Below are 113,624 nucleotides of genomic sequence, written 5' to 3'. Positions count from 1 at the left end.
CGGACACCGTGGCAAGGCCCTCGGACCCCTCGGTGAGATCACCCGGGGCCGGCCCGTCGCGGGCTCCCACGGAGGTGCCTCCTGTCCGAAGCACTTCCCAGCTGATGCCCGTTCTGCGCTGTTTTAAAACAGTTAATCCTATTTAAGCTGTCCGGATGTGGCCGCTCCGTGACGGGTGGTCCGACGGCGGTCCGCCCTCGCCCGTCTCCGCGCCCGCGCCTCCGACGGGCCGGCGCCGCCGATCGCGCCGGCGACGTGATGTGCGGCACGCCCGCCGCGCCGGCCGCGCGGCACGGGACGGGGATTCGTGCTGCGCACGGCTTGATCACCGATCGAACGGCAGCGAAGCCCCTGACCACGGCGCATTCCGCTCATTTGACAGTGCGCTGAGCCCGCGGATAGGAAGCAGCCCGTAGAAGTCGAGAGGTGGACTGTGTACGAGCCGAACGTGGTCGGGGACTGGCACGAGTACGACGAGCATGCCGGCCTGCGCGTCCGCGTCCACCGTCTGGAGCAGGCGGAGCCGCCCCGGGGACGCGACGACGCCGCCGAGGGGCTGACGTATTTCACCCTGCGGGTGACCGTCGAGAACCGTGGCGAGCGGAACTGCGGCGTCCACCTGGAGGACGGGCAGATCGACGTGCGGATCGGGCCCGACGGTGAGAGTGCCTTCATCGACTGGCGCAACTCGCAGTTCATCGAGGGCTTCGACGTCTACCCGCTGCGCCGCGCCACCGCCGTGCTGTACGCCGCGGGGCCCGAGACCGCGCTGGGACAGGTCGACGTGCAGATCCAGTTGCGCGTCGACGAGGAGTGGGCCGGGCGGCGGATGTGGGTGGGCGGCGTCGGCCTGCACGAGGGGCCCGCCGGAGCCCCCGCCGCGGTCCGCGACAGCCTGGCCTGTCAGGTGAGCAAGTTCCTGCGCGACCAGGCCGAAGAGGGCACCGCCTGACGTCCTGTCCGAGGCCCCGCCCCGCTCAGTGCGGGATGCCGTCGATGATCTCGCGGGCGCCCTGACGCAGCAGCGCGACGGCCACCGAGGTGCCGAGCGTGGCCGGGTCGAGGCGGCCCGCCCACTCGTGGGCGTTCAGCCGGGTCTTGCCGTCCGGGGTGAACACGCAGGCCCGCAGCGAGAGTTCGCCGCCGCGGTCCACCCGGGCGAAGCCGGCGATGGGGCTGTTGCAGTGGCCCTGGAGGACGTGCAGGAACATCCGCTCGGCGGTGGCCTCCCGATGGGTGGCCGGGTCGCCGAGCCCGCTGACCGCGTCGATCAGGTCGCTGTCGCCCTCACGGCACTGGAGGGCGAGGATGCCCGCGCCGATCGGCGGCATCATCGTCTCCGGTGAGAGCACCTCGCTGATCACGTCCGGCCGGCCGATGCGCTCCAGGCCCGACACCGCGAGCAGCAGCGCGTCCGCCTCGCCCGCCGCCAGCTTCGCCAGCCGCCGGTTGGCGTTCCCGCGGAACGGCACGCACTCCAGGTGCGGGTGAGTCGCGGCCAGTTGGGCGACCCGGCGCACCGAGGAGGTGCCGATCCGGGTCCCCGCCGGGAGTTCGTCGAGGGTGAGCCCGCCCGGGTGTACGAGGGCGTCGCGGATGTCGTCCCGCTTCAGGAACGCCGCGAACACCGTGCCCGCCGGGAGGGGCCGGTCCGCCGGGACGTCCTTGACGCAGTGCACCGCCAGATCGGCCTCACCGGCCAGCAGCGCCGCGTCGACCTCCTTGGTGAACGCGCCCTTCCCCTCGACCTGGGACAGATCCCCCATCCACTTGTCGCCGGTCGTCTTCACGGGGACGACCTCGGTGCGCACACCGGGATGCAGGGCGGCCAACTCCGCGCGGACGCGCTCCACCTGGGCCAGGGCCATGGGCGAGTCACGGGAGACGATGCGGATCAGTTCCGGAACGGACATGCGCGACACGATAGACCCTCGGGCGGGTCACCGTTCGACGGTCGGGGGGAAGCGCGTCCTGTGCTGGGCGCGGGCGCCGAGACGGCCGTGGAAGCGGATGGCGCCTTCGCTCCGCCTGGGTCGTCCGCCACGGGCCGCGGTGGCGCCGAGGGTGCGGGCTCGGCGGTCACGGCCGACATCGGCGGCGCGCCGAGCCCTGGACGCCGGTGCCCGATCACCCCGGGGGCCGGCCGCGGGACCGGCCGCTGGGGTGATCGGGTCCCACGTCCCGGGGCCGGCCCCGGTCACCGGTTCACGCGTACGCGTCGAAGGTGATCCCGGACGGCTTCGCCGAGTTGAGGTGGTTGCCGAAGTTGGCGTCCTTCAGACCGAAGTTGGCGCTGCCGAAGTTGTAGGAGCTCAACTTGTCGCGCAGGCCGGCCGGGTAGCCGTTCCAGCCGACCAGCGGCGGGTACTGCCAGGTGCCCTTGTGGTTCTCCGGCGGCTCGTCGTTCGAGTTCGCCAGCCGGAAGCAGTGCGTGCTGATCCCGTCCTTGTGGTAGACGACCTTCGCGTGGGTGCCGTCGAACCGGACGCCGGAGGCGGCGGTGACGGTGAACGAGCCGTGGTTGGACGTCGACACGTACTTCACCGCGTTGTTCTGGACCCACACCACGACGTGCTCCCAGTCGTTGCGGTGCCCGCCGATGCTGCTGCCCGCTATCGCCTGGTCCTTCTCGAAGTACAGGCCGTACAGATAGGCGCACCAGCCGTTGTTGCACTTGTAGCGGGAGTAGCTGTTGGTGTTGTCGAGGTCCGAGGCGTCACGGCAGTTGCCGTTGAGGGCACCGGTCGGGTTGAGGCCGCCGTTGATCGTGCCGTCGGGGCCGATCGCGGGGGTGGAATAGCAGCCGTCCGTGTCGTAGTCGAACGCCGGGAGGTACGCGCGCTCGCCGGCTTCGGCGTTGGCGGGCAGGGCCGTGGGCGGGGCGGCGAACGCGACCGTGGGGACGGCGACGACGAGCGCGGCGGCACCGGCGAGTCCGGTGAGCCATCTCCTGCGGTGCTTCTTGAACGTGGGTGACGACACTGCGTCCTCCTCAGGACCGGGCGCAGCCGAACGGCTGTGGGGGAAAGGGGAGTTCAGCTTCCCCGATCTTCGGTTCCGCGCCAAGGGGTCGCAGGCGTCTCTGTGGTGAAGCACAGCCCAACAACGGGCGTGTGACGCTGTGTCAGGGGGCCGCGGGACCGTCGGGGAGGTCGGCCGCCGACTCCTCGGGCGTCAGATCGCCGCGCAGCCGGAGCCAGGACGGCTGGCGCAGCATCCCCGCCCGGGTCCGGGTGCTGTAGCGGACCTCGCCGACCAGCAGGGGCCGCACCCAGTGGGCGCCCGGCGCCGCCGGTACGGCGTCGAAGGGGCACACCCCGGTCGCGGCGGCCCGCAGCAGCCCGGCCAGCTCGGCGCGCTCGGCCTCGCTCCAGCCGGTGCCCACGCTGCCGACGTACCGCAGGCCGGTCGCGGCCCGCTGACCGACCAGGACCGCGCCGGGCAGACCGGTGAGCCGGCCCTTGCCGGGCAGCCAGCCGCCGACCAGGACGTCCGCCGTACGCATGTTGCGGATCTTGATCCAGTCCCGGGACCGCACTCCGGGCTCGTAGGGCGAGTCCAGCCGCTTGCAGACCAGCCCCTCCAGGCCGTGGGCGCGGGTCGCCTCCAGCGCCTCCCGGCCGTGCCCGACGAGCGCGCCCGGCGTCGACCAGGTGGGCCCGTCCAGGGCCAGCTGCTCCAGCCGGGCGCGGCGCCGGGAGTACGGGATCCGCAGCAGGGAGTCTTCGCCCAGGCGCATCACGTCGAACAGCACCAGGTGGACGGGGGCGGTCGCCGCGAGGCGTGCCGCCTTCGCCGGCGCCTGGGCGAGACCCATCCGGGACTGGAGCAGCTGGAAGTCGGCACGGCCCTGTCGGTCCAGGGCGAGGATCTCCCCGTCCAGCACGGCGGGCGTGGTGCCGAGCGCCGCGCCCAGCGGGCGCAGTTCGGGGTAGGCGGCGGTGATGTCGTCGCCGGAGCGGGCGCGCAGCACGAGGGTGCCGTCACCGGGGAGATAGACCACGGCCCGCTGCCCGTCCTGCTTGGTCTCGTACGCCCAGCGCGCGTCCTGGGCCTGGGGCGGGAGGGTGCCCGGGGTGGCGAGCATGGGGGCGATCAGCGGCAGGGTCACGGGTGACTTGTCGCCGGGCCCGCGCCACGGCACGCCCGCCGCCGGTGCGGTTCCCCTGATCGGAGGCAGCGGGCCCGTCCGTCCTCGCGGCCGGGGCCGAGGAGGTGGGTTTGCCGCTCGGGCAGAGGTGGTCGCCGGGGGGCGGCGGGGGCTGGACAGGGAGCCGGTGCGCGACGGCGACGAGAGGGGCCTGAGGGGAGGCAGGGGTCCCTCCGTGCTGGGAGCGGTCCCCGCAGGAGCAGCTCGGCACCCTCTTCCACCGCGTGGTCGGCGACGTCCTGCCCACGCCGTCGGCGAGGACGACCGAGCTGCCGGCCGGAGCACGGCGGACGGTGCCCGACCGGCGGGCGGACGGCGCCTGCCGCGTGGGGCGGCGGCATCCGGCGCCGGACCCGCAGGGTGGCCGGGGCCCCGCCGCCGGGCCCTTTCCTACTCTCCCGTAATATCGCGCGCCAGGCCGTCAGAGGAGAGAGCCGTGTCCCCGTCCCACCGTTCACCCCTGTTGCTCGCGGGCCTCCTGGCCTCGGCGGGCATCGCCCATTTCGCCGCACCACGAACCTTCGACGCGATCGTGCCGCGCGCCCTGCCGGGCTCCCCGCGGGCCTGGACGTACGCGAGCGGCGCCGCCGAGCTGGCGCTGGCCGCCGGTCTCGCCCTTCCCGCGACCCGCAGGAGGGCCGCGCTGGCGACGGCCGCGTTCTTCGTCGGCGTCCTCCCCGCCAACGTCAAGATGGCCGTCGACTGGCGGCACCGCCCAGCCGCCCTCAAGGGCGCCGCCGTGGGCCGACTGCCCCTCCAGGTGCCTCTCGTGCTGTGGGCGCGCAGTGTCGCACGGAACGCGCGGAAGGCGGAGGGAGGCTCGTGAGCAAGGTGCCCGGGCCCGGTGACCTGGTCGAGGACTTCGCGCTGCCGGACGAGACCGGGACGGTCCGCAAGCTCACCGAGCTGCTCGCCGAAGGACCCGTCGTCCTCTTCTTCTACCCCGCCGCCCTCACCCCCGGATGCACCGCGGAGGCCTGCCACTTCCGCGATCTGGCCGCCGAGTTCGCCGCCGTCGGCGCGCGTCCCGTCGGCATCAGCGGCGACCCGGTCGAGCGGCAGCAGGAGTTCGCCGGCCGTCACACGCTCGGAATGCCGCTGCTGTCGGACGCCGACGGCGCCGTGCGGGAACGGTTCGGCGTGAAGCGCGGCTTCACCCTGGCTCCCACCAGGCGTGTCACCTTCGTCATCGGGCGGGACCGCACCGTCCTGGCGGCCGTGCGCAGCGAGCTGCGCATGAACACCCACGCCGACCGTGCCCTGGAGGTGCTGCGCGCCCGCGGCGCCTGAGAGCCGCAGGGGCTCGTCCCGCCGCGGTTGATGCGACGGGACAAAGGGACCATTCTGGACGGCATGAAGCAAGTCGCCGCTGCGGCCGTCGTCGACGCACGGGGCATCGTGACGGGCTGGAGCGAGGGAGCCCGTCAGCTGACCGGCCGCACGGCGCAGGACGCGGTGGGCCGGCCGGCGGCCGAGCTGCTCGCCGAACCCTGGCCGGCACGCCGGGACGGGGCCTGGACCGGCCCCGTCGTCGTGCGGCACCGCGACGGCCACCCGGTCACCGTGACCGTGGCCGCCTGCCCGGTGCTCGGCCCCGGCGGCGAGGCCACGGGCCTCGCCCTCACCGCCGTACCGCCGTCCCTGGACCCCGGTGCGCAACCGACCGTCGCGGAGCGCGCCTTCCAGCAGGCCTCGATGTCGATGTCGGTCTTCGACCCCGATCAGCGCTACCTGCGGCTCAACGACGCCGCGTGCCATGTGATGGGCGTGCCCGAGGAGGTCCTGCTCAACCGGCCCTTCCCGGAGACCGTGGAGGACGCCGAACACAGCCGGGGCTTCAACTGGCACCTGCGTCATGTCTGCGAGACCGGCCGGCCGGTCCGCTACGAGAGCTACACGGGCGCCCCGGCGCTCAACCGGGAACACGCCTGGAGCATCGAGATGTGGCCGGTCCGGGACGCCGACGGCGTAGTCCTCGGCACCGCCCTGGCCGCCTTCGACAGCACCGAGCAGTACTGGGCGCGGGAGCGGCTGGCGCTCCTGAACGAGGCCGCGGCCGCCATCGGCACCACCCTGGACGTGGTGCGCACGGCCGAGGAACTGGTCGGTGTCGTGGTGCCGCGGTTCGCCGACTTCGCCAGCGTCGACCTCTTCGACTGGGTCCTCGGCGCCGAAGAACCGCCGCCGGCCGTATCCGGCGACGGGGTGGAGCTGCGTCGAGTCGCCCACGGCTCCGTCACCGCGGGCACCCCCGAAGCCGCCGTCCATCTGGGGGAGGCGGACCTCTATCCCGCGTTCTCCCCGGTCGCACGGGCCCTGCGGGAGGGCCGGGCGGTCATCAGCCAGGCCGGTGAGCCGCCGTTCATGCGGTGGGTCGAGGAGCGCAACGCCCGAGCACCGAAGGGACGCGCCCACCGCGAGGGCGTCCACTCGATGATGGCGGTGCCGCTGCGGGCCCGCGGCACCACCCTGGGCGTCGCCGTCGCCGTGCGCGTCGCACAGCCCGACGACTACGCGGCCGACGACGCCGTCTTCGCCGAGGAACTCGCCAGCCGCGCCGCCGTCTGCGTCGACAACGCCCGCCGCTTCGCCCGCGAACGCACCACCGCCCTCGCCCTCCAGCACAGCCTGCTCCCGCGCGGACTGCCCGGCCAGGTGGCCGTCGAGGTCGCCCACCGTTATCTGCCCAGCGGTTCGACCGCGGGCATCGGCGGCGACTGGTTCGACGTCATCCCGCTCTCCGGCAGCCGGGTCGCCCTCGTCGTCGGCGACGTCGTGGGACACGGCATCCCTTCCACCGCGACCATGGGCCGCCTCTGCATGGCCGTCCGCACCCTCGCCGACGTCGACCTCCCGCCCGACGAACTCCTCACCCACCTCGACGACCTCGTCACCCACCTCGCGGCCTACGACGACGGCGCCGACGACGTCGCGGAGCTGGGCGCCACCTGTCTGTACGCCGTCTACGACCCGGTCGACCGCCGGCTCACGCTGGCCTCCGCCGGCCATCCCGCCCCCGCCGTCGTCCGGCCCGACGGCACGGCCGCCCTGGTCCGGATGTCTCCCGGCCCGCCGCTCGGCGTCGGCGGGCTGCCCTTCGAGGCGGTCGAGCTGGAGCTGCCCGAGGGCACCGTCGTCGCGCTCTACACCGACGGCCTGATCGAGGACCGCGACCGCGACGTGGACCGCGCCACCACCGAACTGTGCAACGCGCTGACCGCGCCCGCCACCTCCCTCGACGCCCTCTGCGACACGGTGCTCAAAGCGGTCCTGCCCGAGGAGCCCAGCGACGACGTCGCCCTGTTGATGGCCCGCACCCGCGCGCTCGGCGCCGGACAGGTCGCCACCTGGGACGTGGACCCGGACCCCGCCCAGGTGGCCGCCACCCGTCAGGCCGCCACAGAACAACTCGCCGCATGGGGCCTGGAGGAGACCGCCTTCGTCACCGAACTCGTCGTCAGCGAACTCGTCACCAACGCCATCCGCTACGGCGAACCCCCCATCCGGCTACGGCTGATCCGCGACCGCACCCTCATCTGCGAGGTGTCCGACGGCAGTTCCACCTCGCCGCACCTGCGCCGCGCCCACGCCTACGACGAGGGAGGACGCGGCCTCCTGCTGGTCGCACAGCTGACCCAGCGCTGGGGCAGCCGGCAGACGGCCCGCGGCAAGACCATCTGGTGCGAGCAGACGCTGACCCCGACGGCGTGAGCGGGCTCGGCGCCGGAGGAGGCCCCGCTCACGCCCGGCGGCGACCTGGCCGGGCGCGTACGGAACTCGGCCCGCCTCAGAACTCCTCGTGCGCCTCCGGGTCGCCGCCCAGCCGCCGGGGCACCCGGTTCGCGATCGCCGCCATCTGCGCCGCACCGAGTTCGAAGCCGAACACGTCCAGGTTGGCCCGCTGCCGCTCCGGGTCCGCGGATTTGGGGACGGGCACCGCGCCCAGTCGCAGGTGCCAGCGAAGGACGGCCTGGGCGGGGGTGACGCCGTGGGCGTCGGCGACGGCGACCACGTCCGGGTCTGCCAGCAAGGCCGAGCCGCGGCCCAGCGGGCTCCAGCTCTGCGTGACGATGCCCTTGGACTCGTGGAAGGCGCGCAGCGCGTCCTGCGGGAAGAGCGGGTGCAGCTCGATCTGGTTGACGGCGGGCAGGACACCCGTCTCCTTCTCCAGCCGCTCGATATGAGCGGCGGTGAAGTTGGAGACGCCGATCGAGCGGACCAGCCCGTCCTCCCGCAGCTTGATCATGGCCCGCCAGGAGTCGACGTACCTGTCGACGCGGGGCAGCGGCCAGTGGATCAGGTAGAGGTCCACCCGGTCGACGCCGAGCCGTCGGCGGGAGTCCTCGAAGGAGGCCAGGGTCTCGTCGTAGCCGTGGTGGCGGCCCGGGAGCTTCGTGGTCACCACGATCTCCTCGCGCGGCACGCCCGCGCGCGCGATGCCGCGGCCCACACCGCTCTCGTTGCGGTAGTTCGTCGCCGTGTCGATCAGGCGGTAGCCGAGGCCGAGCGCCCCGGCGACCGCCTCCTGCGCCTGCGCGTCGTCCATCGGCCATGTGCCGAGACCGATGGCCGGGAGCGTCGTGCCGTCGTTGAGCGTGTGGGCGGGGATGTGGTTCACCGTCGGGCCTTCCCTCGACTGCGTCGTTCCTCCACCCTGACCGACAGGCCGGGGGCCGATCAACCGGAGGAGCGGGGGCGAGGGCGGAGGCGCTGTCGTCCCGCCACCGATTCGCTGTCACGATCTTCGGGGAGCCGTACCGGCGACGACAACGAGCGGAGCGCGCATGACGACCGAGTTCGACAGCGGGTCGGGGGACGTGGCGAAGGGCATGGCGGTGGACAGGACGGCGCGTACGACGGCGCCTGCGGCGGTGGACGCGGCGTTGGACGAGGCCGTGCGGGCCGCCGGCCTGACGCTGCGGCCGGCCGCCGGGCACATCGGCGCCGACATCGGGGGTGTCGACCTGGCCGGCGGCCTCGACGACTCACAGGTCGCCGCCATCAGGGCGGCGGTGCTGCGCTGGAAGGTGGTCTTCTTCCGCGGGCAGCGCCTCGACCACGCCGGGCATGTGGCGTTCGCCCGCCGGTTCGGCGAACCGGTCGTCCTGCGCAAGCGCGGCAGCACCTCCCCTGCGGACTTCCCCGAGATCGAGACCACCGCCGACCGGCTGGAGCTCGGCGGCCGGTTCGGCATGGACCACGACGAGTGGCTCCGGCGTCGCCGGCACACCCTGCTGCGCGGCTGGCACTGCGATCACGGCGCACGCCTCGACCCGCCCGCCGCGACGATCCTGCGCGCCGAGACCGTCCCGCCGTACGGGGGCGACACCACCTGGTCCAATCTGGCCGCCGCCTACGCCGGACTCTCCGAGCCCCTGCGGCGGTTCGTCGACGGACTGCGCGCCGAACACCGCCTCGGCGTCGGCTACCAGCCCCGGCCGGGCGACGACGCCTACGTCCGTCACCTCCTCGACCACCAGGTGGCCTCCGTACACCCGCTGGTACGGGTCCACCCCGAGACGGGCGAGCGGATCCTGTACGTCAACGGTTACTACGTCGAGCAGATCACCGGCCTCTCCCGTGCGGAGAGTGCGGCGATCCTGGAGCTGCTGCTGGCGGAGGCGACCCGCCCCGAGTACACGGTCCGCTTCCGCTGGGAACCGGGCAGCGTGGCCTTCTGGGACAACCGCGCCACCATCCACCTCGCCCCCGGCGACAACGCCCACCTCGGCTTCCCCCGCACCATGCACCGCGTGATGCTCACGGGAGACGTCCCGCTCGGCGTGGACGGCAAGGCGTCGGAACCGGTCGTGGGGACGGAACCCGGCCGCTGGTGAGGCCACGCGGCGGCCGACGGCGCGCCCCGCTGCCCACACGGGCGCGCCGTCGGCCGCTCTCGGACGGACGTGGTGCCGGTGGACGGTCACCCGGTTCCCGGGGACTTCGCACAGGGTGCGGTCACCCGCCCGCCGTGGGCCCGGCACGGCGCGGCGTTCCCGCGGCACGCGGCGGGGGCGGCCGTCACGCTCGGGAAGGGGAGGAGCCGGCGGACCTGGCAGCTGACGCGTCTGCCGGTGATCCGGGCGCGCCGGCCCTGTCAGATCCCCGGCTTCCACCCCAGCGCCGGTCCCAGCCTCGTCGCCATGTCGGTGAGGATCTGTACGTAGTCCTCGTGGGCGAAGGTGAACGGGAGGGCGAAGGCCACCTCGTCGATCTCGCGGAACGCCGCGTGGGTGTGGAGGCGTTCGGCCAGTTCGGCGGAGGTGCCGACCAGGTCCGGGGCGAACAGCAGGCGGGCCGGGCCCTGCGGGGACGTCGTGCGGGGGAGGCGCCGGGCGGCGAACTCCTCGTACTTCGCGCGCTGCCGGGGCGTGGCGGAGTCGGTGGGGATGACCACGAGGCCCTGCGAGACGCGGGCGGCGTCACCGTCCTGGTGCGCGGCGCGGAAGGCGCGCACCAGGGCGAGCTGGAGATCGGCGAAGTCCCGTGTGTCGTCCGGGTCTTCGGCCTTCACGACGCTGCTGGTGAGGAAGTTCACGCCGTTCTCCCCGGCCCACCGGGCCGAGCCGAGGCTGCCGCCGCCGTACCACAGGCGGCTGCCGAGGCCGGGGGAGTGCGGCTGCACACGGTCGGAGAACACCTCGAAGCCCTCCACTCCGCTGAAGCCGGTGGCGGGCTCACCACGGACCAGGTCCAGCAGCCGCCGCACCCTCCCGTACCCGAAGTCCTCGGCGTCGGCGGTGTCCGGGTACAGGGCCTGCTTGACCCGGTCGTAGTGCATCGGCGGGCCGACGCTCACGCCCGGATTGAGCCGGCCTCCCGACAGGACGTCGACGGTCGCCAGATCCTCCGCCAACCGCAGCGGGTTCTCCCAGCCCAGCGGGATCACCGCGGTCCCCAGCTCGATACGGCTCGTGCGCTGCGAGGCCGCCGCCAGGACGGCGACGGGGGAGGAGATGCCGTACTGGAGGTGCCGGTGGCGCAACCAGGCGCTGTCGAAGCCCAGCCGCTCGCCCAGCTCGATGATCTCCAGGGTGGTCTCGTGCCCGCGGCGCGGGTCGGCCTCGTCGAACAGGCCGATGGTGAGGAAGCCCAGCTTGCGCAGCGGTCGCGGGGCGGACGGCATCGGTTCCTCCTCGTCGACGGCGAGCGCCGCCGTAGACCGGCACTTCTCCTATTGTCACAGGATCGGTCCGGCCGGGTCAGGTCAGCGGGATGACGACCTCGTCCTCGACCGGGGGATCCACCTCCTGCGCACGGTTGCCGGTGGCCGCGTGACAGCGCAGTCGCACGCTGTGCGGGCTCACGTCCAGACGCAGGAAGCACTTGAAGAACGGCGGGCTGTACGTCGCCGAACTCGGCGAGAACAGCGACGTGTAGACCTTGCGCACGGGCAGCCGGAACCGCGCCCCGCGGCCGGGCCGGCGGGCGGCGCCCAGCAGGGTGGCGACCAGCCGGATCCGCCGGGTGATCCGTACCGGACCGCCCGGACCGCGGGTCGGCGGGATGCCGAGCCGCTCGGCGATCACCGCGGTCGCCTCGGCCTCGGTGATCCTGAAGAACCGCCGCAGCCGCAGCCGCCGGCCGTACAGGCGGCTGTAGAAGGCGAGGGAGTCGCCGCGCAGCGGGTAGCAGCGGAAGCCGGCCTCCGTGACCCCGCCGACCGATACGCGCGGGATGGTGTGCGTGGCGTGCATGAACGCGCCGCCGCCGCCCGCGACGACGTACTGGAGGGTGCGGCCGTCCGCCAGCGGCACCGGATAGCGCTGGTAGTTGTGGATGTCGCCGCCGATGGCCGCGACGAAACGGTGCTCGGGATCGCGGACGATCTCGTCGACCGTGCCGCCGCCCTCGATCGGGCAGGGCCGGTGCTCGCCGTCCACGTACAGCGGCGAGCCGGTGATCAGTATCTTCGGACGCGGCCCGCGTGCCACCTCGCGCAGCCACGCGCCCTGTTCGGCGTCCAGGGTGCCGAGCAGGCCGGTGTCTATGCCGATGATCCGCACCGGCCCGGAGTCGATCGCCCAGTACGGCCCCGGCTGCACGGCCTGTTGTGACGGGTGGGCCCGCAACGCCTTCGCCGCGGCGAGGCGTCGGCCGTCGCCACGGCGCGGCCGGTGCCACAGCAGGGAGCGCAGCCGGGCCCGGCTGAAGGGCCGGGGCGCGGGCTCGGGGGGCAGCGGCGGGGCGTCGCCGCAGAAGACCCGCATGAAGGCGCCCAGGTCCTCGTACCAGTCGTGGTTGCCGGGTATCGCGTAGATCGGTGCCCGGTAGTCGCGGTACGGGCGGAAGAACTTGCCCTCGTAGTCGTCCGCGCTGCCCACCGGATAGATGACGTCGCTCGCCAGGACGGCGAAGCTGCTGTCCTGACCTATCTTCAGAAAGCCCGGTACGACGGCGTACTGGGGGTCGTCGCCCTCACCCGTGTCACCGATCACCATGAAGGAGAAGCGGTCCGGGTCGGAGCGCCGGATCACCTTGTCCGCCGGCGCTCCGGCGGCCGCCCGCTGGGCAACCCACCGGCCGCGGGTACGGCCGGTGGGGTCCCCGAACCAGGACGCCAGTACGCCGTTGCGCGCGGCCCACAGCATCCGGGGGTCCAGCCATGAGATCTTCTCGACCACGGCCGGCATCAACCGCGCGTAGGTGCCGGGGTCGTTGGCGCCCCAGCCGGCGCCTTCGGCGGTATCGCGTGAGGAGTCGGACACCGGTGCACCGTAACAACAACGGTCCGGGACGGAACGGCGGGGAGGGGTGAGCGGGTCTTCGGTCCCCTGCCGAACGCGGGCTTCCCGCACGCGAGTTCCTGCGCGTGCGGGACGCCGACGTGCTCAGCTCAGCGGGTCGAGCGTCAGGTACGCCTGGAGCGGCGAACCGTCGTGCACGAGCGACTCGTGGTGGCCGACGTCGTCGAAGGCGAACGCGTACGCCTTACCGTCGGCCATCTGCGCGTGGATCTTGCGGGCGTAGTGGTTGGTCACGGTGTCCTGGTAGAAGTTGGCCGACGTGGTGTCCGGCTGGTTCGGATTGACCAGGAGGGTGGAGCGGTTGAACCCGGCGCACAGCGTGCGGGAGATCGGGCCGCGCACCGCGTCGTTGGGGGCGTCCAACAGGCGGTGGCAGCCGAACACGCTGTCCGCGTCCGGCTTCTGGAAACTCGTCACCACGGCGCCCGAACCATTGGTGAAGTTCATGACGCCGCCGGACACCCGGCCGTAGTACTTCGTGCCGGGCTGGTCCGCGAACGGTGTCACGGTCAGCGTCGAGGTCGCGTACTTCTGCCAGACGCGGTTGATGTAGTCGTCCAGCACGGTACGGGGCAACGCCCCGGTCTCCACGCCGTACAGCGGGGACAGCGCCCGCAGGACCGTGCCGTCGGAGCGGGTCTGGATGAGGTTCGCCCAGCCGCCCGGCTGCCCGCGCAGGGCGTTGAAGAAGCCGCTGTAGCCGCCCGGCTTGAGTCGGCCGGTGCTCACCGTGCTCCCGTCGGAGCGCTGCACGCCGACCGCGTACGGCGCGGAGAACATGTCGACCTGGGTGCTGTTGAGCCACAGGCCCGAGTCGTTGAGCGTGTACTCCGACCAGTTGAACAGGATGTTCCGGTTGGGGTCGGCGGGATTCTGCACGGCCGGCTGCACCAGCCCGCCCGTGGTCAGCCTGAACACCAGTTTCTGGCCGTACGAGAAGTAGATGCGGCCGGAGAACTTGGGGATGCGGATGGTCGCCGACTGGCCGGCCGCCGGCCCCGTGATCGAGGCGTCCGGCGCCGGGGTGGGCGGGTTGCCGCCCGCCGGCCACGCGTGGAAGATGCCGTTCGCGTCGGCCCAGCCCTGCTGACCGGTCGTCAGAAGGGTGCCGAGGTTGTAGACGTAGAGGGGTTCGCCCCGCCCCGAGTTGTTGGTGATCTTGAGCGGGATGGTGGCGGGGACGGCGGCCTGGGCCGGTGGCCCCAGGGTGAGCAATGTGCCGACGAGCGCGGCGACTCCCGCCGCTGCCGCCAGCCGGGACCTGAGTGTGCGCAACACTCTCCACCTCCGTGCGGGTAGGCCTGTGGGGTTGGTCCGTACCTGTTGAGAGCGCTCTCAACGTCGCATCAGGGTGTGGGCATGTCAATGACCGTGCACGAAAGAGGCGCCCGCGGTCTGCTCGCGCGGGCGCCTGAGCCGGTGTTCGCGCTGGTCGCGCGTCACCGGAAGGGCGCGATCGAGCAGATCCGACAGCGCCGCCCAGTGCCGGTCGGAGGCCGCCTCGTGGTAGGCGGCGGTGTCGGCCTGGGTGAAGCCGTGCCCGGCGCCCTCGTACACCTCGCAGCGGTGCCGGACGCCGGCCTCCGTCAGGGCCTTGGCCAGCCGGGCCCGCTGCTCGGGCGGCAGCGAGGGATCGTCGTCGGCGTGGCCGAAGTACAGCTCGGCGGTGACCCGGCGGGCCACCAGGTGCGGGCTGTCCGGCGCCTCGGTCGCCAGCCGCCCCCGTGGAAGCCGGCCGCCGCCGCCACGTGCTCGGGATGGGTGCCCGCGGTCAGCAGGGAGAGGCGGGCGCCCATGCAGTTCCCGGTCACCGCCACCGGTCCGACCGCGACCAGCGGGTTCCCCGCCATCCAGCGCAGATACGCGCCGGCGTCCCGCATCGCCAGGTCGTCGGTCAGGGACCGTATCACCGGGCCCAGCTTCTAGAAGATCTCCGGGCGGGCCGCCGGGTCGATCAACTCGGGCATCTGCACGACGGAGCTGCGCCCGTGACGGTGGAAGACGTTCGGCACCAGCACGGTGTACCCGGCCCCGGCCAGCCGGTCGGCCATCGCCCGCAGGTGCGGACGGAGCCCGAACGCGTCCTGGTACAGCAGCCCGCCCGGACGGGGTGCGCCGTCGGAGGGGCGGGAGAGATGGGCGTCCGCGACGCCGTCCTCGGTGGGGACGTCCACGGCCGTTCCCTGTACGGAGGTCATGCGCATGTCTCTCTGCGGTGTTCGCGGCGGACGGCCGACCGCCGGCGGCGGGGCCGCGCCGGGGCCGTCCATATCGTTGCGTGCGCCATCGAACCGGCCGCGACGGGCCCGGGTGAGCCCGCCGCGGCCGTCGCCCCGGGCTACTCGAAGCGGGAGGCGTCGCCCGCTCCGTACCGGATGATCTCCGCCTCGCCTCCCGAGAAGTCGACGACCGTGGTCGGCTCGGTGCCGCAGTCCCCGGAGTCCACCACTCCGTCCACGGCGTGGTCGAGCCGGTCCTTGATCTCCCAGCCCTGGGTCATCGGCTCCTCCTCGCCCGGCAGCAGCAGCGTGCTGGACAGCAGGGGCTCGCCGAGTTCGGCGAGCAGCGCCTGGGTGACGACGTGGTCGGGGATGCGCACGCCCACCGTCTTCTTCTTCGGGTGCTGGAGCATGCGCGGCACCTCCTTCGTCGCCGGGAGGATGAAGGTGTAGCTGCCGGGCGTGGAAGCCTTGATCGCGCGGAAGACGTCGTTGTCGACGTGCACGAACTGCCCGAGCTGTGAGAAGTCCTGGCAGACGAGGGTGAAGTGGTGCTTGTCGTCCAGCTCGCGGACGGCCCGGATCCGGTCGACGCCGTCCCGGCTGCCGATCCGGCAACCCAGCGCGTAGCAGGAGTCCGTCGGGTATGCGATCAGTGCGTCAGCCCGGATGGCCGCCGCGACCTGGGCGATGGTGCGCGGCTGCGGGTTGTCGGGGTGAACGTCGTAGTACTTCGCCATTGGGGGAGCTTATGCCGTCCGGCGGGCGACCGGCTTTCTGGCATAGGTATGACCGGATACCTCTCGTGGGCGTCATGTCCGACACCAGCGCGTCCTCCGGGGGCACCGACCGCATGGCCTCCGAGCCGGCGGCCTGCCTCCCCGCGCTGCACCGGGCCCTGGACCGCCCGCCGTGTCGGTTCCACCTACCCGCACCCCAAGCCGCCCGAGGGGCAGCTCCTGCTGCGCAGGTTCATCGCGCAGCGGGAGGGCGCCACCGTCCGCGAGGCCGCCGACGCCCTGCTGATGAAGCCCGACAACGTCAGCGCACTGGTCTCCCAGATGACCGGACGGCGTCAGGACAGCACCGACAAACGCCTCGCCCACCTGTATCTGACGGCGACCTCCCGGCGGCGCATCGCCGAGGTCCGCGATCTGGAGACCGGTTACCTCTCCGAGGCCCTGACGCCCCTCACCGGCGGCGAGATGGACGCCCTCGGCTCCGCGGTCGGCGCGCTCATCTCGCTCACCCGCCACCTGCACGCCGCCGCGCACTGAAACGGGGCAGGCCTCGCGAGGCCTGTTCCCCGGCGGCACCCGCGGTGTCCGGCGCTTCTGCGGTGCCCGGGAGTATCGGTCCCCGGGGTTCTCCGTGCCCGAAGCCTGTCTGCCCGGACGTCCCGCGCCGCACGTCTCGTTGTCCGGGCGTCCCGTGTCAGAAATCTCGTTGCCCGGACGTCCGTGCCGCACGTCTCGTTGCCCGGACGCCCCGCGCCCAGGACCTCTGTCACTGCCCACGACTCCTCGTGCCGCGCTTCCCGCTGTCACCGCCCTTTTCGTGGAACCCCGTACACAGACAAGGCTTCTCCATGCCATCCACCACCGTGGATCACTCCGGGGTGCTGGCGCGCGCCGCGGCGCGGCCCCCGGCCGCTTGCGCTCCAACGCCTGGCTCACGCTCTGCGCGGTCGCCTTCGGCCTGTTCATGGTCCAGCTCGACGCGTCCGTCGTCGCCGTCGCCGGCTCCGAGATCGACCGCGACCTCCAGGCCTCCACCGCCGGCCTCCAGTGGAGTCACCACGGAGCGCGCGAGCAGTCGCGGGTCGCCGTCGCTTCTCCGTCCGCCCACTCCGCCAGGCGGAACCGTACGGGGAGCCGACGCCGGTCGGGCCCGCGTCCGCGCCGGTGAGGTAACGTCCCTGACCGATATGACTGGTTCGGCCGTGGGGGCCGTGGGGGCCGTGGGAGCCGTGAGGGACGAGGAGCGTGCGCCGACATGACCGGCCGGGACGACGAGCACCGTCACCGTCACACGGACGTGGCGGTCACCGGGCACGCCGATCCGCCGTGGGCGCAGGAGCTGCTCGACCATCTGCGGCCCGGCGGACGCGACATCGCCCGGATCGTCGACTGGCTCGGTGCCACCGTGGACGCGGCCGTCTCGCTCCGCGACGAGAACGGCACCCCCCTCGCGGGATCGCCCACCCCCCTCGAGGAGGAACTGGTGACGGACATCGTCACCGGCCGTCTCGCCTCAGCCTCCTGGGAGGGCGACGGCCGCCACCTGCGGCTGATCCGCGTCGAGCTGCCGCCGCCCGCCGCGACCGGCGTGCTCGCCGTCGCCCGGACCGCCCCCTTCGACCGGCGTGCCGCCGACGTCGTGACCCACACCGCCGCCGCCCTCGAACTCCTGCTGCGCGCCGAACGCACCGCCGCCACCGGACACCGGCTTGCCCGCGCCACCTCCGACCTGCGCCTGGCCATCCTCCAGCTGCTCATGGTGGAGGACATCAGCGCGGCCCGCCGGGTCGCCGCCGGCCTGTGGCCCGGCCTCCTCGACACCGACACCGCCTGTGTGTACGTCGTCGAGAGCACCCCCGAGGACCGTGACCGGCTCGCGGAGGCCTGCATCGAGGTCACCCGCGAACAGAGCCTGGTCGTACGCTGCCCGGCCGTGGACGCCCACGTGATCGTGGTGACCCCCCGCGACACGGCGGGCGCCGACCTGCGGGCCCTGTGTGACCGGCAGCCCGACACCTTCCTGGGCGGCAGCGCCCGGCAGAGCCTCGCCCACACCGCCGCCGCCTACGGACAGGCCGTCAGCGCCCTCGCCGTCGCCCGCTTCCGGCCCGGCAGGACGGCCGTCTACGCCGAACGCACCCATCCCGAGCGGCTGATGGACCCCGCCGTCCTGGGCGCCTGGACGACCCGCCTGCTGCGCCCCCTCGACACCCTCGCCCACCACACCCGCGCCGAACTCCTCGCCACCACCCGGCTCGGTCTGGAGTTCACCGCCGTCAGCGCGGCGAAGATCCTCGGCGTCAGCCGCAACACCGTCCGCGCTCGCATGGAACGCGTCGAGCACCTCCTCGGCGTGGACCTCTCCGACCTCGCCGTCCGCGGCGCCGTGCATCTCGCCCTGAACACCGAGGCCGGCCTGGCGGAGGACCGCCCGCTCTCCACCGCCGCGCCCGCCCGCCTCGGCGACCTGCTCACCGGGCCGGCGCTGCGCACCTGGGCGCACGACCTGCTCGCCCGCCTGGACACCGAAGGCCGTGACCTGCGCGGCACCCTGTGCGCCTGGATCGCCGCCGGCGGCAACGCCGAGCGGGCCGCCCAGCTTCTGGGCGTGCACGCCCAGACCGTCCGCGAGCACGTCCGCGCCGCCGAGCCCGTCCTCGAACGTCGGCTCCTCGCGGCCGGCAGCGACCTCTACGAGGTCGTCCTCGCCCATCTCGCGACCGGCGCCCTCGATCCGCCCGACCTGCACGCGAACCCGCATCCCGACGTCCACCAGGCGTAATCGGGCCATCCGGACGCGTCTGTGCACAGGTGAGTCCTCCGGTCCCGCGAGCGGGCACCGGCGCGATTCACAGCCGGTGCGCCCGGCACGTAGGTTCGAGAGCGGCGGGGGTTCGACCGGCACGGGGGACCGGTCGCACCCCCGCGACGCCGCCCCCGACCGCGGTCAGCCGCGCAGCCGGACCGGGATCTCCCGCCAACCGCTCGCGATGAACGACGGCACCTGCTCGCCGCCCGGGGGCCTCCCACAGCTCCACCGTGATCGCTTCCACCCGCCGCCGCAGCGACTCGGTGCGCCGGTGGTGAAGCCCGGAGCGGCCGGACGCCGCAGCCGGGCGTGGTCGGCGCCGTACGCGGAGAGCTTGTCGATCACCCCGACCCAGCCGCGACAACTCCCTGCGGTTGCCCCGTGCGGCACGTGCTCCGCCACCTCGCAGGGCAGGCCGTCGGAAACCGACCGCCGGCGCGCCACCGCCGATCCCGACGACAGCCACTTCCCCTCCACGGCCGCGACGACGGGCTCCCGCGGGACGCGCCGTGGGCTCCACGCGGACGACGTCGAGGACCGCCGCGCTCGGCGCGCCGCCGCCGAGCGCCGTACCGCTTCCGGCCGCCGGTGAGTGTGCCCGCGTCACGTCCGGCCGCCGGTGAGTGCCCGCATCGCGTCCGGCCGCCGGGAACGGCGCGTCCGGCCTCCTCCACCCCTTCCGGCCCGCCGAGGCGCTCTCCCGGCGCACGCCGATCCCGGTCCGCCCGATCGCGGAGCGGCGCGCTCACCGGCGGAACCGTGCCCGCCCCCATCCCGACGTGGGGTGTCCTTCGGCGGACTCTCCCCGCGCGGCCCGGTCCACCGGAGCCCGGTCCGGGCCCGTGACGCGCTACGCGCCGTGCGGCGGCGTGAGAACGGCCAGCGTGCCGTTGGCCTGGCACAGCGCCAGTTCCAGGGTGCCGGGGGCGTGCAGCCCGCCCGACCCGTCGGGCGGGATCAGCCATTCCAGGGAACGGGCGGGCCGGTACGGCGGGGGCACCGCGACCCATGAGCCCCGGCCCGCGTAGCGCAGCCCGTCGCCGATCCAGCGGCTCGCCGGATCGGGCGGCAGGAAGAAGCCCACCCGGTGGGCCGCCGTGTCCACGAGGGTCGGCCCCGGCACCGGCAACGTCGGCTGCCACAGCAGGTCCAGGGTGAGCAGGCCCAGCCGGTCGGGCACGCTCAGCACGTCCCAGTAGCGGCCCGCCTCCAGCAGCGTGACCCCGTGACCTTGATCCCACTCCCGTTTGCAGTTCCGCGGATCCGTCGCGGCAGCGGCGAGCCACTCCACGCCGCGCGCCCACATCACATGGCTCATCGTCCGGCTCCGTCCGAGGTCCGCCCGGAACCGGCGGGCGCACCCCGGCGCCCCCGGTACCGGAGTCCGGCCCGTCGGCCGTACGCCGACTCGGCATACGCATGCTGGTGGACATGTCTGAGTGGCGGAAGGGGTGGCGAACGGTGGCGTTTGAGTCCGGTCCTTTCGCGTCTCGCGCCGCCGTCCGGCGCCGGTCTCCTGTCCAGGACCCGGGTTCGGCCCCGGTCTCGCCTCCCTGACCCGTGTGTTCGACCCGGTCTCCCGTCCGGGGGCTGACGGGACCGGGCTGCCCGCCCGTGCTCGTCCGCGGGTTCGGCGCGCCCGTCGGCGCCGGGGACGCTCGCCGGGACGGCGGCCGCCGAGGGCGCCGCTTGCGGCGGGTCGCGCGAGCGGGCAGGGTTCCATGCCGTGGCCACCTTGCTGATCGTCCATCACACCCCCTCGCCGAACTGCCAGGCGATGTTCGAAGCGGTCGTCCAGGGGGCTACGGCGCCGGAGATCGAAGGCGTCCGTGTCGTCCGCCGAGCCGCCCTCGATGCGACCGCCTCCGACGTCCTGGCCGCCGACGGCTACCTCTTGGGCACACCCGCCAACCTCGGCTACATGTCCGGCGCCCTCAAGCACTTCTTCGACCAGGTGTACTACCCCTGCCTCGACAGCACCCGCGGCCGCCCCTTCGCCTACTACGTGCACGGGGGCAACGACGTCACCGGTGCCGTACGCGGCATCGAGGCCATCGCGACCGGCCTCGGCTGGCGGCGGGCGGCCGAACCCGTGACCGTCACCGGGGAACCCGGCAAGGCGGACGTGGAGGCCTGCTGGGAACTCGGCGCGACCGCCGCCGCGGTCCTCACCGACTGACGGCGGCGTCCCCACCCGTTCCGCACCGGTCGGCCCGCGGGGCCCACGAAGGTGATCAAGAACATGGGCGGACGCCACCACGACGGCCGGTCTCCCCCTGGTATCCACCCGGCGCGATCCGGTCACCTGGGCGGCAGGCCGTCACCCGGCCCGGTGTCCGCTCAGTCCCACAGCGGGTAGGTCATCACCTTGGCGAACTGCTCGGGCCGCTGGGCCGGGTATTCGAGGCTGATCCGGTCGTAGCGCTGGGTCTGCGGGTCCTTCTTCCACGGCTGCGCCCTGTCCAGCCGTACGACCACCGCGTACGAGTGGAAGGTGCCCGCCGCGCAGTACGGCTTGCAGTCGTTGACGACGTTCACCCCTGTGGCCTTCGCGGACCTGGTGTTCCAGTGGTCCCATTGCAGCGAGACGAGGCGGCTGTTGCCGTCGCCGCAGGCCAGGACGAAGTCGTGGGGCCGCACCTTCGGGTGCCAGAGGCAGTCGACGAGGACGGGCGGGGCGCCGCGGCCCGCGGTGGGCCGGTCGGCGGGCGGTGACGCGGTGGGTGCGGCCGAGGCCGTCCCGACCGCCGCGGTGAGTCCCAGTGCCGCACCGAGCAGCGCCGCCGTCCTCGTCGTCCCGTGTCCACGCATGACCGCTCCCGCCGTCTCGGGGCCCGACCGTTCCCCGAGCCCCGTTGAGGTTCCGTACCGACGGTACGACGACGAGCCGACCGCGACCACTCGAACGGCCCACCGCCGCTCCCCGGCGCAAGGGCGTGACGTCAGGGCCTTCTGGTCATGTCCCACGCCGCTGCCATGTCCCGCGGCGCGATGACCACGTACCCGCCCTCCTCCACCCACCGCCTTCGCCCTGCACACCGGCTCCGGGACGGGGGCGACGCGCCCCGATCCGGCACTGGCGCCCGCGCCGATGCCGATGCCGATGTCGAGGCCGCCGAGAGAGAAGAGGACAGCCCTGTCCGCGACCCACGGCGAACGCGGGACCGACCCGGCCGCCGGCCTCGCCCGCGACGATCACGGGATCGCCCGGACGCCGGACGAGGAACGGCCGGCCCTGCCCCCGCGGGCACGGCCGCCCGCCGCGTCCGCGGCTGGTGCCGGCCGGCCGTCCCGCGGCCGCGCCGGTCACCGGCGCCGTCCCGCCGCACGGCCCGCTCCTCGCCGCCGACCGCCCCTCTCCGGCCTCCCGGCCCAGTTCCTCGACCCGCACCTGTTCCACCCCCGCCGCCGGAGCACCCGTGGCTGAGCCCACCGTGGAGCCGTCGAACGGCGTTTGTTAGGCTCCGGGGGCCCTCCACGGGGGAAGTCCGGTGAAAGTCCGGCGCTGACCCGCAACGGTGTGCGCGACGACCTGACGGTCCGTCACGTGAGCCCGATCGCCCGTGGTGGGCAGCGACCCGTTGACTGCTCGCCGAGGACTGCGAGAGGGGGACCGCGCGGCCCCGGGCCGTACGGGCTGTCTCACGGTCCAGCAGGCGGCCCCAGCCGAAGGACCGCCCCGACCGTGCTCCCCACACCTACGGCGAGCAGCAGCCGTACGCCCCTCGCGGCCCTGGCCGTCGCACTGGGCGTCGTCCTGCTCGTCTCCCTGCTGTGCGCGGTCGCCCTGGGCGCCACGAGCCTCGGGGGTGTCCAGGCGCTCCGGCTGCTGTGGGCCGGTCTCAGCGGCGGGACCGTCCCCGCGCGCGACGGCGCCGCGTACACCATCGTCTGGGAGATCAGGCTGCCGCGCGTCGTGCTCGGGGCCGTCGTCGGGGCCGGACTCGCCTCGGTCGGGGTGGCCGTGCAGGCGATGGTCCGCAACGCCCTCGCCGACCCGTTCGTGCTGGGCATCTCCTCGGGTGCCGCCGTGGGCGCCAACGCCGTCATCCTGCTCGGCGCGTTCGCGGGCCTGGGCGTGTGGGCGCTGTCGGTGTCCGCGTTCGGCTCGGCGCTCGCCGCCATGGCGCTGGTCTACGCCGTCGCCCGCTCGCCGAGCGGCCTCACGCCGCTGCGGCTGATCCTGACCGGGACGGCACTGGCCTACGGCTTCGAGGCTCTGACGACCGTGATGGTGTTCGGCGCGGCCCGCGGCGAGGCGGCCCGCTCGGCGATGATGTGGCTGCTGGGCAGCCTCGGCGGGGCGACCTGGGTACAGGTGCCGATCGCCGCCGCCACCGTCATCCTCGGCTGGGCCTGGCTGCGCCGACGGGCCGAGGCGCTCAACGCCCTCGCGATGGGCGACGAGACCGCCGCCGCCCTCGGTGTCCGGCCGGCCACGCTGCGCCGAGAATTGTTCCTCGTGACGGCGGCCGTGACCGGGACCGTCGTCGCGGTGAGCGGCGCGATCGGTTTCGTCGGCCTGATGGTGCCGCACCTCGTGCGGATGGTGGTCGGCGCCGACCACCGCCGCGTCCTGGTCCTGGCCCCCCTCGCCGGAGCCGTCCTGCTGGTCTGGGCGGACCTGCTGTCCCGCCTCCTGCTCGCCCCAGCCGAACTGCCGGTCGGCGTCGTCACCGCCGTGGTCGGCGTACCGGCCTTCCTGCTGTTGATGCGGCGCGGCGTCCGGACGATCGGGGGGCGCTGAGGATGCCCCGGTCCGAAGGAGCGCGTGCGCCGGCGGGTGGCGGCGTCATCCTGTCGCGACCGGGCGGAGCCGCCTGTCGACGTGCCGGCCCGGATGGTGCCGGTGCTGTGCGGCGGCCGGAGGTTCGCAGACCGCCGACGACATCCCGTCCTGGAGGAGTGCATGCGACTTGACCTGGAGGGTGTCACCGTCGAGGCGGCCGGTGCCCGCATCGTCGACGACATCCGGTTCGCCGTCCCCGAGGGCGCGTTCGTCGGGCTCGTCGGTCCGAACGGCAGCGGCAAGTCGACGCTGCTGCGCTGCGCCTACCGCGCGCTGCGGCCCGACGCGGGCGTGATCCGCCTGGACGGGGAGGACGTACGCGCCATGCGGCCGGCGGCCGCCGCGCGCGTCCTGGCGGCCCTGCCCCAGGAGTCCTCCGCCGAGTTCGACTTCACCGTCGCCGAGGTGGTCGGCATGGGGCGGCTGCCGCACCGCGACCGTACGGCGCGTGGCGACCGGGACATCTGCGCCCGCGCCATGGAGAGCACCGGCGTCGCCCGGCTGGCCGACCGCGGGTTCCTCGCCCTGTCCGGCGGCGAGAAGCAACGGGTGCTCATCGCCCGCGCGTTGGCCCAGCAACCGCGCGTGCTCATCCTGGACGAACCCACCAACCACCTCGACATCGCCCACCAGTTGGAGATCGTCTCCCTGGTCCGCGGCAGCGGCCTCACCGCCCTGGCCGCCCTGCACGACCTCAACCTCGCCGCCGCCCACTGCGATCTGCTGTACGTGATCTCCGACGGCCGCGTCGTCGCCGGCGGCACCCCGGCCGAGGTGCTCCGGCCGGCTCTGCTCGCCGAGGTGTTCGGCGTCCACGCCCACCCCGTACGCCATCCCGTCACCGGCGCCGTCCAACTCCTGTTCGACCTCCTCCCGTAAGGAATCCCGTGCCGCTCCTGCGCTCCCTCGTCCTGGCCGCCGCCCTCGCCCTGACCGCCACCGGCTGCGGCGCCACCGTCGAACCGGCGGCGACCGGTGACGGCAAGGCCGTCACCCTCACCAACTGCGGCCGTGAGGTCACCTACGACAAGGTCCCCGAACGCGTCGTCACCAACGACGTGGGCATCACCGAGCTGATGTTCGCCCTGGGCCTGGAGGACCGCATGGCCGGCTTCGCCATGCCCGACGACAGGGGCGATCTGACCGGCGTCCCCTGGAAGGACGGCTACGACAAGGTGAAGTGGCTGTCCAAGAACCAGCTCACCAAGGAGGACGTCCTCGACGCCCGCGCCGACCTCGTCTTCGCCGGCTGGAACTACGGCTTCCGCGAGGACGCCGGCTTCACCCCCGACGCCCTGGGGAAACTCGGCATCCCGTCGTACGTCCTCACCGAGTCCTGCCGCAACGGCCGCACGGACAACTCCCGCGGCATCATGCCGCCGCTGGACGCGCTCTACGCCGACCTCACCAACCTGGGGAAACTGTTCGGCGTGGAGAAGCGCGCGGCCGGCCTGATCGCGGGCTTCAGGAAGCAGATCGCCGCCGTCCGCGCCGAAGCCCCCACCGGCGCCGCCCGGCCCACGGTCTTCCTCTACGACAGCGGCCAGGACCAGCCCTTCACCTCCGGCCGCTACGCCGCCCCCGACCAGATCATCAGCGAGGCCGGCGGCGTCAACCTCATGCACGACGTGGCCGACTCCTGGACCACCGTCGGCTGGGAGAGTGTCGTCGCACGCGACCCGGACGTCATCGTGATCTGCGACTACGGAGACGTCGGCGCCGAACGGAAGAAGGACTTCCTCCTGTCCTACGCACCGCTGCGCGGCGTTTCGGCGGTCAAGCACCGTCGGATCGTCGTCCTCGACTACGTCGACCTCGTGGAGAGCCCGCGCAACCCGGCGGCGATCGCCCGGCTCGGCGCGTATCTGCGGACGGACGGCTGACTCAGGCACGGCGGCGCGGCCCAGGGGAGCCGAGACCCGTGATCTCGGTCAGCGACGTGCCGCCCGCCCAGAGCGACAGGCGGGCACCGTCCAGGAGATGGGTGTGCCCCTCGCGCGCCGCCCACAACGCGTCGCGGTGCGAGAACGTGCCGCGGTGCACGACGAGCCGGACCCGGCGGCCGGACCGCCACCGTGACCGGCACGAGCAGGCGCCCTCCTCGTCCGGCAGCGGCTCGGCCACCGGTCGGAACGCGATGTCGAGCAGCAGTCGTCCCCGCCGGTCGCGGGCGGCGAGGTGGAGGACGTCGTGCGCGGACGGCGGCAGCACCCGCCACCCGTCCCGCCGTAGCATCCGCGCCACCGCGACCACCAGCGCGGGCTGGTCCAGATCCGCCAACTCCTCCGTGGTGTAGTAACCGTGGCGTCGCCGCGCCGGACGCCGGGACCGCCGCAGCACGACGGCGGCGACCACGCCGAGCGCCCCCAGGACCAGGGCCGGGACCCACGGGCCGACGGTCCGGCCGGCCAGCGCCAGGCCCGCGGCCGCCCCGCACACGACGGCGGCCAGCATGGCGAGGCCGGGGAGTGCCTCACGCAGCCGCGGCCCGTAGCGTCCCGACGCGCGCAGCTCCCGCACGGTGCTGCGCCGCCGGGCACGCCGGGACTCACCCGCCGACCCTCGCTGCCCCCTACGTGCTCCCAGGGTCGGCACCCCCCACCGCGTAACCGCGACATGCCAGGAGCGGATACCTACCCGCGGTGAGATGACATGCCCGCGCTCGGCGATTTTCGGCCAGCGCCTTGGCCGAAGGGCGGCCCGGTCCGAGGGTGCCCGGCGGGCTGTTGTCAGTGGCGGGTGCGAAGCTGCTGGTCATGGACGAGGCTGACTTCATGCGGGGCCGGGTCTACGGCGCCGACCACGATGACGCGGCGCCCCGCCCGGACCGCGAGTACGCGGAACTGGTGGGCGGCCCGCTGGACGGGCTGCTGCTGGACGTCACCGAGCGCCCCGGCGGCGACCTGCGCGAGGTGGCGCTGGCGACCGAGATAGGCCGCTACGGCCCCGGGGGCTGGGCCCTGTACACGGAGCGCCCCGGAGACGCCCGCCGCTTCGACTGGCGGGGAGACGCGCCCGGCGCCCCCTGACGCCGCTCGGCGGACGGACGGGAGTCGACGCCGGGGCTTGTTCGATCGTACGAACCTGCGTTCTCGAGGGTTACCTCTTGCGGCCAGACTTGATAGGAAACCTTCCTGTCAGTTGCAGCGCAGATCTACCTCCTCCACCCCCCACTCCCGACTGGAGTCACTGTGGTGCACAAGTCTCCCGGCGCGCAGGACCGGACCGCCGCGTCCCGCCGCACCGTTCTCGCCCTCTTCGCCGCCATGACGGCGGCCCCCCTTCTGACCGGTCCGCAGGCGTCCGCGGCCCCTCGCCCTCGCGTGGCGGCAGGACTCGACGACCCGGCGAAGAAGGAGATAGCCATGAAGCTGGTGTCGAGCGCGGAGAACTCCTCGCTCGACTGGAAGGCCCAGTACAAGTACATCGAGGACATCGGCGACGGCCGCGGCTACACCGCCGGCATCATCGGATTCTGCTCCGGCACCGGCGACATGCTCGACCTCGTCGAGCTGTACGCCGACCGCGCGCCGGGCAACGTCCTCGCCAGGTACCTTCCCGCCCTGCGCGCGGTCGACGGCACCGACTCCCACGACGGCCTCGACCCGAACTACCCGCGGGACTGGCGCAGGGCGGCTCAGGACCCGGTGTTCCAACAGGCGCAGAACGACGAACGCGACCGGGTCTACTTCGACCCGGCCGTCCGCCGGGGCAAGGCCGACGGCCTGCGCGTCCTGGGCCAGTTCGCGTACTACGACGCCATCGTCATGCACGGTGACGGAGGCGACGCCACCAGCTTCGGCAGCATCCGCCGGCGCGCCCTGGCGAAGGCGAAGTCCCCGGCCCAGGGCGGCGACGAGACGGTGTACCTCAACGCCTTCCTCGACGCACGCGTGTGGGCCATGAAGCAGGAGGAGGCGCACAGCGACACCAGCCGCGTCGACACCGCCCAGCGCGTCTTCCTCCGCAAGGGCAACCTCGACCTGCAACCGCCCCTGGACTGGAAGGTGTACGGCGACAGCTACCACATCGGCTGACGGCACGGTGGCGTGGCCGTGACCCGCGTCACGGCCACGGCGAGCCCGCTGAAGGCCAGGGTCGGCGGTCGCACACCGCCGGCCCGGCGGCGCCGACGGAAGGTGACGTCCCGCCGTGCTGGACCCGCTCCGAGGCGCCGCCCCGTACACAAGCCCCCTCCGCTTGCCGGCGGTCCTCGACCCCCTGATCGCCGTCGCTCCCCGTACTCGCCGCCGGCGGCACCTTCCCCGGCCGCGCCGGACTGCCCAGGACAGCCCTGCGGCCGGGTTCATCCGGGCGACCGTCCTGCCGACGGCCGGGGCGTGCCTCATCGGGCGACCGCCTTGCCGACGGCCGGAGTGCGGTACGGCTCCGGGTGCCGGGAGCGGGTGTCCGACCCGGCGCCTCGCGGTAGTGGTGCCGCTGAGGCGTAGGAGTCGGATTCGGGGGTAGGCGCGCGGTCATGAACGGGGTAATGAAGGCGGTCCGCATGGAACCTGTCCCTCCCGACGAGGGTTTCCCGGGCCCCGAGCGGGTCCGGCTCGAGACGACGGTGTCCCTGGACGGAAAGACCGGCTGCATCGCCGGGGCACGGGAATTGACGGGGGATTTCCTCGCGGGCGCGCAGCGGGAACACGGGGTGCCGGTGTCGGCCCGCACCCTGGACCTCTCACAGCTCGTGGTGAGCGAACTCGTCACCAACGCCCTGCGCCACGCGCCGGGTCCGGTCCTGCTGCACCTGCGCATCGTGGGGGCCGCCGTGGAGATCGCGGTCTGGGACAGCGACCCGGCGCCCCCGGTGCCGCGTGCGCCGGATCCGACGCGGGTGGGTCAGCACGGCCTGGAGATAGTGATGGCCGTGGCTCAGGGTGTCGACGTCGTACGGGAGCCGGTCGGCAAGCGGATCATCGCCCGGCTCGGGCTGCTCGACGGCCTGTAGGCGGCGGTCAGGCGGACGGCGTGGCGTTCTCGTCGCCGAGGACGCCGAGGACGCCGAGGACGTGGAGTGTCGCCGTGCCGACCGTCAGCACCCCGTCCGACAGGGGGGTGCACCGCACGCCGCCCCTGCCGCGCAGGGCGCGCCACGCGCCCGGCCCGACCGTGACGTCCATCCACGCGCACGGCCGTGCCGGGCGGTTCACGGCGAGGGTCACCGCACCGCCCCCGGAGTCCAGGACGATCGTCGAGCCGACGAGGGCGTCGATGTCGACGCCCCGCAGCAGGATGTTGCGGCGGGTGTGCCGGAGATCGGCGGCGGGGGCGATGTCCCGGGGAAGGCTCTCGGCCGCCATCACCGTCACCGAGGCATCCTGGTGCGCCGGCCGCGCGAAGTAACGGTCACCGACCAGCCCGAGACCGGCGCGCACCCGCACCGAGGGTGCGAGTTCGTCACCGAGGCCCTCCGACGGCCCGTCCGCGGGCCGCCCCGAGAACCGGTGCACGGGCGACACCAGCAACTGCACGATCTCCACCTCGACCATGCCGTCCACCCTAGGCAGTACCGGGCCGGCGCACGGACGGCGGCCGTCGTACCGCGGTCGTCAGGGCTGGTAGGGCAGAGCGGCGCAGCCGGAGCGGGCGGGCCTGCCGTCGAGACGGTCGGTCAGCCAGGAGATGGCCTCGCCCTGGTCGGTGAGCAGCGGGGCGAAGTGGTTGAGCAGGGCGTTGCCCAGCGGCAGCAGGACGACCGGCTTGTAGGTGACGTTCGCTCCTTTCGCGCACCAGGCGACGGCGAGGTCGCGTGCCTGCCCGTGCGGTACGAGGTTGTCGGCGGTGCCGGTCGCCACCCGTACCGGGGACGCGGGCCTGATCCCGCCGATGCGCTGATCGGCCAGGAACGCCTTGAGTGCGGGCTCGCCCTCGATGATGGCGCCGAGGGGGCGCCCGTCGGTGGTCCAGGCGGTGCTGCGCGCCGAGTTGTAGGCGAGGAGGGCGTCCCCCACGCACATGGTGGACAGATCCTTCAGGGCCGCCTTGCCGACCGCGTTGAGGTGCGCGTCCGCGATCGGCTTCAGCTCCGGGTCGGACTCCAGGAAGCCGTTGACCGACCAGCCGAGCGCCCCGGCGAGATCGCTGCCGTCGATCGCCGCGGTGACGGCGACCAGGTCGGCGGGCGGCGCTCCGGTGTAGGTGCCGGCGAGCGGCACGTCGGGGGCGTACGTGGGCTGGAGTTCGGCGGCGGCCGCGGTGGCCCCGCCGCCCTGGCTGTAGCCGAACAGCGCCACCCGCGAGCCGTCCGTGAGCGACGTCCCGCCGAGGGAGCGGGCGGCGCGGACGGCGTCCAGCACCGCGTGGGCCTCGTCGACCCGGTTGACGTAGGTGTGCAGTCGGTCCGTGGTGCCCAGGCCGGTGTAGTCGGTGACCACGACCGCGACGCCGCGGGCGAGCAGGCGGTAGATGGCCACGTCCTCGTAACCGACCGACACCGTCTGCCCGTTGAGCACGATCGGGCGTTCCAGGCCGAGGGAGGCGGCGCACTGGTCGCCCTGACCCATGGTCCCGGGCGCCACGACGACCAGCGGCCGTGGTCCGGTGCCCTTCCAGGCGGCCGTCGGTTCGATGTAGGCGCCGGTGACGGCCATCGGCCGCCTCGCCGAGTCCGTGGACTTGTACATCAGGCGGGTGGCCCGGCCGGGCAGCGGACCGTCGATGCCGGGCAGGCTCAGGGCGAGGGGGAGCCGCTCGGTGCGGATCAGCGCGCCGTCGGTGGCCGGCAGCGAGGCGGGCGGGTTGTAGAAGGCGGGAATGGTGACCCCGCGGGAGACCACGGATTCCGTCGGTGTCGCGGCGGTGGCCGGAACGGCCGTCGTGCCGAGGCAGGCGGCGGCGGTGACGGCCGCGGCGAGCAGGCGGGTGGGGGCGGGCATGGCAGACCTCCGAGGGGAGAAGGGAGGCCGAGCCTTCCTCTGCGGCTCGGACGACGGGCGGTCCGCTGCGGACGGACCACCTGGCACGCGGCGTCGGTCGTCCCACCGCGCCGCATGCCGTACGGAAGCGCTCTTGGACGAGCTGTCAGGACGGTAACGGCGACGGGGTTACCCGCGGTAGCGGTCATCAGGTTACGGTTCAGTAATATGACGTCCGGTGGGCCGGACCGCCCCACGGTGCCGGCCACGGCCCGGTGCCCGGCCCAACGAACCGCGTTCGCCGGTGTGATTGACTGCCTGTGTGGTGCACGAGTCGGTCTTCCGGACCCAGGATCTCCCGGCGGCCGACCGGTTCGAGGCCTGGGTCCAGCGCATGGGCCGTACCCACGCGCCGATGCGGCTCAGCAGCGACCGCGCGGCGGACTACGACGGCTGCCAGCGGGCGATCCTCCTCGGCGACGTGACCGTGTGGCCCGCGACCTTCGACCCGCTGGTCTTCCACCGGACCCCCAAGCTGATCCGCGCCTCCGACCCCGAGGTCCACCACCTCTCCCTGCTCCTCAAGGGAGCGGGCGCGGCCAGTTGGGGCAGCAGCCGGCAGGCGGTCTACACGATGAACGACTTCCACATCAGCAGCTCCTCGCGCCCCTTCGAGATCCACACCGGAGCCGACCCGGTGACCATCGTCGGGGTGGAGATACCCCGCGCCCAGGTGCCGCTGCCGGGTCGGCACGCCGACCAGGTGATAGGACGCCGTATCTCGGCCACGGAGGGCATCGGCGCCCTGCTGGCGCAGTTCCTCCTCCAGCTCGCCGCCGGCACCTCCGCCTACCGGCCGGCCGACGGTCCCCGCCTCGCCACCGTCGTCGCCGACCTGGTCTCGGCGGCCTTCGCGCACGCCCTCGACGCCGACCTGGATCTGCCGCCGGAAAGCCACAACCGGACCCTGACCCTGCGCGTCAAGGCGTTCGTCCGCCGCCACCTCGCCGACCCCGAGCTGACCCCCGCGGCCATCGCCGCCGCCCACCACATCTCCCGCAGCCACCTGTACCGCCTCTTCCAGGCCGAAGGCCTCACCGTGGCCTCGTACGTCCGCGACCAGCGGCTGGAACACGCCCGCCGCGACCTCCTCGACCCGGCCCGCAGCACGACCCCGATCCACGCCGTCGCCGCGCGCTGGGGCTTTCCACGGGCCGCCGAGTTCACCCGCGCCTTCCGCACCGCCTACGGCCTCCCGCCCAGCGAACTGCGCGCCCGCGAACACCCGCAGCCCGGCGCGCCCGGAGACGCTGCGCCAACCGACCGTGGACGCCTCGCCAACGACACGGCCCCCGGCTCTGGCGCATCCTGGTGACCTACGGCGGCGGATCGCCGCCGGAACCCGGGCGGCGTGCCAGGACCACGGGGGAGTCCTGGTACGCCGATGCCCGGCCCCCGCGACGGTCCAGCGGGTGACCCGGCCGAGGCGTCCGCGATCGGCGAGTCGCCACGGGGGCGCCGACGGGGCCCCGATGATCGAGTGGTGACGGTCCGGACGGCGGCGTACGGTCGAACGGTGAACACGACAGTGGACGCCATCGTCCACTGAACCCCAGGGGCCCGCCCCTCGTGCGGGCGACATGCCATGAGCACTTCTCCGCAGCCCACTTCCGCGTCCCAGACCGCCGCCGAGCGACCGGGCGGCGGCGGAAACACGATGGCCCTGTTCGTCATCGCCTCATGTCAGCTGATGGTGGTCCTCGACATCACCATCGTGAACATCGCGCTTCCCGAGATCCAGCGCTCTCTGGACTTCTCCACCGCCAACCTGTCCTGGGTGGTCAACGCCTACACGCTCACCTTCGGCGGTCTGCTGCTGCTCGGCGGCCGGGCCGGGGACATCCTCGGGCGGCGACGTGTCTTCGTCTTCGGCGTGCTGCTGTTCGTCCTCGCCTCGCTCCTCGGCGGCCTCGCCCAGGGACCCGGCCAACTCCTGGCCGCACGCGCCCTCCAGGGCGTCGGCGGGGCCATCGCCTCCCCGACCTCCCTCGCCCTGATCAGCACCACCTTCCGTGAAGGACCCGAGCGCAACCGCGCGTTCGGCGTGTTCGCGGCGGTCTCGGCGGGTGGCGGCGCGATCGGACTCCTCGCCGGCGGCATCCTCGTCGAGTGGCTGAACTGGCGCTGGGTCCTCTTCGTGAACGTCCCCATCGGCCTGCTGATCGCCTTCGCGGCGCCCCGCTGGATCAAGGAGTCCGAACGGCACCCCGGCCGCTTCGACATCGCCGGCGCGGCGACCTCCACCGCGGGCATGGTCCTGCTCGTGTACGGCTTCATCCGGGCCGCCCAGGACGGGTGGCGCGACGCGCTCACCCTGGCCTCCTTCGCCGGAGCCGTCGTTCTCCTCGTGGTGTTCATCCTGGTGGAGCGGCGCTCCCGGCAACCGATCACACCGCTGCACATGTTCGCCGACCGCAACCGCGCCGGCTCCTACGGCATCATGCTGTGCCTCGCCGCCGGCATGTTCGGCATGTTCTTCTTCCTCACCCTGTTCGTGCAGAACGTGCTGGACTTCAGCCCCCTCCAGGCCGGACTGGCCTTCCTCCCGGTGAGCGCGGTCATCGCCCTCGGTGCGGGCCTGGCCTCCCGGTTCCTGCCGACGTACGGCCCGAAACCCTTCTTGGTGGTGGGCGCGATCCTGGCCGCCGCGGGACTGGGCTGGCTGACCCTGACGGACGTCCATTCCACCTACGCGGGCAGCGTGCTCGGCCCGATGCTCGTCTTCAGCCTGGGCATGGGCATGGAGTTCGTCTCCCTGACCCTGATGGCACTGTCCAACGTGTCCACCCGGGAGACCGGCGCGGCCTCCGGGCTGCTCAACGCCACGCAACAGGTGGGCGGTTCGCTCGGCCTGTCCATCCTGGTCACGATGTTCGGCACGGCCAGCAGGAACGAGGCGGACAAACAGGTCCCGGCGTTCCTGTCCCAGGCGACCCCGCCGGAACGCCTGCGCTTCCAGCGCACCGGCGAACTCCCGTCGCCCTGGGGCGACGAGGTCCTCACGGCGGGCGTGTCCGCGGCCTTCGTGACGGCGGCGGTCTTCACGCTGATCGCCGCACTGATCGCCCTCGTGGTGATCCAGGTCCGCCCCTCCGATCTCGAACGCCTCAAGGGCGGCGGAGCGGGGCCACCGGGCGTGTGAGACCGCCCTGCCGACGCCGTGGTGGCCGGAGTGGCCGAGGTGTGAGGGTGCCAGCGACATCGGTCGGCCGACCGACGGCGGCGGGATCGCTCCCCGTGCCCCGTCGTGGTGCCGACGGTCCTTCCCCGGGGGTGGCCGACGGGGCGTACGCGTGGCGCACCCGGCTGGTCGGCGACCACCCCCTTACCGGCCACCGTGTCCGCCGACGGTACCGCGCGCCGTGTCGCGCAGGACGCGGGCGAGGAGCGCGTGCGGCCCATGGCGGGGGAAGACCGAGGTGCCGTGGCTGTCTCGAGGCGGCCGAGAGGCCCGGGTGCGGCGGGAAGGGAGCACCACCGCGCCGCACCCGCGCGTCACCTCAGTCGTCGAGCGCCGTCAGGACCTCGCGCAGGTCGACGAACTTGAAGTTCGTCGCCGTACGGTCCTCGGCCTCACCGGCGTCGTCGTGCCCGTCCTGCACGACGAGCAGACCACCGGGGAACCTGCGGCCCAGAGGCGCGTGGAGCGCCGCGGCGCCGTCGCACTCCTCCGACCCGTCCGGGCCCGTCGCGGTGGCGGCGACCCGGAAGCCGCCCTCGTACTCGTTGTCGTCGCTCTGCTCGCGGTCGTAGGCGGCGAACGTGTTGTCGCCCTGGCTGGAGGCCAGCAGGTAGCCGTCGCCGTCCGCCTCGGTGACCAGGGTCAGGCCCTCGACGTCCGCGGCGATCCGGGAGCCGCCGTAACCGGGGTCGGTGCCGCTCACGCACTCCTCGGTGGCCTCGTCGTAGGTGCCGGGGACCCCGTACTCGCGGACGGTGTCGACGAGTCGGGGCGTCCCCTGGAGGGTGGCGGGCATCCGCCAGATGCCGACGTCCTCCTGGCCGGCGTACAGGGTGCCGTTCGCGGGGTCGACGACCATGCCCTCGACCTGGGGCAGTTCACCGGGCTCGGCGCACGGCGACCAGGACGTGCCGTCCGGAAGGCGGAAGGCGGACGGCAGGGTCAGGGTGCGGACCTTGCGGTAGCCGACCCTGCCGCCGGCCGTCGGAGTCAGTTCGAGCAGGGCGACGGTGGTGCGCTCGCGCCGGCTGACCAGCGCGTAGGTGCGGCCGCTGGCCTTGTCGGTCCAGGTGGCGAGACCGTACGCGGTGCGCTGCTCGTTGATCTCCGCCTGGTCGGCGGAGAAGACCGGCGCGGCCGCCGGGTCCGTGACGTCCGAGAGGGGACGGCCGGGCGACGCGGGGTCGATGCGGTAGAACCGCAGCCGGTCGTTGCCGCGGTCGGTGGTGACCGCGAGGTCGGCGCGCCCGGTGGACAGCTTCAGGCCCTGCACCACGTCCACGTTGTTGTAGCGGCCGGGCGCGTCCTCGGGGCCCGCTCCGGCGGGCGCGGCGACCGACTGCACGAGCCGGGCGCCGAGGTCGTACACCCTGAGGCCACCCTCCTTCGCGGTGGCGACGACCAGGCTGGCGTCCGGGTCGGCGGCATTGCGCCAGATCGCGGGGTCGTCCGCGTCGGAGTTGCCGCCCGCCTCGTCGTCGTAGAGGGCCGGCGTCTCGGCCCGGGGGAGGACGGCCGGCAGGACGTCGTCCTCGTCGGCGGAGGCGGGAAGTGCGGCAGTCAGTGCGAGCGATGCCGTGAGGACGCACACGGCGAAAGTCCTCGGAAGCGTTCTGGCCACGTCGACCTTCCTTCGATGGGGGACAGGGCGAAACCATGGTGATCTTGGTGGTGGGGGCGGACGGCGGGGCGGCGTCCGGGTGAAGAACGGGCGCCCACGAAAGGAACAACGGCCGCGCGCGGGGGACCGGAGCCACCGCCGGGCGTCTACGCCGAGGAGTGCGCGAGCAGGTGGTCGACGGCCAGGGTGACGTCGGGGGCCGAGTGGTGGGGGACGTCGAGGCCGTGCGGCCAGGGCCGCCCCGTGACCCAGATCGTCCTCAGGCCCGCCCGGTGGCCGCCCTGGATGTCGTTCTCCGGGTCGTCGCCGGTCATCCAGTCGCCCGAAGCGATCTGGGTGCCGCAGCGCGCCGCCGCCAGTTCGAAGAGGCGCGGGTCGGGCTTGCGGACGGCGATGTCGCCGGAGGCGGCGATCCCGTCGACGAGATCGGCGAGCCCCGTGGCCCGGACCTTGGCACGCTGGATGTCCGAGGACCCGTTGGTGGCGACGCCGATGCTCCAGCCGCACTCCCTCAGCCGGGCCAGGCTGTCCAGCACCGCGGGACGGCAGGTGACGGCGGCGGCCATCCGGTCGACGTACACCCTCCACAGGTGATCGGCCGACTCGCTCAGCCCGAACGCGGCGCGCAGCCGCGCGAAGTCCGACCGGTCGGCGTGGTCGGCGAGTTCGGTCAGCAGCCAGCGCTCGACCTCGGGTCCGTAGGCGTGGTCGTGGCAGAGGTCGGCTATGGCGTCGGCGACGGCGGACGTACGGTCCACCAGCGTGCCGTCCAGGTCGAAGAGGGCGAGGCGCATGAGCCGGACCCTACCCAGATGCCGATCCGCCCAACGTCACCCCGCGTCACGGCAGGGGGCACGCGCACGCCGTGGCGGGTTTGCGGCCCGAGGGAGCGGCAACGCGAACTCCATGACTGAACCGAAGACGGAGACGAACGAAGAGCGCGCCGCCAAGCGCGCGACCGCATCCAAGGCCCGGGACACGGCGGACAAGGCGACCGCCCCCGCCGCACGGGCCGCAAAGGGCGCCGCCGACAAGGCGGATGACGCGGCGTCGGCCGCCGGCTCCAAGGCCGAGCGTTCAGCCGAGAGGATCGGCGGCGCGGCGCAGGGAGCGGCTCGCGGTGTCGAGGCGGGCCGCCAGGTCCTCGCCGCGAGGACCGGGCAGGTCGCGGCCACGGCCAAGTCCGCCACCTCGCAGGTCGCGGCCACCGCGAAGACGGCCACCGGCCAGGTCGCGGCGACGGCCAGGACCGCCTGGACGGTGATCGCCCACCGCAAGCTGATCGCCGCCGGTGTGGGCGCCGGCGTGACCGCGCTGACGGCCGTGTCGTACGTGGCGGGCCGCCGCTCCGGCCGCCAGACCCACGGCCCGATCACCCGGCTCACCGGCGGCCGCATCTGACGCCCCGCACGCGCGGTGGGACACACCCCGGCACGACCGGGCCCACCGCGCGGAGTGGGGGAGGGCTGCTTTCGGTCAACCCCCGGGAAATGCGGGGCAGTCGGTCACGATGAACGGCCCCAGCCGGGGCAGACGCCCCAAGTGATCTTCGACGAAGGCCGCTTGGGAGGAACCACCACCGTGACCGTACCCACCCGACCGATACGCCCCGCGCGCCCCCGCCGTCGCTTCGACCTGCGCACGACGGCCCTGTTCTTCATCCTTCTCGCGCTCCTGCTGACTCTCGCGGGAATGATCGCCCGCACCGCCGCCGCGGCGGCGGAACGCCGACCCGCGTGGGCCGTGACCCTGCTCGTCCTGGGCTCCGCCGCCGTGGTCGTCTGCGATCGCGGCCGCCGCCGCTGGTCGGCGCGCAGACTCGTACGGCACGCCACCGAGACCCTCGAGGAGGCGGCCGAGACAGCCGCCGATGTGCTCGGCACGTCGCCGGTCGAAGCCGTTCCCGCCACGTCGGCCGACCCGGTCCCGACATCCGCCGTCGGCGGCCTGGAAGGGGCACTCGTCATCGTGACGCCCCCCGCCACGGACGCCCTGGACCACTACGAGGCCCTGGACCCGTACGAGTTCGAACAGGCGATAGCCGGCCTGTGCGCCCGTGACGGCTGCACGGACGTCGAAGTCGTGGGCGGTGCGGGCGACTTGGGCGCCGACGTCATGGCGGTGGCACCGGACGGACGCCGGCTCGTCGTCCAGTGCAAGCGCTATGGGGACGGTCACAAGGTCGGCTCCCAGGATCTACAGCGCTTCGGCGGCACCTGCTTCACCGTCCACGAGGCCGACATCGCCGTCGTCGTCACCACCCAGGACTTCACGGCGCCCGCCACCGAGTACGCGCGCCAGTGCGGGATCGTGTGCGTGGACGCCGAACAACTGCGCGCTTGGCACTCCGGTGCGGGGCCCCGCCCGTGGGAGCTGCCCGAACCGTGGGAGCCGCCCGGCGAGGGCTGACACCGGGCGCCGGACGGCCCGTATCGACAGATTCACCGCCGTCATCCCGGTTCGCCGTCGGCGATAGGGGCACTTGGCGGTGAGCGAAGAGGCGAGCACAGGAGGTTGTCGTGGCGGTCAGGCATCAGCTGGTCAAGACATCCCCGCGGCGGGTGTGGGCCGTCCTCGCGGACGGTGACCGGTACGCGGAATGGGTGGTGGGCACGGCGGAGACCCGCCCGGTGCGGGGCCAGTGGCCTCAGGTCGGCGCCGAGATCGGATACGAGGTCCGGTTCGGGCCCGTCCGGCTCACCAACCAGACCGTCGTCCGGCGCTGCGAGGAGGGCGTCGCCCTGGAACTGGAGGCCCGGGCGGGCGCGCTCGGCACCGCGAGGATCGCCTTCGAGCTGCGCTCCTGGGGCGAGCACTGCCTCGTGATCGTGGACGAGCACCCCCTGCAAGGGGCGGGCGGGATCCTGCACAACGCGGGGGTGGAGGCGCTGATCCAGCTTCGCCACCGCGCGATGCTCGCCCGGCTGGCCGCGGTGTGCGAGAACGGGACCGCGGACGCCGGGCCGGGCCCCGTGGCGGTGCCGGCGCGCGGCGGCGGCGATGCCTGACGCGGTGGTGATCGGGGCCGGCCCGAACGGCCTGGTCGCCGCCAATCTGCTGGCCGACGCCGGCTGGAGCGTGGAAGTCCTGGAGGAGCAGCCCGAACCCGGCGGAGCGGTGCGTCACGACAGGGGCGTCGATCCGGACTTCGTCAACGACCTCTTCAGCTCCTTCTATCCGCTGGCCGCCGCCTCCCCGGTGGTGTCGGCGCTGCGCCTGGAGGATCACGGCCTGCGATGGAGGCACGCGCCCCACGTCCTGGCGCATCCGCTGAGCGACGGCAGGTGCGCGGTCCTGGACCGGCGGGTCGACGCCACCGCCACCTCCCTCGACGCCTTCCACGACGGCGACGGCGCCGCCTGGCGTCGACTGCACGAGATCTGGGAACGGCTGCGCCCCGACATCGTCGACGCCCTCTTCACCCCGTTCCCCCCGCTGAAGGCCACCGGACGGCTCGCCGTCCGGCTGCACGCGGCGGGCGGTCTGCGGCTGGCCCGCACCCTCCTGCTGCCGGTGCGGCGCATGGGCGCCGAGGAGTTCGGCGGCGAGGGCGGCCGCCTTCTCCTGGCCGGCAACGCCCTGCACGCCGACCTCGCCCCGGAGACCGCCGGCAGCGGCGGCTACGGCTGGCTGATGTCCATGCTCGGCCAGACGTACGGCTTCCCCGTGCCGGCCGGTGGGGCCGGCGCCCTCACCGAGGCACTGGTCCGCCGACTGCGCTCACGCGGCGGCACCCTGCGCTGCGGGCTGCGGGTGGACCGGATCGTCGTCCGCGACGGACGCGCCGTGGGCGTACGCACCGCCGACGGCGGGACGCTCAGTGCCCGCCGTGCCGTCCTCGCCGACGTGTCCGTCCCCGCCCTCTACGGCGAGCTGGTCGAGCCCGAACACCTTCCGGCCCAGCTGCTCGCCGACCTGAAGGGGTTCGAGTGGGACTCCGCCACCTTCAAGCTCGACTGGGCCCTCGACGGCCCCGTGCCCTGGCGGGCGGAGCAGGCCGCGCGGGCCGGCACCGTCCATCTGGCCGACAGCCTCGACGAACTCACCCGCTTCGCCGCCCAGATCGCCATGCGGCAGATCCCGGACCGCCCGTTCTGCCTGTTCGGCCAGATGACGACGGCCGACCCGTCCCGCTCGCCGCACGGCACCGAGTCCGCCTGGGCCTACACCCACGTGCCGCACGACGTGGCCTCCGACGCGGGGGACGAGGGCCTCACCGGTGTCTGGGACCCCAAGGAGCAGGAGGTGATGGCCGACCGGGTGGAACGCCAGGTCGAACGGTTCGCGCCCGGTTTCCGCACGCGGATCCGGGCCCGCCGCGTCCTCGCACCTCCCACCCTCCAGGCCCTTGACGGCAACCTCCGCGCCGGCGCCGTCAACGGCGGCACCGCCGGAATCCACCAGCAGCTCGTCTTCCGCCCCCTGCCCGGCACCGGACGGCCCGAGACACCGGTGCGCGGCCTGTTCCTCGCCTCCGCGGGCGCCCACCCGGGCGGCGGCGTGCACGGCGCGCCGGGAGCCAACGCGGCCCGCGCGGCGCTGCGGCGGCACCGGGCACCGGGACTGGCCGGTCTCCAGCGTGCCCTCACCCACCGGGACCGGACGGGACACGCGCCCCCCGGCCCCGGTGGGTGAGGGCGACAGGCAGCCGCCGATCGGAGCCGAGCCATGGAGCACAGTCCCCTGGAGAACCGCACCGTCGTCGTCACCGGCGCCGCACGGGGACTGGGCGCCGCCCAGGCGCACGCCCTCGCCCGGCGTGGCGCCCGCCTGGCCCTCCTCGGTCACGAGCGGTCGGCCCTGGAGGCGGTCGCGGCCGCGCTGCCCGGTCCCGCCCTCGCCGTCGAGACGGACGTCACCGACGAAGAGGCCCTGCTGGACGCCGCCGCGACCATCCGCAGCCGGCTGGGCCCGCCGTCGGCCGTCGTCGCCAACGCGGGCATCGCCGAGGGCGGCCCCTTCGCACGGGAGGACATGGCCTCCTGGCGCCGCGTCGTCGACGTGAACCTCACCGGCAGCGCCCTCACGGCCCACACGTTCCTGCCGGACCTGTGGGAGACGGCGGGCTACTACCTCCAGATGGCCTCCCTCGCCTCCCTCGGTGCCGTCCCGCTCATGAGCGCCTACTGCGCCTCCAAAGCCGGCGTGGAAGCGTTCGCCCACGCACTGCGGGCCGAGGAGGCGCACCACGGCGTGGCGGTCGGCATCGCCTACCTGAACTGGACCGACACGGACATGATCCGGGACGGCGACCGGCACGCCGTGCTGCGGGAACTGCGTGCGCACATGCCGGCGCCCGCCGGGCGGGTCCATCCCGTCGAGCCCGTCGCGGAGGTCCTCGCACGTGCCGTCGAACGTCGCAGCACCGCTGTCTACGTGCCCGCCTGGCTGCGCCTCGCGCAGATCGCTCGGGTCGGGGTGCCACCGCTGGTGCTGCGTGTGTCCCGTCGCGAACTGTCCCGCCTCGAGGCCGGGGAGCCCTTCCGCCCCACGGGACCGCTGGGGGCCGGTGGGCGGGCCGACCTGGATGCCTCGACCGAAGGCTGACCTCGCGCCGCGGCTTCGGCCGCGGACCCGCCGGGCCGGCCACGGCTCAGAAGGCGTAGCGGACGCGCAGCCACGGAGCGTGGGCGTCGACCAGGTCGCGCAGGGCGTTCAGCGCCTCGGACTTGATCGCGTTGCGGTACCGGACGTTCAGGGCGCCGTTCTCGGAGCGTTTGGCCTGCTGAAGGTCCGGCTGCCACAGCACCTGCTCGGCACGGGGATGCCAGCCCAGGTTCACCTCGTGCAGTTCCCGGTTGTGGGTGAGCATGATCACCTCGGCGGCCGCCTGCCGCTTGACCCGCTCGGGCAGCACATCGTCCAGCTGTCGCAGCAGGTCGCCCCAGGCCTCGCGCCAGCCCGGCCGCAGGACGACGGGGGAGAGGTTGAAATGCACCTCGTAACCGGCGTCCAGGAAGTCGGCCGCGGCGGCGACACGGGCGGCGACCGGGGAGGTGCGCACGTCCAGGAGACGCGCGTCGGCCTCGGGCATCAGCGAGAAGCGGATCCGGGTCCGGCCCCGCGGATCCAGCGTGAGCAGGTCGGGATTGACGAACTTCGTCGCGAAGGACGCCTTGGCCGTCGGCCAGTGACGGAAAGCGTGGATCAGGTCGGCGGTGTTGTCGCACACGAGGGCGTCCACCGAGCAGTCGCCGTTCTCCCCGATGTCGTACACCCACGCCGTGGGATCGCACTGGTTGGGCTCCTGCTTGGGACCCTGCCGCGCGATGTGCCGGCCGAGGTGGGCGATGATCCGTTCGATGTTGGTGAACACGGTGATGGGGTTGGCGTAGCCCTTGCGGCGCGGTACGTAGCAGTAGGCGCACGCCAGGGCGCAGCCGTTGGAGGGGCCGGGGGCGATCCAGTCCGCCGAGCGCCCGTTGGGGCGTGTGCTGAGCGTCTTCCTCTCGCCCAGCACGAGCGTCTCGCCCTTGACGCGCACCCACCGTTCGACGTTCCCCTCGTTGCCGTGGAGTCCGGGGATGCGCCAATGGGAGTCGATCTCGATCAGACGGGCGTCGGGGAAGCGGGCGATGATCTGGCGGCCCCGTGCGGAGGCCGACGCCGCCGGTTCGGCGTGGATCTCCCGCACGGGCAGCAGACGGCGGGCCGTGTCGGAGTCGCGGAACGAGGGAGGGGCCGCGGATGGAGCCGGGTCGAGGGCGTCGAGTCCGAACAGTGCGTCCGGGCCGTCGTCCGGGCCGACCGACGGGGCGGGCATGGAAGCTCCGGAAAAGGTGACGTGAAGGCACGGTCCATACCATTCTACGCGTACCGGGCGCGCGGCTGTCCGCCGGTGTGAGGAGCCCGCGGCCGGGCGGCGACGGCGTTCCCGGCTCGTCGGCGGGCGCGGCCGGAAGGCGTCAGTCGGCCTCCGCCCCGGACCGCCGGCGCAGCACCATCAGGGCCGTGTCGTCGCCCGGCACTCCCGCGGCGTGGCGGCGCAGGTCGCGGTAGACGGCCGCCGGCAGGTCGCCCGCGCGGACGTCGTCCCACGCCGCGACCCGCTCCTCCAGCGGATAGAACCTCCCCGACGGATCGCGCGCCTCGGTGACCCCGTCGGTGCACAACAGCAGGGTGCTGCCCGGCGGGAAGGCGAACCACTCGACCGTACGGGGCTCCGGGGACAGGGCGTCGAGACCCAGCGGAACGCACGGCTCGCCCTTCAGCACCGGACCGTCCCGGTCGCCGTGCAGCATGAGCGGCGCGACATGACCGCAATTGATCACCTGGACCTCCGAGTCCGGGCCGACACCGAGGACCAGCGCCGTCACGAACCGCTCGCTCTCGCCGGCCTGTGCCGCGAAGGCGTTGTGGCGCAGCACCGCGTCCTCCAGGGCGTCGACGACGGCGGTCAGCGTGGGCTCGGAGACGGCCGCCTCACGGAAGGCGCTGAGCACCGAGAAGGCCGCGCTGATGGCAGGCAGCCCCTTGCCCTGGACGTCGGCGATGAACACCCGGCTGCCGTACGGCGAGGCCACGACCTCGTACACGTCGCCGCCGACCCGGCTGTCCTCCTCCACCGGCTGGTAGAGGCCGTGCACGATGAGCTGGTCCGTCATCAGCGGGAACGGTCGCAGCAACTGCCGCTGGAGCGCGGCCGCCGCGGACCGCAGCCGGGCGATCTCCCGCTCGCTGCGGACCCGCTGGGCCGCCCGCGCGACGCTCAGCCCGTTGAAGACGAGGGCGAAGACGACGGTGGCCGTCGCGGCGCCGATCGTGTCCTCCGCCGTGTCGAACAGGGCCCCGGCGATCATCACCGTCACCCAGGAGGAGGCGACGGCGGTCTGGCGCACGCTGCCGCGTCCGGCGATCAGCGCGGGCAGCACGACGAGAAAGGGCGCGAGCCTGGTCTCGCGGCCCAGGAAGACCCCGATGACCGCGAGCACCACCGTGACCGCGACGAGCCAGGACAGCACGACCGCCCACCGCAGCGGAGGCGCCGTACGACCCTCCCCGCCCGCCGCGGACGACCCGCTCGGCTCCCTCGACGTGCCCACCGTCTCTCCCGCTCCGTGCACGGCCCGCGGCGTCCCGCCCGGAAACGGGACGGGAACACCCTTCCCTTTCAATATCCGCCTCCCGCGCCGAGCCCGCCGATCGCGGCATGGTGATCACATGACCGTGCTCGCCGTCCTGTTCGCCGTGCTCGGCGCCGCCAGCAACGCCGTGGGAACGGCGTTCCAGCGCAAGGCCGCCGCCACCGTGCCGCGCGGCGGCGGCCTCCGGCTGCTGCGCGCCCTCGTCCGGCGGCCCGCGTGGGTCGTCGGCGTCGCCGGGGTCATGGGCGCCGCGCTCTTCCAGGCCCTCGCCCTGGTCAACGGACCCCTGGCCCTCGTCCAGCCCCTCTTCATCCTGGAACTGCCCTTCGCCCTGCTGCTGGCGGTTCCGCTGCTGCACCGACGCCTGTCCGCCGACGGCTGGCGGGCGGTCGCCGCCCTGGTGGCGGGTCTGGCCCTCATCCTGCTGGCGGCGGCCCCGGCAGGCGCCCGCGACCAGGCGTCCATGGCGCACTGGATCCCGGTGTTGACGCTCTGCCTGGGCGCGATGGCCACCGCCGTCGCCCTCGCCCGCCCCACCCGCTCACCCCTCTTCCGGGCGGCGGCACTGGCGAGCGCCGCCGCGATCGGCAACGCCCTGACCGCCGCGTTGATGAAGTCCGCCACCGGCCGCCTCACCGACGCCGGCCTCCCCGCCTTCCTGAGCACCTGGCAGACGTACGGCTTCGCCCTCGTCGGCGTCTGCGCGCTCCTGCTGCTGGAGAACGCGCTCCAGGCCGGTCCGCTCGTCGCCTCTCAGCCCGCGCTGACCATCGGCGACGCCACCGTGAGCCTGCTGCTCGGCGTCACCCTGTTCGACGAGCACATCCGCACCGGATGGTGGCTCGTTCCCGAGGCCGCGGGGGCTCTGCTGATCCTGTGGGGCGTGCTCCGCCTCACTCGCGTGGTGCCGCACCTCGCCGACATCGTCCGTTAGACCCCCTCCGGGCGGCTCCCCGAGGCGACGACGCGCAGCCCCCGCTCAGCGGCCGGTGCGCCGCTCGGCCCGCCCGGCCTCCCTGGCGGCCTCGCGCGCCTCCCGCTCCGCACGCACGAGCGCGTCGGCGGCCGTCCGCTGCCGCTCCTCGGCCCCCCGCCGCTCCCGCCGCGAGAGCTGAAGCTCCTCCTGCACGGCGCGCAGGTGCCGCTCGGCGGCGGCCACGTCCTGGTCCGCCCGCTCGTGACGCTCACCCGCCCGCCGCAGCGCGGTGTCGGCTTCCGCCATCTCGGTTCGGCGCTCGCGCAGCCGCTCCTCGGCCGCTTCCGCCGCCTCCCTCGCCCGGGCGAGCTGCCGCTCGCGTTCGCGGCGCCGCTCGGCCGACTCGTCCTTCGCCGGGGTGCGTACCGCGGGCCGCGCGGGTGCCGTACGGGCGGCTCCGGCCGGCGGGGCGCCGCCGGGGAGCAGCAGGTCCGACGGCGGGGTGAGGGCGCTCTCCAGCCGGCCCGCGGCCCACTGCTCGGCGGCGGCCGGGTCGGCCAGCACCGCCTGGAGCGTCGCCTCGACCTCCTGCCGCACCGGTGCCGACAGCCGGTGTCCCGCCTCCGCGGCGAGCTGCGCGGCCTGCGCGGACAGCGCCGCGACGACACTGCGGCGCTGCACGGACAGCTCCCTGATTCCGGCGCGGTCCAGGGTGCCGTACGCCTCGCGCAGGGCCTCGCCCAGTTCCAGGAACCGCAGGCTCTCCTCCGGCCGGGACCGACGCAGCAGGTTCGCCGCCCAGGCCGCCAGCGACGGGCGGCGGGCGGCGTGGACACGGCGGGCGTCCTCGGCGCGTCCGTCCGTGCGGGCGCGCAGTGCCAGCTCCTCGCGCCGGGAGACGAAACCGGCGGGCGGAGTGGTGTACAGCTCGTCGAGCGCAGCCGCCACGGCGTCCCCGGCCCCCTGCTTCCCCCGTACGTCCTTGCGCGGCACGCTTCTCAGATTCCACCGGGCCCGGCCCGCGCGCACCTCGGCACCGGACCGGTCGGGCAGGATGTGTACCGCGTGTGTACTGCGGGCATCCGGTCGGCGGAGCCGGGGAGGGGAGCGGTGCGTGAGTGAGGAGCCGGGTTGCGCGTGGACGGCCATGACACCGGGAGACTTCGACCGGGAGGCACCGCTGCGGCTGAACGTCCGCACCGGCGGCGCCGCCGTTCCCGCCGAGCCGGACGAGTGTGGCACGGTGCCCCTCTTCGGCGACGAGACGCCGGCCCGGCGTCCCCCGGCCCGGCCCCGCCGACGCGATGTCCCGTCGCACGAGCAGGAGCGCCTGTTCTGACCGGCTTCAGGCCCGGCGCGGTGCGGCTCAGCGGCCCCCTGTGTACTGAAGGACCAGAAGGGCGACGTCGTCGGTGCGGTTCCCGGCCGTCCCGGACGTGTGCAGCAGGGTGGCGACGAGCGCGTCCAGGTCCCGGTCGTCGGCGCGGTCCAGCTGCTCGGCGAGCTGGTCCATGGACTCCTCCAGATCGACGCCCGGTGTCTCGATGAGCCCGTCCGTGTAGAAGGCGAGGATCAGCCCCGGCACGAGCGGGATCTCCGTGACGGGGAAGCCGGCGTCGGGATCGATCCCCAGGGGCGGTCCGGGCGGTACCTGGAGGGGGCGGGCGGCGTGGCCCGGCAGCCGCAGCAGCGGCGGCGGATGGCCGGCGCTGGCCAGCGTGATCCGTCGGCCGGCGAAGTCGACACAGGCGTAGAGGCAGCTGGTGAACAGGTCCGGGCCGAGGTCGGTGAGGAGCCGGTTGGTTCCGGCGAGGACCTGGTCCGGGGGCGTGCCGAGGGCCACGTGGGCGCGCACCCCGATGCGGACCTGTCCCATCAGCGCGGCGGCGGCCACGTTGTGCCCCTGGACGTCGCCGATGACGGCCGCCGCGGCGGTGTCGTCGAGGCGGATCAGGTCGTAGAAGTCGCCGCCGATGTCCATGCCCCTGGTGGCGGGCAGATAGCGGGCGGCGACCCGCAGCCCGTCGATCGTGGGCAGTGTGCGCGGCAGCAGCGCCTGCTGGAGAGCGTGCGCGAGGTCGTGCTTCGTGTCGTACAGCCGGGCGCGGTCCAGTGCCTGCGCGATGAGTCCGGCGAGCGAGGTCAGGACGGCGCGTTCCGTGGCCGGGAAGTCGTGCGGGTGCTCGTAGGACAGGACGCAGATGCCGACCGGGCGGCCCGAGATGATCAGGGGGAGGAAGGCCCAGGCCTGCTTGCCGCTGATGTGCGGGGCCTCGGGGTAGATGCGCAGCATCTCCTCCGGGTTGGAGAAGAAGGCCGGGATGCCGCTGCTCAGGGCGCGCCCCGCCGGGGTGAGTCGGGTGTCCAGCGGAAGTCCGTCGAGGCGTTCGATGGTCCGGGGCGCGTAGCCGCGGAACCCGGTGATCCGCAGTCGCCCGGCGTCCGCGGTGGACAGCACCAGTCCCTGGGCGCCGAAGGCGGGCATGATCTGGTCGGCGACCAGATCGATGACGTCCTGGACGCCGACGACCTCGGTGAGCGCGGCGGCCAGGTGCGTGAGCTGGTACAGCTGCCCCACCCGCGTCGGCGCGGCCGCGCTCACGATCTGGCGGGGGGCCGCCACGGGCAGGGCCTGGGCACCGCTGGGGACGATCCGGACGCTGATGCCGCTGGCGTCCGGGTACAGGTGGAATTCCAGCCACTGGCCGGGCGGACGGCAGGCGGTGAAGGAGACGGGCTCGCGGCTGAGCACGGTGGCGCGGTAGCGGTCCTCGTAGGTGGGGTCGTCGAGCCAGCGCAGCGACTGCCACGGCAGCGTGCCCAGCAGCTGGTCGGCATCGCGGCCGAGCAGGGCGCAGGCTCCCGAGCTGAGGTAGGTGAAGCGCCCCTCCAGGTCCAGCGCACAGCTGCCGCCGGGCAGGCGTTCGGCGAAGTCGGCCGCCGCCATCGCCGGTCCGGGCTCCCGGCGTCCCGTCCCGGTGGGCAGGACCCGCGGCCGGCCTGCACCGGCCGGTGGCCTGCCGCGCTCGACGGCCTCCTCCAGCAGCCGCGCCAGCCTTCGGCAGCTCGACACGATGTGGCCCTGCTCGCGCCCGGTCATGTACGGCGGACGGGTGGCCGGCCACATCAGCAGCAGGACGCCCCAACGGCGCACGCCGGTGACCGGTGCGGCGGCCAGCGCCAGCGGATAGGGGAGCGCCATCGCGGTGCGCGGATAGGAGCGGGCCATCTCGCTCTGGCTGCCCACCCACACCATGCGCTCCTCGCGGACCGCGTCGGCCACCGGCGCCGGAGCCGCCACGGGCACCCGCGCCCACGGTTCGGCGAGTCCCGCGGGCGCCCCGCACAGCACGTCCAGGCAGAGCACCTGCTCGTCGGGGGAGAGCAGGTAGAGAGCGCCGACGGACGCGCCGGTGCGACGCACGGTCTCGGCGAACGCGGCGTCCACGCCGTCGCCGTCGACGGCCGGATCACCGGTGTCGGTCACGAGGCACCTCCAGCATCGCAGGGGAGTCTTCCGGACGGCCGCGGGCGGCTGTCGGCTCCTCGCGCGGCGCGGCACGCCCCCGCAGGTCATGCCGCGCTCTTTCATCAAAGGACGCTACGCCGATCCGGGACGCTCGGCACGTCCCCAGGGGGTCGCGGACGAGAAGGACGAGCGCCTCCTGAAGCCGGTCGACGCCCCCGGCGTAGCCGTACGGGCCGGCCCGACCGTGTGCCGCCCCGGCCCGGGCCCGGAGGCCAGCGGCCCTCTTACAGGACCGCGAAGAAGATAACGGGGGTGGGACGCCTCCAGGGCGTGGAGCGAACCGGCCGACGCCGCGCACCCCCGCCCGGCGAGACGCCGGGAGCGGGTGACCTCAGCCGGCCCGGCGCCGCCGGCGCGGGGCCGGGCCGGCGGCGCGACCGGCGGGTGTGCCGGGGCGCAGGGAAGCCGCCGGGGATGAGCGGAAGATCCGGGGGTGTGCGGCCCCGTTTCCTGGGCAGACGTGCCTCGTGTGAGGTGGGGCGGTGCACCTGGGGAGGTCTGCGCCGCCCCGCCCCCTTGTCCGAGCGGCCGACGCTCCGAGGACCGGTGGTCAGGAGACGGTGGCCGGCGGCGGTGTCCAGCGGCCGGTCCCGGCCGGTCCTTCGGGAATTCCGTACTCCTTCCTGAGCTGCTCGGGGATGGCGTAGTGCATGACGCGGCCGCGGGTGAGGGAGGACAGTTCCAGGACGGTGGTGAGGTGGCCCAGGCGGTCCAGAGCCCAGGCACCCATGGGTGAGCGGTCCTCGATCGACTCCAGGACCCCGAGCAGGTGGGGGACGGCCTGGACGAGGGTGTCCCACGGGGTGCGGGGGACGTCGAGCCAGTCCGCGCAGGTGTCGCCGACGAGGTAGCGGATCAGGGCGGACACGATCGGGTCGAAGAAGGTGCCGGGGACGACGTCCTCGTACAGGTCGATGAGCTGCCGGGTGAGGTGGGCGCCCTCGGCGGAGGGGCCCATGTGGCGCGTCATGTACAGATCCAGGAAGCGCCGGGCCTCCGACAGGCTCCCGGGCACGGCGTCCTGGTCCACGCCGAGCATGGCCCCGACGACGCGCCAGGCGTAGTAGTACGCCTGCGCGCCCTCCTCGGAGAGGTGGATGCCGAGGCGGTGCAGGGAGTCCAGGACGAGCAGGGAGAAGAACATCTGCCCGCCGATCATGTCCTCCTGACAGATCGGCACCCCCAGCGCCGGTACGTCCCAGCGGTTCTCGCGGGTGAGATGGTGCCGGATGGAGGCGTGCAGCAGGCGGACCTTCTGCGCGGCGGGGATGAACCGGCTGCCCGCCTCGAAGGCGTCGGGCCGCATCAGCAGGACGGTGAACTGGCCGGTCTCCGCCATTCGTCTGGACGGGTAGCTCAGTCCGTGCGTGGCCGACAGGAGCCGGGCCACGTGCGGGACGAGGTAGCAGGCGGGCATGGACGCGAACGACAGCGCGGTGGAGATGTGCACGTTGTTGTCGATGAAGAACAGCCGGGCCTTCTCCATCTCCGTCCAGTCCACCCAGTGCGGCGGCGTGCTCGTGGCGTGCAGGTACTCGAGGGCCACCTCGGGCAGGCCGGCGGGCAGTTCCTGGCCCACGGTGGAGACATAGCGCATCAGGGTGTTGAACGTGCCGACCTCACCCCGCTCGAACAAGGTGGCCACGACGGCGTCGGCCAGTTCGTCGCCGCTACGGCGCAGGGCGTCCATCGACGTCTCGGTGAAGGTCATCGGTTCTCCTCGGCGGGCGGGCGTTCCTCGGCCGGCGTGTCCGGTCCGCGGGACGGGGCGGGGGGTCGGCGTCAGTGGAGGCGGTCGGTGGCCCGGTGCGCGAGGTCGCCGAGCACGCGCCGTGCCCGCGGCGGGACGGGGGCGTCGTCCAGGGCGCGCGTGGCCTGCTCCACCCGTGCGTGGATCATCCGCTCGATCCGCCGCGGTGCCCCCACCTCACGCATCAGCCGCCGTACGTCGTCCAGGTGGTCGTCGTTCAGGTCGTGCCGTCCCAGGACATCGCGCAGGCGTTCGCGTTGCGCGGAGTCGGCGGCGTTCCAGGTCTCGGCGAGCAGGGCGGTGGGCCGGTGCGTGCGCAGGTCGTCCAGGCCTGCCTTGCCGGTGCGTTCCGGGTCGCCGAACAGGCCCAGCAGGTCGTCGCGGAGCTGGAAGGCCTCGCCCAGCGGCAGCCCGTAGGCGGACAGGACCTCGCGCAGCGTGGGCGGGGCACCGGCGAGCAGTCCGCCGATCAGCAAGGGCTGTTCCACGGTGTACTTGGCGGTCTTGTGGCGGATCACCTGGAGGGAGGCGGCGGTGTCGGGGCGGCCGCCGGTGCGCAGGATCTCCAGGCATTCACCCGCGACGAGGTCGCGGGCGAGCGCCGCCCACAGGCCGCGGGCCCGGCCGAGGTAGGCGGCGGGCAGCCCGCTGGTGACGAACAGCTGCCCGGCGAGGGACACCAGGAGATCGCCCACGAGCATGGCCAGTGCCCGGCCGGCCGGGCGGGCGTCGGGGCGTCCGCACAGGGCCGTGGCGAAGGCGACGTGGGCGGTGGGCGCTCCGTGGCGCAGAGGGCTGTCGTCGATGAGGTCGTCGTGGACGATCGCGGCGGCGTGCACGAGTTCCAAGGCGGCCGCCGCCCGTACGAGCGCGTCGCTGTCGGGCTGCCCGGACGCCCGCCAGCCCCAGTAGCAGAACGCGGCGCGCAGGCGTTTGCCGTGGCCGGCGGCTTCCCGCAACCGCTCGGCCACCGGCCGCAGGTCGTCGTCGACCGCCACCAGCAGGTCGGCCTCCTCGGCCAGCCGCCCGCCCAGGACGGTGTCGACGCGGGTCCGGAAGGCTGTGGCGTCCCAGTCGTCAGACATCGCCGGAATCGGCCCTCTCGCGGGCGAGCTTGTGCCGGGCGAGCACCTCCAGGTGGGCCTCGGGCACGTTCGTGTACCGGTCCAGGGCGAGTCTGCCGCGGGCCTGGAGTTCCTGCTGAGCTGTCTGGGCCAGGTCGGCCGTGTCGGACCTGCGCAGCAGTCCGCGCAGCGTTCCGAAGGCCGTGCCGACGGCGTGCGCCGCGAGGTCCGCCAGGCCGGCGGCCAGGAGCAAGGCCTGCTCCTCCCGGCCAGGTCCGCGAGGTGTCGTACGCGTCATGCCGCTTCCCCCATGTCCAGGTGCCGTCGCCGTGAAGGCACTCAGAGCATGGCGGGCCGCGGAAGGCGGAGATCGATGGATACCCCATCGAGTGACGTATCGGACGCCTGTCGGACGGTCGCGGGTGTCGCCGACGGGTCAGTGGATCAGGGCGGACACGATCGGGTCGCAGGAGGTGCCGCCAAGGCGTGGCGCTCGTCCGCGCGAGGCAGGTGCCCCGCGGCGACGACCGGCCGGAACTCCGGCGGCCCGGAGGACCCCGCCCCGCCCTCCCGCACCGCGGGGCCAGGGTCGCCGCACCGTACACCGCCGGGCCGCCGTGGTCGGCGGCCCGCCTCGAACACCGGCCGCCCGGCGCGCGTTCGCCAGGGGCGTCACCGGCTGTCCGGCGCATGTTCGCCAGGGTCGTCACCGGCCGTCTCCGACGCGGCGCGCCCGCCCTCGGCCACGACCGCCCCGCGGTCGGACAGCGGCGCCGCGCAGCCCTCCCGGAAGCGTGCGAGCCGACTACCTCACCCGTCGGTCGCCCCGGCCCCGCCGCCGGGGACGGAGTGGGCCGGCCGGGTCCGACGCCGACCGGACGGCCCGCGGTGCACGCTTCACCCCGTCGGCCGCCCCACGCGTACGGCCGGCGGACCCGCGCGGCGGCGGCCCCGAGGCGGCGGCCCCGAGGCCGCGCGGTCGGCCCGTCCCGCCGTCGGCGATCAGGGCAGGGGTGTGCCCCCGGTCGCGTTGAGGATCTCGGCGGTGATGAAACTGGCCTCCTGCGAGGCGAGATAGACATAGGCGGGCGCCAGCTCGGCCGGCTGCGCCGGACGGCCCATCGGGCTCTGCTTGCCGAACTCGGACGTGTCGGGCATCGTCGCCGGAATCAGGGGCGTCCACACCGGGCCCGGCGCGACCGCGTTGACGCGGATGCCGCGCTCCACGACCATCTGCGCCAGCCCCTGCGTGAAGGTGACGATCGCCCCCTTCGTCATCGCGTAGTCCAGCAGATGCGGACTGGGCTTGTACGCCTGCACGGACGTGGAGTTGATGACGGACGCGCCCTGCGGCATGTGCGGCAGCGCGAACTTCGTCAACCAGAACATGCCGTAGAGGTTGGTGCGCAGCACCCGGTCGAACTGCTCGGTGGTGATCGCCTCGATGCCGTCCGGCTGGGACATCTGGTAGGCCGCGTTGTTCACCAGGATGTCGATCGAACCGAACTCGGCGACCGCCCGGTCGATGACCGTCCTGCACTGGCTCTCCTCGCGGATGTCGCAGGAGACGGCGACGGCCCTGCGCCCGGCGTCCTCGACCAGCCGGGACGTCTCACGTGCGTCGCCCTCCTCCTCGGCGAGGTGGGTGAACAGCACGTCGGCACCCTCGCGGGCGTAGGCGAGGGCCACCGCCCGACCGATGCCGGAGTCCCCGCCCGTGATGACCGCCTTGCGGCCCTCCAGCCGGCCGGTGCCGCGGTAGGACTCCTCGCCGTGGTCCGGCGGCGGGTCCATCGGTCCGGTCCAGCCGGGGTGGGCCTGTTCCTGCGAGGGGAAGTCGGGCCGAGGATGCTGGGTGGTGGGGTCCTGCTGCCTGCCGTGCTCGTCCGTCACGTGGGTCTCCTGGTCCTTGCGATCTTGCATCGGAAGGACGGGTTCCCCGCCCGTGACCGTCCGAAGCACCGTCCATCCGCCTGGCCGGAAGCCTCCCGAACGTTTCGACAGCGGCTGCCCCTCGATCCCCCGCCCCGCGAGCATTGTGTGCCACCCCGGGTCGAGCAGCCGGACCGTGGCGAGGGACGTCCCGTCCCCGGCGAAGATCCTCTCCCCTCGGAACATCAGCGCCGCCTGCCCCAGCAGGCAGGTCCTCACCGCGAAACCCGACGGCAGCGGCGACCACTGTGGCGTCACCGTCCAGGCCGACGGCAAGTGGACCCGGCGACGGTCTCCTGCAACACCGGCTGACCGCCCGGGCAGGGCTTGGAGCGGGGGCGTCCGGCGCACCGGGTGCCCCCGTCGCGGCGCACGGCCGCCACCGGCTCGCCTCGCCGCCCGGACCCCGAGGCGCGACCATGGAGCGGGGGCCGGTCCGAGACCCAGTCGGCGGGAGGCACCCGTGCCGCATGACGGAACAACCGACGTACTGATCGCGGGCGCCGGCCCGGTCGGCCTGAGCGCGGTGGCCGAACTGCGCCGGCACGGGGTGCGCTGCCGGCTCGTCGACCGGCTCCCGGCCCGCCTGCCGTACGCGAAGGCGGTCGGCACCCAGCCGCGCACCCTGGAGATCTGGGACCGCATGGGTCTGGCCCGGGCGGTCCTGGAGTGCGCAGCCCCGATGCGCGGCCAGCTGATCTACGAGAACGGCCGCGAGCGGGCGCGCGTCGATCTCGCGCTGCCGCCCGAAATCCCCTACGGCTTCGCCGCGCTGCCTCAGTACGAGACGGAGCGCCTGCTGGAGGACTACGTCGCCGCCCTGGGTACGCCCGTCGAGCGGAGCACCGAACTGCTGTCGTTCACGCAGGACCGGGACGGGGTCACGGCCCGTCTCCGTAGCGCGTCCGGTGCCGAGGAGGAACTGCGGGCCGGCTATCTGATCGGCTGCGACGGAGCACACAGCGTCGTCCGGAAAGGGCTCGGACTGGCCTACGAGGGGGCGGCCTTCGCCGAGGAGTACATGCTGGGCGACGTGGAGACCGGCTGGGAGATGCCCCACGGCTACGGCATCCGCTCCACCCACCGTGCCGCCGACGGCTCCACCGACGACCTGCTGGTCTGCATCCCGCTGCCCGGCCGCAACCGCTACCGCATGTCGATGATGGTCCCGGCCGAACTATCAACCGGTCAGGGGACCGCGCGGGGCGGCGGGGTCGCACACGGCCTCCGGGAGGGGCGCGCCCCGGAGCTGTCCCACATCCAGGCCGTGCTCGACCGTCTCGCACCCAGGCCGGCCACCGTCTCGCGGCTGCGCTGGTCGTCCGTCTTCCGCATCAGCCACCGCATCGTCGACCGCTACGGCGACGGACGCGTGTTCGTCGCCGGGGACGCCGCCCACATCCATCCGCCCACCGGCGCCCAGGGCATGAACACCGGCATCCAGGACGCCTGCAACCTCGCCTGGAAACTCGCCCGGGTCGTCAGGCGCGGAGCCGGGCCCGCCCTGCTCGCCACCTACGACGCCGAGCGCCGCCCGGTCGGCGAGGAGGTCGTCGGCCGGACCGTGCGGCATTCCAGGCAGGGCATCGAGAACGACCCCGAAGACCCGCGGACCATGCTGCTGCGCGAGGCCCAACTGCTGGTGAGTCACCGGGACGGCCCGCTCGGGGCCGACCCGTACGGCCCCGGTGAGGGACCCCGGCCCGGCGACCGGGCCCCCGACTGCGCGGGGCTCACCACGCCGGTGGCCGCCTATCCGCTGCGTCTCCTCGACATCCTGCGGGGCCGTACCGGCCTTGTGGCGCTGCTGTACGGCGCCGACCCGGCCGCACTCGCCGAGGCCGCCGAGAAGGCCCGGGCCGACGGCGATCCGGCCGGCCTGTCGTACGTCGCCGTCCTCGCCCGCGCGGCCGCGTCGGCGGCCCCGGACACCCTGCCGGTGCCGGCATACCGCGACACCGCCGGCGAGTTCGCGCGGCTCTACCACCCGGACGGCCCGACCGGCTTCGTCGTCCGCCCCGACGGCCAGCTCGGCGCACGCTTTCCGCTCGCCGAGACCGTCACCGCGCAGCGCCGCCACCTCGCCACGCTGTCCGGCTCAGCCCCGTGAGCGGGGCGGCTCCGGAGGCTCCCCCCAGGGCATCTCCAGCACGGCGCGCAACTCCGCGACCGACCGGGCGCCGATCCGCTCGGCCAGGCTCCGTTCGAGCGCGTCGAGGACGTCCGTCGCCCGGTCGTGCGCGCGCCGGCCGGCCGGGGTGCGGCGGATGAGCAGTTGCCGGGCCGAGGTGGGGTGTGCCACCTGCTCCAGCAGGCCCAGGGCCACCAGAGTGTGCACGGCCTTGTGCGCCGTCTGCCGGGTGACGCCCATGCGGCGGGCCAGCTCGGAGACCGTCGTGCCCCGTTCGTCGAGAACCGCGAACAGCTGCATCTGGGTGGACGACACCTGCTCGGCGCCGTCCGCTTCCAGAGCGGCCAGCAGGGCGTCGTCGAACCAGCGGCGGGCCTCGCCCAGCAACTGCGGCAGGCTGCGGCGTCCGGCGTCCATGCACTCCCCAGGGTGGGCGAAGAAAAGGTCAGCGAAGTCTTGCACGCTCGGGAAACTCTATGTCAGCCTGACTGACATAGGTACGCCGCCGCGATCACCGCACGATCGCCGGCCGGCCACCGCGATCGGCCGCCGACCGGCCACCGCACCACCGAGGAGAGCCGTGACCATCGAGTACGCCACCCGGTACCGCCGTGCCTCGCAGATCCCGCCCGACCCGGGCAAGCCGTACTTCATCGAGCGGGGCATGGGGGACCGCGCCCTGCTCTTCACCGACCTGTTCACCGTGTACGCGGGCGGCGAGCAGACGGAGGGCACGTTCAACTTCTTCACCTGCGAGGGCCCCAGGGGGGACACCATCCCGGCCCACCTCCACCCGGACACCTACGAGGTCTTCTTCGTGACGGACGGCGCGGTGCGGCTGTTCGTCGAGGACGCCACGGGCGAGCAGTACGAAAAGCTCCTGACCGGCGGCGACTTCGGCTTCGTCCCGAAGAACTGCCCCCACGCCTACCGCATCGAGCGGCACGGCAGCCGGATCGTCGGCGTGGCCGCCGGCCCCGGCGGCACGTTCGAGCGGTTCTTCGAGAACCTCGGCACGCCCGTCGAGGGCCCCGACCTGCCCCCGCGGCCGTACGTACCCGAGCGGAGCAAGTTCGCCACCGTGCCCCAGCAGTACGACGTGCGGTTCCTGCCCGACCACCGGTGGCGCACCCCGTGACCGCGCACGCCGACCTGCGCACCCTCATCGCGGCCCCCCACCCCGACCGGGCCCCGCTGCCACCGGCCGCCCACCTCGGCGCCGGGGTCCGCCTCCTGCGCGGCGTCCCCTACACGGACGTGCCGGGGTCGCGGCCGCCCGAACTCGACCTGTGGCTCCCGGAGCACCGTGCCGGCGAGCCGCCCGTCCCCGTGGTGCTGTTCGCGCACGGCGGGGCCTGGCGGCGGGGGAGGCGCGAGGACATGGGGTACCGGATGCGGGGCTGGGAGCCGGGTCCCTTCGCCCGGATAGCCGCCGCCGGACTGGCCGTCGCCTCCGTCGACTACCGGCTCAGCGGCGAGGCCGTCTTCCCCGCCCCGCTGAACGACCTGCGTGCCGCCCTGCGCTGGCTCGCCCTGCGCGCGCCCGAACTCGGTACGGACACCGGGCGGACGACCGTATGGGGCGAATCGGCAGGCGGACATCTCGCCGCCCTGCTCGCGCTGTCCGAAGGGGCCTCCCGCCTGAGGGGCGCCGTCGCCTGGTACGCGCCCAGCGACCTGATGCGGCGGCCCGAGGACCCGGACACCGCTGAGGCCCTGCTTCTCGGGGCGGCACCCCGCGATGTGCCCGTACTCGCCCGCGAGGCCAGCCCCGTGGCCCGGGTCCGGCCCGGAGCGCCGCCCTTCCTCCTGGTCCACGGCGAGGACGACTCCATGATCGACTGCGACCACAGCCGTGTCCTGGCCGCCCGTCTCGACGCGGCCGGTGTGCCGGTCGACCTGTGGACGGTCCCCGGCGCCGACCACGTCTGGCACGGCCTGCCCGAGCGGCAGGTCGAGCACCTCTTCGGGCGGACCCTGGACTGGATCCGGCGCGTCACCCGGTAGCGCCCCGGCGCACGGCTGTGCCCGAGCCTCCGCGTCGGAGCCCCGTGCCCGGTCCGGACGCCCCACGGCTGGACGCGCACCTTCGCCGCCGACGCCGCCCGCGAGCCACTCGCCCTCGCCGGGGGAGGACAGGCCGCCCCCTGCCCGGCCCCTTCGACCTGGCACCGGCGCCGGGCCTGGCCGCGGACGCAGGGACCGACCGGCCGCGGGGCGGAGCCCGGCGCGTCGCCGACGAGTGCCTGGCTGACGCGCGGGCGACGTCGGCGGGCGGGCTGCCTGGCGGGCAGCGGACCGGCACGCGCGTCCTGACGGGGCCGGTCTCAGTCGGAGGCCGGCAGCCGGACCAGGTGCACCGCCGTGCTCGACCAGTCGCCCCGCGGCAGGTCGAGGCGGAGGCCGTACTCGGCGAGGACGGTGGCGTGGTGAACGGTGCCGGTGCCGGTGTCCCGGTAGCGGGCGCCGGGCGTGAGTGCCGGCAACCGCACCGGCAGGCGCGGGCTGCCGTGCCGGGGCCCGCGCTGCCAGGCCAGCACGAGCAGCTCGGCCGCGTCCTCGGCGACGTACTGCACCACCGTGGGACGGTCGCCGAGCGGCTCGGTCAGCCGGTACAGCGCACCGTGCTGCACGAGGTGGCGCACCTTCTTGTACTCCGCCACCAGCGCCGCGCCCTGCGTCAGTTCCTCCTCCGACCAGCGGGTGAGGTCGCCGCCGATGCCCAGCAGTCCGGCCATGGCGCAGTGGAAGCGGAACCGCAACGGCACCGTGCGGCCGGTGAGCTGGTTCGGCACGTCGGTCACCCACGCCGACATCGTGCGGGCGGGGTAGACCTGGCCGAAGCCGTGCTGGATGGCCAGACGGTCGACGGCGTCGGTGTTGTCGGACGCCCAGGCCTGGTCGGTGTGCGCGAGGATGCCGAGGTCGACGCGCCCGCCACCACCGCTGCACGTCTCGATCCGCAGACCGGGATGGTCGGCGCGCAGCCGGTCCAGGACGTCGTACAGGTTGTGGACGTACGCGCTCCACAGCCGGTCGCCGCCCTGGCCGGCGCCGGGCCAGCCCGCCTCGCTGAAGGCGCGGTTCATGTCCCACTTCAGGAAGTCGACGGCGTGGTCGCCGACCAGCCGGGTGAGCCAGCCGTACGCCCAGTCGGCCACGTCCGCGCGGGCGAAGTTGAGGACGAGCTGGTTGCGCAGCTCGCTGCGGACCCGGCCGGGGATGTGCAGGACCCAGTCGGGGTGTTCCCGGTACAGGTCGCTGTCGGGATTGACCATCTCCGGCTCCACCCAGATGCCGAACCGCATGCCGAGCCCGTGCACGGCGTCGGACAGCGGACCGAGGCCGTTCGGGAAGCGGTCGGGCGCCGGCGTCCAGTCGCCGAGACCGGAGCGGTCGCTGCGGCGCGAGCCGAACCAGCCGTCGTCGACGACGTACAGCTCCACGCCCAGCGCGGCGGCCCGTTCGGCGAGGGCCCGCTGACCGGCCTCGTCGACGTCGAAGCCGGTGGCCTCCCACGAGTTGTAGAGCACCGGCGCCGTCTCCCGGCCGCGCGGCAGGACATGGGCGAGCGTGTACGCGTGCCAGGCGCGGCTCGCCGCGCCGAACCCGCCGTCGCTGCACAGGCCGGCGAACACGGGCGTGGCGTACTCCTCGCCCGGCGCGAGCGGCAGGCTCGTGCCGTCGTGACCGGCGCCGCCGGTGCAGCCGGCCCGCCCGTCCGGGGTGCGTTGAACCGTGACCCGCCAGGTTCCGGACCAGGCGAGGGCGGCACTCCACACCCGCCCGTGGTCCTCGGTGGCGTCGCCCCCGTCGAGCATCAGCCACGGGTTGGCGTGGTGGCTGGTGATGCCGCGCCTGCTGGTCAGCACGGTCTCGCCGTAGGGGAGGGTGTCCCGGCGCAACTGGCTCTCGGCGGACCACTGGCCGGTGACATGGCTGAGCCGGTAGTCGGGCAGCGCGGGCAGCGTCCAGGCGCCGGAGTCGGCCCGCAGGAGGTCGACGCCCCGCCCCCCGGCGTTGCGCAGCACGGTCCGGCGCTCGATGACGTCCGTGTCCTCGCGCACCCGGTAGTGGAGAGCCACATGCAGGGGGTAGAGACGGTCGCGGAACTCCAGGACGAGTTCGGCACTGCCGGGCGCCGGCTCGTGCACCCGGTGCCCGGACGGCTCCCACTCGAAGGCGCGACAGCCGTCGGCGTAGCGCACCTGAAGTGACGGCGGGCCGAAGCGGGTGCCTCCGTCCACGGGCAGTTCCTCGCCTACCGGCGGCCGTCCCTCGAAACTGTCGCCCGCCGACTCCGGGGGAGCGAGGAGGCCCTCCGCCTCCGCCAGGGTGAGCCGCGGCCCCCACGCCAGATGGCAGGGAGCGCCCGTCTCGTCGATCCGCAGGGCGTACGAGGTGCGCGGGGTGGTCAGCAGCCAGATCCCGGTGTCCGGGGAGAAGGAGATCATCGGTATCGGGCCTCACGGGATGATAAGACAAGGGAGCGACGGGTGACGCAAAGCCAAGCCTGACCTTCGATCGCATGTCAAGGCCTCACCCGCGTCGATGCTTCGAAAGGCAGGAGCAACTCGGAGCGGGCCTTCAGGGTTTACTGGTTTCTTTCATTGACATCGGAAAATAATCGGCCTAGGTTCCGGCCATGCCCTCGCCCTCCGGCACCGAGACGTTCCCCGCCGCCACGCCCGCCGCCGCGCACATCTTCACCACCGTCCTGTCGCACGGTCCGCTCACCCGGCTGGAGGTGGCCCGGCGGGCCGGCCTGTCCCCGGCCGCCGTCACGAAAGCCGTCCGCCCCCTCATCGCGTCGGGCTACCTGGTGGAGGAGGCGGACGCGGGCGACCCGCAGGCACGCCCGGCCCTCGGACGGCCCGCGGCCCTCATCCGGGTCGACGGCGGACGAGAACTGTTCATCGGTGTGAAGCTGACCGGCGACGAGATCATCGGCGTGCTCACCGATCTGCGCTGCCGGATCCTCGTCGCCCGGCGGGTGCCGCTGGCCGGCCGCGGCCCCGAGGCGGTCCTCGCCGCGACCGCGGACCTCGTGCGGGAACTGCTGACCGAGGCGGACGGCTACGGCGTCCGCGTGGCAGGCCTGGGCATCGCCGTCTCCGGTGACGTCGACCGCGCCGAGGGCGTGGTGCGGTACTCGCCGTTCCTGGAGTGGCGCGACGTGCCGCTGGCCGGACTCGCCGCCGCCGTCACCGGGCTGCCGGTGACCGTCGACAACGACGTGCGGGCCCTCACCGTCGCCGAGCAGTGGTTCGGCGCGGGCGTCGGCCTGTCGGACTTCGCCGTCGTCACCGTCGGCGCGGGCATCGGGTGCGGCCTGGTGGTGCACGGCCGGGTGGTCGCCGGAGCGCACGGTGTGGCAGGCGAGATCGGCCATGTGACCGTCGACCCGGACGGCCCGCCCTGCCATTGCGGCAACCGCGGCTGCGTGGAGGCCATCGCCGCAGACGCGGCGATCCTCACCCGCATCCGCGAGGCCGGCGGAAGCGAGGTCACGGGCACCGCCGAGGCCGTCGACCGCGCACGGCAGGGGGACCCGGTCGCCCGCGAGGCGTACGCGAGGGCAGGGGCCGCCATCGGCCGGGGCATCGCCACCGTCGCCAACCTGCTCGGACCCGCCCGCGTGATCATCTCCGGCGAGGGTCTGGCCGCCTACGACCTGTTCGCCGAGCAGATCCGCGAGGCGTTCACGGCAGCCGCGTTCGGCTCGGCCGCGCGGTGCGACGTACGGACCAGACCGCTGCCCTTCGAGGAGTGGGCGCGTGGGGCCGCGGCCACCGCCATCCAGTCCTTCATCACCGCCCCGAACTGAGCACCGGCCTTCGGGCCGTGGACCGCGAGTACTGCACATGGCAGCCCCGGCCGTCCCCCGAAGCCGCTAAACCCTCCTGTCACCGGCATCTCCTCGCGCACCACGGGCAAGTCCTCGCGTCGACCGATCCCGACCCGAGGAGACACTCCGCATGGTTGCCAGACCTGCCGTCGGCAGACGCCGCGCCGCCCTGACCGCTGTCAGCACCCTCCTCCTGGCGGCCGTCCCCGCGGCCGCGGTCGCGGCCGCCGGGCCGCCGCACTCCGCGCGGCCCGGACCCGCCGCCCGCGCCCCCGGAACCGAGGAACCCCCGCAGGCGGTGCTGCGCGCCCTCCAGCGCGACCTGCGCCTCACGGCCGAGCAGGCCACCGCACGCCTGGCGAACGAAGCGGAGGCGGGCCCCCGGGCCGGCCGGCTCCGCAACGCGCTGGGCGCGCGGTTCGCCGGAGCGTGGGTGACCGGCAGCACCTCCGCCGACCTGACGGTCGCCACCACGGACGCGGCCGACGTCCCCGCGATCCGCGCGGAGGGCGCCGAGGCCGCCGTCGTCACCACATCCCTCAGCGGCCTGCGCGCCCTCAAGGACGACCTCGACGAGGCGGCCGGCCGGGTCCGGACCGCGCGGACGCCCGTCTGGTACGTCGACGTCAGGGCGAACCGGGTCGTGGTCCAGGCGACCAGCCGGTCGGCCGCGAACGCCTTCATCGAGGCGGCCGGCGCCCAGGGCAAGGGGCTGGGCATCCGCGTCTCGCCCGAGCGGCCCCGCCCGACGGCGGACATCGTCGGCGGCGACGCCTACTACATCGACGGCGTCGCCCGCTGCTCCGTCGGCTTCTCCGTCACCAGGGCCGAGCAGCAGGGCTTCGCGACGGCCGGCCACTGCGGCCGGGCCGGATCCACGACGACCGCTGTCGACGACATCGACCAGGGTGTCTTCCAGGCCTCCGTCTTCCCGGGCAAGGACATGGCCTGGGTGGGCGTGAACAGCGACTGGGCCGCCACGGCCGCCGTCCGCGCGGAGGCGGGCACGACGGTGGACGTCACCGGCTCGGTGCAGGCGCTCGTGGGAGCGTCGGTGTGCCGCTCCGGCTCGACCAGCGGCTGGCACTGCGGCACGGTGGAGCAGCACGACGCGAGCGTCAGCTACCCCGACGGCCCCGTCGACGGCCTGACCCGGACGACGGTCTGCGGCGAACTCGGCGACTCCGGGGGGCCGTTCGTCGCCGGGACACAGGCCCAGGGAGTCACCTCGGGCGGCTCGGGCGACTGCACGAGCGGCGGCACCACCTTCTTCCAGCCGATCAACCCACTCCTCGACGAGTTCGGGCTGACCCTGAAGACGGCGGGTGACACCGTGACGCCCGTGCCGCAGCAGGGTGCCTCCACCGACACCTGGACCCCCGGCCGGGTCTACGAGGTGGGGGAGACCGTCTCCTTCGCCGGTGCCGACTACCTGTGCCTTCAGGACCACCAGGCCCAGCGCTCGGGGTCGCCGGAAGCGGCCCCGGCCCTCTGGCAGCGCTCCTGACCGCTGGATCCCGCCGAGTTCCGCGGCGGAACGGCTCCCGTCCCCGACGCCGGGCACCGTCCGGCGCCGACGCGTCCGCTGCGAGGGCGAAGCCGTCGCGGTCGGCGGACACCCGGCCCGGGGCGCCTCCCGACCCGCGGCGGTCGGTGCGGACGGGAGCGGGCGTTGCGGCGGGGAAGCCGCCTGACCACGCGCAGCGGGAGTTCCTAGACGGTCCGCGCGACGAGCAGGGCGACGTCGTCGTGGTCCTCGGGGTGACGCAGGCCGTACAGGAGGAGGTCGCAGATCTCCTCCAGGGGCCGTTGCGGCTCGTCGAGGAAGCCGAGCAGCACGTTCAGCCGGTCGTCGATGGGGTGGTGGCGGGTCTCCACGAGGCCGTCCGTGTAGAGGACCAGTACGTCGCCGGGGACCAGGTCGGCCGTGGTGGCCTCGAAGGAGACGCCGCCGACGCCGAGGGGGGCGCCGGTGGGCAGTTCGAGCAGCCTGGGCTCATGGCCGGGGCCGGTCAGCGCGGGCGGCATGTGGCCCGCGTTGGCGATTGTGAGCCGGCGCGTGCGGGGATCGTAGACGGCGTACAGGCAGGTGACGATGTAGTGCTCCAGGCCGCGGGTGATCTTGTCGAGGTGCTGGAGCACGGAGCCGGGGTCGAGTTCGAGGTCCGCGTAGGCGCAGGTGGCGGTGCGCAGCCGGCCCATGGTGGCGGCGGCGTCGATGCCGTTGCCCATCACGTCGCCGACGACCAGCGCGGTCTTGTCGTCGCTCAGCGGGATGACGTCGTACCAGTCGCCGCCCACCTCGCTGGTGGCCTGGGCGGGCTGGTAGCGCGAGGCCAGCTCCAGACCGGGGTGCCGGGGCGGATGGTCGGGCAGCAGGCTGCGCTGGAGGGTGAGGGCGGTGTTGCGCACGCTCTGGAACCAGCGGGCGTTGTCGATCGCCACGGCGGCGCGCCCGGCCAGCTCACCGGCGAGGACGACGTCGTCCTCGTCGAAGGGGAGCGGGTTGCGGGTGCGTTTCAGGTCGAGGGCGCCCAGCACCTCGCCGTGGGCGATCAGCGGCACGGCCAGGTAGGAGTGCACACCGGCCCGGGCGAGGAGCGCGGCGGCCTCGGCGCTGCGGGCGATGCGCGGCAGATCGCGCTCGCCGACATGGCGTACGAGGACCGGCCGGGCGCTGTGCACGCACAGGGTGACCAGGCGGTCGCCCTCGTACGTGGCGAGGTCACCGGGAGGGTCGGCGGCGCGCTCCGCCACCGTCCGGTGCGAGGCCTTGAGAGCGAGGGCACGGAAGAGTTCGGGCCCGTTGTCCGGCCGGCGCCTGCGGTGGCAGGACAGCGCGGAGTCGAGGATGTCGACGGCGACCACGTCGGCGAGCTGCGGGGTGGCGATCTCGGCGAGTTCGCGTGCCGTCTGCTCCACCTCCAGCGTGGTGCCCACCCGCGTGGACGCCTCGGCGATGAGCGCCAGACGCCTGCGGGCCCGGTCGGCCTCGGCGGCCGCACGGTGGCGTTCGGTGACGTCTACGAGCGAGAGGGCCGCGCCGAGGACCCTGCCGCCCGGGTCCTCCAGCCGGTAGAACGACAGCGACCAAGCATGCTCGTGGTCCGGGTCGGCCGGGGGACGGCCCACGTGGAACTGGTCCAGCAGCGGTGTGCCGGTGGCGATCACCTGGCGCAGCGCGGACTCGATGGTGTCGATGTCGGGCAGGGGCAGCGCCTCCCGCAGCCGACGGTCGACGTGATCCTCGGCGGGGATGCCGTCGATACGCTCCAGCGCCGGGTTGACCAGGAGGTACCGCAGGTCGGTGTCCACGAGGGCCAGCCCGATCGGGGACTGGTCGATGAGCCGCTCGCACAGCGCCAGGTCCGTCTCGACGCGCTGGAGGAGTTGGTGGTCGGCCACGATGCCCAGGGCGTACACGTCCCCCAGATCGTCCTGGAGCCGCATGTTGCGGAACTCGACCAGCCGGCTGCCGCCGTCCTTGTGCCGGACGGGAAACGCGCCCGCCCAGCCGCGGCCGGAGTCCAGCACCTCCGCGAACAGTCGTACGACGGCCTGGAGGTGCTCCGGGTCGATGAACAGCCGCGCCGCGTACGAGCCCAGGGCCTCCGCCGCGGTATAGCCGAACAACTCCTCGGCCTGCGGCGTCCAGAACACGATGCGTCCCTCGGCGTCGAGGACCACCGCGGCCACGCTCAACATGTCCAGCAGGCCGGTGGTGGGGGGCGACTCGGCCCCGTACGGGTCGCCGTCGGACCGGAAGGACTCGGTCGTCATCCCTGCGCCTCCTCCACCGGTCGGCGGACGGGCGACGGTCGGTACCGCCGCACACCGGTACCGCGGGCACCGGCACTTCCATGCTGCCCCTCCGCGACACATCCCGGAAGCCGGGCCGACGCGCGGGCCGACGCGCGCCGACGCCGGGCGGCCGGCCGGTGCCGTGCGCATCGGGCGGAGTAGCAGGACCATGGTCGTGAAGAGGAAGACGGCCATGGAATCTGCGCGAGGTACCCCCGACGGTCCGACGCCCGGCGAATCCGGCGACGGTCCCGGTGGGCGGCTGCCCGGCGAGGCCCCTGGCCCATCGGTTCCCGGAGAGCCGGGCGAAGCGTCCGGCGGGCATGCGTCCGGCCGGCCTGACGGGGTCGCCGGTGGGCCGGCTTTCGGTGGACCGGGAGACGTCCCCGGCGGGCAGCCGCGTGAGGAGGTCTCCGACGCGCCGGGCGAGGTCCGGGACGGCCAGGCGCCTGGCCGTCCCGTCGGCCGTCCCAGCGGATCCGGCCGTGACGACGCGGCCGGCGGAGCCGGCGACCGCTCCGGCGGGTCGGCGTCCGGGGGGTTCGACGGTCTTCTCGACGCGTCCACCGACGCCGTCGCCGTCGTCACCGCCGGTGGCGTCGTCGTGGGCTGGACGCGGGGCGCCGAAGCGTTGCTCGGCACGCCGGCGGGTGAGGTGGTCGGCGGCTCCGCCGCGCGGCTGGTGGCGATGCCCGCGGACCCGGCGCGGGTGGCCGGCGTGGCCGAGCGCTGCCGCGCCGGAATGGGATGGAGCGGACGCATCCGCGCACGTCACCGTGACGGCCGGCCGATCGACGTCGATCTGCGCGTCTCCGCGTCCTTCCGCATCGGCGACGACGAGTGCTTCCTGCTCTCGGCCCGCGAGCAGCGGCAGCGGTGGACGGTCGGCCAGTCCGTCCTGGACGGGTTCCTGACGCGCTCACCGCTCGGCATGGCGGTGATGGACCTCGACCTGCGATACGTGTGGCTCAACGACACCCTGGAGCGCTTCGGCGGAGTGCCCCGCGAGCAGCGGCTGGGACGCAGGCTGAGCGAGCTGCTCCCCGGTCTCCACGCGGAGACCCTCGAAGGTCTGATGCGCAAGGTGCTGGAGACGGGCACCCCGGTGATCGACTACGAGTACGTGGGGTGGAGCTGGGCCGACCCGCACCGGCAGCACGCCTACTCGACCTCGTTCTTCCCGCTGCTGGACGCCGGCGACTCGGTCACCGGGGTCTGCTACATGGTCGCGGACGTCACCGAGCGCTGGAACGCGCGCCGGCTGCTGTCGATGGTCAACGAGGCGGGAACCAGCGTCGGCACCACCCTGGACGTGGTGCGCACGGCTCAGGAGCTCGCCGACTTCGCCGTTCCCCGCCTCGCGGACTTCGTCATCGTCGACCTCCTGGAGCCCGTCCTCAGCACCGAGGGGCTCGGAGCGTGGCTGACGGACGCGGGCCCGGCGCCCGCCAGGCCGGTGATGCGCCGTGCGGCCCTGAGATCGGTGCGCGAGGGCTGCCCGGAGGCCGTGGCGCGGATCGGCGACCGCGTGGGCTTCCTGCCGCCGCCGCACGACATGGGCCTGCTCATCGGAGGGGAGCCGATCCTCATCCCGGTCCTCGATCCCTCGGACGAGCGGTGGACGGCCGAGGAGCCCGCGCGGGCGGAGCGGATCCGGGAGTTCGGACTGCACTCGCTGATCTCGGTGCCGATGCGGGCGCGCAACACCGCCCTCGGACTCACCACGTTCATCCGCTCGCTCAACCCCGTCTCCTTCCAGCCCGACGACGTGCTGCTGGCCCGGGAACTGGTCGCGCGGGCGGCCCTGTGCGTGGACAACGCGCGCCGCTACAGCCGCGAACACACCGCCGCGGTCACCTTGCAGCGCAGCCTGCTGCCGGACGTCCTGACCGGCGGTTCGGCGCTGGAGGTCGCCTCCGGCTATCTTCCGGCCGACCCGACGGGCGGCGTGGGCGGCGACTGGTTCGACGTCGTCCCCCTGTCCGGGGCACGGGTGGGTCTGGTGGTCGGGGATGTGGTGGGGCACGGCATCGCCGCCGCGGCGACGATGGGCCGGCTGCGCACCGCCGTGCAGACCCTCGCCGACATGGAGATGCCCCCCGACGAACTGCTGGCCCACCTGGACGATCTCGTGCTCCGGCTGAGCGCGGAGCGCGGCGAGGACGAGGCGGCCCGCACGACCGCGGCCACCTTCCTCGGCGCGACCTGTCTGTACGCCGTCTACGACCCCGTCTCCCGCCGGTGCTCGATCGCCCGGGCCGGGCATCCGCCCCCCGTCGTCGTCTCGCCCGACGGGCAGGTCGCCTTCCCGGAGGTTCCCGCCGGGCCACCGCTCGGACTCGGCGGCATGGGCTTCGAGGCCACCGAGATCGAACTCGCCGAGAACAGCCTCCTGGGCCTCTACACCGACGGCCTCATCGAGGGTGCCGACCGTGACGTGGAGCGGGGCATGGCCCGGCTGGGCGAGCTGCTGGCCCATCCCGACGCCGATCTCGCCGCGCTGTGCGAGACGGCCGTGCGACAGCTCGTGCCCGCGCCCCAGCCCGACGACATCGCCCTGCTCCTGGTCCGCACCCACGCCCTGGGCGCCGACGAGGTCGTCTCCTGGGAGGTGCCCGTGGACCCGGCCGCCGTCGCCGACGTACGGGCGCGCGCGACCCGTCAGGTGGAGGCGTGGGGGCTGGGGGACCTCGCCATGACGACCGAACTCGTCGTGAGCGAGCTGGTCACGAACGCGATCCGGCACGCCACCCCGCCCATCCGGCTGCGCCTGCTCCGGGACGCCCTGCTGACCTGCGAGGTCTCCGACGCCAGCAGTACGGCTCCCCGGCTCAGACATGCCCGCACCACGGACGAGGGGGGCCGGGGCCTCTTCCTCGTCGCCCAGCTCGCCCACCGCTGGGGGGCGCGCTACACGGCCGACGGGAAGATCATCTGGGCGGAGCAGGAGATCCCGCCGCCCCCGTAGCCGGGGCGGCGGGAGGTGCTACGCGCACGCCCAGGCGTTCATGCCCTGCATCGCCGCGAGCCGGCGGGCCACGGCGATCTGCGCCTTCCTGCTCGCCAGGTCGGCCCGCGGCGCGTGTCTGAGCCCGCCCGCGGCGACCCAGCTGCGTTGCGAGAACTGGAGCCCGCCGTAGTGGCCGTTGCCGGTGTTGGCCCGCCAGTCGCCCCCGGATTCGCAGCGTGCGATGGCGTCCCAGTCGGCCTTCGCCGGAACGCTCGGGGCCGCCCCGGCGCAGGGGGCCATGACGGTCAGGAGGGCGGCGACGGGCATGCCGAGCCACAGGGCCGAGCGGCCCCACCGGAGCGATCCGCGCCCTGGGCGCGACATCATGCGCTTCTGAAGTGAAAACATGACAAGTGACACTAGGTGGATCATGTGGTCGCCGCCCGGCGTGGCGTCCGTCAGGGATGCCTGGCAGGACCGTCCGGGTGACGGGCCGTCAGGCATTCCCGTCTCGCCGCGCACGGAGCGGCGGCCCTCCTCCAGGTCCCCGAGCTGCGCCTGGCGCGCCGGGTGCCGCCCACCCGTGCCGACCTCGTCACGGTCGCCCTCGGCGGCGTCGGGCCGGGCCAGGTCGCCCTGGTGCCCCGCGCAGACGACGACAGGCGACTGGTCGGGGCGATCGGCAGGGCCGCCCGCGCCCCCCATGGTGCCTCCCGTCCTGGACGCCTGAGCGGCGTACGTCCGCAGGCCGTCACGGTCCCGCCGGGACGCCCGCCAGCCGGGGGAGGGCGGCGGAAGGTCCCCCCTCGCACCCGTCTACGATGTCCAGGCCCCTGCCCGACCGGCGTGGGAGCGAGTCGACGTCCGGTGATCCGGTCCGACTCGGTGGACAGGGGTCGACACCGGCGTCGACCCGCCTCATCGACCGTGCCTGTCCACCGGCCCAACTGGCCCGGTCGTGGCCGCCGTCTGCCGAAAGTGACGTCCGTACGTGTTCCAGGAAACGCCGATCTTCCATCGTCTGGTCGCCGAGCGGGGCGACATCCCCACCCAGGTGCGGGGCGAGGCCGAGCGGATCCAGCGCGATCTCGCCTCGGTCATCCCCTCCCCGTCCGCCGCCGCGAACCTTCCCGCGCAGCACTTCCTCGCCGTGCGGGGCCGCCACGAGTGAACCGCCGTCCGCGGTTCCGACACCGGCTCTGCCGACAGAACTTGCAGACGTCTCTCCCGCGCTGAGCAGCCTCTTTGCTTCACTGTTGGACAACGTCTGAAAACGCCTTCATCTCCTTGCGCAAGAGGTGAGGAGTCGTGAGGATGGCGCGTCAGTACGCCCCGACGCCGTCCATCCGTACGCCCTCACCTCTTGAGGAAGAGTCATGCCGCATCTCCTTGCGCAGGCCGCGGCCACGACCGCCGCCACCCTGGCCGCCCTGCTGGCGAGCTCCGGGACCTCCCACGCCGCGGACGCCGACCCGAGCGGAACACCCGCGCCCGACTGCGTGCACCACTACGCCGACCGCCGCTACACCACCGTCGTCAACGACTGCGACGCCCCCGTGAGCGTCACCGTCGAGTACGCCGACGGCCGGTGGGCCCCCTGCCGCCTCCTCGAGCGCGGCGACGTGGCCACCTTCGCCGGGTACGGCTTCGACGGAAACCACGTCATCGGCCTCAGCGGCTGCCTGCCCGCGACCGTCTGAGCGCGCCGGGGCGGCGTGATCGGCCCGCTCCCGGCCCTCCGACCGGCACCGTGCCCTGCCGAGAGCGACGCCGAGGAGCGCCCTGCCCGCGCCCAGCACGCCGGCCGGACGGTCCGCCGGCCCGGCCGTCCCGGCCCGTCGTCGGCCGGCGCCCGCAGCCGCAGCAGCGCGCCGCTGAGCGCGTGGAGGGCCGGGCGGACCGGCAGGACCATCCGCGACGGCGGCCCACGGCGCACGTTCCGCGTCGAGGCGACGAGGACGACCACTGCGCCGAGAGCGAAGGGCCGGCGGTGCGGACCTGGCGCGAACCGGCCGTCCGCCGGCCGACGGAACGGTCGGGGCCCGCCCCGTTCTCAAGTGGAGCACATCCGGTCGGGGTGGGCGTGTGTGCTTCGCGCACATCGGGTACCCGGCCCGTGATCTGTTCGACCGTCACGGAAAGGACGACCGTGAGAACGGTGCCGGAGGCGAACCGGAAGAAGGCCGACACGGCCGACGCGGTGACAGGCGAGGGCGTCGACACCGAGGCCGTCTCCCGTCCGGGTGCGGCGACGGGCCGTACGCCGCGCGAGGCGAGGGAAGAGGCCGGTGTCCGCCCCGAGGACCACCGAGGCACCGACAGATCGAAGGGGGCGTAGCGCGGCCACCCGGCAGGACCGACCGCGGCGCAGGACGAGGACGTTCCCGGAACGCCGGCCGAAGAAGGGCCGGCCGCCCGCTGACGGGCGCCGCACGGTCACCCGGCTGGTGGACGAGCCACTGCGCCGGATGTCACACCGTGCCACATTGGTGCACGGAACCACCTTTTCCACAGGCATGTGTGTGCCTTGTTCACCCGGTGGTCCCCATGGCCACCTGTTCGCCCGCGAACAGGTGGCGGCGCACTCGTCTCCCGCGCCGCCGTCGGCAGCCGGACCGCCACGCGGCCTCGGCACACAGCCGCCCATGAGTGAGAAGCGAAGGAAGCGATGAGCGAGAGCAACCCCATCAAGCGGGCGGCGGAGAAGGTCGCCGACACCTTGAGCGGCGACGGAGCGGGGCCGGAGGACGGGATCCCCGGGAAGCCGGGCCCCGACTCACCCTCGGTCGCCGAGCCGACCCGGCCCAGGGACCCCCTGCCGCCGAAGCCCGACCAGAGCGGACCCGACACCGTGTCCCCGACGGGTCAGCCGACGGGAGCCGACCAGGCCCGCTTCGCCCAGTCCGGCAGCTATCTCACGACCGCCCAGGGCACCCGCCTCCCCGACACCGACCACTCGTTGAAGGCCGGCCCCCGCGGGCCCGTCCTGCTACAGGACCACCACCTGCGCGAGAAGGTCATGCACTTCGACCACGAGCGCATCCCGGAGCGCGTGGTCCACGCCCGGGGCGCGGCGGCGCACGGGGTGTTCCAGAGCTACGGCACGGCGGCCTCCGTGACCAAGGCCGCCTTCCTCGCGGAGGACGAGGAGACTCCCGTCTTCGTGCGGTTCTCCACGGTGCTGGGATCGCGCGGCTCGTCCGACACCGTGCGGGACACCCGCGGGTTCGCGACGAAGTTCTACACCAGCGAGGGCGTCTTCGACCTGGTCGGGAACAACATGCCCGTCTTCTTCGTCCAGGACGCCATCAAGTTCCCGGACATCATCCACGCCGGCAAGCCGCACCCGGACCGTGAGATCCCGCAGGCCCAGAGCGCGCACGACACCTTCTGGGACTTCGTCACCCTGCACACCGAGGCCACCCACCACACCCTGTGGAACATGTCCGACCGGGGCATCCCGCGCTCGTACCGCACGATGGAGGGCTTCGGAGTCCACACCTTCCGCCTGGTCGACGCCGACGGCGGCACGACCCTGGTGAAGTTCCACTGGAAGCCCAAGCTGGGCGTGCACTCACTGGTCTGGGAGGAGGCGCAGATCATCAACGGCGTCGACCCCGACTTCCACCGCCGGGACCTCGCCGACGCCATCGAGGCGGGCGCGTACCCCCAGTGGGAGCTGGGCATCCAGACCTTCCCGGACACCCCGGACCAGACCTTCGAAGGCATCGACCTGCTGGATCCGACCAACCTCGTCCCCGAGGAACTCGCCCCCGTGCAGCCGGTCGGACTGCTGACCCTGAACCGCAACCCGTCGAACTTCTTCGCCGAGACCGAGCAGGTGGCCTTCCACGTCGGCCATCTGGTGCCGGGTGTCGACATCACCGACGACCCGCTGCTCGCCGGACGCCTGTTCTCCTACCTCGACACCCAGATCACCCGCCTCGGCGGGCCCAACTTCCCCCAGCTGCCCATCAACCGGCCGCACGCGCCCGTCAACGACATGCAGCGCGACGGCATGCACCAGACGGCCGTGCACCGCGGTGTCGCCCCCTACCGGCCCAACTCGCTCGACGGCGGCTGCCCCTTCACCGCCGGCGCCGACACCGGCGCCTACATCGAATCGCCGGTACGGGTCCCCGAGGGCGCCAAGGTGCGTGACGTACCGGAGTCGTTCGCGGACCACTTCAGCCAGCCGCGCCGGTTCTGGCTCAGCATGAGCCCGGTGGAGCGCGAGCACATCATCGGCGCCTACACCTTCGAACTGTCCAAGTGCTACGAACAGGCCATCCGGGAAAGGGCGTTGCAGGTCCTGGCCAACATCGACCCGGAGCTGTGCGCCGAGGTGGCCACCGGCCTGGGTCTTCCCGCGCCGGAGCCCACGGTGCCGCTCGCGGACGTCGAGCCCAGCCCCGCCCTGTCGCAGCTGGGCAACAGCTGGCCCACGGACGGCCGGATCATCGGCATCGTCGCGGGCCCGGACGGCGACCTCGACGGCGTACGTGCCGTACGCGACGCCGTCCTCGAAGCCGGCATGGTCCCCCTGGTGATCGGCCCGGTCGGCGGCACCCTCGGCTCCCTCACGGTGCAGCGCACCTACGCCACCGCGCGGTCCGTCGAGTTCGACGCGCTGCTGCTGGCCGGCACACCCGCCGTGGGCAGCGACGCCTACGGTGCCCGCGACGCCAAGGGGCTCCCCGCCGCCGCGGGCCGGACAGCCGTCGACCCGCGCGTCGGTCTCCTGGTCTCTGAGGCCTTCCGGCACGGCAAGGCTCTCGGTGCCTGGGCGGGCGGCGAGACCGTCCTCGACGCGTTCGGGGTGCCCGCCGCCGCACCGGGCGTGGTGACCGGCAGCACGGGCACGGCCGTCCTGGAGCAGCTCACCAGCCTCCTGGGCGAACACCGCGTGTGGGCCAGGTTCACCGCGGCCTGACCGGCGAACCGGCCCAGGACGGCCGACCCGCCGGGCCGTCGGCCGCACACTCCCGCGGTGTGCGGCCGACGGCCCTCCGTTCTCCTGTCAGGGGCGGCCCATGCAGACCTTCCTCCCGCATGCCGACTTCACCGCGTCGGCAGCGACCCTCGATCCACGCCGCCTGGGAAAGCAGCGCGTGGAGGCCCTTCAGGTGCTGCGCGGCCTGACCGTACCCGGCTACGGATGGCGGCATCATCCGGCCGTCCGCATGTGGGTCGGCTACGAGGAGGCACTGGTGCGTTACGGCCTGGAGGTCTGTGGAGTGTGGACCGCCGTGGGGCGAGCCGACACCTGTGCCGCCTCCCTGATCGCCGGCTTCGCCGGCAGCCACGGGGACGCCGGCGTACGCACGCAGCGGGAGCTGGCCGACGCCAATGAACTGCCGCCGTGGCTGGGGGATCCGGAGTTCCACCGCAGCCACCGGTCCGCGCTGGTGCGCAAGGATCCGGCCTTCTATTCCCCTCTCTTCCCGGACGTTCCCGACGACCTGCCCTATGTGTGGCCGGCCTCGGACCGCACGTCCTGACGCGTCGTCCGGCGGGGAGCGTCATCGGCCGCACGAGGTGACATGACACCAACCGCCGGACGACGCACCTCAGTTGTCGACGTCCCGGTCGAAATCTTCCGCGCACTGCTGGCGTTCGGCCTGCGTGTCGGCGTGCCCGACGCAGTCGGAGTAGTTCTTGAACTCGTCGGAGCCGAGCAGCGACACGCCCGCGGCGAGGATGACCGACGAGCCGATCAGGCCGAGGCCTCCGGCCACCGCCCCGATGATCGCCATGACGCCGTTGGTGGCGACGCCACGCCTCGCCCTGCGGTGTCCGAGGATGCCGAAGACCATGGCGAGCAGTCCGAGGACGATGCCGCCGACGACGGTCCAGAAGAGCACGACGGCCACGATCCCCAGCACCAGGGCCGCGATCCCGAATCCGTTGCGGTGCTCGGGCGCCGTGCCGTGCGTGGCCTGGGGATAGCCGTGCGTGGTCTGGGGATGTACGTGCGGGTCTTGAGCCGAGGTCATGGCGGTGACTCCCTTGGATGCGTGGATCGCGGGTGCTGTGCCGTGGTCGTCCGCGGAGTCGTGGACGGTGGTGCAGGTCGGTTGCCCCCACCACTCCCGGCCCATGCGCGCGAGGACGTGGGCTGCTTCGTCGAGGGCCTGGCCCATCCGGCCCGACGCCCTCCGCCGCCAAGCGGCTCGGGCTCACGGGGGGAAGGGGGCGAGCCGGCGCGGCGGAGGCGCTCGGGCCCACGGGCTGCCGTGGCGGGCGCGCCGGAGACGCCCGGGCGAGTTACGGACGTCCGGACCCGCCGGGAAACCCGCCGGGGGTCGGGACGCGTCGGCCTGCCCCGGCCGGGTAGGCGAACGAGTACCAGAGACCGATCAGACCGGAGGAGCACGATGGCCACTGTCATCCAGCGCATCAAGGAGTTCGCCAGGAGCCCCCAGGGCCGCCGCACCGCGGAGCAGGTGCGTCGCGCGGCGTCCGATCCGCGCCGGCGTTCCCAGGCGCGCCAGCTGCTGGGCAGGCTGCGCACGCGGCGGTAGGCGGCCGGGCACGCCGGTGACCGGCTGTTCTAAAGTGACTGCCGTCAGTCAGTTCCCGATGACCTGGGACGGAGAGGTAGTCGCCCATCATGCCGACCGAAACGTTTGAGTTCCGCGTAGAGGCCCGTCAGCTGCTGCGGCTGATGATCCACTCGATCTACTCGAACAAGGATGTCTTCCTGCGTGAACTCGTCTCCAACGCCTCGGACGCGTTGGACAAGCTGCGCCTGGCGGCGCTGCGCGACGACACGTTGGACGCCGACGTGTCCGATCTGCACATCGACATCGAGGCCGACAGCGAGGCCCGCACCCTGACCGTGCGGGACAACGGCATCGGCATGTCGTACGACGAGGTGACGGAGCTGATCGGCACCATCGCCAACTCCGGTACGGCGAAGTTCCTCGAACAGCTGCGGCAGGCCGACGACGGGGCCGACGCCGAAGGCCTCATCGGGCAGTTCGGTGTCGGCTTCTACTCCAGCTTCATGGTGGCCGACGAGGTCACGCTGGTGACCCGTCGGGCCGGCGAGGCACAGGGCACCCGCTGGTCGTCACGCGGCGAGGGCACCTACACCCTGGAGACGGTCGACGAGGCACCGCAGGGCACCTCGATCACCCTCCACCTCAAGCCCGCCGACCCCGAGAACCAGCTCCACGACTACACCTCGCCCTGGAAGCTCCGGGAGATCGTCAAGCGCTACTCGGACTTCATCACCTGGCCGATCCGGATGGCGCCGCAGGCCCCGGCGGGCGACGACGGCGACGGCACCGCGCGCGAACCCGAGACGCTGAACTCGATGAAGGCCCTCTGGGCCCGGTCGCGCGACGAGGTGCAGGACGAGGAGTACCACGAGCTGTACAAGCACATCAGCCACGACTGGAACGACCCCCTGGAGACCATCCGGCTCCAGGCGGAGGGAACCTTCGAGTACCAGGCGCTGCTGTTCATCCCCTCGCACGCCCCGCACGACCTGTTCACCCAGGGCTACAAGCGAGGCGTCCAGCTGTACGTCAAGCGCGTCTTCATCATGGACGACTGCGAGGCGCTCCTTCCGCCGTACCTGCGGTTCGTGAAGGGCGTCGTCGACGCCCAGGACCTCTCGCTCAACGTCTCCCGCGAGATCCTCCAGCAGGACCGCCACATCCAGATGATGCACCGGCGGCTGGCGAAGAAGGTCCTGGCGTCCGTGAAGGACATGATGACCGCCGCCCCCGACCGGTACGCCACGTTCTGGCGGGAGTTCGGCCCCGTCCTCAAGGAGGGGCTGGTGACCGACTCCGAGAACCGCGACACCCTCCTGGCCGTCTCGTCGTTCGCCACCACGCACGACGCCGCCGAGCCGACGACGCTCGCGCAGTACGTGGAGCGGATGAAGGAGGGGCAGGACGCCGTCTACTACATGACCGGCGACTCCCGCGACAGCATCGAGAACTCGCCGCACATGGAGGCCTTCCGGGACCGCGGCATCGAGGTCCTGCTGCTGACCGACCCGGTCGACGAGGTGTGGACGGACACGGTCGCCGAGTTCGACGGCAAGCCGCTGCGGTCCGTCGCCAAGGGCGAGATCGCTCTCGACGGCGACGGCGAGGAGGAGCCCGCGGAGAGCCGGGAGAAGCAGAACGAGGAGTACGCCGAGTTGCTCACCTGGATGAAGGAGCGGCTCGGGGAGGACATCAAGGAGGTCCGCCTGTCCTCCCGGCTCACGGTCTCCCCGGCCTGCCTGGTCTCCGACACCAACGATCTGACCCCGGCGCTGGAGAACCTCTACCGCGCGATGGGCCAGGACGTCCCCCGCACCCAGCGCATCCTCGAGCTGAACCCGGACCACACCCTCGTGAAGGGCCTCAACCGCGCGCTGCGCGACCGGGCGGACCGGTCCACGCTCGCCGAGGACGCCGAACTCCTCCACGGCCTGGCGGTGCTCGCGGAAGGCGGCCGGCCCAAGGAGCCCGCCCGCTTCACCCAACTCCTCGCGGAGCGCCTGGAACGCGCCCTGTAACCGGCCTGCCCGGTGGGCGGCGCCGCGCCCGGAGGCGCCGCCCACGACGAATTGTCAGCGGTCTGCTGAAGAATGCGCGGAAACGAGATCAACTCCGGGCATGACGGGGTAGGCGGTCTCGTGTCCCTGCCCTGAAAGAGGTCACCGCTGATGCCGCTCACCGCGATCCGGCCGCAGTCCGCCGACACGCACCGCACCCCGGCCACGGCCGACATCCTGCGCATCGTCTCGGACGCCCGCACCCCGGTCTTCGTCACCGTGCACGCCAACGGCCGCCGCAGGTACAGCTATTGGCGACCGCTGGACTCCGCCACCGGCCGAGGCGGCTGCTACGTCGCCCTCCCCACCGCCGTGTGCGACGAACTCCAGGCCGCCGGCCGCATCACCCTCGGCGACCCCCTCACCGACCCCACCAAGACCACGTACCGGGTCCGACCGCTGCGCACCGTCCAGACGGCCGCCCGGATACGCTCCACCCCCGTCCGCCCGGTCCCCGCCCCGGCCCGGGACCGCATACGAGCGGCGTGAGGAGGCTCGGGGCGCGCCGTGTGCGCCGCCCTGAACCCCGGCACCACTCGGGGGATCCCATGCGCCCTCCCCTTGTCCTCCTCAGGGCCCTGTCAGCAGCCGCCGACTGCCTGCTCGCGGGCGATCCGGCCGCGGGCTCCGCCGCGAAGGCAGTGTCCGGCGCGGCCGCGAGGGCGGTCACGTCGGCTGCGGCGGCCCCGACCGCGATCGGCCGCCACGACCTCCCGCGGCGAGTCGGCCGCTGACGGCGAGCCGGCCGTCGCCGACACGGCACACGGCCTCGGTGCCGCACGTGGTCGGCATGGGGCTCCAGGCGGCGCGGCACAAGGCCCGGGAAGCCGGTTTCCGCGTCGTGACCTCGCACGCCTCGCTCGGGCCGGGACCGGACGCAAGACACCGCCTCGTCAGCCCGGCGGTGCGAGCACCGCACGCCGGGTCGGCACCATCGCCCAGCGGATCGCCGCCGTCATCGCGGCTCCGAGCGGCCGTACGCACAGGTTGTCGACCACGGCGAACCGGGGCAGGCGCAGCTCGGCGGCGGCCCAGTCGGGCAGCAGGGACACGGCGTTGGCGGCCAGCACACCGTAGGGGAGGCGGGCGACGAGGGGGACGGGCGGGTTCAGCAGGAGGAAGCGGGCGGTGTCCCGCGCCTCGGGCGTGGCGCGCAGCTCCGGGCGGTAGTCCGACAACCGCGCCGCGAGTTCCTCCCTGCTGCGCGGCGGATCGGGGATGCCCAGCGCGACGGCGACCCGTGCCGCGTCCTCGACGTATCCGTCGCACTCCTCCTCCGACAGGGGACGCAGACCGTAGCGCTGGTGGGCGCGGAGGAAACTGTCGACCTCGGCGACGTGCACCCAGCCCAGCAGGTGCGGGTCCGACGCACGGTACGGCTCCCCGCTCGTGGTGACCCCGCTGACGCGTTCATGGACGGCACGGACCTGGTCGCAGGCCCGCTGGGCGTGCTCGGCGGTGCCGTACGTCGTCGTGGCGAGGAAGGTGCTGGTGCGCTGGAGCCGGCCCCACGGGTCGCCGCGGAAACCGGAGTGGGCGGCCACGGCCGCCATGGCGAGCGGATGCAGCGACTGGAGCAGCAGGGCGGACAGCCCGCCCACGAACATCGAGGCGTCGCCGTGCACCCGGCGGACGGGACGCTCCGGTCCGAACCAGCGCGGGCCGGGAGTGCCGTGGATGCGGGCGCGGTTGCGTTCGCCGTCCGGCCCGGCGACGCGCGTGAAAAGGCCGTGTCCCAGCCACTCGCGCGGGCTCGGACCACCCGTTCCGATCGTCCTCATGGTTGCCGGGGCCTCCTCTCGGCGCTACGGGAAACGCGGGCTTGCGGCGTCTCTTCCTTTCTACCTCCACGAGGGCGTGCGAGGCGACGGGGCGACGGCGGCGGCCGCGTCGGACGCTGATCAGGAGCAGTCGTACACGAAACGGGCCTCGGCCGAGCGCCGCTCGGGCGACAGCAGCCGCAGCTCCGCCACCGCCGCGTGGTGGCCGGGGCCCTGGAAGGTCCACAGCAACGGGAGCCGCACCTGCCGCTGTCCCCGAGCGATCGCGGCGTGCCGTACGGCGGAGGTGGTGCCGTCGCTGCGCACCCACCGGTAGGCGAGCGTGCCGGGCCGGCCGTCGGTGCGGACGACTCCGACGACGCCCGCGGTCGTGTCACAGCCAAGGCTCTGCCGCGCGGCCGTCACCGACACCTCGCGCACGCCCACCGCCGGGGCCGCGTGCTGCCGCCAGAACGGGTACAGGACGGCGGCGACCAGCACGAGCGCGGGCAGGGCGTGCCGCCGCGGCAGCCGGCGACGAGGGACCCGCGGAGCCGCGACCGTGGGCGGCGCCGGACGGGGGCGCCGGGCCAGGGCCGCCGTCACGCCGGGACCGAAGCGCAGGACGGTCCCGTCACCGGGAGCGGCCGCGGTGTCGGTCACGACGGTCCGGTCGGGCGCGGGGCCGGGATCGGGCCGCTGGATCCAGTGACTGGCCAGCGCGGTCGCGCTGTACTCGTCGTTGCCGGCGTCGGGCCTCGCCGGTGGGAGGGAACCGGGTGGGGGCGGGGCGCCCTCAGGGGTCGTCATCGGATTTCACACTGCCGGGTCAGGAGCCGCTGGGAGGCGCCGCCGTCGGCGGAGGCGGGGCCGGTGCCGACCTGGAGCGTCCAGTAGCAGCCCGTGCCCCGGAAGGTGTGCTCGACGGTGAACGAGTACCGCGTGGCACCGCTGTGCTGCTGCGTCGTCGGTACCCCGTCGCCGACTCCCGGTTCACCGGCGGTGTTCCCCGTGAACCAGCCGACCGTGACGGAGAACGGGCCGGTGTCGTCCGTCGTGACCGTGATCGCGGCCGTCGCCGTGCCGGGCCCGGTCTGCCGGAAGCCGCTCACGGCGACCTCCCTGACCGTGGGCGGGCCCGGCGGAGCGGAGGTGCCGGCCGTCTCGTCGGGAGAAGCCGGCGCCGTGGGCTCCCCGGTGGTCGTCACGGTGCTGGGCGTGGTCTCCGACGCGGAGGTCGAGGGGGCGAGGGACGGGGACGGGGAAGCGAGGCCGCCGGGCGAGACGGTGGCGTCCGGGGCCGGAGCCGGGGCGGAGGGGGCAGTCGCCGACGGGGTCGCGGCGCTCGACGGGGCCGTGACGGCGGGTTGCGGGCCCGGCACGGCGCTCGTCGTGGCCAGCACCTGCGCCGCCCGACCGGAGCCGGCCGCGGTGTCCGCGCCGGCGCCTCGCGCCGCGAGGATCGCCACGAGCACGGCCGCCACCGACACGGCGAGCCCCGGCCAGGTGGGCCGCCACGGACGCAGGCCGGCGCGGCCGGCACCCCGCGTGAACACGGTACGAGCCGTGTCGGCGGCGGCGTTCGGCACCTCCAGGTTGGTCGGACGCGGGAAGAGGAGCAGGGCGACGAGCGCGGCCAGCCGACCACGCCCGCGCTCCTCCCAGTCACTCCCGTACGCCGCTACGGCGGTCTCCTCCAGCTCCGCGACGAACGCCGCCGCGTCCGGGGGCCGGTGCTCGGGCGACTTGGCCAGCCCCCGGCCGACCAGCGGACGCACCGTTTCGGGCACCTCCCCGACCGGGATCGCGCCCTCGACGTGTTGCAGCGCCAGTTCGGCCAGGTTGTCGCCCGCGTACGGACGGCGTCCCGTCAGACATTCGAAGAACGTGGCGGTGGCGGCGTACACGTCCCCGGCGGGCGAGGCAGGCGTGCCGGTCCACTGCTCCGGGGCCATGTAGGCGGGCGTCCCGGCGACTCCGGCCCGCGCACCGGCGTCCACCGCGATACCGAAGTCGACCAGCTTGGACACACCCTCGGGGGAGACCAGCACGTTCTCCGGCTTGTAGTCCCGGTGGACCACGCCGACCCGGTGGGCGTCGGCGAGACCGAGCAGCGAGCCCTTGAGGACGACCAGCGCGGCCTCGGGCGAAAGGGGACCCTGCCGGGCCAGCGCGGTCCGCAGGGAGACGCCGTCGACCAGTTCCATCACGATGGCGGCGCCGTTCGTCGCCTCGACGTACTCGTACAGACCGGCCACGTGCGGGCTCCGCAGCCCGGCGAGCAGCTGTGCCTCCGCTCGGAACCCGTGCACGAAGCCCGGCCGGGTCCGCAGCGACTCGCTGAGGTACTTCACCGCGACCGACACGCCCGTGGGCTCATGGACGGCCAGTACCACCCGCCCACTCGCCCCGGCCCCGAGTTCCAGCGACTCGGAGTACCCCGGTACAGCCCATGCGTTCATCGCCGTCCCCCCAGCCCGCGGTACGCCCGCGGTGCCGCATCCCGGCCCGTCGGGCCACGCGGACGAAGACACGCTTTCGGCCGGGGCGGTTGCAGGCCGACCATGAACGTCACCCCTCGGCGGCCGGAAACCGGAGGTCACGCGTCGGGGCGGGTGGGGTCCGGCCGGTCATCGCCACCCGGGTGAGCGCAACGGTCATCCTCCCGTCGGCCGGGACCAGGTGGCCGAACACACCGGTCCCCGCCGGAACGGTGCGGGCAGGCGTACGTCGATCACGGTGGTGCGGGCAGCGCGGAATCAGGGGTGCCGGAGAGCGGCCGGTCGGGGTCGGCATTCCTCGACGCCCTCGTCCTGCGAGTGAGGCCCTCGTCCTGCGAGGGTTTCCCGCGGCGGGCGGCGAGCCCGCCGGCGGTGAGCAGGGCGGCCAGGGCGGTGAGGATCGTGCCCCGCCAGCCGAGCGTGTCGAGGAGCGGGGCGGTGGCTGCCGTGCCCAGGGCGCCGACGGCGAAGTAGAGGACGAGGTAGACGCCGGTGAGACCGCCGGAGCGGGGAGGGTCGACGGCGACGACGACACTCTGGTTGGCGGCCTGCGCGGCGAAGCAGCCGGCGTCGAACAGGGCCAGCCCCAGTACCGTCGGGACGGGGTGCGGGAAACCGGCGGCCAGGACCGCCGTGCCGATCGCGGCGGCCGCCATGGACCCGACGGTGACCCTGCCCGGTGTGTACCGGTCGACCAGCCGGCCGGTGAAGGGCAGCGCGGCGAACCCGAGGAGGCCGGCCAGGCTGTACAGGCCGACGGCGGTGGCGTCGAGCGAGTACGGCGGACGCGTCAGCGTCAGGGAGAGGGCCACCCAGACGACGTTGAAGGCGAAGTACCACAGGCCGCCCAGGACCACGGCGCGACGCAGCGGACGGTGCCGGCGCAGCAAGGGCGCCATGGCGGCGAGCGCGGCGAGACAGCCGCCCTCGGGGCACGGGCGTTCGCGGGGCAGGAGCCGCCCGGCGGCGAGCGCGCCCAGCAGGGCGAGACCGGCGAAGACGAGCAGCATGCGGCGCCAGCCGAGCAGGTCGGCCAGGCCTCCGCCGGCCCAGCGGCTCAGCAGGATGCCCGCCGACAGGCCGGTGGCGACCGTGGCCATGGCCGTGCCGCGCCGGCCGGGCGCGGCGTACCGGCCCGCGATGGCACCGGCCTGGGCGGCGACCGAGGCCGTCGCGCCGATGAGCAGACAGGCGGTCAGCAGGACCGGGGCGTTCGGCGCGGCGGCGGCCAGCGTGAGTGCCGCGGCCAGGACGCACAGCTGGACACCGACCAGCCGATGCGGGGCGACCCGGTCGGTGAGGGGCAGCAGCAGTGCGAACCCCGCGGTGCAGCCGGCGAGAATGGCCGTCGGGACCAGCCCTGTCATGGTCGCGGACAGGTCGAGGTCGTCGGCCACGTCGGTGAGGGCGGGCTGGAGGGCGTAGTTGTTGGCGATCGCCGTGGCCGCGGTGCACGCGAGCAGCAGAGTGCCGTACCGGGGGAGGGCCGGGCCGTTCACGGCCGGTCGGCCTGGGCGCGGAGGACCACGTACCGGCATTCGGCGTCGCCGTCGTTGGCGAAGGTGCAGGGCGCGGGTTCGCCGAGTTCCACCGTGTCGCCGGGGCCGAGGTCATGGACGGTGGTCCCCTCGTGGAAGGTCAGCCGTCCGTCCAGCACCCACACGGCCTGCCGGGCGAACGCGAAGGACGCCGCCGGGTACGACACCGCCGCCCCGGCGGGCAGCCGGATCTCGGCCGTCTCCACGGGGAAGCCGGGTCCGGTGATCTGACGGCGGCGGTAGCCGGTCTCGGGATCGCGCCACTCGGTCGCGTCGATGTGCCGCCGCACCCCGGCAGTGCTCTCGGGGCCGCGCGTCTCGCCCTCGGCGAGCGCCAGCAGTGAGGAGACGCTGAGCCGGAACGCGGCGGACAGCTTGCCGAGCACGACGGCCGTGGGGCTGCTCTCGCCCCGTTCGATCCGGTGGATCATCGCGCGGGAGACCCCGGAGGCCTCGGCCAGCTGGTTGAGGGTCCAGCCGTGCCGCTCGCGCTCGGTGCGGACGCGGGCGGCGATCCGCTCCACCAGGGGATCTACTATGTTGGACATGATGGCAATATATGAGAAGCGCGAGGTGGCGCGGGTCCGTCCGGCAACCGCGGCCGACGGCGAGGCCATCCGCGTCATCCGCGACCACGCCGTCGCCACCTCGACGGCCCTGTGGACCGACACCCAGCAGTCACCGGCCGACGCCGCGGCCTGGCTCGCCGTCCATCTCGAGCGGGGCTCGGCTCTCGTCGCGGAGCTCGGCGGTGAGGTCGTCGGTTTCGCGGTCTACGGCCCCTGGCGCGATCTCGACGGCTACCGTCACACCGTGGAGAACTCCGTCTACGTCCGCGACGGCAGCCAGGGCCTGGGCATCGGCCGGGCCCTGCTGGGCGCCCTCGTCGACGCGGCGCGCGGGGCCGGGCACCACAGCATGATCGCCGGAATCGAGTCGGGCAACGCCACGTCGATCCGGCTGCACCGGCGGTTCGGGTTCACCGAGGTGGGCACCGTGCGCGAGGCGGGACTGAAGTTCGGGCGCTGGTTCGACCTCACGATCATGCGGCTGGCGCTGGGGAACTGACCTCCTCGCGGCGGTCGGACCGTCGTGCCGTCGCACGGACCCGGGAGCATGGCCTGGCTGCCGGCCGAGGCCCCCGGGTCCGCCGCGGATCAGGCCGTGTGCAGGGTCAGCCCGTAGCGGTTGAGGATCTCGTTGACCGGCTGGAACCAGGTCTCCCCGCCGCTGCCGCAGTTGCCCCAGCCGCCCGAGGTGACGCCCTGCGCCTGGTCACCGCTGAGGAACGAGCCGCCGGAGTCGCCGGGCTCGGCGCACACGCTGGTCTTCGTCATCTGGTGCACCGCGCCCTGGCTGTAGTTCACCGTCTCGTTCTTGGCCAGCACGGTGCCGCAGTGCCAGTGCGTCGTGGAGCCCGACCGGCAGATCGAACTGCCGACCGGCGCCTCGGAGGAACCGCGCACGAGCTGGTCGGGGACCGTCCCCCAGCCGAGCACGACGGGGACGGTCCACCAGCCGCTGCCCACGTTCACCCACGCGTAGTCGTTGTCCGGGAACGAGGAGCCCTGGAACGTGCCGATGTAGGAGCGGTCCCAGCCGCTGACACCGGCCCCCGCCCGGCCGCAGTGGCCCGCGGTGACGAACCCGCCGTGCACCGAGAAGCCTATGGAGCAGCGGACGTTGCCGGTGTAGTAGGGGTCACCGCCGACCGTGCCCGCCGCGAAGGTCCGCGGCGCGGCGGCGACCGTCTCGACGCTGACGGGACCGGCCTCGCGAGCCAGGGAGACGAACCGGCGGACATCGTTGTCGGCGGCCCTGTCCCGTACCACCTCGACCACCAGCGTGTTGCTCTCGGGATCGACATGCCAACTGCTCACGCCCTGCGGGGCGGTCAGCCGGTCGACGCGTGCCTTGGCCGTGTCGAGTTCGCGCGCGCTGTGCTCCACGATGCGTACGGCGGCGCCGGTGGAGCGGACCGCGCGCAGGGTAGCGGGGGAGGCGCCGGAGGTGACGGCCACGGTCAGCCGCCCTTCCTCCGCGTCGAACCAGGCGCCGCCGTAGGAGGACCCGGCAGCCCGGCGGGCCTGCGGTTCCACGGTGGTGGCGGTGCGCTCGGCGGCGAGACGTTCGCGCGCCTGAGGCTCCGACAGGCCGAGGTCGCGCCGCATCGCGGTCAGCAGTCCGGCGGAGACCGGCCTGGAGTCGGTCGCGGCCGGTGCGGGGGCGTCCTTCGCCGCCGCGGGCAGGGCGGAGCCGGTGGTCCAGCCGCCGGCCAGGAGCAGGACGGCGAGTGCGGCGTACTGGAGTCTGCGGTGTCTCACGGGAGTTGCCCCTTCGTCGTTCCAACAAGGTGGGGGTGGAACAACCGCGTTCTGAGAGCGCTCTCGTACGGATGGGTGAAGCGTAGTCATGGGCCGTGAGCAGGTCCATGCCAATGACGGAATTCGGTTCTCCGGGCAGGCCCCGGAGAGTGGACGCCCCGGCGCACGCGGGGAAGGCGTACGCCGAGGCGCTGGGCCGTAGGCCCTGGACGCTGCCCGACGGCAGTGCCTCAGCGGCTGCGGATGGCGCTGGTGGCGAAGAATCCGGTGGCGGCGGCGGCGATCAGGGCGCAGACGGCGAGAAGGGTCGTACGGCGCATCGAAGTGCCTTTCCCGAGGTGATGGTTGGGCTCTGCACAACGCCGGTCACCCCCGAGCCGCTTCGCCGTCAGGCCGATGCCACCCGTACGGACGCGGCCGGAGGAGCCTGCGCGGGACGGGCCGCCTGCGGAGGCACCGCGCGACCGCGCCCCTTCGTCGGCCTGATCCGGGACGGGTCCGTCGACCCGGCCGAGGTGACTTCCGCCGCACGTCCGCATGGTGGGCCCGGATGTGACGGTCCCCATTGCGGTGGCCGGGCGGTGCGGTGAACATCGCATCACACGAATTTCCGAATAACTGTTATCCGAGGCTGCCTCAGAGATCTCCCTTGTCACGGACAGCAACGTTCGGCATCGACGACAGGGAAACTGCATTGAGTACTCAGCACACGGTGGCGTCGGCGGCACTGGTGACCGCTGCCCGAGGGGGCGACCCGGCGGCACAGGACGCTCTGGTCAGCGCGTACCTTCCGCTGGTCTACAACATCGTGGGCCGGGCGCTGAACGGCTCGGTGGACGTGGACGACGTGGTCCAGGAGACCATGCTCCGCGCCCTGGACTCGCTGGCCGCCCTGCGCGACCCCGAGAGCTTCCGGTCCTGGCTGGTGGCCATCACCATGAACCAGATCCGCGCGCACTGGCGGCAAAGGCCGATCACCCAGGGCCCCGTGGAGGAGGCCGGAGACCTCGCCGACCCCGGCGCCGACTTCGTCGACCTCACCATGGTCCGGCTCCAGTTGTCGGGCCAGCGTCAGGAGACCGCGCGCGCCACCCGCTGGCTCGAGCCCGACGACCGGAGTCTGCTGTCCCTGTGGTGGCTGGAGTGCGCCGGTGCGCTGACCCGGACCGAGGTGGCCGAGGCCCTGGAACTCTCCCCGCAGCACGCCGCCGTCCGCGTGCAACGGATGAAGGCGCAGTTGGAGGCCGCCCGCGTGGTCGTGCGAGCGCTCGACGCCCAGCCGCCCTGCGAGGAACTCCAAGGCATGCTGGGGGGCTGGGACGGACGGCCCTCCGCTCTGTGGCGCAAGCGCATCGCCCGGCACGCGCGCGACTGCACGCGCTGCTCGGGCCTGTGGAGCGGACTGCTGCCCGCGGAGGGGCTGCTCGCCGGTCTGGCGTTGGTGGCCGCGTCGCCCGCGCTGGCGGGCAGGATCCGCGCGGCCTACGACACCTCGGCCATGGCCGGATCGAACTCCCCGCTCGGGACCGGCGGGGGCCCCGGCACCGGCGAAGACCCCGGCACCGGCGAAAACCTGGGCACGGGCGAAGGCCTCGGCGCAGGGGAGACCCCCGCCGTGTCCGCCCCGTCCGTCGGCAGGCACCGCTCCGGGGGCGCGCAGAGCACCGCCCGCGGCGCGGCGCGTCGCAGGCGCCGCGTGCGGCGGCGGGCCGTCGGCGGGGCGGTCGTGGCCGCCTGCGTGGCGGGCGGGGGTCTCTACTACTTCGGCGGCCGGCCGGGCGACGAGCCCGGCGGGCGGACCGCGGCCCGGTCCGCCGAGGAGGTGGTCCGCACGGACATCGCCACACCCCGCCCCACCCCCGACAACTCCCCGTCGGCCTCGCCCTCCCCGTCGGCGTCCGCGTCCGCCTCGAAGTCCCCCAGCCCGAGCGCCTCGCCGAGCCCACGGACGTCCAGAAGCACACCGCCCACGGCGAAGGCGCCCGCGCCGAAGCCGGACGTGTCGCGCACACCGGTCGCGCGGTCCGCGCCGTCCGGCACTGTGGCGGAGGTGATCGCCCTGGTCAACAAGGAGCGGGCGGCGGCCGGTTGCGGCCCGCTGACCGATGACGCGAAACTGCGGAACGCCGCGCTGGGCCACTCCGAGGACATGGCCGCCCGCGGCTTCTTCGACCACACCAACCCGGACGGCGCCGACCCGGGCAAGCGCATCACCGCCGCGGGGTACCGCTGGTCCACCTACGGCGAGAACATCGCCAAGGGCCAGCAGAGCGCCGAGTCGGTGATGACGTCCTGGATGAACAGCCCCGGACACCGCGCCAACATCCTCAACTGCGCCTTCAAGAACATCGGCGTGGGCGTCCACGACGGCGGCGGCGGCCCCTGGTGGACGCAGAACTTCGGCGCCAGGCTGTGAGCCGTCGGCCGTCCCGCCCGGCCACCGGGCGGGACGGCCGACGGACCGGGTGCCCGGCCGCCACCGGAGGGCGGGACGCAGGAGGGCGGGACGCCTGCGCCAGGCGGGACGTCGCCGGTGCGGCACCCGGTCGCCCCCGAACCGTCCGGTACGCACCACGACCGGCTCAGCCGGCCGGCTCGCTCCCGATCAGGAAGACCTGGGCCGTGTCCGCGCCGGTGCCGCACCGCTCCGCCATGGCCACGGTGCCGGCCTCCGTGGCCGCCCCGCGCATCTCCAGACACAGCTCGTCGTCCTGGGCCGGCCGCAGTCGCCACCGTCCCGGCCCGCCCGTCCGCTCGATGCGGAACAACTGGGCCGAGCCGCCCGCCCGGCAGTCCTCCCACGGCTCCAGAGTGTTGCGGTACTCCCCGCCGGTGAGGACGGTGAGGCACCCGGTGCCGTGCTGCGGATGACGCCACTGGATGCGGTACAGCCCGTCGTCCTGCCGCTGGAGGTACGTCCGTGGCGGCACCGCCTGGTCGCAGGGCCGCTGGACCGCGACCGTCTTCGACCGGTTGGCACCGGGCATCCGGACGTCCCCGTCGGTCAGGCACAGGTCAGGCGCGCGCACGGGACGGATGCGGGAGTACCCCGCGGCCGGGCCGGGTCCTGCGGTCACGGCCGTCGACGCCACGGACGACTGGCTGCCCGCCTTCTCGCCGGCCGCGTCGTCGTCGTTCGGCAGCAGTACGATCGCGGCCACGACCAGCAGGGCGACCGTGCAGAGCGAGGCCACCGCGGCGAGCGACGCGATCCCCACCCCCCTGCTGCCGGCGGGACCCCGCCGACGACGTACGCGAGCGTCGTCCCCTGAGTCCGGTGAGTCCTCTGAGTCCGGTGAGTCCGGTGAGACCGGCGAGTTCGCCCCGGCCGCCGTCCCCCGATCGTCCCGCGGCGCTTCGTCCTCCGTCGAGGCGAGCCGCTCACGGGCCGCGAGCCATCGGGGCAGGTCGCTTTCGGCGCCGCAGGCGCGCACCAGAGCGGTGACCAGCTCCGCGCGTGGCAGCGCCTCCCGCCGCAGCACGTCGGCCACGGTGCTGCGCGCCAGGAGGTCGCCGCGGGCGGCGGCCCGCTGTTCGAGCTGCCGGTACGTCAGCCCGCTGCCGTCCTTCAACTGCCGGAGCAGGGCGACGTATTGGGACGCGGTACGTGCCTCGCACGGGTCCGATCCCCCCGAGATCGTCATTCCGTCATTGTCGTCACGGGGAAGGCGTCCGGCAACGACGGTCCCGGCCACATCCGGGCTGTCCGGACCGGCTGCCCGTCCACCGTCCGACCAGCCCGGACAGGCGGGCGGCTGTCCGGGACGGGCTCGGCCCTTGCCGGACAAGATCCGTCCCCACAGGCTCGGTTGGTGTCGCCGCGACCGGGCCCACGGGGGTGGGCCGGTCGGCGGCGTTCCCATCGACGTACACCCAGACGACAAGGAGTCCGGCATGCGCACGAACAGCCTGCGTGCCCGCATCACCCCGCTCGCCCTCACGGCGGCCCTGCTCGGCGGTGTCACCGCCACGTCCGCCCTGACCGCCCCGGAGGCGCAGGCGGCGACCGGCGGCTACTACCTGTACTTCAAGAAGAACTCGGCGAACCCCATCGACTCCCGGCTCTACCTCATGAAGAGCGTGCCCGACGCGGCGGACAAGGCGGTCGCCTCGTACCGAGCCGGCTCCGGAAACGGCAGCAAGAACGCGTGCGCCACCGCCAAGGGCTGGCTGCCCAACGGCAAGTACAAGGTGGAGTTCCACCGCACGAACTTCGACGGCATCATCAACGGCTACGTCATCAAGGTGTCCGACAAGCGGTGCAAGAACAACGGCGCGAGCGGCACCAAGCGCACGGAACTCTTCGTGCACAGCGAGATGAAGCCGAACGGCGGGCAGGGCCGCATCGAGTCGGAGCGCTGGGACGGCACGAGCGACTACTACTCCAACGGCTGCGTCAAGCTGAAGCCGGCCGACATCAAGAACCTCTTCGCCAAGGCGGGCCGCTACGGCTGGCCGAAGACCCTCACGGTCAAGTAGGCGGACTCGCCGCCTCGTGGGCGGCAGGCCCCCGCACGGCCACGCACGCGGCACGTCCCGTCCGGACACCCGGGCGGGACGTGCCCGCGCGCGGGTGACCCGGCACGTGACGAGCTCCCATGGGCCGGCCGACGGCGGGACGGCCCATGGGGCGGGGATCAGAGCTGGCCGGAGGCCGCGATGGTGATCTTCGCGGAGGTGGCGCCGCTCCGCGAGCCGAGGGACTCGATCTTCCGGACCAGCTCCATGCCGGCGTCGTCGGCGACCTCGCCGAACACCACGTGCTTGCCGTCCAGCCAGTCGGTCACGACGGTGGTGACGAAGAACTGCGAGCCGTTGCTGTTCGGGCCGGCGTTGGCCATCGACAGCAGGCCGGGCCGGTCGTGCTTGAGGGTGAAGTTCTCGTCGGCGAACTTCTCGCCGTAGATGCTCTTGCCGCCCGTGCCGTCGCCGCGCGTGAAGTCGCCGCCCTGGAGCATGAAGGAGGGGATCACGCGGTGGAAGGAGGAACCGGCGTAGCCGAAGCCCTTCTCGCCGGTGGCCAGCGCGCGGAAGTTCTCCGCGGTCTTCGGCACGACGTCGTCGAACAGGTTGAAGGTGATGCGCCCAGCGGGCTCGTTGTTGATGGTGATGTCGAAATAGACCTTGGTCGTCATGCCCCCATCCTGCACGTTCCGGCGACCGCTGCCGAATCCAGCCCCCTCGTGTCGGGGAGCGCGGGCCCGGAAGAGGCCCGTACCTGAGCCCCGGCGGGGGCGGCTACCAGGCCTCGCCGGGCGGCGCAACCCGTCCGGAAGCACCCCGTGCCCGGCAGTCTGTGGTGCCCGCGGCCATATCGTTGCCGGTTGTACGACCCCTACGGTGCCGGACACCGGATCGCTCAGCGGGCCGGTGTCCCCGCAGGTCACCGAGGGAGCCGCCATGCAGTCGCCTTCATCACGCAGAGCCGTCGCAGCGCTGTCCCGCTTCCTGGCCGCCATGGCCCTGGCACTCGCCGCGGTCCTGGCGGGCCCCGCGCCGGCCGTCCACGCCGCCGTCGGCCTGACCAGGGTCACCGACTTCGGTGCCGATCCCGGCGGGCTGACCATGTACGTCTACCGGCCCGCGTCCCTCACCGCGAACCCCGCCGTGGTGATCGCCCTGCACGGCTGCACCCAGAACGCCCAGGGCTACGCGGACAACTCGGGACTGCCCCGACTGGCCGACCGGTACGGGTTCCTGCTCGTCCTCGCCGAGACGACGTCCTCGAACAACCTGAGCAAGTGCTTCAACTGGTTCCAGGCCACCGACAACCGCAGAGGCCAGGGGGAAGCGGCCTCGATCAGGCAGATGGCCGCGCACACGGTCTCCGCCTACGGCGCTGACCCCCGCCGGATCCATGTCACCGGTCTGTCGGCCGGCGGCGCCATGACGTCGGTGATGCTCGCCGCCTATCCGGACGTGTTCCGCTCCGGCGCCGTCGTCGCCGGGCTGCCGTACGACTGCGCCAGGGACGCCGGCCCCTACACGTGCATGAACCCGGGTGTCGACCTCACCCCCGCGCAGTGGGCCCAGCGGGTCCGCGACGCCCACCCCTCGTGGACCGGCCCGTGGCCGCGGGTCGCCGTCTGGCAGGGCGACCAGGACACCACCGTCGTGCCGCGCAACGCCGACGAACTGCGCGACCAGTGGACCGCGCTGCACGGACTGTCCCAGGTGCCGAGCCGCACCTCGCTGATCGGGCCCGACTCGACGCGGCACGAGGAGTACGCGGCGGCGGACGGCTCGGTGGCCGTCGAGGTGAACCGGGTGCCCGGCATCGGGCACGGCACGCCGGTCGACCCCGGCAGCGGCCCCGAGCAGTGCGGTGGCACCGGCGCCCCCTACTTCCTGGACTCGATCTGCTCCAGCTACTGGATCACGCGCTTCTTCGGGCTGGCGCAGTCCGACCCCCCGCCCGCTCCGCTGCCCGCCCCGACCGCCCTGGCCGCGACCGGCGTCACCGACACCAGCGTCACCCTGGGCTGGAACCCGGTCGACGGAGCCGCCGGTTACGTCGTCCACCGCGACGGCGCGCCGGTCGCCACGCCCGCCTCGACGTCGTACACCGACACCGGCCTGCCGCCGGGCTCGACCCACACCTATGCCGTCGCGGCCCGTGACGCGGACGGCGGCACGGGACCGCTGTCGGCCACCGTCACCGCGCGGACCACCGGTGCCACCGCCGCCTGCTGGACCTCCAGCAACTACGCCCACGTCCAGGCGGGACGAGCTACGACCGGAGGCGGCTACACCTACGCCAAGGGGTCCGGCCAGAACATGGGCCTGTACAACACCTTCGTCACCCACACCTTGAAGGAGTCACCCGTCGGCCACTTCACCGTCGCCGACACCGCCTGCCCCTGACACGGCCGGGCACGGCTGCCGGCGACGTCCAGGAAACCGGCAGCCGTGCATGGAGTCAGCACACCCGATGAGCGTGGCCATGATGGCGCGCGCACACATGTCCAGCGGCCATCCGCGCCGCCTAGCCTCCAGCCGTCGAGTCCGCTCCCTCGGAGGTCGTTCATGGCCCTGTTCTCCGCCGCCGCACCGGCGAGACGGCGTACGGTCCTCGGTGCCGTCGCCCTGACCGCCGCCGCGGCCCTGCTGCCCACACCCGCCGCCGGGTCGGCCCCCGGCGCCGTCGCCGGTCACTGTGTGAACCTCACCCACGTGCGGATGCCGGGCGTCGCGTTCCAACAGGCGGACTGCCTCGACGAGTTGACCACGGCCGGCACCGTCGGATCCGGCCACACCGACCCGGCCGACTGGGCCGGGCTGACCCCGAAGGACCTGCCCGTTCCCAGCGGGGTGCCAGGCATCCAGGTCGACGGCTACTTCCCCGACACCTCGACCACCAACACCAACCACGGCTGGAACCACGACGCCCAGTTCGTCGTCCGGCTGCCCGACCGCTGGAACGGCGGCCTTGTCGTGGCCGGCACTCCCGGCAACCGCGAGCAGTACGCCAACGACCGGGCCATCGCCGACTGGGTGCTCGCGCGCGGTTACGCCTACGCCGCCACCGACAAGGGCAACACCGGGCTCGCCTTTCACGGGGACGGCGTGCGCCCGGGCGACGCCGTCGCCGAATGGAACAGCCGGCTCACCCAACTCACCCGCGCCGCCCGCACGGTGGTCGTCCAGCGCTACCACCGGCCGCCCACTCGCACCCTCGCCACCGGAATGTCCAACGGCGGCTACCTGGTGCGCTGGCAACTGGAGAACCACCCGGAGCTGTACGACGGGGGAGTGGACTGGGAGGGCACACTCTGGCGCTCAGCGGGCCCCAACCTGTTCACGTTCCTGCCCGCCGCCCTGCGTCACTACCCGGTCTACGCCGCGGGCGGCCCCGCCGCCGACCAGGCACGGGCGCAACTGGTCCGGGCGGGCTTCCCGGCCGGCTCCGAGTTCCTGTGGCCGTTCCACCACCAGGTCTACTGGGACCTGACCCAGCGGGTGTACCGCGAGGAGTTCGACCCCGCCTTCGACGGCGCCACCGAGGCCGGCACGCCGTACTGCGCCCCGGGTTCCGTTCCGGGCTGCGACGCCGACTACGACTACCCCGCCCGCCCCGCCGGCGTACACGCGGCGGTGCGGCGCGTCGCGCTGACGGGCCGTATCGGCAAGCCGCTGATCACGGTCCACGGCACCCTCGACGTCCTGCTGCCCATCGCCCAGGACTCCGACGTCTACGCCCGGATGGTCCGGGAGGCGGGCCGCGGCGGTCTGCTGCGCTACTACCGCGTCGAGGACGGCACCCACACCGACGCCCTGGTCGACAGCTTCCCCGACCGGCTCCGTCCGCTGCTGCCCTGCCACCGCTCGGCCTTCACCGCCTTGGAGACATGGCTCGGCACCGGCCACCGCCCGCCCGCGAGCCGTACCGTGGCGCGGCCCACGGACGCCGACCCGGCCACCCTGCTCAGTGACTGCCCCCTCGACGGCTGACCGGTCCGGTGCGGTGCCACCGTCGAGGAACAGCCGGGCCGGACCGGTGCTCAGTCCGCGAACACCCGGCCCTCCTGGCCCCGCCTCGGCTTGGTCGCGGCGGGTGTCGCCCTGTCGGCGACCGGAACGGTCGACTTGCGCTGGAGTGCGCTCCAGGTCGTAGCGTCGAAGGCACCGCGGCGCACGAAAGCCCGTATCGCCTGTGCGGGTGCCGCCCGGTGGAATCCGTCGCTGGGCGGAGGAGGGCTTCGTGCGGTCCGAACGACCAACGAGTACGCAGGGAAAGGCTGGGACACGGCATGCAGAAGCGCAGCCTGCGGGACCTCCAGGTATCGGCCATCGGCTTGGGATGCATGGGGATGTCCGCCTTCTACGGATCCGCCGACGAGGAGGAGGGGATCGCGACCATCCGGCGCGCCCTCGACCTCGGGGTGAACTTCCTCGACACCGCGCAGATGTACGGGCCGCTCACCAACGAGTCGCTCCTCGGCGAGGCGATCCGGGGGCATCGCGAGGAGTATGTGATCGCGACGAAGTTCAACTACCGGATGGACGGCGCCGTCCCCGGCGACATGAGCACGGTCGGCCCGCAGGACGGCTCGGCCGAGCACGTCCGTAGCTCGGTCCACGGCTCTCTGCGGCGTCTGGGGACCGACTACATCGACCTGTACTACCAGCACCGGGTCGACCCGAACGTACCCATCGAGGAGACGGTCGGCGCGCTGGGCGAGCTGGTCGCCGAGGGCAAGGTGCGGTGCATCGGGCTGAGCGAGGCGAGCGCGCAGACCCTTCGGCGCGCCCACGCCGTGCACCCGATCACGGCGGTGCAGAGCGAGTACTCGCTGTGGTCACGGGACGTCGAGGCCGAGGTGCTGCCCGCCTGTCGGGAGCTGGGCATCGGTTTCGTGCCGTACTCGCCGCTCGGCCGCGGTTTCCTCGCCGGCCGGTTCACCTCGCAGGACGACCTCGACGCGAACGACTGGCGCCGCGAGAACCCGCGTTTCCAGGAGGCCAATCTGGAGGCGAACCTGCGGCTCGCGGCAAAGGTGAAGGAGATCGCCGCCGAGAAGGACGTGACCCCGGCTCAGCTGGCCATCGCCTGGGTGCTGGCCCAGGGCGAGGATCTGGTGCCGATCCCGGGCACCAAGCGCCGCACCTACCTGGAACAGAACGCCGCCGCGGTCGACATCGCGCTGACCGAGGAGGACCTGGCCCGGATCGATGCGGAGCTGCCCGAGGCGGCGGGTGAGCGGTACGACGAGGCAGGGATGCGGGCCGTCGATCGCTAGCCGGGACGCCCGGAGCAGCAGGCGCGGGGCTCCGCCGTCGGCTTCAGTGGGCGTCTCCTCGGCCGTCGCGCCCACTCCGCCGGTCTCCGCTGCTCCCGAGGCGTTGCGGCCCGTGCCGAGGGACCGCGCGGCTCATGCCCGGGCGGCGGCGGGGTATCCGGTCCCCGTGGCATCGCGTCGCGCCTACTGAGGGAGAGACGGCATGGCTGACGGAATGCTGACGGTGACGGCGGCGGGAGGGCGAGCGCCTGATTTCGTGCCCGCCTGGGTGCAGGCGCTGATCGTCGTGGTCGCCTTCGGGGTGGTGGCGGTGGGAATGCGCCGCCGCCGCGACAAGCGATGACCGGCGACGGCGCGCCGCCTCCCGGCCTGCCGTGACCGGAGGCGAGGACGGCCCCCGCGTTACGCCCCCCGCCCGTCGCCGTGCACCGGCCGTCTAGGGTGCGGTCATGACCTCGCGCGACTACCTCTCCCAGTTGTTCTCGCTGGACGGCCTGACCGCCCTGGTCACGGGCGGCAGTTCCGGCATCGGCAAAGGCATCGCCGGGGCACTCGCGCGAGCGGGGGCGAGCGTGGTCGTCGTAGCTCGCAAGGAGTCCGAACTCACCGCCACCGTCGAAGCGTTGACGTCGGACGGCGGCCGTGCCGGATGGGTGGCCGGCGACCTGAGCACCCGCGAAGGGGTGCGTACCGCGGCGGAGCGGGCGGTCGCGGTGTTCGGCGAGCCCGACATCCTCGTGAACAGCGCCGGGATCAACCTGCGTCCGCCGATGAGCGAGCTGGGCGAGGACGTCTGGGACGCGACCATGGCGGTGAATTTGGAGGCGCCCTATCTCCTGGGCCGGCGGTTCGGTCCCGGCATGGCCGAGCGGGGTTACGGGCGGATCATCCACATCACCTCCCAGCAGGCACATCGGGCGTTCGCCGACAGCGGTGCCTACGGCGTCTCCAAGGGTGCGCTGGAGTCGCTGGCCCGCTCCCAGGCCGAGGCCTGGTCGCCCTACGGCGTCACCTGCAACACCCTGGTGCCCGGCTTCGTGATGACGCCGCTCAACACACGGCTGTCCCGTGACCCCGAGAAGGTGGCGGCGCTGGCCGCGCGCACCATGGTCGGGCGCAACGGGCTGGCCGCCGACTTCGCCGGAGCCGCGGTGTTCCTGGCCGGCCGCTCCGCCGGCTATGTCACCGGGCAGTCGCTCTTCGTGGACGGCGGGTTCTCCGTCCACTGAGCGGTGGCCCGTCGAGCCGGTGGGCGGGCGGACACGAGAGCGACCCGGCCGCACAACCCGGACGACCCGTACCACCGACCCGGCCGACCGTACCGGCCGAGGCGCTACGTCGGCAGGCGGGCCGTCTCCACCCACCCGGCCTCGTACGACGCGAAGGCCGGCCCGGCGCGTCGGACGCCGGGCCGGCCTTCGCGGACCGGGGGTCAGTCCGTGCCGAACTCCATCGCGGCGCGGTCCAGCAGCTCGTCGTCCTCGGAGATCTCGCCGCGCGAGGCGATGGCCTCGGCGCCGCCCTGCGGCATCTGCGGCATGGTGCCGATCAGACCGGTCGCGGCCGCCTGCGAGGCACCCATGGCGGGGCTGCCGGTCCCGATCAGGCCGAGGCCGACGTACTGCTCCAGCTTGGCTCGGGAGTCGGCGATGTCGAGGTTGCGCATGGTGAGCTGACCGATCCGGTCCACCGGACCGAACGCGGAGTCCTCGGTGCGCTCCATCGACAGCTTGTCCGGGTGGTAGCTGAAAGCAGGGCCCGTGGTGTCGAGGATCGAGTAGTCCTCACCGCGCCGCAGCCGCAGCGTGACCTCGCCGGTGACCGCCGAACCGACCCAGCGCTGCAACGACTCCCGGATCATCAGCGCCTGCGGGTCCAGCCAGCGGCCCTCGTACATCAGGCGGCCCAGCCGACGGCCCTCGGCGTGGTACTGGGCGAGGGTGTCCTCGTTGTGGATCGCGTTGACGAGACGCTCGTACGCCGCGTGCAGCAGGGCCATGCCGGGCGCCTCGTAGATGCCGCGGCTCTTGGCCTCGATGATCCGGTTCTCGATCTGGTCCGACATGCCGAGGCCGTGCCGGCCGCCGATGGCGTTCGCCTCGATCACCAGGTCCACGGCGGAGGCGAACTCCTTGCCGTTGATCGTCACCGGGCGGCCCTCGACGAAGCCGATCGTCACGTCCTCGGTGGGAATCTCGACCGACGGGTCCCAGAACCGCACGCCCATGATCGGCTCGACGGTCTCCACGCCCGTGTCGAGGTGCTCCAGCGTCTTGGCCTCGTGGGTGGCACCCCAGATGTTGGCGTCGGTGGAGTACGCCTTCTCCGTGCTGTCGCGGTAGGGCAGGTCGTGGGCGACCAGCCACTCCGACATCTCCTTGCGGCCGCCCAGCTCGGTCACGAAGTCCGCGTCCAGCCAGGGCTTGTAGATCCGCAGGTGCGGGTTGGCGAGCAGCCCGTACCGGTAGAACCGCTCGATGTCGTTGCCCTTGAACGTCGAGCCGTCACCCCAGATCTGCACGTCGTCCTCGAGCATCGCCCGGACCAGGAGGGTGCCCGTGACCGCGCGGCCGAGGGGCGTGGTGTTGAAGTACGCGCGCCCGCCCGAGCGGATGTGGAACGCCCCGCAGGTGAGCGCGGCCAGGCCCTCCTCGACCAGCGCCGCGCGGCAGTCGACGAGACGCGCGACCTCGGCGCCGTACGTCTTCGCGCGCCCGGGCACCGACGCGATGTCGGGCTCGTCGTACTGGCCGATGTCGGCGGTGTAGGTGCAGGGGACGGCGCCCTTGTCGCGCATCCACGCGACCGCGACGGACGTGTCGAGGCCGCCCGAGAAGGCGATGCCGACGCGCTCGCCGGCGGGAAGGGAGGTGAGGACCTTGGACATAGGAAGAGTATGCAGCATCTCGCATGATCATGCAAAGGGGCTTCCTTCGCATCGATCGACGGCGATGCGTCAGGGCACCTCGGTGTCGGTGTCCGTGGGGGTGTCGGGCTCGTCGTCCCTCTCGCCCTCGGCCTGGGACGGCGTCGGGTGGTCCGGAACGGGCATGTCGGTCCTGTTCCCGGTGTCGGGTTCGTCGGGCTCGCCCTCGGCCTGGCTCGGGGTGTGGTCGTTCATGAAAGGGACTCCTCGGTGGTGTCGTCCGGTCATCGGTGTGCCGGAAGGCCCCGGACCGGCCGTCGGGGCCGTCAGGGATGCGCTCCGGGTGCCCAGGCGGCCTCCGGGTCAACCGGCGTGGTCGGGTGCGAGGGCATGGAGCGCACCGTCCGCCGCGTCCGGCGCGGCACCTCGGCGGAGGCCGGCATCGATGTCGCGGGCGGGGCCACGGCCGGAGGCCCCCTGGACGAGGGGTCCAGCAGGGGGATGCGCTCGGCCGCGACCAGCGCCTCCGGCCTGGTCCACGCGAGGCTCGACGGCTGGCACCCCCGGAAGGGTCGAACTCGGGCCGCGAACCCGGGGCCGCGCTCCAGTGGGCGGACACATCCGCATCGCGTCCGGTGAGTCGGGTCGTGGCCGACGGGAGGCGAGGTCGTCGAGACCGCGATCGGAGTGAGCCGGCTCGGCATCAGCGGTGCGGGCCGCCGAAGGTCACGCGGTGCACGGACGGGTTCCCGCGCTGCCGTCGCAAGCGCAGCCGGCGTACCGGGCGTGGGGCCCCGGAGGGCCGACGCGGCGGGCTAGCCTTCCGTCCAGCGGCACAGCAGCCGGATCACCGTGAACAGGGTCACCGGCCACACGGCGGCGAACGCCCAGATCACGCCCGGTTCGGAGGTGACCATGCCGGTCACCATGAGCGTCACGGACACGGCGAGCGAGCAGAGCACCGTGTGCGGGCGTGGGCGGCGCGGACGCACGGCGAAGATGCGCAGCCGCGGGTCGAGCCGGCGGTCGCGGCGCAACGCGCGTTCGACTTCTTCCAGGACGCGCTGCTCCTGATCGGAAAGTCGGCCGACAGGCATTGCCCCTCCTCCCCGGAGCGACCGGCTGGACAGCCGAGCGAGTGCCCCGCGGGCGCCGGAGGTGACGCGCGGGCCGGACCGCCCGCGGAGGGTGCCGTCACGCCGCGGGACGCTCCCCGCCAGCCGCCGCTCCGCGTCCCGTCAGACGGGGACCGTGTCGGCGAAGAAGGGGGTCTCCTTCGGGTTGGGGCCGTACTTGTTCCGGCCCGGGGTGGGGTCGCCGGAGGTGAGGACCAGCATGGCGATGATGCCGGCGCAGGGGATCGCGCCGATCAGGACCCACCAGCCGGAGCGGCCGGTGTCGTGCAGGCGGCGGACCGTGACGGCGAGCGTGGGCAGCAGGGTCGCCGCGGTGTACGAGAGCGAGGGCCAGTCGTTGCCGACGTGGTCGTCCGCGAACATCAGCGCCACGTAGATGATCGCGCTCACGAGGGTGAACATCCAGTACTCCTTGCGGCGGGCGCGGCCGCGGAAGACGGCGTACCGTCCGAGCACCTTGAAGTACCAGCTCATGGCGATCCCCCGGGGGTCGATGCACGACGGTCCTGCATGATCAGGCACAGAAGGTAGGCGTATGGACGTGTACTCGTCAATTGAGATGCCGATGGGGGAGCCGGGTGATCGACGCCGGTAACCTGGCACTGTGCACGCCCCCCGTCTACGTCGTGTCGCCGTCCTCGTCCTCGAGGGAGCGAAACCGCTGGACGTGGGCATCCCCGCGCAGGTGTTCACGACCCGCGCGAGCATGCCGTACGAGGTGCGGGTCTGCGGCGCGGCACCGGGGCTGGTGACCGGCGGCGACGGACTGTCGTACCACGTCGCGGACGGACTCGACGCCCTGGACCGGGCCGACATCGTCTTCATCCCCGGCTACCGGTTTCCCGACCGTGACGACCCGCCGCCGGCCGTCGTCGACGCGCTGATCGCCGCCCACGGCCACGGCGCCCGGCTCGCCGCCATCTCCACGGGCGCCTTCGCGCTCGCCGCCACCGGCCTGCTCGACGGCAGGCGCGCCACCACGCACTGGCACTACACCCGGGCTCTGGCGGCTCGGCACCCGCTGGTCCGGGTCGACGAGAACGTCCTGTTCGTCGACGAGGGCAGTGTGCTGACCTCGGCAGGCGCCGCCTCCGGCATCGACCTGTGCCTGCACATCCTGCGCGGCGACCTCGGAGTGGCCGCGTCCAACCACACCGCCCGGCGCCTCGTCGCGGCCCCCTACCGCAGTGGCGGCCAGGCGCAGTACGTACCGCGCAGCGTGCCCGAGCCGCTCGGCGAGCGGTTCGCCGCCACCCGGGAGTGGGCGCTGCGCCGCCTCGACGCCTCCCTCACCCTCACGGTCCTCGCCCGGCACGCGGCGGTGTCGCCCCGTACCTTCTCGCGGCGCTTCGTCGAGGACACCGGGTACACACCCATGCAGTGGGTGATGCGCGCCCGTATCGACGCGGCCCGCGAACTCCTCGAACGGTCCGAGCGCAGCGTCGAACAGATCGCCGCCGACGTCGGGCTCGGCACCGGTGCCAACCTGCGGACGCACTTCCAGCACATCCTCGGCACCACACCCAGCGAGTACCGGCGCACCTTCACCCGGGGCGAGTGACCGGCCCAGCCGCTCGGGCAGGCTCACGGCCCGTGGCGCGATCCTTTTGAACCGTGGCGATCTCGCCGCTGTCCCGGCCGCGGGCCGCGCGCGAACCTGGGGGAGCGAACGGAAGGGACACCACACATGACTCGCATCGCCATCAACGGATTCGGCCGTATCGGACGCAACGTGCTGCGCGCGCTGCTGGAACGTGACACCGACCTCGAGGTCGTCGCGGTCAACGACCTCACCGAGCCCGCCACCCTCGCCCGGCTGCTCGCCTTCGACTCGACGGCCGGCCGCCTCGGCCGCCCGGTGAGCGCGGACGGGGACACCCTCGTCGTCGACGGCCGTCGTATCAAGGTGCTCGCCGAGCGCGAGCCGGCGCAGCTGCCGTGGGCCGAACTGGGTGTCGACATCGTCCTCGAGGCGACCGGCCGCTTCACGTCGGCGAAGGCCGCACGCGCCCACCTGGACGCGGGCGCGCGGAAGGTGCTCGTCAGCGCGCCGTCGGACGGTGCGGACGTCACCCTCGCGTTCGGCGTCAACACCGACGCGTACGACCCCGACCTGCACACGATCGTCTCGAACGCCTCCTGCACGACCAACGCGCTCGCACCGCTGGCCGCGGTCCTCGACGACCTCGCGGGCATCGAGCACGGCTTCATGACCACGGTGCACGCCTACACCCAGGAGCAGAACCTCCAGGACGGCCCGCACCGCGACCCGCGCCGCGCCCGCGCCGCCGGTGTCAACATCGTGCCGACCACCACGGGCGCCGCCAAGGCGATCGGGCTGGTCCTGCCGAACCTCGAGGGCAAGCTCTCGGGCGACTCGATCCGCGTGCCCGTCCCGGTGGGGTCGATCGTCGAACTCAACACGACCGTGGCCCGCGACGTGACGCGCGACGACGTGCTGGCGGCCTACCGCGCCGCCGCCGAAGGCCCCCTCGCCGGCGTCCTCGAGTACTCCGAGGACGCGCTCGTGTCGGCCGACATCACGGGCAACCCGGCCTCGTCGATCTTCGACTCGGCCCTCACCCGCGTCGACGGCCGGCACATCAAGGTCGTCGCCTGGTACGACAACGAGTGGGGCTTCTCGAACCGCGTCATCGACACGCTCGGACTGCTCGCCGCCACCAGCTGACCGTCACCGCTCCGCCCCCGCCTTCGCCGGCGTGTCCTGACCCGCCTCACCATCCTGTCCTCGGCAGGTGTCCGGGCGGCGGGGCCAGGACCGCCCGGGCGTCCGCCAGGCACGCGAGCGGGACGGGCCGCGCCCCGAGCCCCGTCGCCCGGACACCGAACTCACGCCGGTCCAGGGGGACCTCCGGTGCGCCCCGCCGCCGCCTTCGCCTGCTGCGGGAACGTCGCCGACAGGGGCTCCCGCTCGGCCGGACCGGCCTGCCCGAACAGCGCGAGGACCCGCGGAGACCGCGGTGGCCCGGTCCGGGTGCCGGGAACTCGCGTCGGCGCGCGTCACGAGCGAGCGCACAGGGGTGTCGTCCACAACGATCTCCGACGCGAGCAGGCGGCCGATCCGGGCCGGGTGAGGTGAGGCCCGCGCGGGGGGTGTCGGCGGTCCGGGAACGACGGCCCGCACGTTCACGAGTCCGCCGGCAGCGGACGCCGGAGCAGATAGCCCGCCGCCGTCGACACGAGGATCGCCATGCAGGCGATGAAGACCAGGCCCGCGCCCTCCAGGCCGAGCGGGCCGGAGAGTACGCCCACGCCGATCACCGGGACGGAGATGCCGGCGTAGGCCACCACGAACAGCGTCGAGATCACCGCCGCGCGCAGGCGGGCGGGGGATGCCCCGGCCACCGCGGACAGCGCGCCGCGGAACGCGAGTCCCTGCCCGGTCCCGCCGACGATCGCGCTCAGCACCACCAGCGCCGGCACCTCCCACCGCAGCGCGCCCGCGAGGAGTGCGAGTCCGGCGAGGAGCGCGGCGCAGCCCAGGGGCAGCGATCGCCGGATCCCGACCCGCCCGACGACCAGTTGTCCGGCGGTCGAGGCGAAGAAGGCCAGGGCGACGATCAACCCGCTGACGGCGTGGTTGTGGACGTCCAGGGACTGGGCGAGGAACGCGGGGCTGACGGACGTGAACACCCCGAACATTGCGAACCCGACGAAGGAGGCGACCGCCGCCGGCCCGAAGACGGCTCGCACCTCGGCGGGCAGGGCGGGGTGCTGCGGCCGTACGGTGCCCAGTGGGCGCGCCCGTACGGTTTCCGGGAGCCGCAGCAGGACGGCCGCGGAGACCGCCACCAGGGCGAGGTGCACGGCGAACGGCAGGTGCAGCGGCCAGGGCGCGTACTGGGCGAGCAGGCCGGCGAGGAGAGGACCGCAGCCCAGACCGCCCATGTTGGCGGACGTCGCCACGAACGTGGCCCGGGGACCGCCGCCGCGCGGCGCGAGATCCATGACGTACGCCGTGGCGGCTCCGGTGAACAGGCCGGCGGACATCCCCGACAGCAGCCGTCCCCCGTACAGCCAGGCCGGCGACTCGGCGCCGAGGAAGCAACCGGCGCTCGCCGCCGCGCAGCCCAGGCCCGCGAGGAGCACGAACCGTCTGCCCACGGTGTCGGAGGCGTTGCCCGCCAGCAGCAGGACGCCGATCACCGCGAAGGCGTACACGGCGTACACGAGGGTGACCGTCAGCTCGGAGAAGCCGAACTTCGCCTGGTAGAGACCGTAGAGGGGAGTCGGCAGGGTCGTGCCGGCCATGCACACGGCGAACACGGCCCCGCCGAGCAGACACTGCGGCCATCCCCGGCGCTCACCGTCCATGCGGCCGACGGTAACGCGGTATCCCGTTTCCGCCCCGCACGACGTGCCCGTGCGGGGAGCGGCGGGGCGCCGGTCAGGATCCGTCGGAGCGAGGAGCGCCGGGAGGAGCGCACCGTGGCGGGAGAACCGTTCCGCCCGGTAGGTGCGCGGCGGGTTTTCGCCCCTGGCGACTGCATGGCAAGTCCCCCGATCCGCTCGACGGCTCGGCCAGGACTGCCGCTTCCCCGTGCACGGGAGCCGCGGGGATCGGCCCGGATGCACTCCCTTCCAGGTGGTCCATACCAAACCCTTGACACCCGTATTACTCACTCCTTAAATCACATACTGAACTAAGTCATCCCCCCCACCCCATGCTGCGCCGACCGGTCGATCCCGCTCGCATCTGTTGCTGTCATGCGCATGCAGTGTGCCGGTCCACGCGTCATGCCCGACGAAGGGAGAGTCATGGACTCCCCGCGCTTCACCCGGCGCCTCCTGTGGTCCCTCGCCCCGCTCCTGGCCTTCGCGTCGCTGTCCACCGGACTCGCGCAGGGCGCGCCGCCCGCGCCGGAGGGCGTCACACCGGCCGTCGCCGAGGCTCAGGCGGCCGCCGTCACCTTCTCCGACGACTTCGACGGACCCGCGGGCGCCGCCGTCGACGGCACCAAGTGGCAGATCGAGACCGGGGACAACGTCAACAACCACGAGCGGCAGTACTACACGGCCGGCAACCGCAACGCCGCCCTGGACGGCCAGGGCCATCTGGTGATCACCGCCCGCCGCGAGAACCCGGGCAACTACCAGTGCTGGTACGGACGGTGCGAGTACACCTCCGCCCGGCTGAACACCGCGGGCCGGTTCACCACGACGTACGGCCGTGTCGAGGCCCGCATGAAGATCCCGCGCGGACAGGGCATGTGGCCCGCGTTCTGGATGCTGGGCAACGACATCGGCCAGGTCGGCTGGCCCAACTCGGGCGAGATCGACGTCATGGAGAACGTGGGCTTCGAGCCGTCCACCGTGCACGGCACCCTGCACGGGCCGGGCTACTCCGGCTCCGGAGGCATCGGCGCCGGGTACACCCTGCCCGGCGGACAGGCCTTCGCCGACGCCTTCCACACCTTCGCCGTCGACTGGAGCCCGAACGCGATCACCTGGTCCGTCGACGGCACGGTGTACCAACGGCGTACCCCCGCCGACCTGGGCGGCCGGCAGTGGGTCTTCGACAAGCCCTTCTTCCTCATCCTCAACCTCGCGGTCGGCGGCTACTGGCCCGGAGACCCCGACGGCAGCACCGTCTTCCCCCAGCAGCTCCTGGTCGACTACGTCCGCGTCAGCACCGACACCGCGCAGCCGGGCGGCAGCGGTCCCATCACCGGCGTCGGCGGCAAGTGCGTCGACGTGGCCGGAGCAAACACCGCCAACGGCACGGCCGTACAGCTCTACGACTGCAACGGCACTGCCGCGCAGCGGTGGACGGTGGGCGGCGACGGCACGATCCGCGCGCTCGGCAAGTGCCTGGACGTGGCCTCCGGCGGTACGGCCGACGGCACCGTCGTCCAGCTGTGGGACTGCAACGGGTCCGCCGCCCAGCAGTGGGCCGTGCCCGCCGCGCGGGACATCGTCAACCCGCAGGCGAACAAGTGCCTGGACGCGACCGGCGGCAGCTCCGCCAACGGCACCCGCCTCCAGATCTGGACCTGCACCGGAGCGGTCAACCAGAAGTGGACGGTGACCCGTTGAGTACGCCCCGCCTGCGCGAGCCCGCGGCTCGCGACGCGCTGGACACGGTGGCCGCCGTGTGACGCGGTGGCCGGCACCCATGCCGCGCCCGGTACCGGACTTCCGGCACCGGGCGCGGCCCATGAGGGCGGTGACCGATCCCCCTCACCGGGGGGATCGGCCGTGTGTCAGCGGACGCTCCGCCGGGCCGCCGACGCCCCGTTCGGAGCGCCGGTGATGGTGAACTGCGAGCCGGGCTCGACCAGGACGTCGCCCTGGGCCGAACCGGTGATCGTGACGTTCGACAGGGTGGCGCTGCCGCGGGCGCCGCTCATCGCGAGGATGCCGGAGCCGTTGTGGGACCTGTCGATGCGGACGTCGGTGATCCTCACGCCCGGCATCGCGCCGCCACCCGTCTTGAACTGGATGCCGTCGTACGTCGAGTCGTGGATCTCGGTGTCCCGGATGGTGACGCCCGGGATGTCCTGGCCCTGCGCGAAGAGGGTGATGGCGCCGAACTCCTGCGCCTCGCTCCAGAACGCGCCGCCCGTGCGGTACAGGGCGTTGCCTGCGATGAGGGTCTGCCCGGAGAAGGGCAGCGGGTCGTGGTCGGTGGCCAGCATGATGCCCGGGTAGTTCATGGTGTCGGAGACGACGTTGTTCTGGATCGTGTTTCCGTGACCGCCGTACACCGCGATCCCGTTGGCCCGCCAGGGCAGCTGGACGGTGTTGTTGCGGAAGTGGTTGTCGTGGCCGACGTCCACCGAGGTGTCCTTGACGTACTTGCTGGCCCAGACGGCGAGCGCGTCGTCGCCGGTGTTACGGAAGGAGGAGTTGTACACGGTGGAGTTGCGGGTGCCGTTGGCGAAGTTGACGCCGTCGGCGTAGGTGTTGCGGATGCGGACGCCGGTGAACTCCAGCCCGTCGCCGGGGCCCCACAGTTCGGGGATGTTGGAGTAGTCCCGACCGGCCCACACACCGACGTTGGCGTGCTCGATCCACACGTTGGTGATCTTCGTGCCCTTGCCGAAGCGGCCGTTGAGGCCGACGCCGCCCTCGTGGTTGCCGTCACCGCCGCGGATGGTGCCCGAGCCGAAGATGGCGATGTCGGAGATCTGCGTGTTGTGGTCGATGTCGAAGCCGAAGTTGCCCTCGTGCGGGTGGTTGATGCCGCCCGCCTCGTGCGGCGGGGTCAGCGTGTACAGCTGCGAGTGCCACATGCCCGCGCCACGGACGGTGACGTCCCGGATGCCCACCTGGTTGAACTGGCCGCGGTTGAGCGGGTCGTCCGTGAGGATCTTCTGTTCCTGCCGCCACTGCCCGGCCGGGATCCACACGCAGGAGATCTGGCCGTTCTGGTCGGCGGTGACCGCTCGCTGGAGGGCGTCGGTGTCGTCGAGGCCGTCGTTGGGGACGGCACCGTACTCGGTGATCGAGGTGCACGCGGCCGGCTTGGCGGCCGGGGGCGCCACCTGCTCCAGGTCCACGAGATCGATGATCTGGAACGCGGCGGAGTCGCCGGCGTCGCGTTGGAGACGGAAGACGGTGCCCACCGGGTAGGTCTGCGACAGCAGCGCGTGGGACTCGTCGAACAGGCGCCGGGCGTCCCCGCCGGGCCGGTTGGTCAGCCCTTCCGGGTCGTCGGTGGAGCCGTACAGCCAGCTGTGCTTCGACGACAGGCTCAGCTTCCGTACGAACGTGCCGTCGGCGTAGAGGCTGATCGTGGCGTCCGCGCCGCCGCCGGTCGCGGAGTCCGGGACGGAGTTGCGCACGACGATGGAATTGGCCGGGTTGGTCGAGGTGAACTCCACGTACTGACCAGTGGAGTTGAGTCGGACCGACTTGCGGCCGGAGGACTCGGTGGCGAAGTTGGTGTGCCCGAAGGTCCGCTTGGGGTCGGCCGTCAGCAGGGTGCCCGAGTACCGGCCGTCCTCCGCCTCGTACTCGGTGTAGGGCACGGCGGCACCGCGTCCCACGACCAGGGACTTCGCGAGCACGTTGTTGTTCTCGTCGGTCTCGGTGACGATCCCGGTGGCATCGGCGGTCGCGGTGATGGTGGCTCCGCCCGCGGTCGCCGTCCAGGTGCCGCTGATCTGGACGTTCACCGTGGCGTCCGGAGCCACTTGGCCGGTGGTGCCGTTCAGGGTGGTCGAGCCCGCCTGGACCCGGGTCACGGACCCGGCGGGCACCGCGGTGGTCCCGCGGTTGCGCACGGCGACGGTGAAGGAGACGGGGGTGCCGACGGCCGGGTTGGCCGGGCTGGTGCTGATGGAGCGCACTTCCAGGTCCGGGCCCGGGGCCTGGGTGACGACCATGCGGTTCGCGGCGGCACGGCTGTTGTTGGTGTCGTCCAGCTCGGCGACGGTGCCGCGCGGGTCGACGACCGCCGACACGGCGTAACTGCCCGCCGGGCGGGTGCCGGTGGACACGTCCACGGTGGCGGAGGCGCCCGGGTCGAGCGCCGGGACGGCCCCGCTGCCCGCGACCGTCCCCTCGACGCCGGCTTCGACGGTGGTCGCCGCGGAGCGCGCGGTGCCGGCGTTGCGGACGGTGGCCTTGACGGTGACCGCGTCCCGTTCGGTGGGCGCGGCGGGCGTCCAGCCGAGGCCGGTGACCGTCAGGTCGGGGGCGGGGGCCGCGGTGCCGACGACCTGGAACTCGGCGACCTGACCGCCGGGCGCCCCGCTGTTGGAGGAGAAGCGCAGGCGTACGTCGGCCCAGCGGCCGCTGACCGGGATGGTCACCGTGTTGCCGCTCGCCGGGCTGAAGGCATAGGCCTTCGCGGCGACGAGGGAGGTGAAGGTGCTCGCCGACTGCTGGCGGCCCAGGACCTGGATGCCCTGGGTACGGGCGGCCCACACCGGGGCGGGGTCGAGTTTGACGACCACGGCGCTGACATCCGCGTCGGCGCCGAGCCTCACGGTGAGGTCGGCGGGGTGGCCGGCCGCTTCCCAGTAGGTGGAGGTCGAGTCGTCCGTGGCGTTGGCGGCCACGTAGCTCTGCACGGACGAGGTGGCCTCGACGGGCTTGTGGCGGGCGAGGTTGGTGCCGGCCGGCGGTGGCTCGGTGCCGCCGTCCTCGCCGTACACCTCCAGTTCGGCGAGCTGGGCGGCGTTCCAGCCGGTGTTGCCGGAGACGCTGACGCGTACGTAGCGGACGTCGGCGGGCGAGGGCAGCGCGACGGTCACGGTGTTGGCCTGCGCCGGGTCGAAGACCCGGACCGCGGAGGCGGCGAGGGTGCCGAACCCGGAGCCGTCGGTGCTGCCCTGGAGGGACAGGGTCTGGTTGCGCCCCTCCCAGCCCGTCGGAAGTTTCAGCACGACCCGGTCCACGTCGCGGGCCGCGCCGAGGTCGACCTGCACCCACTGCGGAAAGGAGCCCGCGGGGCCTTCCCAGTAGGACGCCTGGACACCGTCGGTGGTGTGGGACGCCGGGTACTCGGCGTGGGAGCCGCCCGCGGTCGCCGGGCGGCCGAGGGCCAGGTTGACGTCAGCGGCGGCCGGCGCGGCGTGGGCGGGGGAGGCGAGACTCAGTGGCAGCAGTCCCGTCGCGATCAGACCGGCGATGACGACGCCGGTCAGGGGCCGACGGCCTGGTGGGCTCCATCTCATGGGGGTCCTCTGTTCGATCGGTGGCACGGCGGAGGGCGTGGCGGACCGGCGGGGGAGGTGGGGCGGGAGAGAGGGCGGGGCCAACCTCTGAAGATTGGCCGCGAGAGGAACGGCCGGACGTGCACGCAATTTGAGTCGAACGGTCGATTCCTTGCGGAAACTACGTCCACAGGTTTCTAGCGTGTCCCTGGTTTGTCAACGGTCCTGCCGGGAGCGGGAGTTGACGCGCAAGTGCCTTGCGTGCCTTGCGGACCCGCTTGCGTTTCCGACAGCCCGCACGAAAGTTCCTGGCACGGGCCTTCCCTGGCTCACGTCGGGGACGCGGGCGGTTTCGGTCCGAGCTGCCGCGACGGTGGAGCTCCCCCGGCCGTCCGCAAGCTCCGTTGTGCTGCACGCAAAGAGGCCCCTGGACGGCGCCTCACGGTGGTGCCGCACCTTCCCGACCGACCAGGCAGCCGACCGCGGCCCGCCTGCCCGCCGCGGGCGGGACGGAATCGGGGGCGCCGGAACCGGACCGGGACGGAATCGGGGGGCGTCGGAACCGGCGACGAACGGCCACCGTCCTCACGGCCCCGAGTCCCGCAAGTGAGCCGCAGATCCTGACGGAAACCGAACTCCCGTACCGAGAGCGCCGCAAGCCGCTTGCGCAGCTTGCGCTAGCCTTGCGCGCATGACGCGACGACTTGCTCAGGTAGCCAAGAAGGTTGGGGTCAGCGAGGCCACGGTCAGCCGGGTCCTCAACGGCAAGCCCGGAGTCTCGGACGCCACCCGACAGTCCGTGCTGACGGCACTGGACGTGCTCGGCTACGAGCGTCCCACCCAGTTGCGCGGCGAACGCGCCCGCCTCGTGGGCCTGGTGCTGCCCGAGCTCCAGAACCCGATCTTCCCCCTGCTCGCCGAGGTCATCGGCGCGGCGCTGGCCCAGCAGGGGCTGACCCCGGTGCTGTGCACCCAGACCAAGGGCGGCGTCTCCGAGGCCGACTACGTCGAGCTGCTGCTGCAACAGCACGTCTCCGGGGTGGTGTTCGCCGGTGGCCTGTTCGCCCAGGCCGACGCTCCGCACGACCACTACCGCCGGCTCGCCGAGCGGCGGATCCCGGTGGTGCTGATCAACGCCCCCATAGCGGAACTGGACTTCCCCTGTGTCTCCTGCGACGACGCGGTCGCCGTCGAGCAGGCCTGGCGTCACCTGTCCCTGTTGGGCCACGAGCGCATCGGCGTCGTCCTCGGTCCCGGGGACCACATCCCCTCCCGGCGCAAGCTCGTCGCCGCCCGCGCCGCCGCCGAGGCGGCCGGCACCACCCTGTCCGAAGACCGGGTGGAGCGCTCGATGTTCTCCCTGGAGGGCGGCCAGGCGGCCACCACGCGCCTGCTGGAGCGTGGCGTCACCGGCGTCATCTGCGCCAGCGACCCGCTGGCGCTCGGTGCCATCAGGGCCGCCCGGCGCCGCGGACTGGCAGTGCCCGGACAGGTGTCGGTCGTCGGCTTCGACGACTCGGCGTTCATGAACTGCATCGAGCCCCCGCTGACGACCGTGCGCCAGCCCATCGAGGCCATGGGCCGAGCCGCCGTGGACCTGCTGTGCGCCCAGATCCGCGGCGGTGAAGTGCCCCCCGGAGAGCTGCTGTTCGAGCCGGAACTGGTCGTCCGCGGCTCGACGGCGCAGGCCCCGCGCGACTGAACGGCGTCCGGTGTCGCACCTGTTGCCGGCCTGGCCCACCGCGTGCCGCGCAACTACACCTTGGAAGACGTGACTTGCGTGGCGGCATCGCCACCGCCCCGGCTGTATGCGGCTGACTGTCGAACAATTACGAAATCAGCGCGAGATATTGCGGCCACTTGTTGGCGGTGGTTGAGTGTGCGGCGCCCCACATCGCATCGGCGACGGGGGCGCCTTCCACGTTCATGCCGAAGGGGACCACCCATGAGAAGAGTTCGGTTCCGCCGCACCCGCCGCGCAGGCGCGGTCACCCTCGTCTCCGCCCTCACGCTGACGGCGCTCGCCGCCTGCGGCACGAGCAGCAGCACCGACGACGACAACGGCTCCGGGAACGGCGCGAACTCGGATCCCGCCGCGCCGCTGGACCCCAAGACCAAGGTGACCATCACGATCGACTGCATGCCCCCGGCGGCGAAGGCGGCCGAACTCAAGGAGTGGAACGAGGACGTCAAGGAGTTCAACAAGTCGTACCCCCACGTCACCGTCCAGGGCCGCTCCACCCCGGGCCAGTGTCTGGAGCCGCCCCGCTTCACCGCGATGCTCAAGGCCAGGTCCCAGCCCGACGTGTTCTACACGTACTTCACCGACCTGGCGCAGGTCCTCGACAACGACGGCGCCCAGGACATCAGCGCCTACGTCAACGACAGGACCGTCCCGCTGCTCAAGGACATCGCCCCCGACGTCCTCGCCTCGCTCAAGCAGGACGGCAAGCTCTACGGCCTGCCCACCAGCAACTACCGGATGGGCCTGCTGATCAACCGCAAACTCTTCACCGAGGCGGGCCTCGACCCGGACTCCCCGCCGGCCACCTGGGAGGACGTCCGCGCGGCGGCCAAGAAGATCGCGGCTCTCGGCGGCGGTGTCGCCGGCTTCGGCGAGTACAGCGCGGCCAACACCGGCGGCTGGCACTTCACCGCGCAGATGTACAGCCTCGGCGGTGACGTCGTCGACGGCTCCGGGAAGAAGGCCGCGTTCAACGACGCGATCGGCAAACGGGTCGCCCGGAACCTTCACGCGATGCGCTGGGAGGACGACTCGATGGGCAAGACCCAGTTGCTGAAGTGGGGCGACCTCCAGAAGCAGATCGCCACCGACAAGCTCGGCATGTTCCTCGCCGCGCCCGACGACGTGACCTACATGGTCCAGCAACTCGGCGCCGAGTACGAGAACTTCGGCATGGGCCCGATCCCCGGCGGCAGGAACACCCTCGCCGGCGGCAACAACTACATGATCAAGAAGGGCATTTCGTCCGACAAGGTCAAGGCAGCCGTCGCCTGGCTCAACTTCAAGTTCACCACCGTCGGCAAGGGTCACTACGACTGGCGGCGCGCCAAGGCCGACGGCCTGCCGGTCGGGCTCCCACAGCCCAACCTGTGGCTGAACGAGAGCAAGGCCAAGGACGACGCGGCCCGCGAGCGGTACGCCACCATGCCGGTGGAGAACTTCAAGGCGTTCATGGACGACCCGGTCCCGGGCAAGGCCGAACCGCCGAAGGCCCAGGAGATCTACAAGGTCCTCGACAACGTGATGTCCGGCATCCTCACCAACAGGGACGCCGACATCGACAAGCTCCTGTCGACGGCGGAGACCCAGGTCGACCAGGTTCTCGCCACCCGGTGACCCGCGGGCCGGACGGGGCCCCGGGCTCAACCATGTTCTCGGCGCCCCGTGACCCCGCAGGGCCGCGCGCCGTCGCACCGCCCGGCCCGCGAGCGCGCGCCCCGCGCCCGTCCTCTCCCGCGACAGGGCGAGCCCGACCGCCCACGTCACGTGCCCGGACCGTCGCGTCCGGCGGCACCGCAGCACGTCAAGGAGCGCCCATGTCGGCCCCCACCCTCACGCAGGACCCGGCGGCCGGGGACCGCCGTCCCCGCCGCGCCAGCGCCGTACCGCCCCCGGCCGCAGGCCTCGCCACGGCCGTGCGCCGCAACCTCACCGCCCACGCCTTCCTCATCGGCGCGGTGCTCTGCTTCGCCTTCTTCTCCTGGTACCCGATCGTCCGCGAGTTCCTGCTCGCCTTCCAGAAGACCGAGGACGGCCGCGTCAGCTGGACCGGCTGGGACAACTTCGTCACCGTCTGGAACGACCCCGCCTTCGGCCAGGCGTGGCGCAACACCCTGTGGTTCACGGTCCTCGCGCTGGTCCTGGGCTTCGCCGTCCCCTTTCTCACCGCCCTGGTCATCAACGAGTTCCGGCACGGTCAGGGCTATCTGCGGCTGTTGGTGTACCTGCCCGTGATGCTTCCGCCCACCGCGTCCGTCCTGCTGTTCAAGTACCTGTACGACCCTGGTTACGGCATGTTCAACGAGGTTCTCGGCGTCCTCGGCGTTCCCGCCCAGCAATGGCTCCAGGACCCCGACACCGCGATGCTCTCCGTCGTCGTCGCCTCCACCTGGATGAACATGGGCGGCGCGACCCTCATCTACCTGGCCGCACTCCAGGGCGTCCCCGGCGAGCTGTACGAAGCCGCCGAACTCGACGGGGCCGGCCTGCTGCGCAAGGTGTGGCACGTGACGATCCCGCAGACCCGGCTCGTCCTGCTGCTGATGCTCCTCATGCAGATCATCGCCACCATGCAGGTGTTCATCGAGCCCTTCCTGCTCACCGGCGGCGCCGGACCGGAGGGCTCCACCACGACCGTCGTCTACCTCATCTACCAGTACGCCTTCAACTTCAACAACTACGGTGCCGCGGCCGCGCTCGGCCTGCTCCTGCTCGTACTGCTGGCCGGCTTCTCGGCCGCGTACACCAGGCTCAGCCGCGCCACCGACGAGTAGGACCGGGGGAGACACGCACATGTCCACACGCACGCTCATCTCACCGGCCCGACTGGCCCGGCCGCGCGGCAGACTCCTCTACTGGCTCGCCTTCGCGCTCGTCGTCGCCCTGTTCACGCTGGCCTTCCTCGGCCCCCTGTACTGGATGGTGTCCGGCGGCCTCAAGACCACCCAGGAAGCCGTCCAGACACCCCCGACCTGGGTGCCCGGCTCCGTCCACCCCGAGAACTACCGGCGGGCCTGGGAGGTCATGGACCTGGCCCGGCTGCTCCTCAACACCCTGTACTACGCCTTCGGTGCGCTCGCCTTCCAACTGGTCCTCGACGTCGCCGCCGCCTACTCGCTGTCCAAGCTGCGGCCCGTCCTGGGCAAGGCGGTCCTCGGGATGATGCTCGTCACCCTGATGATTCCGGCGACCGTCCTCGTCGTACCCCAGTACCTCACCGTGCTGGACGTGCCGATCGTCGAACGCAACCTGCTCAACTCGCCCTGGGCGATCTGGCTGCCCTCGGTCACCAACGCCTTCTCCATTTTCCTGCTGAAGCGGTTCTTCGACTCCATCCCCAGGGAACTCCTCGACGCGGCCTCCATGGACGGCGCCGGCCCGCTGCGCATCCTGTGGTCCGTCGTCCTGCCGATCTCCCGGCCCATCCTCGGCGTGGTGTCCATCTTCGCCGTCGTCGGCGTCTGGAAGGACTTCCTCTGGCCCATGCTGGTGCTGCCCGACCCCACCGGACAGACCCTCGCCGTCGGCATCTACTCGCTCGCCACCAGCGTGCCGGAGAACGTGCTGATCGCCGCCCTCACCATCGCGTCCCTGCCGACCCTGCTGCTGTTCCTCCTCTTCCAGCGCAACATCATGAGCGGGCTGACCGCGGGTGGCCTCAAGGGCTGACGCACCTCATCCTCCGGCACGGCGTGCCGCCGCCCTTCCGATCCCTCCGCCGCCGCCTCGTCCTCGACGCCCCGCTGTCCGAGGCGGCGGCGGGGAACCACCCTTGCCCCGAAAGGACCGTCACGTGGCAGCCCCTCATCGCGACACGACCCCCGGCCACTCGGACCACTGGTGGCGTGACGCTGCCATCTACCAGGTCTACCCCCGCAGTTTCGCCGACGGTGACGGCGACGGCACCGGCGACCTCGCGGGCGTACGGACGAAACTGCCCTATCTCGCCGAACTCGGCGTCGACGCCGTCTGGTTCACCCCGTGGTACCTCTCGCCGCTCGCCGACGGCGGCTACGACGTCGCCGACTACCGCACCATCGACCCCGCCTTCGGCACGCTCGGCGAGGCCGAGAAACTGATCGCCGAGGCCCGCGCCCTCGGCATCCGCACCATCGTCGACATCGTGCCCAATCACGTCTCCGACCAGCATCCGTGGTTCCGGGCCGCACTCGCCGCCGGACCGGGCAGCCCCGAACGCAAGCTGTTCCACTTCCGCCCCGGACGCGGCGAGCACGGCGAACTGCCGCCCAACGACTGGCCGTCGCAGTTCGCGGGCCCGACCTGGACCCGGGTCGAGGACGGCGAGTGGTACCTGCATCTGTTCACCCCCCAGCAGCCGGACCTCAACTGGGCCCACCCGACAGTGCGCGAGGAACACGAGGACGTCCTGCGGTTCTGGTTCGAGCGCGGCGTCGCGGGGGTCCGCATCGACTCGGCCGCACTGCCCGCCAAGGATCCCGCCCTGCCCGACTTCGTCGAGGGCCACGACCCCCACCCCTATATCGACCGCGACGAACTGCACGAGATCTACCGCTCCTGGCGGCGCGTCGCCGACGCCTACGGCGGCGTCTTCGTCGGCGAGGTGTGGCTCCCGGACTCGGATCGCTTCGCCCGCTACCTGCGCCCCGACGAACTGCACACC

The 113,624-nt window shown here is 73.2% G+C and carries 96 protein-coding genes and 2 pseudogenes (1 of these 98 cut by a window edge); 54 read left to right on the top strand and 44 right to left on the bottom strand.

What is annotated here, in order from left to right; genetic code table 11:
- The first annotated feature begins 433 nt into the window (after positions 1 to 433).
- Positions 434 to 952, top strand: a complete 519-nt coding sequence (locus tag ACZ5Y0_RS19560; RefSeq protein ID WP_469129920.1) for a hypothetical protein — start codon at positions 434 to 436, stop codon at positions 950 to 952.
- 25 nt (positions 953 to 977) lie between these two features.
- Here the strand turns inward: ACZ5Y0_RS19560 and hemC are convergent, their stop codons facing one another.
- The 3 genes from hemC to ACZ5Y0_RS19545 all read right to left on the bottom strand — a co-directional run bounded on the left by hemC (position 978) and on the right by ACZ5Y0_RS19545 (position 4,111).
- Entirely contained in the window at positions 978 to 1,913 is a 936-nt protein-coding gene (gene hemC / locus ACZ5Y0_RS19555; RefSeq protein ID WP_469129919.1) for a hydroxymethylbilane synthase, read from the bottom strand.
- A gap of 292 nt (positions 1,914 to 2,205) precedes the next feature.
- Positions 2,206 to 2,982 (bottom strand): NPP1 family protein, encoded by a 777-nt coding sequence (locus ACZ5Y0_RS19550; RefSeq protein WP_469129918.1) that lies wholly within the window; start codon positions 2,980 to 2,982, stop codon positions 2,206 to 2,208.
- A gap of 142 nt (positions 2,983 to 3,124) precedes the next feature.
- Positions 3,125 to 4,111: an ATP-dependent DNA ligase gene (locus tag ACZ5Y0_RS19545; protein ID WP_469129917.1), complete on the bottom strand. Its 987-nt coding sequence runs from the start codon at positions 4,109 to 4,111 to the stop codon at positions 3,125 to 3,127.
- A gap of 475 nt (positions 4,112 to 4,586) precedes the next feature.
- On the opposite strand from ACZ5Y0_RS19545, the gene ACZ5Y0_RS19540 reads away from it, so the two are divergent.
- From ACZ5Y0_RS19540 to ACZ5Y0_RS19530, 3 genes are all read left to right on the top strand, one after another.
- Complete coding sequence (locus ACZ5Y0_RS19540) at positions 4,587 to 4,976, top strand: DoxX family protein (RefSeq protein WP_469129916.1); 390 nt, start codon at positions 4,587 to 4,589, stop codon at positions 4,974 to 4,976.
- On the top strand, positions 4,973 to 5,440 hold the full coding sequence (locus ACZ5Y0_RS19535) for a peroxiredoxin (protein WP_469129915.1): 468 nt from the start codon (positions 4,973 to 4,975) through the stop codon (positions 5,438 to 5,440). Before ACZ5Y0_RS19540 ends, ACZ5Y0_RS19535 begins: the two co-directional genes overlap by 4 nt.
- A gap of 63 nt (positions 5,441 to 5,503) precedes the next feature.
- Positions 5,504 to 7,861 (top strand): ATP-binding SpoIIE family protein phosphatase, encoded by a 2,358-nt coding sequence (locus ACZ5Y0_RS19530; protein WP_469129914.1) that lies wholly within the window; start codon positions 5,504 to 5,506, stop codon positions 7,859 to 7,861.
- A gap of 76 nt (positions 7,862 to 7,937) precedes the next feature.
- Here ACZ5Y0_RS19530 and ACZ5Y0_RS19525 read toward each other — a convergent pair whose 3' ends face one another.
- Entirely contained in the window at positions 7,938 to 8,768 is an 831-nt protein-coding gene (locus ACZ5Y0_RS19525) for an aldo/keto reductase (protein ID WP_469129913.1), read from the bottom strand.
- Between the two features lie 211 nt (positions 8,769 to 8,979).
- On the opposite strand from ACZ5Y0_RS19525, the gene ACZ5Y0_RS19520 reads away from it, so the two are divergent.
- Positions 8,980 to 9,987: a TauD/TfdA dioxygenase family protein gene (locus tag ACZ5Y0_RS19520; protein WP_469129940.1), complete on the top strand. Its 1,008-nt coding sequence runs from the start codon at positions 8,980 to 8,982 to the stop codon at positions 9,985 to 9,987.
- Between the two features lie 260 nt (positions 9,988 to 10,247).
- On the opposite strand, the gene ACZ5Y0_RS19515 is transcribed toward ACZ5Y0_RS19520, so the two are convergent.
- The 5 genes and pseudogenes from ACZ5Y0_RS19515 to ACZ5Y0_RS19495 all read right to left on the bottom strand — a co-directional run bounded on the left by ACZ5Y0_RS19515 (position 10,248) and on the right by ACZ5Y0_RS19495 (position 15,856).
- Positions 10,248 to 11,276: an LLM class flavin-dependent oxidoreductase gene (locus ACZ5Y0_RS19515; RefSeq protein WP_469129912.1), complete on the bottom strand. Its 1,029-nt coding sequence runs from the start codon at positions 11,274 to 11,276 to the stop codon at positions 10,248 to 10,250.
- 76 nt (positions 11,277 to 11,352) lie between these two features.
- Positions 11,353 to 12,858 carry a metallophosphoesterase family protein gene (locus ACZ5Y0_RS19510; protein WP_469129911.1) on the bottom strand — a complete coding sequence of 502 codons (1,506 nt, stop codon included), beginning with the start codon at positions 12,856 to 12,858 and terminating at the stop codon, positions 11,353 to 11,355.
- Positions 12,859 to 12,981: 123 nt separating this feature from the next.
- Positions 12,982 to 14,175, bottom strand: a complete 1,194-nt coding sequence (locus tag ACZ5Y0_RS19505; RefSeq protein WP_469129910.1) for a glycoside hydrolase family 64 protein — start codon at positions 14,173 to 14,175, stop codon at positions 12,982 to 12,984.
- 174 nt (positions 14,176 to 14,349) lie between these two features.
- Positions 14,350 to 15,095: pseudogene (locus tag ACZ5Y0_RS19500) on the bottom strand (dienelactone hydrolase family protein); the annotation flags it as partial.
- A 140-nt stretch (positions 15,096 to 15,235) separates the two neighbouring features.
- On the bottom strand, positions 15,236 to 15,856 hold the full coding sequence (locus tag ACZ5Y0_RS19495; protein WP_469129909.1) for an L-threonylcarbamoyladenylate synthase: 621 nt from the start codon (positions 15,854 to 15,856) through the stop codon (positions 15,236 to 15,238).
- Between the two features lie 74 nt (positions 15,857 to 15,930).
- Here ACZ5Y0_RS19495 and ACZ5Y0_RS19490 point away from each other — a divergent pair.
- The 3 genes and pseudogenes from ACZ5Y0_RS19490 to ACZ5Y0_RS19480 all read left to right on the top strand — a co-directional run bounded on the left by ACZ5Y0_RS19490 (position 15,931) and on the right by ACZ5Y0_RS19480 (position 18,638).
- Positions 15,931 to 16,393 (top strand): annotated as a pseudogene (locus ACZ5Y0_RS19490) (MarR family transcriptional regulator).
- Positions 16,394 to 16,769: 376 nt separating this feature from the next.
- The gene (locus ACZ5Y0_RS19485) at positions 16,770 to 17,024 is read left to right on the top strand and encodes a hypothetical protein (protein ID WP_469129908.1); all 255 of its coding nucleotides are present in this window, start codon (positions 16,770 to 16,772) and stop codon (positions 17,022 to 17,024) included.
- An 87-nt stretch (positions 17,025 to 17,111) separates the two neighbouring features.
- The gene (locus tag ACZ5Y0_RS19480) at positions 17,112 to 18,638 is read left to right on the top strand and encodes a helix-turn-helix domain-containing protein (RefSeq protein ID WP_469129907.1); all 1,527 of its coding nucleotides are present in this window, start codon (positions 17,112 to 17,114) and stop codon (positions 18,636 to 18,638) included.
- Between the two features lie 165 nt (positions 18,639 to 18,803).
- On the opposite strand, the gene ACZ5Y0_RS19475 is transcribed toward ACZ5Y0_RS19480, so the two are convergent.
- Both ACZ5Y0_RS19475 and ACZ5Y0_RS19470 read right to left on the bottom strand, forming a co-directional pair.
- Entirely contained in the window at positions 18,804 to 19,055 is a 252-nt protein-coding gene (locus ACZ5Y0_RS19475) for a hypothetical protein (RefSeq protein WP_469129906.1), read from the bottom strand.
- Between the two features lie 460 nt (positions 19,056 to 19,515).
- Positions 19,516 to 19,983, bottom strand: a complete 468-nt coding sequence (locus ACZ5Y0_RS19470) for a hypothetical protein (protein ID WP_469129905.1) — start codon at positions 19,981 to 19,983, stop codon at positions 19,516 to 19,518.
- Between the two features lie 408 nt (positions 19,984 to 20,391).
- Between ACZ5Y0_RS19470 and ACZ5Y0_RS19465 the strand changes: the two genes are divergently transcribed.
- Positions 20,392 to 20,844, top strand: a complete 453-nt coding sequence (locus ACZ5Y0_RS19465; RefSeq protein WP_469129904.1) for a flavodoxin family protein — start codon at positions 20,392 to 20,394, stop codon at positions 20,842 to 20,844.
- A 161-nt stretch (positions 20,845 to 21,005) separates the two neighbouring features.
- Here the strand turns inward: ACZ5Y0_RS19465 and ACZ5Y0_RS19460 are convergent, their stop codons facing one another.
- Positions 21,006 to 21,476 carry a hypothetical protein gene (locus ACZ5Y0_RS19460; RefSeq protein ID WP_469129903.1) on the bottom strand — a complete coding sequence of 157 codons (471 nt, stop codon included), beginning with the start codon at positions 21,474 to 21,476 and terminating at the stop codon, positions 21,006 to 21,008.
- Between the two features lie 874 nt (positions 21,477 to 22,350).
- Here ACZ5Y0_RS19460 and ACZ5Y0_RS19455 point away from each other — a divergent pair.
- The 3 genes from ACZ5Y0_RS19455 (at position 22,351) to ACZ5Y0_RS19445 (ending at position 25,337) form a co-directional block, all read left to right on the top strand.
- Positions 22,351 to 23,412: a FecCD family ABC transporter permease gene (locus ACZ5Y0_RS19455; protein ID WP_469129902.1), complete on the top strand. Its 1,062-nt coding sequence runs from the start codon at positions 22,351 to 22,353 to the stop codon at positions 23,410 to 23,412.
- Between the two features lie 162 nt (positions 23,413 to 23,574).
- The gene (locus ACZ5Y0_RS19450; RefSeq protein ID WP_469129901.1) at positions 23,575 to 24,333 is read left to right on the top strand and encodes an ABC transporter ATP-binding protein; all 759 of its coding nucleotides are present in this window, start codon (positions 23,575 to 23,577) and stop codon (positions 24,331 to 24,333) included.
- A 17-nt stretch (positions 24,334 to 24,350) separates the two neighbouring features.
- Positions 24,351 to 25,337: an ABC transporter substrate-binding protein gene (locus ACZ5Y0_RS19445; RefSeq protein ID WP_469129939.1), complete on the top strand. Its 987-nt coding sequence runs from the start codon at positions 24,351 to 24,353 to the stop codon at positions 25,335 to 25,337.
- Between the two features lies 1 nt (position 25,338).
- On the opposite strand, the gene ACZ5Y0_RS19440 is transcribed toward ACZ5Y0_RS19445, so the two are convergent.
- Positions 25,339 to 25,974 carry a hypothetical protein gene (locus tag ACZ5Y0_RS19440; protein ID WP_469129900.1) on the bottom strand — a complete coding sequence of 212 codons (636 nt, stop codon included), beginning with the start codon at positions 25,972 to 25,974 and terminating at the stop codon, positions 25,339 to 25,341.
- A gap of 236 nt (positions 25,975 to 26,210) precedes the next feature.
- Here ACZ5Y0_RS19440 and ACZ5Y0_RS19435 point away from each other — a divergent pair, with 236 nt between their 5' ends.
- The 3 genes from ACZ5Y0_RS19435 (at position 26,211) to ACZ5Y0_RS19425 (ending at position 28,411) form a co-directional block, all read left to right on the top strand.
- The gene (locus tag ACZ5Y0_RS19435) at positions 26,211 to 26,483 is read left to right on the top strand and encodes a hypothetical protein (RefSeq protein WP_469129899.1); all 273 of its coding nucleotides are present in this window, start codon (positions 26,211 to 26,213) and stop codon (positions 26,481 to 26,483) included.
- 237 nt (positions 26,484 to 26,720) lie between these two features.
- On the top strand, positions 26,721 to 27,491 hold the full coding sequence (locus tag ACZ5Y0_RS19430) for a chitosanase (RefSeq protein WP_469129938.1): 771 nt from the start codon (positions 26,721 to 26,723) through the stop codon (positions 27,489 to 27,491).
- A 470-nt stretch (positions 27,492 to 27,961) separates the two neighbouring features.
- Complete coding sequence (locus ACZ5Y0_RS19425) at positions 27,962 to 28,411, top strand: ATP-binding protein (protein WP_469129898.1); 450 nt, start codon at positions 27,962 to 27,964, stop codon at positions 28,409 to 28,411.
- Between the two features lie 7 nt (positions 28,412 to 28,418).
- Here the strand turns inward: ACZ5Y0_RS19425 and ACZ5Y0_RS19420 are convergent, their stop codons facing one another.
- Together ACZ5Y0_RS19420 and ACZ5Y0_RS19415 are read right to left on the bottom strand one after the other, a co-directional pair.
- Entirely contained in the window at positions 28,419 to 28,952 is a 534-nt protein-coding gene (locus ACZ5Y0_RS19420) for a molybdenum cofactor biosysynthesis protein (protein ID WP_469129897.1), read from the bottom strand.
- Between the two features lie 60 nt (positions 28,953 to 29,012).
- Positions 29,013 to 30,338: a lipase family protein gene (locus ACZ5Y0_RS19415; protein WP_469129896.1), complete on the bottom strand. Its 1,326-nt coding sequence runs from the start codon at positions 30,336 to 30,338 to the stop codon at positions 29,013 to 29,015.
- A 301-nt stretch (positions 30,339 to 30,639) separates the two neighbouring features.
- Between ACZ5Y0_RS19415 and ACZ5Y0_RS19410 the strand changes: the two genes are divergently transcribed.
- Entirely contained in the window at positions 30,640 to 31,692 is a 1,053-nt protein-coding gene (locus ACZ5Y0_RS19410; protein WP_469129895.1) for a helix-turn-helix domain-containing protein, read from the top strand.
- Positions 31,693 to 31,962: 270 nt separating this feature from the next.
- Entirely contained in the window at positions 31,963 to 33,519 is a 1,557-nt protein-coding gene (locus ACZ5Y0_RS19405) for an MFS transporter (RefSeq protein ID WP_469129894.1), read from the top strand.
- Between the two features lie 358 nt (positions 33,520 to 33,877).
- On the opposite strand, the gene ACZ5Y0_RS19400 is transcribed toward ACZ5Y0_RS19405, so the two are convergent.
- On the bottom strand, positions 33,878 to 35,179 hold the full coding sequence (locus ACZ5Y0_RS19400) for a phytase (RefSeq protein ID WP_469129893.1): 1,302 nt from the start codon (positions 35,177 to 35,179) through the stop codon (positions 33,878 to 33,880).
- A 146-nt stretch (positions 35,180 to 35,325) separates the two neighbouring features.
- Positions 35,326 to 35,973 (bottom strand): HAD family hydrolase, encoded by a 648-nt coding sequence (locus tag ACZ5Y0_RS19395; protein WP_469129892.1) that lies wholly within the window; start codon positions 35,971 to 35,973, stop codon positions 35,326 to 35,328.
- A gap of 112 nt (positions 35,974 to 36,085) precedes the next feature.
- Between ACZ5Y0_RS19395 and ACZ5Y0_RS19390 the strand changes: the two genes are divergently transcribed.
- From ACZ5Y0_RS19390 to ACZ5Y0_RS19370, 5 genes are all read left to right on the top strand, one after another.
- The gene (locus ACZ5Y0_RS19390; protein WP_469129891.1) at positions 36,086 to 36,580 is read left to right on the top strand and encodes a hypothetical protein; all 495 of its coding nucleotides are present in this window, start codon (positions 36,086 to 36,088) and stop codon (positions 36,578 to 36,580) included.
- 180 nt (positions 36,581 to 36,760) lie between these two features.
- A complete protein-coding gene (locus ACZ5Y0_RS19385) occupies positions 36,761 to 37,588 on the top strand; it encodes a restriction endonuclease (protein WP_469129890.1) in 828 nt (275 codons plus the stop codon).
- 110 nt (positions 37,589 to 37,698) lie between these two features.
- Entirely contained in the window at positions 37,699 to 38,187 is a 489-nt protein-coding gene (locus ACZ5Y0_RS19380; RefSeq protein ID WP_469129889.1) for an SRPBCC family protein, read from the top strand.
- The gene (locus tag ACZ5Y0_RS19375; protein WP_469129888.1) at positions 38,180 to 39,814 is read left to right on the top strand and encodes a phytoene desaturase family protein; all 1,635 of its coding nucleotides are present in this window, start codon (positions 38,180 to 38,182) and stop codon (positions 39,812 to 39,814) included. Before ACZ5Y0_RS19380 ends, ACZ5Y0_RS19375 begins: the two co-directional genes overlap by 8 nt.
- 33 nt (positions 39,815 to 39,847) lie before the next feature.
- Positions 39,848 to 40,726 (top strand): SDR family oxidoreductase, encoded by an 879-nt coding sequence (locus tag ACZ5Y0_RS19370; RefSeq protein WP_469129887.1) that lies wholly within the window; start codon positions 39,848 to 39,850, stop codon positions 40,724 to 40,726.
- 46 nt (positions 40,727 to 40,772) lie between these two features.
- Here the strand turns inward: ACZ5Y0_RS19370 and ACZ5Y0_RS19365 are convergent, their stop codons facing one another.
- Positions 40,773 to 41,942 (bottom strand): spore photoproduct lyase family protein, encoded by a 1,170-nt coding sequence (locus ACZ5Y0_RS19365; protein ID WP_469129886.1) that lies wholly within the window; start codon positions 41,940 to 41,942, stop codon positions 40,773 to 40,775.
- A gap of 142 nt (positions 41,943 to 42,084) precedes the next feature.
- The gene (locus tag ACZ5Y0_RS19360) at positions 42,085 to 43,221 is read right to left on the bottom strand and encodes a PP2C family protein-serine/threonine phosphatase (protein WP_469129885.1); all 1,137 of its coding nucleotides are present in this window, start codon (positions 43,219 to 43,221) and stop codon (positions 42,085 to 42,087) included.
- Between the two features lie 118 nt (positions 43,222 to 43,339).
- Between ACZ5Y0_RS19360 and ACZ5Y0_RS19355 the strand changes: the two genes are divergently transcribed.
- Positions 43,340 to 44,197 carry a DMT family transporter gene (locus tag ACZ5Y0_RS19355; RefSeq protein ID WP_469129884.1) on the top strand — a complete coding sequence of 286 codons (858 nt, stop codon included), beginning with the start codon at positions 43,340 to 43,342 and terminating at the stop codon, positions 44,195 to 44,197.
- 45 nt (positions 44,198 to 44,242) lie between these two features.
- Here ACZ5Y0_RS19355 and ACZ5Y0_RS19350 read toward each other — a convergent pair whose 3' ends face one another.
- Positions 44,243 to 45,172, bottom strand: a complete 930-nt coding sequence (locus ACZ5Y0_RS19350) for a hypothetical protein (RefSeq protein ID WP_469129883.1) — start codon at positions 45,170 to 45,172, stop codon at positions 44,243 to 44,245.
- Between the two features lie 121 nt (positions 45,173 to 45,293).
- Here ACZ5Y0_RS19350 and ACZ5Y0_RS19345 point away from each other — a divergent pair, with 121 nt between their 5' ends.
- Positions 45,294 to 45,518 (top strand): hypothetical protein, encoded by a 225-nt coding sequence (locus ACZ5Y0_RS19345; RefSeq protein ID WP_469129882.1) that lies wholly within the window; start codon positions 45,294 to 45,296, stop codon positions 45,516 to 45,518.
- Positions 45,519 to 45,545: 27 nt separating this feature from the next.
- Here ACZ5Y0_RS19345 and ACZ5Y0_RS19340 read toward each other — a convergent pair whose 3' ends face one another.
- The 5 genes from ACZ5Y0_RS19340 to ACZ5Y0_RS19320 all read right to left on the bottom strand — a co-directional run bounded on the left by ACZ5Y0_RS19340 (position 45,546) and on the right by ACZ5Y0_RS19320 (position 52,445).
- Positions 45,546 to 47,666: a SpoIIE family protein phosphatase gene (locus tag ACZ5Y0_RS19340; RefSeq protein WP_469129881.1), complete on the bottom strand. Its 2,121-nt coding sequence runs from the start codon at positions 47,664 to 47,666 to the stop codon at positions 45,546 to 45,548.
- Between the two features lie 592 nt (positions 47,667 to 48,258).
- On the bottom strand, positions 48,259 to 49,419 hold the full coding sequence (locus tag ACZ5Y0_RS19335; protein WP_469129880.1) for an oxygenase MpaB family protein: 1,161 nt from the start codon (positions 49,417 to 49,419) through the stop codon (positions 48,259 to 48,261).
- A gap of 71 nt (positions 49,420 to 49,490) precedes the next feature.
- Positions 49,491 to 50,543 (bottom strand): polyprenyl synthetase family protein, encoded by a 1,053-nt coding sequence (locus ACZ5Y0_RS19330; protein WP_469129879.1) that lies wholly within the window; start codon positions 50,541 to 50,543, stop codon positions 49,491 to 49,493.
- Positions 50,536 to 50,820, bottom strand: a complete 285-nt coding sequence (locus tag ACZ5Y0_RS19325; RefSeq protein ID WP_469129878.1) for a polyprenyl synthetase — start codon at positions 50,818 to 50,820, stop codon at positions 50,536 to 50,538. The genes ACZ5Y0_RS19330 and ACZ5Y0_RS19325 overlap by 8 nt, the downstream gene beginning before the upstream one ends.
- 704 nt (positions 50,821 to 51,524) lie before the next feature.
- Positions 51,525 to 52,445, bottom strand: coding sequence for an SDR family oxidoreductase (locus ACZ5Y0_RS19320; protein WP_469129877.1), 921 nt, complete (start codon positions 52,443 to 52,445; stop codon positions 51,525 to 51,527).
- A gap of 472 nt (positions 52,446 to 52,917) precedes the next feature.
- Here ACZ5Y0_RS19320 and ACZ5Y0_RS19315 point away from each other — a divergent pair, with 472 nt between their 5' ends.
- A complete protein-coding gene (locus tag ACZ5Y0_RS19315; RefSeq protein WP_469129876.1) occupies positions 52,918 to 54,564 on the top strand; it encodes an FAD-dependent monooxygenase in 1,647 nt (548 codons plus the stop codon).
- Here ACZ5Y0_RS19315 and ACZ5Y0_RS19310 read toward each other — a convergent pair.
- Positions 54,553 to 55,002, bottom strand: a complete 450-nt coding sequence (locus tag ACZ5Y0_RS19310) for a MarR family winged helix-turn-helix transcriptional regulator (RefSeq protein ID WP_469129937.1) — start codon at positions 55,000 to 55,002, stop codon at positions 54,553 to 54,555. The genes ACZ5Y0_RS19315 and ACZ5Y0_RS19310 overlap by 12 nt on opposite strands.
- Positions 55,003 to 55,165: 163 nt before the next feature.
- Here ACZ5Y0_RS19310 and ACZ5Y0_RS19305 point away from each other — a divergent pair, with 163 nt between their 5' ends.
- Together ACZ5Y0_RS19305 and ACZ5Y0_RS19300 are read left to right on the top strand one after the other, a co-directional pair.
- Positions 55,166 to 55,723, top strand: a complete 558-nt coding sequence (locus ACZ5Y0_RS19305) for a quercetin 2,3-dioxygenase (RefSeq protein WP_469129875.1) — start codon at positions 55,166 to 55,168, stop codon at positions 55,721 to 55,723.
- Positions 55,720 to 56,592, top strand: coding sequence for an alpha/beta hydrolase fold domain-containing protein (locus ACZ5Y0_RS19300; protein ID WP_469129874.1), 873 nt, complete (start codon positions 55,720 to 55,722; stop codon positions 56,590 to 56,592). The genes ACZ5Y0_RS19305 and ACZ5Y0_RS19300 overlap by 4 nt, the downstream gene beginning before the upstream one ends.
- 320 nt (positions 56,593 to 56,912) lie before the next feature.
- On the opposite strand, the gene ACZ5Y0_RS19295 is transcribed toward ACZ5Y0_RS19300, so the two are convergent.
- A complete protein-coding gene (locus ACZ5Y0_RS19295) occupies positions 56,913 to 59,045 on the bottom strand; it encodes an alpha-galactosidase (protein WP_469129936.1) in 2,133 nt (710 codons plus the stop codon).
- Positions 59,046 to 59,230: 185 nt separating this feature from the next.
- Here ACZ5Y0_RS19295 and ACZ5Y0_RS19290 point away from each other — a divergent pair, with 185 nt between their 5' ends.
- Positions 59,231 to 60,412 carry an ROK family protein gene (locus ACZ5Y0_RS19290; protein WP_469129873.1) on the top strand — a complete coding sequence of 394 codons (1,182 nt, stop codon included), beginning with the start codon at positions 59,231 to 59,233 and terminating at the stop codon, positions 60,410 to 60,412.
- 151 nt (positions 60,413 to 60,563) lie between these two features.
- On the top strand, positions 60,564 to 61,940 hold the full coding sequence (locus ACZ5Y0_RS19285) for an alpha-lytic protease prodomain-containing protein (RefSeq protein ID WP_469129872.1): 1,377 nt from the start codon (positions 60,564 to 60,566) through the stop codon (positions 61,938 to 61,940).
- Positions 61,941 to 62,146: 206 nt separating this feature from the next.
- On the opposite strand, the gene ACZ5Y0_RS19280 is transcribed toward ACZ5Y0_RS19285, so the two are convergent.
- Positions 62,147 to 64,213, bottom strand: a complete 2,067-nt coding sequence (locus ACZ5Y0_RS19280; protein ID WP_469129871.1) for a SpoIIE family protein phosphatase — start codon at positions 64,211 to 64,213, stop codon at positions 62,147 to 62,149.
- A 214-nt stretch (positions 64,214 to 64,427) separates the two neighbouring features.
- Here ACZ5Y0_RS19280 and ACZ5Y0_RS19275 point away from each other — a divergent pair, with 214 nt between their 5' ends.
- Entirely contained in the window at positions 64,428 to 67,202 is a 2,775-nt protein-coding gene (locus tag ACZ5Y0_RS19275; protein WP_469129870.1) for a SpoIIE family protein phosphatase, read from the top strand.
- Between the two features lie 18 nt (positions 67,203 to 67,220).
- On the opposite strand, the gene ACZ5Y0_RS19270 is transcribed toward ACZ5Y0_RS19275, so the two are convergent.
- Positions 67,221 to 67,484, bottom strand: a complete 264-nt coding sequence (locus tag ACZ5Y0_RS19270; RefSeq protein ID WP_469129935.1) for a transglycosylase family protein — start codon at positions 67,482 to 67,484, stop codon at positions 67,221 to 67,223.
- A gap of 691 nt (positions 67,485 to 68,175) precedes the next feature.
- Between ACZ5Y0_RS19270 and ACZ5Y0_RS19265 the strand changes: the two genes are divergently transcribed.
- The 5 genes from ACZ5Y0_RS19265 (at position 68,176) to ACZ5Y0_RS19245 (ending at position 72,685) form a co-directional block, all read left to right on the top strand.
- On the top strand, positions 68,176 to 68,355 hold the full coding sequence (locus ACZ5Y0_RS19265) for a hypothetical protein (RefSeq protein WP_469129869.1): 180 nt from the start codon (positions 68,176 to 68,178) through the stop codon (positions 68,353 to 68,355).
- A gap of 205 nt (positions 68,356 to 68,560) precedes the next feature.
- Positions 68,561 to 68,884 (top strand): alpha-amylase, encoded by a 324-nt coding sequence (locus tag ACZ5Y0_RS19260; protein WP_469129868.1) that lies wholly within the window; start codon positions 68,561 to 68,563, stop codon positions 68,882 to 68,884.
- Between the two features lie 449 nt (positions 68,885 to 69,333).
- Positions 69,334 to 69,522: a hypothetical protein gene (locus ACZ5Y0_RS19255; protein ID WP_469129867.1), complete on the top strand. Its 189-nt coding sequence runs from the start codon at positions 69,334 to 69,336 to the stop codon at positions 69,520 to 69,522.
- A 330-nt stretch (positions 69,523 to 69,852) separates the two neighbouring features.
- Positions 69,853 to 72,117, top strand: coding sequence for a catalase (locus ACZ5Y0_RS19250; protein ID WP_469129866.1), 2,265 nt, complete (start codon positions 69,853 to 69,855; stop codon positions 72,115 to 72,117).
- Between the two features lie 100 nt (positions 72,118 to 72,217).
- A complete protein-coding gene (locus ACZ5Y0_RS19245; protein ID WP_469129865.1) occupies positions 72,218 to 72,685 on the top strand; it encodes an MSMEG_6728 family protein in 468 nt (155 codons plus the stop codon).
- Positions 72,686 to 72,754: 69 nt separating this feature from the next.
- On the opposite strand, the gene ACZ5Y0_RS19240 is transcribed toward ACZ5Y0_RS19245, so the two are convergent.
- Complete coding sequence (locus tag ACZ5Y0_RS19240) at positions 72,755 to 73,180, bottom strand: DUF4190 domain-containing protein (protein ID WP_469129864.1); 426 nt, start codon at positions 73,178 to 73,180, stop codon at positions 72,755 to 72,757.
- 381 nt (positions 73,181 to 73,561) lie between these two features.
- On the opposite strand from ACZ5Y0_RS19240, the gene ACZ5Y0_RS19235 reads away from it, so the two are divergent.
- The 3 genes from ACZ5Y0_RS19235 to ACZ5Y0_RS19225 all read left to right on the top strand — a co-directional run bounded on the left by ACZ5Y0_RS19235 (position 73,562) and on the right by ACZ5Y0_RS19225 (position 76,236).
- Positions 73,562 to 73,708: a hypothetical protein gene (locus ACZ5Y0_RS19235; protein WP_469129863.1), complete on the top strand. Its 147-nt coding sequence runs from the start codon at positions 73,562 to 73,564 to the stop codon at positions 73,706 to 73,708.
- An 89-nt stretch (positions 73,709 to 73,797) separates the two neighbouring features.
- On the top strand, positions 73,798 to 75,708 hold the full coding sequence (htpG, locus tag ACZ5Y0_RS19230; RefSeq protein ID WP_469129862.1) for a molecular chaperone HtpG: 1,911 nt from the start codon (positions 73,798 to 73,800) through the stop codon (positions 75,706 to 75,708).
- Positions 75,709 to 75,858: 150 nt separating this feature from the next.
- Positions 75,859 to 76,236: a hypothetical protein gene (locus ACZ5Y0_RS19225; protein ID WP_469129861.1), complete on the top strand. Its 378-nt coding sequence runs from the start codon at positions 75,859 to 75,861 to the stop codon at positions 76,234 to 76,236.
- A 404-nt stretch (positions 76,237 to 76,640) separates the two neighbouring features.
- On the opposite strand, the gene ACZ5Y0_RS19220 is transcribed toward ACZ5Y0_RS19225, so the two are convergent.
- The 5 genes from ACZ5Y0_RS19220 to ACZ5Y0_RS19200 all read right to left on the bottom strand — a co-directional run bounded on the left by ACZ5Y0_RS19220 (position 76,641) and on the right by ACZ5Y0_RS19200 (position 82,094).
- The gene (locus ACZ5Y0_RS19220; protein WP_469129860.1) at positions 76,641 to 77,528 is read right to left on the bottom strand and encodes an oxygenase MpaB family protein; all 888 of its coding nucleotides are present in this window, start codon (positions 77,526 to 77,528) and stop codon (positions 76,641 to 76,643) included.
- Positions 77,529 to 77,648: 120 nt separating this feature from the next.
- Positions 77,649 to 78,317 (bottom strand): hypothetical protein, encoded by a 669-nt coding sequence (locus ACZ5Y0_RS19215; protein WP_469129859.1) that lies wholly within the window; start codon positions 78,315 to 78,317, stop codon positions 77,649 to 77,651.
- Positions 78,314 to 79,969: a serine/threonine-protein kinase gene (locus ACZ5Y0_RS19210; protein WP_469129858.1), complete on the bottom strand. Its 1,656-nt coding sequence runs from the start codon at positions 79,967 to 79,969 to the stop codon at positions 78,314 to 78,316. The genes ACZ5Y0_RS19215 and ACZ5Y0_RS19210 overlap by 4 nt, the downstream gene beginning before the upstream one ends.
- 272 nt (positions 79,970 to 80,241) lie before the next feature.
- Positions 80,242 to 81,507, bottom strand: coding sequence for an MFS transporter (locus tag ACZ5Y0_RS19205; protein ID WP_469129857.1), 1,266 nt, complete (start codon positions 81,505 to 81,507; stop codon positions 80,242 to 80,244).
- Entirely contained in the window at positions 81,504 to 82,094 is a 591-nt protein-coding gene (locus ACZ5Y0_RS19200) for a helix-turn-helix domain-containing protein (RefSeq protein WP_469129856.1), read from the bottom strand. The genes ACZ5Y0_RS19205 and ACZ5Y0_RS19200 overlap by 4 nt, the downstream gene beginning before the upstream one ends.
- Here ACZ5Y0_RS19200 and ACZ5Y0_RS19195 point away from each other — a divergent pair.
- A complete protein-coding gene (locus tag ACZ5Y0_RS19195; RefSeq protein WP_469129855.1) occupies positions 82,093 to 82,614 on the top strand; it encodes a GNAT family N-acetyltransferase in 522 nt (173 codons plus the stop codon). The two genes, ACZ5Y0_RS19200 and ACZ5Y0_RS19195, sit on opposite strands and share 2 nt — an antisense overlap.
- Before the next feature lie 89 nt (positions 82,615 to 82,703).
- Here ACZ5Y0_RS19195 and ACZ5Y0_RS19190 read toward each other — a convergent pair whose 3' ends face one another.
- Entirely contained in the window at positions 82,704 to 83,870 is a 1,167-nt protein-coding gene (locus ACZ5Y0_RS19190; protein ID WP_469129854.1) for a S1 family peptidase, read from the bottom strand.
- 694 nt (positions 83,871 to 84,564) lie between these two features.
- Between ACZ5Y0_RS19190 and ACZ5Y0_RS19185 the strand changes: the two genes are divergently transcribed.
- On the top strand, positions 84,565 to 86,286 hold the full coding sequence (locus ACZ5Y0_RS19185) for a sigma-70 family RNA polymerase sigma factor (RefSeq protein ID WP_469129853.1): 1,722 nt from the start codon (positions 84,565 to 84,567) through the stop codon (positions 86,284 to 86,286).
- Between the two features lie 166 nt (positions 86,287 to 86,452).
- Here the strand turns inward: ACZ5Y0_RS19185 and ACZ5Y0_RS19180 are convergent, their stop codons facing one another.
- Positions 86,453 to 87,514 carry an RICIN domain-containing protein gene (locus ACZ5Y0_RS19180; protein WP_469129852.1) on the bottom strand — a complete coding sequence of 354 codons (1,062 nt, stop codon included), beginning with the start codon at positions 87,512 to 87,514 and terminating at the stop codon, positions 86,453 to 86,455.
- A 250-nt stretch (positions 87,515 to 87,764) separates the two neighbouring features.
- Here ACZ5Y0_RS19180 and ACZ5Y0_RS19175 point away from each other — a divergent pair, with 250 nt between their 5' ends.
- Positions 87,765 to 88,349, top strand: coding sequence for a L,D-transpeptidase family protein (locus ACZ5Y0_RS19175; protein WP_469129851.1), 585 nt, complete (start codon positions 87,765 to 87,767; stop codon positions 88,347 to 88,349).
- A 158-nt stretch (positions 88,350 to 88,507) separates the two neighbouring features.
- Here the strand turns inward: ACZ5Y0_RS19175 and ACZ5Y0_RS19170 are convergent, their stop codons facing one another.
- The gene (locus ACZ5Y0_RS19170; RefSeq protein WP_469129850.1) at positions 88,508 to 89,005 is read right to left on the bottom strand and encodes a peptidylprolyl isomerase; all 498 of its coding nucleotides are present in this window, start codon (positions 89,003 to 89,005) and stop codon (positions 88,508 to 88,510) included.
- Between the two features lie 322 nt (positions 89,006 to 89,327).
- On the opposite strand from ACZ5Y0_RS19170, the gene ACZ5Y0_RS19165 reads away from it, so the two are divergent.
- The 5 genes from ACZ5Y0_RS19165 to ACZ5Y0_RS19145 all read left to right on the top strand — a co-directional run bounded on the left by ACZ5Y0_RS19165 (position 89,328) and on the right by ACZ5Y0_RS19145 (position 94,839).
- Entirely contained in the window at positions 89,328 to 90,734 is a 1,407-nt protein-coding gene (locus ACZ5Y0_RS19165; RefSeq protein ID WP_469129934.1) for an extracellular catalytic domain type 1 short-chain-length polyhydroxyalkanoate depolymerase, read from the top strand.
- A 162-nt stretch (positions 90,735 to 90,896) separates the two neighbouring features.
- Positions 90,897 to 92,321, top strand: coding sequence for a 3-hydroxybutyrate oligomer hydrolase family protein (locus ACZ5Y0_RS19160; RefSeq protein WP_469129849.1), 1,425 nt, complete (start codon positions 90,897 to 90,899; stop codon positions 92,319 to 92,321).
- Between the two features lie 299 nt (positions 92,322 to 92,620).
- Positions 92,621 to 93,610 (top strand): aldo/keto reductase, encoded by a 990-nt coding sequence (locus ACZ5Y0_RS19155; RefSeq protein WP_469129848.1) that lies wholly within the window; start codon positions 92,621 to 92,623, stop codon positions 93,608 to 93,610.
- Between the two features lie 202 nt (positions 93,611 to 93,812).
- On the top strand, positions 93,813 to 93,953 hold the full coding sequence (locus ACZ5Y0_RS19150; RefSeq protein ID WP_469129847.1) for a hypothetical protein: 141 nt from the start codon (positions 93,813 to 93,815) through the stop codon (positions 93,951 to 93,953).
- 106 nt (positions 93,954 to 94,059) lie between these two features.
- Complete coding sequence (locus ACZ5Y0_RS19145) at positions 94,060 to 94,839, top strand: SDR family NAD(P)-dependent oxidoreductase (protein WP_469129846.1); 780 nt, start codon at positions 94,060 to 94,062, stop codon at positions 94,837 to 94,839.
- A gap of 203 nt (positions 94,840 to 95,042) precedes the next feature.
- Here ACZ5Y0_RS19145 and argG read toward each other — a convergent pair whose 3' ends face one another.
- The 4 genes from argG to ACZ5Y0_RS19125 all read right to left on the bottom strand — a co-directional run bounded on the left by argG (position 95,043) and on the right by ACZ5Y0_RS19125 (position 98,086).
- A complete protein-coding gene (argG, locus tag ACZ5Y0_RS19140) occupies positions 95,043 to 96,497 on the bottom strand; it encodes an argininosuccinate synthase (protein ID WP_469129845.1) in 1,455 nt (484 codons plus the stop codon).
- 69 nt (positions 96,498 to 96,566) lie between these two features.
- Positions 96,567 to 96,731, bottom strand: coding sequence for a hypothetical protein (locus ACZ5Y0_RS19135; RefSeq protein WP_469129844.1), 165 nt, complete (start codon positions 96,729 to 96,731; stop codon positions 96,567 to 96,569).
- A gap of 560 nt (positions 96,732 to 97,291) precedes the next feature.
- Positions 97,292 to 97,573 carry a DUF3040 domain-containing protein gene (locus tag ACZ5Y0_RS19130; RefSeq protein WP_469129843.1) on the bottom strand — a complete coding sequence of 94 codons (282 nt, stop codon included), beginning with the start codon at positions 97,571 to 97,573 and terminating at the stop codon, positions 97,292 to 97,294.
- A gap of 141 nt (positions 97,574 to 97,714) precedes the next feature.
- Positions 97,715 to 98,086: a DUF805 domain-containing protein gene (locus ACZ5Y0_RS19125; protein WP_469129842.1), complete on the bottom strand. Its 372-nt coding sequence runs from the start codon at positions 98,084 to 98,086 to the stop codon at positions 97,715 to 97,717.
- 130 nt (positions 98,087 to 98,216) lie between these two features.
- Between ACZ5Y0_RS19125 and ACZ5Y0_RS19120 the strand changes: the two genes are divergently transcribed.
- Both ACZ5Y0_RS19120 and gap read left to right on the top strand, forming a co-directional pair.
- Complete coding sequence (locus tag ACZ5Y0_RS19120) at positions 98,217 to 99,173, top strand: GlxA family transcriptional regulator (protein ID WP_469129841.1); 957 nt, start codon at positions 98,217 to 98,219, stop codon at positions 99,171 to 99,173.
- Positions 99,174 to 99,299: 126 nt separating this feature from the next.
- A complete protein-coding gene (gap, locus tag ACZ5Y0_RS19115; protein ID WP_469129840.1) occupies positions 99,300 to 100,301 on the top strand; it encodes a type I glyceraldehyde-3-phosphate dehydrogenase in 1,002 nt (333 codons plus the stop codon).
- Between the two features lie 458 nt (positions 100,302 to 100,759).
- On the opposite strand, the gene ACZ5Y0_RS19110 is transcribed toward gap, so the two are convergent.
- Positions 100,760 to 101,947 (bottom strand): MFS transporter, encoded by a 1,188-nt coding sequence (locus tag ACZ5Y0_RS19110; protein ID WP_469129839.1) that lies wholly within the window; start codon positions 101,945 to 101,947, stop codon positions 100,760 to 100,762.
- A gap of 444 nt (positions 101,948 to 102,391) precedes the next feature.
- Here ACZ5Y0_RS19110 and ACZ5Y0_RS19105 point away from each other — a divergent pair, with 444 nt between their 5' ends.
- Entirely contained in the window at positions 102,392 to 103,669 is a 1,278-nt protein-coding gene (locus ACZ5Y0_RS19105) for a ricin-type beta-trefoil lectin domain protein (RefSeq protein ID WP_469129838.1), read from the top strand.
- A gap of 167 nt (positions 103,670 to 103,836) precedes the next feature.
- Here the strand turns inward: ACZ5Y0_RS19105 and ACZ5Y0_RS19100 are convergent, their stop codons facing one another.
- Positions 103,837 to 107,259 carry a CARDB domain-containing protein gene (locus ACZ5Y0_RS19100; RefSeq protein WP_469129837.1) on the bottom strand — a complete coding sequence of 1,141 codons (3,423 nt, stop codon included), beginning with the start codon at positions 107,257 to 107,259 and terminating at the stop codon, positions 103,837 to 103,839.
- Positions 107,260 to 107,929: 670 nt separating this feature from the next.
- Between ACZ5Y0_RS19100 and ACZ5Y0_RS19095 the strand changes: the two genes are divergently transcribed.
- The 5 genes from ACZ5Y0_RS19095 to ACZ5Y0_RS19075 form a co-directional block, all read left to right on the top strand.
- Positions 107,930 to 108,940, top strand: a complete 1,011-nt coding sequence (locus ACZ5Y0_RS19095; RefSeq protein ID WP_469129836.1) for a LacI family DNA-binding transcriptional regulator — start codon at positions 107,930 to 107,932, stop codon at positions 108,938 to 108,940.
- 243 nt (positions 108,941 to 109,183) lie between these two features.
- Positions 109,184 to 110,599 carry an ABC transporter substrate-binding protein gene (locus ACZ5Y0_RS19090; protein ID WP_469129835.1) on the top strand — a complete coding sequence of 472 codons (1,416 nt, stop codon included), beginning with the start codon at positions 109,184 to 109,186 and terminating at the stop codon, positions 110,597 to 110,599.
- A gap of 200 nt (positions 110,600 to 110,799) precedes the next feature.
- A complete protein-coding gene (locus ACZ5Y0_RS19085) occupies positions 110,800 to 111,756 on the top strand; it encodes a carbohydrate ABC transporter permease (protein WP_469129834.1) in 957 nt (318 codons plus the stop codon).
- Positions 111,757 to 111,775: 19 nt separating this feature from the next.
- The gene (locus ACZ5Y0_RS19080; RefSeq protein WP_469129833.1) at positions 111,776 to 112,651 is read left to right on the top strand and encodes a carbohydrate ABC transporter permease; all 876 of its coding nucleotides are present in this window, start codon (positions 111,776 to 111,778) and stop codon (positions 112,649 to 112,651) included.
- A 124-nt stretch (positions 112,652 to 112,775) separates the two neighbouring features.
- Positions 112,776 to 113,624 carry the 5' portion of a glycoside hydrolase family 13 protein gene (locus ACZ5Y0_RS19075; protein ID WP_469129832.1) on the top strand. It continues 768 nt past the right edge of the window, so 849 of the gene's 1,617 nt are visible here — the first part of the coding sequence; the start codon lies at positions 112,776 to 112,778; its stop codon lies off the right edge, out of view.

It is taken from the genome of Streptomyces sp. NPDC033216 (assembly GCF_055577115.1).
The sequence above is the reverse complement of the archived record's forward strand: the minus strand, read 5'-3'. Positions and strand labels throughout refer to the sequence as shown.

Bases quoted from the DNA above. Each gene is read 5' to 3' on its own strand.
- hemC (WP_469129919.1), bottom strand. From the start codon at position 1,913: ATGTCCGTTCCGGAACTGATCCGCATCGTCTCCCGTGACTCGCCCATG.
- ACZ5Y0_RS19530 (WP_469129914.1), top strand. From the start codon at position 5,504: ATGAAGCAAGTCGCCGCTGCGGCCGTCGTCGACGCACGGGGCATCGTG.
- ACZ5Y0_RS19520 (WP_469129940.1), top strand. From the start codon at position 8,980: ATGGCGGTGGACAGGACGGCGCGTACGACGGCGCCTGCGGCGGTGGAC.
- ACZ5Y0_RS19515 (WP_469129912.1), bottom strand. From the start codon at position 11,276: ATGCCGTCCGCCCCGCGACCGCTGCGCAAGCTGGGCTTCCTCACCATC.
- ACZ5Y0_RS19495 (WP_469129909.1), bottom strand. From the start codon at position 15,856: ATGGCGAAGTACTACGACGTTCACCCCGACAACCCGCAGCCGCGCACC.
- ACZ5Y0_RS19480 (WP_469129907.1), top strand. From the start codon at position 17,112: ATGACCGGCCGGGACGACGAGCACCGTCACCGTCACACGGACGTGGCG.
- ACZ5Y0_RS19470 (WP_469129905.1), bottom strand. From the start codon at position 19,983: ATGAGCCATGTGATGTGGGCGCGCGGCGTGGAGTGGCTCGCCGCTGCC.
- ACZ5Y0_RS19460 (WP_469129903.1), bottom strand. From the start codon at position 21,476: ATGCGTGGACACGGGACGACGAGGACGGCGGCGCTGCTCGGTGCGGCA.
- ACZ5Y0_RS19450 (WP_469129901.1), top strand. From the start codon at position 23,575: ATGCGACTTGACCTGGAGGGTGTCACCGTCGAGGCGGCCGGTGCCCGC.
- ACZ5Y0_RS19435 (WP_469129899.1), top strand. From the start codon at position 26,211: ATGGACGAGGCTGACTTCATGCGGGGCCGGGTCTACGGCGCCGACCAC.
- ACZ5Y0_RS19430 (WP_469129938.1), top strand. From the start codon at position 26,721: ATGACGGCGGCCCCCCTTCTGACCGGTCCGCAGGCGTCCGCGGCCCCT.
- ACZ5Y0_RS19425 (WP_469129898.1), top strand. From the start codon at position 27,962: ATGGAACCTGTCCCTCCCGACGAGGGTTTCCCGGGCCCCGAGCGGGTC.
- ACZ5Y0_RS19420 (WP_469129897.1), bottom strand. From the start codon at position 28,952: ATGGTCGAGGTGGAGATCGTGCAGTTGCTGGTGTCGCCCGTGCACCGG.
- ACZ5Y0_RS19415 (WP_469129896.1), bottom strand. From the start codon at position 30,338: ATGCCCGCCCCCACCCGCCTGCTCGCCGCGGCCGTCACCGCCGCCGCC.
- ACZ5Y0_RS19405 (WP_469129894.1), top strand. From the start codon at position 31,963: ATGAGCACTTCTCCGCAGCCCACTTCCGCGTCCCAGACCGCCGCCGAG.
- ACZ5Y0_RS19395 (WP_469129892.1), bottom strand. From the start codon at position 35,973: ATGCGCCTCGCCCTCTTCGACCTGGACGGCACGCTGGTGGACCGTACG.
- ACZ5Y0_RS19390 (WP_469129891.1), top strand. From the start codon at position 36,086: ATGACTGAACCGAAGACGGAGACGAACGAAGAGCGCGCCGCCAAGCGC.
- ACZ5Y0_RS19375 (WP_469129888.1), top strand. From the start codon at position 38,180: ATGCCTGACGCGGTGGTGATCGGGGCCGGCCCGAACGGCCTGGTCGCC.
- ACZ5Y0_RS19370 (WP_469129887.1), top strand. From the start codon at position 39,848: ATGGAGCACAGTCCCCTGGAGAACCGCACCGTCGTCGTCACCGGCGCC.
- ACZ5Y0_RS19365 (WP_469129886.1), bottom strand. From the start codon at position 41,942: ATGCCCGCCCCGTCGGTCGGCCCGGACGACGGCCCGGACGCACTGTTC.
- ACZ5Y0_RS19355 (WP_469129884.1), top strand. From the start codon at position 43,340: ATGACCGTGCTCGCCGTCCTGTTCGCCGTGCTCGGCGCCGCCAGCAAC.
- ACZ5Y0_RS19335 (WP_469129880.1), bottom strand. From the start codon at position 49,419: ATGACCTTCACCGAGACGTCGATGGACGCCCTGCGCCGTAGCGGCGAC.
- ACZ5Y0_RS19330 (WP_469129879.1), bottom strand. From the start codon at position 50,543: ATGTCTGACGACTGGGACGCCACAGCCTTCCGGACCCGCGTCGACACC.
- ACZ5Y0_RS19325 (WP_469129878.1), bottom strand. From the start codon at position 50,820: ATGACGCGTACGACACCTCGCGGACCTGGCCGGGAGGAGCAGGCCTTG.
- ACZ5Y0_RS19320 (WP_469129877.1), bottom strand. From the start codon at position 52,445: ATGCAAGATCGCAAGGACCAGGAGACCCACGTGACGGACGAGCACGGC.
- ACZ5Y0_RS19310 (WP_469129937.1), bottom strand. From the start codon at position 55,002: ATGGACGCCGGACGCCGCAGCCTGCCGCAGTTGCTGGGCGAGGCCCGC.
- ACZ5Y0_RS19290 (WP_469129873.1), top strand. From the start codon at position 59,231: ATGCCCTCGCCCTCCGGCACCGAGACGTTCCCCGCCGCCACGCCCGCC.
- ACZ5Y0_RS19285 (WP_469129872.1), top strand. From the start codon at position 60,564: ATGGTTGCCAGACCTGCCGTCGGCAGACGCCGCGCCGCCCTGACCGCT.
- ACZ5Y0_RS19280 (WP_469129871.1), bottom strand. From the start codon at position 64,213: ATGACGACCGAGTCCTTCCGGTCCGACGGCGACCCGTACGGGGCCGAG.
- ACZ5Y0_RS19275 (WP_469129870.1), top strand. From the start codon at position 64,428: ATGGAATCTGCGCGAGGTACCCCCGACGGTCCGACGCCCGGCGAATCC.
- ACZ5Y0_RS19270 (WP_469129935.1), bottom strand. From the start codon at position 67,484: ATGGCCCCCTGCGCCGGGGCGGCCCCGAGCGTTCCGGCGAAGGCCGAC.
- ACZ5Y0_RS19260 (WP_469129868.1), top strand. From the start codon at position 68,561: ATGCCGCATCTCCTTGCGCAGGCCGCGGCCACGACCGCCGCCACCCTG.
- ACZ5Y0_RS19250 (WP_469129866.1), top strand. From the start codon at position 69,853: ATGAGCGAGAGCAACCCCATCAAGCGGGCGGCGGAGAAGGTCGCCGAC.
- ACZ5Y0_RS19245 (WP_469129865.1), top strand. From the start codon at position 72,218: ATGCAGACCTTCCTCCCGCATGCCGACTTCACCGCGTCGGCAGCGACC.
- ACZ5Y0_RS19240 (WP_469129864.1), bottom strand. From the start codon at position 73,180: ATGACCTCGGCTCAAGACCCGCACGTACATCCCCAGACCACGCACGGC.
- ACZ5Y0_RS19235 (WP_469129863.1), top strand. From the start codon at position 73,562: ATGGCCACTGTCATCCAGCGCATCAAGGAGTTCGCCAGGAGCCCCCAG.
- htpG (WP_469129862.1), top strand. From the start codon at position 73,798: ATGCCGACCGAAACGTTTGAGTTCCGCGTAGAGGCCCGTCAGCTGCTG.
- ACZ5Y0_RS19225 (WP_469129861.1), top strand. From the start codon at position 75,859: ATGCCGCTCACCGCGATCCGGCCGCAGTCCGCCGACACGCACCGCACC.
- ACZ5Y0_RS19220 (WP_469129860.1), bottom strand. From the start codon at position 77,528: ATGAGGACGATCGGAACGGGTGGTCCGAGCCCGCGCGAGTGGCTGGGA.
- ACZ5Y0_RS19215 (WP_469129859.1), bottom strand. From the start codon at position 78,317: ATGACGACCCCTGAGGGCGCCCCGCCCCCACCCGGTTCCCTCCCACCG.
- ACZ5Y0_RS19210 (WP_469129858.1), bottom strand. From the start codon at position 79,969: ATGAACGCATGGGCTGTACCGGGGTACTCCGAGTCGCTGGAACTCGGG.
- ACZ5Y0_RS19195 (WP_469129855.1), top strand. From the start codon at position 82,093: ATGATGGCAATATATGAGAAGCGCGAGGTGGCGCGGGTCCGTCCGGCA.
- ACZ5Y0_RS19200 (WP_469129856.1), bottom strand. From the start codon at position 82,094: ATGTCCAACATAGTAGATCCCCTGGTGGAGCGGATCGCCGCCCGCGTC.
- ACZ5Y0_RS19180 (WP_469129852.1), bottom strand. From the start codon at position 87,514: ATGACGATCTCGGGGGGATCGGACCCGTGCGAGGCACGTACCGCGTCC.
- ACZ5Y0_RS19175 (WP_469129851.1), top strand. From the start codon at position 87,765: ATGCGCACGAACAGCCTGCGTGCCCGCATCACCCCGCTCGCCCTCACG.
- ACZ5Y0_RS19170 (WP_469129850.1), bottom strand. From the start codon at position 89,005: ATGACGACCAAGGTCTATTTCGACATCACCATCAACAACGAGCCCGCT.
- ACZ5Y0_RS19165 (WP_469129934.1), top strand. From the start codon at position 89,328: ATGGCCCTGGCACTCGCCGCGGTCCTGGCGGGCCCCGCGCCGGCCGTC.
- ACZ5Y0_RS19160 (WP_469129849.1), top strand. From the start codon at position 90,897: ATGGCCCTGTTCTCCGCCGCCGCACCGGCGAGACGGCGTACGGTCCTC.
- ACZ5Y0_RS19155 (WP_469129848.1), top strand. From the start codon at position 92,621: ATGCAGAAGCGCAGCCTGCGGGACCTCCAGGTATCGGCCATCGGCTTG.
- ACZ5Y0_RS19150 (WP_469129847.1), top strand. From the start codon at position 93,813: ATGGCTGACGGAATGCTGACGGTGACGGCGGCGGGAGGGCGAGCGCCT.
- ACZ5Y0_RS19145 (WP_469129846.1), top strand. From the start codon at position 94,060: ATGACCTCGCGCGACTACCTCTCCCAGTTGTTCTCGCTGGACGGCCTG.
- argG (WP_469129845.1), bottom strand. From the start codon at position 96,497: ATGTCCAAGGTCCTCACCTCCCTTCCCGCCGGCGAGCGCGTCGGCATC.
- ACZ5Y0_RS19135 (WP_469129844.1), bottom strand. From the start codon at position 96,731: ATGAACGACCACACCCCGAGCCAGGCCGAGGGCGAGCCCGACGAACCC.
- ACZ5Y0_RS19130 (WP_469129843.1), bottom strand. From the start codon at position 97,573: ATGCCTGTCGGCCGACTTTCCGATCAGGAGCAGCGCGTCCTGGAAGAA.
- ACZ5Y0_RS19125 (WP_469129842.1), bottom strand. From the start codon at position 98,086: ATGAGCTGGTACTTCAAGGTGCTCGGACGGTACGCCGTCTTCCGCGGC.
- gap (WP_469129840.1), top strand. From the start codon at position 99,300: ATGACTCGCATCGCCATCAACGGATTCGGCCGTATCGGACGCAACGTG.
- ACZ5Y0_RS19110 (WP_469129839.1), bottom strand. From the start codon at position 101,947: ATGGACGGTGAGCGCCGGGGATGGCCGCAGTGTCTGCTCGGCGGGGCC.
- ACZ5Y0_RS19105 (WP_469129838.1), top strand. From the start codon at position 102,392: ATGGACTCCCCGCGCTTCACCCGGCGCCTCCTGTGGTCCCTCGCCCCG.
- ACZ5Y0_RS19100 (WP_469129837.1), bottom strand. From the start codon at position 107,259: ATGAGATGGAGCCCACCAGGCCGTCGGCCCCTGACCGGCGTCGTCATC.
- ACZ5Y0_RS19095 (WP_469129836.1), top strand. From the start codon at position 107,930: ATGACGCGACGACTTGCTCAGGTAGCCAAGAAGGTTGGGGTCAGCGAG.
- ACZ5Y0_RS19090 (WP_469129835.1), top strand. From the start codon at position 109,184: ATGAGAAGAGTTCGGTTCCGCCGCACCCGCCGCGCAGGCGCGGTCACC.
- ACZ5Y0_RS19085 (WP_469129834.1), top strand. From the start codon at position 110,800: ATGTCGGCCCCCACCCTCACGCAGGACCCGGCGGCCGGGGACCGCCGT.
- ACZ5Y0_RS19080 (WP_469129833.1), top strand. From the start codon at position 111,776: ATGTCCACACGCACGCTCATCTCACCGGCCCGACTGGCCCGGCCGCGC.